98 protein-coding genes and 1 pseudogene (1 of these 99 running past the window's edge) are annotated in these 115,343 nt (G+C 62.9%); 68 read left to right on the top strand and 31 right to left on the bottom strand.

Annotation, left to right across the window (positions count from 1 at the left end; translation table 11 throughout):
* A protein-coding gene (locus tag P0D73_RS03510) for an acetyl-CoA C-acyltransferase (protein WP_408429759.1) crosses the window boundary here: on the top strand, positions 1–701 show its 3' portion. Its footprint begins 478 nt before the window's first position; 701 of the gene's 1,179 nt are visible here — the last part of the coding sequence; its start codon lies beyond the left edge, outside the window; the stop codon is at positions 699–701.
* 109 nt (positions 702–810) lie between these two features.
* Here the strand turns inward: P0D73_RS03510 and P0D73_RS03505 are convergent, their stop codons facing one another.
* Positions 811–1,314, bottom strand: coding sequence for an LEA/WHy family protein (locus P0D73_RS03505; protein WP_408429756.1), 504 nt, complete (start codon positions 1,312–1,314; stop codon positions 811–813).
* Between the two features lie 70 nt (positions 1,315–1,384).
* A complete protein-coding gene (locus P0D73_RS03500) occupies positions 1,385–1,759 on the bottom strand; it encodes a cupin domain-containing protein (protein ID WP_408175455.1) in 375 nt (124 codons plus the stop codon).
* 178 nt (positions 1,760–1,937) lie between these two features.
* Here P0D73_RS03500 and P0D73_RS03495 point away from each other — a divergent pair, with 178 nt between their 5' ends.
* From P0D73_RS03495 to P0D73_RS03470, 6 genes are all read left to right on the top strand, one after another.
* A complete protein-coding gene (locus P0D73_RS03495; protein ID WP_408429753.1) occupies positions 1,938–3,434 on the top strand; it encodes an aminotransferase-like domain-containing protein in 1,497 nt (498 codons plus the stop codon).
* Positions 3,435–3,684: 250 nt separating this feature from the next.
* Positions 3,685–4,074, top strand: a complete 390-nt coding sequence (locus tag P0D73_RS03490) for a hypothetical protein (protein ID WP_132374676.1) — start codon at positions 3,685–3,687, stop codon at positions 4,072–4,074.
* A 409-nt stretch (positions 4,075–4,483) separates the two neighbouring features.
* Positions 4,484–4,969 (top strand): PaaI family thioesterase, encoded by a 486-nt coding sequence (locus P0D73_RS03485; protein WP_408429750.1) that lies wholly within the window; start codon positions 4,484–4,486, stop codon positions 4,967–4,969.
* A 114-nt stretch (positions 4,970–5,083) separates the two neighbouring features.
* Positions 5,084–6,082, top strand: a complete 999-nt coding sequence (locus P0D73_RS03480; protein WP_408429748.1) for an NADP-dependent oxidoreductase — start codon at positions 5,084–5,086, stop codon at positions 6,080–6,082.
* A 58-nt stretch (positions 6,083–6,140) separates the two neighbouring features.
* Complete coding sequence (locus tag P0D73_RS03475; RefSeq protein WP_408430248.1) at positions 6,141–7,031, top strand: SDR family oxidoreductase; 891 nt, start codon at positions 6,141–6,143, stop codon at positions 7,029–7,031.
* An 81-nt stretch (positions 7,032–7,112) separates the two neighbouring features.
* On the top strand, positions 7,113–8,072 hold the full coding sequence (locus P0D73_RS03470) for an alpha/beta hydrolase (protein WP_408429745.1): 960 nt from the start codon (positions 7,113–7,115) through the stop codon (positions 8,070–8,072).
* A gap of 44 nt (positions 8,073–8,116) precedes the next feature.
* On the opposite strand, the gene P0D73_RS03465 is transcribed toward P0D73_RS03470, so the two are convergent.
* Both P0D73_RS03465 and ygfZ read right to left on the bottom strand, forming a co-directional pair.
* On the bottom strand, positions 8,117–8,962 hold the full coding sequence (locus P0D73_RS03465) for an NRDE family protein (RefSeq protein ID WP_408175449.1): 846 nt from the start codon (positions 8,960–8,962) through the stop codon (positions 8,117–8,119).
* Positions 8,963–9,051: 89 nt separating this feature from the next.
* Complete coding sequence (gene ygfZ, locus P0D73_RS03460) at positions 9,052–10,125, bottom strand: CAF17-like 4Fe-4S cluster assembly/insertion protein YgfZ (RefSeq protein ID WP_408286653.1); 1,074 nt, start codon at positions 10,123–10,125, stop codon at positions 9,052–9,054.
* Between the two features lie 78 nt (positions 10,126–10,203).
* Here ygfZ and mltG point away from each other — a divergent pair, with 78 nt between their 5' ends.
* From mltG to P0D73_RS03405, 11 genes are all read left to right on the top strand, one after another.
* Positions 10,204–11,214: an endolytic transglycosylase MltG gene (gene mltG, locus P0D73_RS03455; RefSeq protein WP_408430245.1), complete on the top strand. Its 1,011-nt coding sequence runs from the start codon at positions 10,204–10,206 to the stop codon at positions 11,212–11,214.
* On the top strand, positions 11,214–11,834 hold the full coding sequence (tmk, locus tag P0D73_RS03450) for a dTMP kinase (protein ID WP_408175446.1): 621 nt from the start codon (positions 11,214–11,216) through the stop codon (positions 11,832–11,834). Before mltG ends, tmk begins: the two co-directional genes overlap by 1 nt.
* A gap of 94 nt (positions 11,835–11,928) precedes the next feature.
* On the top strand, positions 11,929–12,963 hold the full coding sequence (locus P0D73_RS03445; RefSeq protein WP_408175445.1) for a DNA polymerase III subunit delta': 1,035 nt from the start codon (positions 11,929–11,931) through the stop codon (positions 12,961–12,963).
* Positions 12,964–13,064: 101 nt separating this feature from the next.
* On the top strand, positions 13,065–13,589 hold the full coding sequence (locus tag P0D73_RS03440) for a GNAT family N-acetyltransferase (protein ID WP_408429742.1): 525 nt from the start codon (positions 13,065–13,067) through the stop codon (positions 13,587–13,589).
* 33 nt (positions 13,590–13,622) lie between these two features.
* The gene (locus tag P0D73_RS03435; protein WP_408429739.1) at positions 13,623–14,414 is read left to right on the top strand and encodes a TatD family hydrolase; all 792 of its coding nucleotides are present in this window, start codon (positions 13,623–13,625) and stop codon (positions 14,412–14,414) included.
* Between the two features lie 67 nt (positions 14,415–14,481).
* Positions 14,482–15,207, top strand: coding sequence for an ankyrin repeat domain-containing protein (locus P0D73_RS03430; protein WP_408286647.1), 726 nt, complete (start codon positions 14,482–14,484; stop codon positions 15,205–15,207).
* A gap of 318 nt (positions 15,208–15,525) precedes the next feature.
* Positions 15,526–15,882, top strand: coding sequence for a Rap1a/Tai family immunity protein (locus P0D73_RS03425; RefSeq protein WP_132374665.1), 357 nt, complete (start codon positions 15,526–15,528; stop codon positions 15,880–15,882).
* A 400-nt stretch (positions 15,883–16,282) separates the two neighbouring features.
* On the top strand, positions 16,283–17,506 hold the full coding sequence (locus tag P0D73_RS03420) for a mechanosensitive ion channel family protein (RefSeq protein ID WP_408429736.1): 1,224 nt from the start codon (positions 16,283–16,285) through the stop codon (positions 17,504–17,506).
* Positions 17,507–17,718: 212 nt separating this feature from the next.
* Positions 17,719–19,131 (top strand): alpha,alpha-trehalose-phosphate synthase (UDP-forming), encoded by a 1,413-nt coding sequence (gene otsA / locus P0D73_RS03415; RefSeq protein WP_132374663.1) that lies wholly within the window; start codon positions 17,719–17,721, stop codon positions 19,129–19,131.
* A 115-nt stretch (positions 19,132–19,246) separates the two neighbouring features.
* A complete protein-coding gene (locus P0D73_RS03410) occupies positions 19,247–20,413 on the top strand; it encodes an AAA family ATPase (RefSeq protein ID WP_408429733.1) in 1,167 nt (388 codons plus the stop codon).
* Between the two features lie 230 nt (positions 20,414–20,643).
* Positions 20,644–21,711, top strand: a complete 1,068-nt coding sequence (locus P0D73_RS03405) for a glycosyltransferase family 4 protein (protein ID WP_408429731.1) — start codon at positions 20,644–20,646, stop codon at positions 21,709–21,711.
* Between the two features lie 286 nt (positions 21,712–21,997).
* Here P0D73_RS03405 and P0D73_RS03400 read toward each other — a convergent pair whose 3' ends face one another.
* The 3 genes from P0D73_RS03400 to P0D73_RS03390 form a co-directional block, all read right to left on the bottom strand.
* Positions 21,998–22,585 (bottom strand): BPSL1445 family SYLF domain-containing lipoprotein, encoded by a 588-nt coding sequence (locus tag P0D73_RS03400; protein WP_132374660.1) that lies wholly within the window; start codon positions 22,583–22,585, stop codon positions 21,998–22,000.
* A 400-nt stretch (positions 22,586–22,985) separates the two neighbouring features.
* Positions 22,986–23,435: a hypothetical protein gene (locus P0D73_RS03395; RefSeq protein ID WP_132374659.1), complete on the bottom strand. Its 450-nt coding sequence runs from the start codon at positions 23,433–23,435 to the stop codon at positions 22,986–22,988.
* Between the two features lie 236 nt (positions 23,436–23,671).
* Positions 23,672–23,968, bottom strand: a complete 297-nt coding sequence (locus P0D73_RS03390; RefSeq protein ID WP_132374658.1) for a PsiF family protein — start codon at positions 23,966–23,968, stop codon at positions 23,672–23,674.
* Positions 23,969–24,415: 447 nt separating this feature from the next.
* Here P0D73_RS03390 and P0D73_RS03385 point away from each other — a divergent pair, with 447 nt between their 5' ends.
* Positions 24,416–24,712, top strand: coding sequence for a YciI-like protein (locus P0D73_RS03385; RefSeq protein WP_132374657.1), 297 nt, complete (start codon positions 24,416–24,418; stop codon positions 24,710–24,712).
* Between the two features lie 74 nt (positions 24,713–24,786).
* Here the strand turns inward: P0D73_RS03385 and P0D73_RS03380 are convergent, their stop codons facing one another.
* On the bottom strand, positions 24,787–25,077 hold the full coding sequence (locus tag P0D73_RS03380; protein WP_408429729.1) for a hypothetical protein: 291 nt from the start codon (positions 25,075–25,077) through the stop codon (positions 24,787–24,789).
* Positions 25,078–25,305: 228 nt separating this feature from the next.
* Between P0D73_RS03380 and P0D73_RS03375 the strand changes: the two genes are divergently transcribed.
* Positions 25,306–26,499, top strand: coding sequence for a DUF6566 family protein (locus P0D73_RS03375; protein WP_408429727.1), 1,194 nt, complete (start codon positions 25,306–25,308; stop codon positions 26,497–26,499).
* Positions 26,500–26,628: 129 nt separating this feature from the next.
* Here the strand turns inward: P0D73_RS03375 and P0D73_RS03370 are convergent, their stop codons facing one another.
* Complete coding sequence (locus P0D73_RS03370) at positions 26,629–28,182, bottom strand: mannose-1-phosphate guanylyltransferase/mannose-6-phosphate isomerase (RefSeq protein ID WP_408286639.1); 1,554 nt, start codon at positions 28,180–28,182, stop codon at positions 26,629–26,631.
* 635 nt (positions 28,183–28,817) lie between these two features.
* Between P0D73_RS03370 and P0D73_RS03365 the strand changes: the two genes are divergently transcribed.
* From P0D73_RS03365 to P0D73_RS03320, 10 genes are all read left to right on the top strand, one after another.
* Entirely contained in the window at positions 28,818–30,215 is a 1,398-nt protein-coding gene (locus P0D73_RS03365; RefSeq protein WP_132374653.1) for an undecaprenyl-phosphate glucose phosphotransferase, read from the top strand.
* A 40-nt stretch (positions 30,216–30,255) separates the two neighbouring features.
* Positions 30,256–31,704, top strand: coding sequence for a UDP-glucose dehydrogenase family protein (locus P0D73_RS03360; RefSeq protein ID WP_408175428.1), 1,449 nt, complete (start codon positions 30,256–30,258; stop codon positions 31,702–31,704).
* A 43-nt stretch (positions 31,705–31,747) separates the two neighbouring features.
* Entirely contained in the window at positions 31,748–32,203 is a 456-nt protein-coding gene (locus P0D73_RS03355) for an arsenate reductase/protein-tyrosine-phosphatase family protein (protein WP_132374651.1), read from the top strand.
* A complete protein-coding gene (locus tag P0D73_RS03350) occupies positions 32,197–33,426 on the top strand; it encodes a polysaccharide biosynthesis/export family protein (protein WP_408175787.1) in 1,230 nt (409 codons plus the stop codon). Before P0D73_RS03355 ends, P0D73_RS03350 begins: the two co-directional genes overlap by 7 nt.
* Before the next feature lie 132 nt (positions 33,427–33,558).
* On the top strand, positions 33,559–35,757 hold the full coding sequence (locus P0D73_RS03345) for a polysaccharide biosynthesis tyrosine autokinase (protein ID WP_132376906.1): 2,199 nt from the start codon (positions 33,559–33,561) through the stop codon (positions 35,755–35,757).
* 61 nt (positions 35,758–35,818) lie between these two features.
* Entirely contained in the window at positions 35,819–36,751 is a 933-nt protein-coding gene (locus tag P0D73_RS03340) for a glycosyltransferase family 2 protein (protein ID WP_408286636.1), read from the top strand.
* A 100-nt stretch (positions 36,752–36,851) separates the two neighbouring features.
* Positions 36,852–38,027: a glycosyltransferase gene (locus tag P0D73_RS03335; protein ID WP_408429723.1), complete on the top strand. Its 1,176-nt coding sequence runs from the start codon at positions 36,852–36,854 to the stop codon at positions 38,025–38,027.
* 3 nt (positions 38,028–38,030) lie between these two features.
* On the top strand, positions 38,031–39,500 hold the full coding sequence (locus P0D73_RS03330; protein WP_132374647.1) for a glucose-6-phosphate isomerase: 1,470 nt from the start codon (positions 38,031–38,033) through the stop codon (positions 39,498–39,500).
* Positions 39,497–40,726, top strand: coding sequence for a glycosyltransferase family 4 protein (locus P0D73_RS03325; protein ID WP_408175424.1), 1,230 nt, complete (start codon positions 39,497–39,499; stop codon positions 40,724–40,726). The genes P0D73_RS03330 and P0D73_RS03325 overlap by 4 nt, the downstream gene beginning before the upstream one ends.
* Positions 40,727–40,805: 79 nt before the next feature.
* A complete protein-coding gene (locus P0D73_RS03320) occupies positions 40,806–41,972 on the top strand; it encodes a glycosyltransferase family 4 protein (RefSeq protein ID WP_408175422.1) in 1,167 nt (388 codons plus the stop codon).
* 129 nt (positions 41,973–42,101) lie between these two features.
* Here P0D73_RS03320 and gmd read toward each other — a convergent pair whose 3' ends face one another.
* The 3 genes from gmd to P0D73_RS03305 form a co-directional block, all read right to left on the bottom strand.
* Complete coding sequence (gene gmd, locus P0D73_RS03315) at positions 42,102–43,145, bottom strand: GDP-mannose 4,6-dehydratase (RefSeq protein WP_408175421.1); 1,044 nt, start codon at positions 43,143–43,145, stop codon at positions 42,102–42,104.
* A gap of 161 nt (positions 43,146–43,306) precedes the next feature.
* The gene (locus P0D73_RS03310) at positions 43,307–44,035 is read right to left on the bottom strand and encodes an SGNH/GDSL hydrolase family protein (protein WP_408175786.1); all 729 of its coding nucleotides are present in this window, start codon (positions 44,033–44,035) and stop codon (positions 43,307–43,309) included.
* Positions 44,036–44,040: 5 nt separating this feature from the next.
* Positions 44,041–45,141, bottom strand: coding sequence for an acyltransferase family protein (locus P0D73_RS03305; protein ID WP_408175420.1), 1,101 nt, complete (start codon positions 45,139–45,141; stop codon positions 44,041–44,043).
* Between the two features lie 669 nt (positions 45,142–45,810).
* Between P0D73_RS03305 and P0D73_RS03300 the strand changes: the two genes are divergently transcribed.
* From P0D73_RS03300 to P0D73_RS03290, 3 genes are all read left to right on the top strand, one after another.
* Entirely contained in the window at positions 45,811–48,012 is a 2,202-nt protein-coding gene (locus tag P0D73_RS03300) for an NHL repeat-containing protein (RefSeq protein WP_408429720.1), read from the top strand.
* Positions 48,013–48,075: 63 nt separating this feature from the next.
* Complete coding sequence (locus P0D73_RS03295) at positions 48,076–49,542, top strand: flippase (RefSeq protein WP_132374642.1); 1,467 nt, start codon at positions 48,076–48,078, stop codon at positions 49,540–49,542.
* On the top strand, positions 49,539–51,995 hold the full coding sequence (locus P0D73_RS03290; protein WP_408175417.1) for a glycosyltransferase family 4 protein: 2,457 nt from the start codon (positions 49,539–49,541) through the stop codon (positions 51,993–51,995). Before P0D73_RS03295 ends, P0D73_RS03290 begins: the two co-directional genes overlap by 4 nt.
* 117 nt (positions 51,996–52,112) lie before the next feature.
* On the opposite strand, the gene P0D73_RS03285 is transcribed toward P0D73_RS03290, so the two are convergent.
* The gene (locus tag P0D73_RS03285) at positions 52,113–53,324 is read right to left on the bottom strand and encodes an acyltransferase family protein (protein WP_132374640.1); all 1,212 of its coding nucleotides are present in this window, start codon (positions 53,322–53,324) and stop codon (positions 52,113–52,115) included.
* 240 nt (positions 53,325–53,564) lie between these two features.
* On the opposite strand from P0D73_RS03285, the gene P0D73_RS03280 reads away from it, so the two are divergent.
* Together P0D73_RS03280 and galU are read left to right on the top strand one after the other, a co-directional pair.
* Positions 53,565–53,708, top strand: coding sequence for a hypothetical protein (locus P0D73_RS03280; protein WP_165923841.1), 144 nt, complete (start codon positions 53,565–53,567; stop codon positions 53,706–53,708).
* A gap of 307 nt (positions 53,709–54,015) precedes the next feature.
* Positions 54,016–54,933, top strand: a complete 918-nt coding sequence (gene galU / locus P0D73_RS03275) for a UTP--glucose-1-phosphate uridylyltransferase GalU (protein WP_132374639.1) — start codon at positions 54,016–54,018, stop codon at positions 54,931–54,933.
* Positions 54,934–55,078: 145 nt separating this feature from the next.
* Here galU and P0D73_RS03270 read toward each other — a convergent pair whose 3' ends face one another.
* Together P0D73_RS03270 and P0D73_RS03265 are read right to left on the bottom strand one after the other, a co-directional pair.
* Positions 55,079–57,253 (bottom strand): malate synthase G, encoded by a 2,175-nt coding sequence (locus tag P0D73_RS03270; RefSeq protein ID WP_408429717.1) that lies wholly within the window; start codon positions 57,251–57,253, stop codon positions 55,079–55,081.
* Between the two features lie 117 nt (positions 57,254–57,370).
* Positions 57,371–57,775, bottom strand: coding sequence for a heme-binding protein (locus tag P0D73_RS03265; protein WP_132374637.1), 405 nt, complete (start codon positions 57,773–57,775; stop codon positions 57,371–57,373).
* Positions 57,776–58,118: 343 nt separating this feature from the next.
* Here P0D73_RS03265 and P0D73_RS03260 point away from each other — a divergent pair, with 343 nt between their 5' ends.
* On the top strand, positions 58,119–59,000 hold the full coding sequence (locus tag P0D73_RS03260; RefSeq protein ID WP_408429714.1) for an MOSC domain-containing protein: 882 nt from the start codon (positions 58,119–58,121) through the stop codon (positions 58,998–59,000).
* Positions 59,001–59,094: 94 nt separating this feature from the next.
* Here P0D73_RS03260 and P0D73_RS03255 read toward each other — a convergent pair whose 3' ends face one another.
* A complete protein-coding gene (locus tag P0D73_RS03255) occupies positions 59,095–59,475 on the bottom strand; it encodes a response regulator (protein ID WP_132374635.1) in 381 nt (126 codons plus the stop codon).
* A gap of 117 nt (positions 59,476–59,592) precedes the next feature.
* Here P0D73_RS03255 and P0D73_RS03250 point away from each other — a divergent pair, with 117 nt between their 5' ends.
* A complete protein-coding gene (locus P0D73_RS03250; RefSeq protein WP_408429711.1) occupies positions 59,593–60,801 on the top strand; it encodes a GAF domain-containing sensor histidine kinase in 1,209 nt (402 codons plus the stop codon).
* Positions 60,802–60,834: 33 nt separating this feature from the next.
* On the opposite strand, the gene cobA is transcribed toward P0D73_RS03250, so the two are convergent.
* Positions 60,835–61,632, bottom strand: a complete 798-nt coding sequence (gene cobA / locus P0D73_RS03245; RefSeq protein ID WP_408429708.1) for a uroporphyrinogen-III C-methyltransferase — start codon at positions 61,630–61,632, stop codon at positions 60,835–60,837.
* 705 nt (positions 61,633–62,337) lie between these two features.
* Here cobA and nirB point away from each other — a divergent pair.
* From nirB to P0D73_RS03205, 8 genes are all read left to right on the top strand, one after another.
* Positions 62,338–64,878 (top strand): nitrite reductase large subunit NirB, encoded by a 2,541-nt coding sequence (gene nirB / locus P0D73_RS03240; RefSeq protein ID WP_408429705.1) that lies wholly within the window; start codon positions 62,338–62,340, stop codon positions 64,876–64,878.
* A 32-nt stretch (positions 64,879–64,910) separates the two neighbouring features.
* A complete protein-coding gene (nirD, locus tag P0D73_RS03235; RefSeq protein ID WP_408429702.1) occupies positions 64,911–65,264 on the top strand; it encodes a nitrite reductase small subunit NirD in 354 nt (117 codons plus the stop codon).
* Between the two features lie 42 nt (positions 65,265–65,306).
* Positions 65,307–69,503: a bifunctional nitrate reductase/sulfite reductase flavoprotein subunit alpha gene (locus P0D73_RS03230; protein WP_408429699.1), complete on the top strand. Its 4,197-nt coding sequence runs from the start codon at positions 65,307–65,309 to the stop codon at positions 69,501–69,503.
* Between the two features lie 200 nt (positions 69,504–69,703).
* The gene (locus tag P0D73_RS03225) at positions 69,704–71,071 is read left to right on the top strand and encodes an MFS transporter (RefSeq protein ID WP_408429696.1); all 1,368 of its coding nucleotides are present in this window, start codon (positions 69,704–69,706) and stop codon (positions 71,069–71,071) included.
* Between the two features lie 95 nt (positions 71,072–71,166).
* Entirely contained in the window at positions 71,167–71,841 is a 675-nt protein-coding gene (locus P0D73_RS03220) for a type IV pili methyl-accepting chemotaxis transducer N-terminal domain-containing protein (protein WP_408429693.1), read from the top strand.
* A 61-nt stretch (positions 71,842–71,902) separates the two neighbouring features.
* Entirely contained in the window at positions 71,903–72,391 is a 489-nt protein-coding gene (locus P0D73_RS03215) for an MgtC/SapB family protein (RefSeq protein WP_132374627.1), read from the top strand.
* Positions 72,392–72,496: 105 nt separating this feature from the next.
* On the top strand, positions 72,497–72,958 hold the full coding sequence (locus P0D73_RS03210) for an SRPBCC family protein (protein ID WP_408175402.1): 462 nt from the start codon (positions 72,497–72,499) through the stop codon (positions 72,956–72,958).
* Positions 72,942–73,307: an ArsR/SmtB family transcription factor gene (locus P0D73_RS03205; RefSeq protein ID WP_132374625.1), complete on the top strand. Its 366-nt coding sequence runs from the start codon at positions 72,942–72,944 to the stop codon at positions 73,305–73,307. The genes P0D73_RS03210 and P0D73_RS03205 overlap by 17 nt, the downstream gene beginning before the upstream one ends.
* 118 nt (positions 73,308–73,425) lie before the next feature.
* Here the strand turns inward: P0D73_RS03205 and P0D73_RS03200 are convergent, their stop codons facing one another.
* Positions 73,426–74,592, bottom strand: a complete 1,167-nt coding sequence (locus P0D73_RS03200; RefSeq protein ID WP_408429689.1) for a porin — start codon at positions 74,590–74,592, stop codon at positions 73,426–73,428.
* A 282-nt stretch (positions 74,593–74,874) separates the two neighbouring features.
* Here P0D73_RS03200 and aldA point away from each other — a divergent pair, with 282 nt between their 5' ends.
* From aldA to P0D73_RS03180, 4 genes are all read left to right on the top strand, one after another.
* Positions 74,875–76,311, top strand: a complete 1,437-nt coding sequence (gene aldA, locus P0D73_RS03195) for an aldehyde dehydrogenase (RefSeq protein WP_408175400.1) — start codon at positions 74,875–74,877, stop codon at positions 76,309–76,311.
* 150 nt (positions 76,312–76,461) lie between these two features.
* Positions 76,462–77,784: an MFS transporter gene (locus P0D73_RS03190; protein ID WP_408429685.1), complete on the top strand. Its 1,323-nt coding sequence runs from the start codon at positions 76,462–76,464 to the stop codon at positions 77,782–77,784.
* Positions 77,785–79,002 carry a mandelate racemase/muconate lactonizing enzyme family protein gene (locus tag P0D73_RS03185; RefSeq protein ID WP_116116961.1) on the top strand — a complete coding sequence of 406 codons (1,218 nt, stop codon included), beginning with the start codon at positions 77,785–77,787 and terminating at the stop codon, positions 79,000–79,002.
* Positions 79,003–79,072: 70 nt separating this feature from the next.
* The gene (locus P0D73_RS03180) at positions 79,073–80,734 is read left to right on the top strand and encodes a GMC family oxidoreductase (protein ID WP_408429681.1); all 1,662 of its coding nucleotides are present in this window, start codon (positions 79,073–79,075) and stop codon (positions 80,732–80,734) included.
* Between the two features lie 129 nt (positions 80,735–80,863).
* Here the strand turns inward: P0D73_RS03180 and P0D73_RS03175 are convergent, their stop codons facing one another.
* From P0D73_RS03175 to P0D73_RS03160, 4 genes are all read right to left on the bottom strand, one after another.
* A complete protein-coding gene (locus P0D73_RS03175) occupies positions 80,864–81,799 on the bottom strand; it encodes a LysR substrate-binding domain-containing protein (RefSeq protein WP_132374619.1) in 936 nt (311 codons plus the stop codon).
* 120 nt (positions 81,800–81,919) lie between these two features.
* On the bottom strand, positions 81,920–83,398 hold the full coding sequence (styD, locus tag P0D73_RS03170; RefSeq protein WP_408429679.1) for a phenylacetaldehyde dehydrogenase StyD: 1,479 nt from the start codon (positions 83,396–83,398) through the stop codon (positions 81,920–81,922).
* Positions 83,399–83,435: 37 nt separating this feature from the next.
* On the bottom strand, positions 83,436–84,446 hold the full coding sequence (locus P0D73_RS03165; protein WP_408429676.1) for a hypothetical protein: 1,011 nt from the start codon (positions 84,444–84,446) through the stop codon (positions 83,436–83,438).
* Positions 84,427–86,412, bottom strand: a complete 1,986-nt coding sequence (locus P0D73_RS03160; protein ID WP_408429673.1) for a primary-amine oxidase — start codon at positions 86,410–86,412, stop codon at positions 84,427–84,429. The genes P0D73_RS03165 and P0D73_RS03160 overlap by 20 nt, the downstream gene beginning before the upstream one ends.
* 198 nt (positions 86,413–86,610) lie before the next feature.
* Here P0D73_RS03160 and P0D73_RS03155 point away from each other — a divergent pair, with 198 nt between their 5' ends.
* From P0D73_RS03155 to P0D73_RS03145, 3 genes are all read left to right on the top strand, one after another.
* Positions 86,611–87,615 carry an AraC family transcriptional regulator gene (locus P0D73_RS03155; protein WP_408175391.1) on the top strand — a complete coding sequence of 335 codons (1,005 nt, stop codon included), beginning with the start codon at positions 86,611–86,613 and terminating at the stop codon, positions 87,613–87,615.
* 281 nt (positions 87,616–87,896) lie between these two features.
* Positions 87,897–89,348: an APC family permease gene (locus tag P0D73_RS03150; protein WP_408429670.1), complete on the top strand. Its 1,452-nt coding sequence runs from the start codon at positions 87,897–87,899 to the stop codon at positions 89,346–89,348.
* 55 nt (positions 89,349–89,403) lie between these two features.
* Complete coding sequence (locus tag P0D73_RS03145) at positions 89,404–90,618, top strand: porin (protein ID WP_408175389.1); 1,215 nt, start codon at positions 89,404–89,406, stop codon at positions 90,616–90,618.
* Positions 90,619–91,105: 487 nt separating this feature from the next.
* Here the strand turns inward: P0D73_RS03145 and P0D73_RS03140 are convergent, their stop codons facing one another.
* Entirely contained in the window at positions 91,106–91,552 is a 447-nt protein-coding gene (locus P0D73_RS03140) for an HNH endonuclease (RefSeq protein WP_408429667.1), read from the bottom strand.
* Between the two features lie 130 nt (positions 91,553–91,682).
* On the opposite strand from P0D73_RS03140, the gene P0D73_RS03135 reads away from it, so the two are divergent.
* The 9 genes and pseudogenes from P0D73_RS03135 (at position 91,683) to P0D73_RS03095 (ending at position 100,273) form a co-directional block, all read left to right on the top strand.
* The gene (locus tag P0D73_RS03135) at positions 91,683–91,955 is read left to right on the top strand and encodes a hypothetical protein (protein ID WP_408429664.1); all 273 of its coding nucleotides are present in this window, start codon (positions 91,683–91,685) and stop codon (positions 91,953–91,955) included.
* Positions 91,956–92,385: 430 nt separating this feature from the next.
* The gene (locus tag P0D73_RS03130) at positions 92,386–93,867 is read left to right on the top strand and encodes a type VI secretion system Vgr family protein (protein WP_408429661.1); all 1,482 of its coding nucleotides are present in this window, start codon (positions 92,386–92,388) and stop codon (positions 93,865–93,867) included.
* 32 nt (positions 93,868–93,899) lie between these two features.
* Positions 93,900–95,351, top strand: coding sequence for an IS1182 family transposase (locus P0D73_RS03125; RefSeq protein WP_408429658.1), 1,452 nt, complete (start codon positions 93,900–93,902; stop codon positions 95,349–95,351).
* Positions 95,348–96,694, top strand: coding sequence for a DUF2345 domain-containing protein (locus P0D73_RS03120; protein WP_408429656.1), 1,347 nt, complete (start codon positions 95,348–95,350; stop codon positions 96,692–96,694). The genes P0D73_RS03125 and P0D73_RS03120 overlap by 4 nt, the downstream gene beginning before the upstream one ends.
* A 3-nt stretch (positions 96,695–96,697) precedes the next feature.
* Positions 96,698–97,690, top strand: coding sequence for a 3D domain-containing protein (locus P0D73_RS03115; protein WP_408311630.1), 993 nt, complete (start codon positions 96,698–96,700; stop codon positions 97,688–97,690).
* Between the two features lie 3 nt (positions 97,691–97,693).
* Positions 97,694–98,173, top strand: a complete 480-nt coding sequence (locus tag P0D73_RS03110) for a hypothetical protein (RefSeq protein WP_408291358.1) — start codon at positions 97,694–97,696, stop codon at positions 98,171–98,173.
* Positions 98,148–98,399, top strand: a complete 252-nt coding sequence (locus P0D73_RS03105; RefSeq protein ID WP_408429654.1) for a PAAR domain-containing protein — start codon at positions 98,148–98,150, stop codon at positions 98,397–98,399. Before P0D73_RS03110 ends, P0D73_RS03105 begins: the two co-directional genes overlap by 26 nt.
* A gap of 35 nt (positions 98,400–98,434) precedes the next feature.
* Entirely contained in the window at positions 98,435–98,881 is a 447-nt protein-coding gene (locus P0D73_RS03100) for a hypothetical protein (protein WP_408291354.1), read from the top strand.
* Between the two features lie 554 nt (positions 98,882–99,435).
* Positions 99,436–100,273, top strand: a pseudogene (locus tag P0D73_RS03095) (LysR family transcriptional regulator).
* A gap of 250 nt (positions 100,274–100,523) precedes the next feature.
* On the opposite strand, the gene P0D73_RS03090 reads toward P0D73_RS03095, so the two are convergent.
* Positions 100,524–100,889 (bottom strand): hypothetical protein, encoded by a 366-nt coding sequence (locus tag P0D73_RS03090; protein WP_310811900.1) that lies wholly within the window; start codon positions 100,887–100,889, stop codon positions 100,524–100,526.
* Between the two features lie 165 nt (positions 100,890–101,054).
* Positions 101,055–101,831: a trans-aconitate 2-methyltransferase gene (gene tam / locus P0D73_RS03085; RefSeq protein WP_408176902.1), complete on the bottom strand. Its 777-nt coding sequence runs from the start codon at positions 101,829–101,831 to the stop codon at positions 101,055–101,057.
* Between the two features lie 146 nt (positions 101,832–101,977).
* Here tam and P0D73_RS03080 point away from each other — a divergent pair, with 146 nt between their 5' ends.
* Positions 101,978–102,874, top strand: a complete 897-nt coding sequence (locus P0D73_RS03080; RefSeq protein WP_408429651.1) for a LysR family transcriptional regulator — start codon at positions 101,978–101,980, stop codon at positions 102,872–102,874.
* A gap of 189 nt (positions 102,875–103,063) precedes the next feature.
* On the opposite strand, the gene P0D73_RS03075 is transcribed toward P0D73_RS03080, so the two are convergent.
* The 3 genes from P0D73_RS03075 to P0D73_RS03065 are packed head-to-tail and all read right to left on the bottom strand — an operon-like array spanning position 103,064 to position 106,519.
* Entirely contained in the window at positions 103,064–103,711 is a 648-nt protein-coding gene (locus P0D73_RS03075; RefSeq protein ID WP_408291349.1) for a GntR family transcriptional regulator, read from the bottom strand.
* Positions 103,712–103,764: 53 nt separating this feature from the next.
* Positions 103,765–105,123, bottom strand: a complete 1,359-nt coding sequence (locus tag P0D73_RS03070; protein WP_408430243.1) for an aspartate aminotransferase family protein — start codon at positions 105,121–105,123, stop codon at positions 103,765–103,767.
* A gap of 46 nt (positions 105,124–105,169) precedes the next feature.
* Positions 105,170–106,519 carry a glutamine synthetase family protein gene (locus P0D73_RS03065; protein WP_408429648.1) on the bottom strand — a complete coding sequence of 450 codons (1,350 nt, stop codon included), beginning with the start codon at positions 106,517–106,519 and terminating at the stop codon, positions 105,170–105,172.
* A gap of 320 nt (positions 106,520–106,839) precedes the next feature.
* Here P0D73_RS03065 and P0D73_RS03060 point away from each other — a divergent pair, with 320 nt between their 5' ends.
* A complete protein-coding gene (locus P0D73_RS03060) occupies positions 106,840–107,208 on the top strand; it encodes a hypothetical protein (RefSeq protein ID WP_408429646.1) in 369 nt (122 codons plus the stop codon).
* Between the two features lie 75 nt (positions 107,209–107,283).
* Here P0D73_RS03060 and P0D73_RS03055 read toward each other — a convergent pair whose 3' ends face one another.
* Positions 107,284–108,114, bottom strand: a complete 831-nt coding sequence (locus P0D73_RS03055) for an oxidoreductase (protein ID WP_408429643.1) — start codon at positions 108,112–108,114, stop codon at positions 107,284–107,286.
* A 219-nt stretch (positions 108,115–108,333) separates the two neighbouring features.
* On the opposite strand from P0D73_RS03055, the gene P0D73_RS03050 reads away from it, so the two are divergent.
* The 3 genes from P0D73_RS03050 to P0D73_RS03040 all read left to right on the top strand — a co-directional run bounded on the left by P0D73_RS03050 (position 108,334) and on the right by P0D73_RS03040 (position 110,465).
* Positions 108,334–109,281 (top strand): AraC family transcriptional regulator, encoded by a 948-nt coding sequence (locus tag P0D73_RS03050; protein ID WP_408291340.1) that lies wholly within the window; start codon positions 108,334–108,336, stop codon positions 109,279–109,281.
* Positions 109,282–109,356: 75 nt separating this feature from the next.
* Positions 109,357–109,980: a glutathione S-transferase family protein gene (locus P0D73_RS03045; RefSeq protein WP_408429640.1), complete on the top strand. Its 624-nt coding sequence runs from the start codon at positions 109,357–109,359 to the stop codon at positions 109,978–109,980.
* A 206-nt stretch (positions 109,981–110,186) separates the two neighbouring features.
* On the top strand, positions 110,187–110,465 hold the full coding sequence (locus tag P0D73_RS03040) for a hypothetical protein (RefSeq protein WP_243658157.1): 279 nt from the start codon (positions 110,187–110,189) through the stop codon (positions 110,463–110,465).
* Between the two features lie 30 nt (positions 110,466–110,495).
* Here the strand turns inward: P0D73_RS03040 and P0D73_RS03035 are convergent, their stop codons facing one another.
* Entirely contained in the window at positions 110,496–110,855 is a 360-nt protein-coding gene (locus P0D73_RS03035; protein ID WP_408429637.1) for a darcynin family protein, read from the bottom strand.
* A gap of 101 nt (positions 110,856–110,956) precedes the next feature.
* Here P0D73_RS03035 and P0D73_RS03030 point away from each other — a divergent pair, with 101 nt between their 5' ends.
* Positions 110,957–111,595 carry a TetR/AcrR family transcriptional regulator gene (locus tag P0D73_RS03030; RefSeq protein WP_408311610.1) on the top strand — a complete coding sequence of 213 codons (639 nt, stop codon included), beginning with the start codon at positions 110,957–110,959 and terminating at the stop codon, positions 111,593–111,595.
* A 45-nt stretch (positions 111,596–111,640) separates the two neighbouring features.
* Here the strand turns inward: P0D73_RS03030 and fabV are convergent, their stop codons facing one another.
* Positions 111,641–112,837, bottom strand: coding sequence for an enoyl-ACP reductase FabV (fabV, locus tag P0D73_RS03025; RefSeq protein ID WP_408311607.1), 1,197 nt, complete (start codon positions 112,835–112,837; stop codon positions 111,641–111,643).
* A gap of 170 nt (positions 112,838–113,007) precedes the next feature.
* Here fabV and P0D73_RS03020 point away from each other — a divergent pair.
* On the top strand, positions 113,008–115,343 hold a 2,336-nt coding region (locus tag P0D73_RS03020; protein WP_408429634.1), incomplete at its 3' end, for a penicillin-binding protein 1A.

The raw sequence follows: 115,343 nt of genomic DNA, 5'->3' as shown, positions 1-115,343 counted from the left end.
CGATTTCGAAGGAACGTCAGGACGAATACGGCGTGCGTTCGCAACAGCGCGCCGCGGCCGCGCTCGAAGCCGGCAAGTTCAAGGACGAGATCGTGCCGTTGACGGTGCTCGCCGGTGTCGCGGACAAAGCTACCGGGCGTCTCTTCACGAAGGAAGTGACCGTTAGCGGCGACGAAGGCATTCGCGCCGACACCACGCTCGAAGGCGTGTCGAAGATTCGCACCGCGCTGCCGGGCGGGGTCATCACCGCGGGCAATGCGAGCCAGTTCTCGGATGGCGCGTCGGCTTGCGTGGTGATGAACGCGAAGGTGGCGGAGCGCGAAGGCCTGCAGCCGCTCGGCATTTTCCGCGGCTTCGCGGTGGCCGGTTGCGAGCCGGACGAGATGGGCATCGGCCCGGTGTTCGCGGTGCCAAAACTGCTCAAGCAGGCGGGTCTGAAGGTCAAGGATATCGACCTGTGGGAACTGAACGAAGCGTTCGCGGTGCAGGTGCTCTATTGCGCCGATAAGCTCGGCATTCCGCAGGACCGTCTGAACGTGAACGGCGGCGCGATCGCGGTCGGCCATCCGTATGGCGTGTCGGGCGCGCGGCTGACCGGCCATGCGTTGATCGAAGGCAAGCGGCGTGGCGCGAAGCTGGTCGTCGTGACCATGTGTATCGGCGGCGGGCAGGGCGCGGCGGGGTTGTTCGAAGTGGTTTGATCCGGCAGGAGCCGTAGCGGACAGCGGGTGCCGTGTGGTTCAGCGCGAGAGCGGCGAAACCGCGGCACCCGTTTTTATTCGTGCATGGTGTCCAGCGTCATGAGCCGTCTCAGGGCAAAGCCATGCTGGACGACGGCAGGCTCAGAGTTCCCTGGTCGATGAAGCGTGTCGTGCCCGTCAGTCCGCCTGCGAGCTTGCCGCGCAGAATGTACGGAATTTGTCCCGACTCCGTGGCCCCCGCGAAGGCGAACGCCTGCCGGATCGCGGCGAAAGCCGGCACCGTCAACGGCACATTGACGACCGTTTCTCCGTAGCGCGGCACGGTGCCCGCCTGGTCGCTCACACCGCTCGCGAACGGCTTGCCGTTCAGTTCGAGATCGAGCGACACGCCGTTGAAGTTGACCGCGGAATCGTTCGGATTCTGCACGCGCAGTTTCACGTTGAAGCGCATCTCGAGGCCCTGACCGTCGATCGGTTCGATGCCCGCCACGTTGACGCGCACCGGGTCGCCGCCGAAGAAGCCGGCGCAACCGTTTAGCGTCAGCGTGACGAGGGCGAGGATCGTGGTCAGACGAACGGAACGTCCGGACAACAGCGCGCGGAAGAAGGACATGACCTGCACCTCGCAAGAAGCGACTTGTGTCATGCATTGTACCGGGCCGTGCCTCGCGCCACGCGGTGTTTCAGGCCGCGCGCCGCAGCCGTGTTTTGACGAGGCTGGCCAGATGGTGCAAAGCTTGACCTATCAGACTGCGATCGTCCTTCCGCGCGCCCGGAGGTTGTACGACAAACGCAGCCGCGTTCACATGCGCGGCACTGATCAACACGACGCCGCGCTGCGGCGTCACGAAGCACTCGCCTTCGTGCAAGGTGATCGACGTGAGCGGCACGGCGTCGCCCAGCCATGCGAGCGAGTGATCGCGGAATTCGAGTTGCAAGTCGCCTTCCACAGCGACGATCGAGGTCCGGGCGCGCAGGTCGCGCACGGCCAACTGGCCGGCCGTGAGGCGAGAAGCAGCGCCGGATGCCGGACCAAAGCCGGATTGACAGACTGACATGGCCGATTCCTTTAAAGCGTTTCCATGCCACTCAGCTTATTGAGTCCGTTCGCGTGAAAACAGCCGCAGCCACAGACAATGTGAACCGGTACAGCGGCGCGTTTCGGTGCGCTGTATCGGTCGGAATCGAACGGATGTGTATCTGTCGCGACGCGCGAACTGTGCGCACCATCGGTTCATGACCCAATCCATCCTGACCCGGCAGGCAGCGCCTGCGGACCGGCTGCCGGATAGCCAGCCTCTCTACCGGCAATTGGCTGATCAATACCGTCGCGCGATCGGCAGCGGCGTGCTGCGTCCGGGCGACCGCATGCCGTCGATGCGCGCCTTCATGCAGCGGCACGGCGTGAGCCTCGCCACGGCGACCGAAAGCTACCGCGTGCTGGAACGCGACGCGCTGATCGATGCCCGGCCGCGCGCCGGCTACTTCGTGCGCGTGCCGCCCACGGCTGCGCTGCCGGGCGCGTCCGAGCCCGACCTGGCGGTGCTGCCGGGCGCCGCGCAGTTCGTCGGCATTCACTCGGCGATTTCCGCGATCGTGTCGAAGTTCCAGCGCTATCCGGACGCACTGAATCTCGGCGGCGCGACGGCGTCGCCCGATCTGTATCCGACGGATGCGTTGCAGAAAGCCGCGCTGCGCGCGTTGCGCAAGCGGCCCACCTTGCTGACCGCCGCTGGACACGACCAGGGCGATCCAGCCCTGCGCGCGATCATCGCGCGCCGCGCGCTCGACGCCGGCATCCAGATCGGCGCCGATGACATCATCATGACGCACGGCGGCATCGAGGCGGTGAATCTCGCGTTGCGGGCGGTGACCCAGCCCGGCGACACCGTCGCGGTCGAGTCGCCGTGTTTTTTCGGACTGCTGCAGGCGCTCGAAAGCCTCGGCTTGCGCGCGCTCGAAATTCCGGCCAGTCCGACCACCGGCCTCGCAGTCGAAGCGCTGGCCTTCGCGCTGCAAACGCATCCCGACATCAAGGCCGTGGTCGCGGTGCCGAACTTGCAGAACCCGCTCGGCAGCGTGATGCCCGACGCGCACAAGGCGCGGCTCGTCGAACTGTGCGCGCGAGCCGGCATTCCGCTGATCGAAGACGATCCGTACCGCGAACTGGCCGACACTCCCCAGCCGCCCAAATCGCTAAAGGCTTGGGACACCGACGGCACCGTGATTCACTGCACGTCGTTCAACAAGGTGCTGGCGCCCGGCATGCGGGTCGGCTGGATCAACGGCGGCCGCTGGCATCCGCGTATCGGCATGCTGAAGTTCGCGCAGTCGCGGCACAACGAACAACTGTCGCAAGTGGTGCTCGCCGAATTTCTGGAAACGAACGCGTATGAGCGGCATTTGCGGCGCTTGCGTGACCGGCTACGGCTTCAGCGCGAACGGATGGCGGCCGCGATCGCGACCTCGTTTCCCGACGGCACGCGCTTCACGCCACCGGGCGGCGGGATGTTTTTCTGGATCGAACTGCCGCGGGAAATATCGTCGACGGCGTTCTTCGAGGCCGCGCTGGACGACCGCATTCGCGTGATGCCGGGGACGGTGTTTTCGAATGCCGGGCGCTTCGACCATTTCATCCGGCTCAGTTCACCGAGCACGGATCTCGATCTGGCCGACGAAGCCGTGCGCAGGTTAGGGCGGCTGGCCGCGCGCATGGCGGCGCATTCAGGTTGATGCGGGTGCCGCGCCGATGTATAAGTGCTTGAAGAAACACATTACTTTGATAATCGGCGGATCGTCTGCCAGCACAGCGGTTCGTTGCAAGGAGTCTCAAAAGACCTGGAAAGCACTCCGAATGGCATCTTCCTATCATTAGCAATCCGGTCATGTGCTGATTGCTCCCTGACTGCTTCTGGCAGATCGTTTCTTGAAGGCAATGCCGATCTGCCCCGCGTTACCACTCGAAGATCACCACGGAGACGATATGCCATTCATTTGTGAAAATGTCGAGTGCCGAGCTGTGCTTGCCCGCAAACAGGTCAAACCGAATCGGGACAACAATTCGTTTTACTTCTATTGCCCCGACTGCAATACGCGCAACGAGCTGATCGACGTGGGCGCCGCCGGCGGTCCCCTGGAACTGATTCAGCCCGTCCGGCAAGGGCTTCCGCACAAGGTGGTCGCAACGGCCCGGCCTCTGGAGGACGGAAGATACGCGGCGCAGTTATGCATCCAGAAAGCGCTTGGAATCAAGGGGCCTTTTGCTGCGGAGGAACGTTGGGATCAGCTTGGCATTTTCCCCGACCCACAAGACGCCGTCAGCTATGCGAAGACCACCGCAGCCGATTGGCTGGGGGCTGACTTCAGACATTAAAAACGCCGGACGGTTCGGTGCCGCGCTCGCGCGCCGATCTCGACGGTTTGTCTGTGAACGTCTCGTAGGCTTCTTCTAATTCGCCGCCGACATAGCCTGTACCCGATCGGAGTCAATCGCCGACTCCAATCGGGCAGCAGCCCTGCCAGTCGTCGCAATGCCTTTCCGTTCGACCCCACGGGCGTGATTTCGCCGCAGTGCGCGACGTTCGCGAGCGAGCCTTCAACCGCATCGCCAGGGCCCGTTTCTGCCCGCCCAAACCGCCTGATAAAACGCCACCCATCGCGTAAGTTTGATAGGCTTGCTCTTTGCCTTGGCCGATGAGGAAGCTCGAGCAAAATGCCAAAGCCTCCTCACGCGCCCCGCATCAATCTCATGAACGTACCGACTACACAATCTGCAAACAGCCATGACCGATTCGCCTTCATCTAACGCGAGCACTGCGTCGATGCCCGAGAGCCCGTTCGTCGACCGGCTCGGCGCGCAGCTCCTCTCGGCCGCGGACGGCGCCAGCGAAGTCGTGCTGCCGCTGCGGCAAGATCATATGAACACATGGAACGTCGCCCACGGCGGCGTCACGATGACGCTCGCCGACGTCGCGCTTGCGATGGCCGCGCGCAGTCTCGCCAGCGACGGCGTCGGCGTCGTCACGGTCGAGATGAAGGTCAATTTCATGCAGCCGGGCCGCGGCGAATTGCGCGCGAGCGGCCGCGTGTTGCACCGCTCGACCACCATGGCCTACTGCGAAGGCGAGATCCGCGACAGCGAAGGCCACTTCGTCGCCAAGGCGCTCGGCACCTTCAAGTACATGCGGCGTCTCGCCGTGGGCCGCGACATCACGCAACAGCGCCTGCGCAGCGACCCGTCGGCAAAACCCGGTCCTAGCGACGGCTGAATGCCACCGTGCGAACCGCGCGCGTGTCCGAGAGCCGTGCGCTGGTTCCTGCCTTCACAAAACGCCGTTCGAATCATTCGCCGAATTCATCGGCAACTCATGGAGACGATCGTCATGCCCCAGATCAACCGTCAACTCGTGCTGGCGTCGCGCCCGCAAGGCGCCGTGACGCCCGACAATTTCCGCCTCGTCGAAACGCCGCTCGCCCCGCTGGCCGACGGAGAATTGCGCGTGCGCAATCACTTCCTGTCGCTCGATCCGTACATGCGCGGCCGCATGAACGACAGCAAGTCGTACGCGGCGCCGCAGCCGTTGAACGAAGTGATGATCGGCGGCACGGTCGGTGAAGTGGTGGAGTCGAAGAATCCGAAGTTCGCGGTCGGCGACAAGGTCGTCGCGATGTTCGGCTGGCAGGAATACGGCACCTCGAACGGAACCGGCGTGCAGAAAGTCGATGATACGCATGTGCCCTTGTCGGCCTATCTTGGCCCGGTCGGCATGCCGGGCGTCACGGCGTGGTACGGCCTGAATCGCATCATCGCGCCGAAAGCGGGTGAGACCGTGGTGGTCAGCGCGGCGAGCGGCGCGGTGGGCAGCGTGGTCGGCCAATTGGCGAAGCTGGCCGGCGCGCGTGCGGTCGGCATCGCCGGCGGTACGGACAAGTGCCGCTACGTGACCGAGACGCTCGGCTTCGATGCCTGCGTCGATTACAAGGCCGGCAATCTCTATCAGGACCTCAAGGCCGTGACGCCGAATGGCGTGGACGGTTACTTCGAGAACGTCGGCGGCGAAGTGCTCGACGCGACGCTCGCGCGCATGAACGCGTTCGGCCGGATCGCGCTGTGCGGATTTATCGCGGGCTACGACGGCCAGCCGCTGCCGCTCAAGCATCCGTCGCTGATGCTCACGCAGCGTTTGCTCGTGCAAGGCTTCATCGTCAGCGAGCACATGGACGTGTGGCCGGAAGCGCTCAAGCAACTCGGCACGCTGGTCGCGCAAAAGAAGCTGGAATATCGCGAGACCATCGCGCAAGGACTCGATGCGGCGCCCGACGCGTTCATCGGGCTGCTCAAAGGCAAGAACTTCGGCAAGCAACTCGTCAAGCTGATCTGATGGCGACGGCGGCCAAGCGAATCACACAACACGCCGATCAACCCAGGGGAGTCACATGATGTTCGAATTCGCAGGCAAGGTGGCGGTGATCACCGGTGCGGCGAGCGGTTTCGGCCGCGCGTTCGCGCAGAAGGGCGCGGCGCTCGGCATGAAGCTCGTGCTGGCCGACGTCAATCCCGACGCGCTTGCGCAAACCGTCGATGCCTTGCGCGCCGACGGCGCCGAGGCGATCGGCGTGCCGACGGATGTCGCGAGCGCCGCGCAAGTCGAAGCCCTCGCGCAAGCGGCACTCGACGCCTACGGCCGCGTGCATCTGCTCTTCAATAACGCGGGCGTGGGCTCGGGCGGCTTCCTCTGGGAAAGCTCGGCGAACGACTGGTCGTGGGTGTTCGGCGTGAACGTGATGGGCGTGGCGCACGGCGTACGGGTCTTCACGCCGATCATGCTGGCGCAGAACGAGCCGGCGCATATCATCAACACGGCGTCGGTGGCGGGGCTGCTGTCGCCGCCCGCGATGGGCATCTACAACGCGTCCAAGCATGCCGTGGTGTCGCTCACCGAAACGCTGTATCACGACCTGCAGTTGTCGCAAGGCGGAGAGGCGGCAGCGGGTGGGCTCGTCGGCTGTTCGCTGCTGTGTCCGGCCTTCGTGCCGACCGGCATCGCCGATGCGGAACGCGCGCGCCCCGCGGACCTGCGCAACGACAGCGGACCGACGCGCTCGCAGATCGCCGCAGGCAAGCAACTGCAGCGTGCGGTGCAATCGGGCAAGCTGAGTGCCGACGATGTCGCCGACATCACCTTCGAGGCGATCGCCGCGCGGCGTTTTTACATCGTCACGCATCCAGGCATCATGGCGACGGTGAAGCTGCGTCACGAGGACATCGAGCAGTTGCGCAATCCCACCGATCCGATGTCGCTCAAGCCGGAAGTGAAGAACGCCGGTTAGGCGAGACTTTCATCGCATCGCCGGCGCGCTATCGCGCCGGTTTTTTTGAACCTTCGGCGCTCATGCGCCAACAGACGCACCATGCCGCTGAATCCGAAGATCGAGCAGGTGCTCGACATGATCGCGCGGGCGAAGCGCCCGAAGCTTCACGAAATGACCGCGCAAGACGCGCGGGCCTCGTACGAAAAAAGCGCACCGATTCTGGAGATCGCCAGCGCGCCGATGTTCGCGCTCGAAGATCTGCGAATCCCGACACGCGACGGCGCGACGATTCGCGCGCGCCTTTATCAGCCAGTCGAGCCGAGCTGGGCCGAGCCCGCGCCGGCGCTGGTGTACTACCACGGCGGCGGCTTCACGGTGGGCAGCGTCGATACGCACGATGCGCTGTGCCGCATGTTCGCGCGCGACGGCCAGTGCACGGTGATGTCGGTCGATTACCGGCTTGCGCCGGAGCATAAATTTCCCACAGCCGTCGACGACGCGTTCGACGCTTTGATCTGGCTGCATACGCACGCCGCGGAATACGGATTGGATACCGGCCGGCTCGCGGTAGGCGGCGATAGCGCGGGCGGCACATTGGCGACGGTCTGCGCAGTGCTCGCACGCGATGCCGGGATCAAGCTCGCGTTGCAAATGCTGATCTATCCGGGCACGACCGGCTATCAGCAAACCGATTCGCACTCGCGCCTCGCGGACGGCTTTCTGCTGTCGGGCGACACGATTCAATGGTTTTTCGAGCATTACGTGCGCGATACGGGCGACCGCGACGACTGGCGTTTCGCGCCGCTCGACGGCCAACGCGGCGCACCCGATTTCAGCGGCGTTGCGCCGGCATGGATCGCCACCGCCGAATACGATCCCTTGAGCGACGAAGGCGATGCCTACGCGGAGAAATTGCGCGCCGCGGGCAATGCGGTCACGCTCAAGCGCTATCCGGGCATGATTCACGAGTTCTTCAAAATGGGCGGCTTCGTACCGGAGGTCGCGGAGGCGCACGCGGATGCCGCCGCCGCACTGCGCGCGGCGTTCGGCATCGAGTGAACGCGGTTGTGTGGCTCGCCAATCAACCGCCGACGGAATGACCTTCAGACAATCTCGCGTTCGATATTGAAAGCGAAGCTGCGCTCGAAGTCGCCGGGCCGCGCGATCCGGTGCGAGCCGTTGTCGTCGCTACGCTCGGCGACGGCCACGCTGACCACTTCGCCATGCGCGGCCACGCGCAACGCGGTCGTGCCGCGCGTGCCGTACTCCGGCGTTTCGATGAAGGCCGCCGACAACGCCCGCTCGCGTTCGAGCGGAATGCCGGTGGACGGCAATTCGTCGTCGCGCGCGAGGCGCGGATCGCGCATCAGATCGATCAGGCGTTCGAGCGGCGGCGTGGCGTCGCGCGCGAGCAGCGTGCCCAGTTCCGCGCGCTTTTTCACCAGCTTCGGCCACGCGGTATCGAGCACCGCGTTCGAGATGCCGTGCGTGCCCGCAGCGAGCAGCGCGGGCGCGAGATCGCCCCGGTTGCAGTACCAGGCGAGTTCGCGGCGCGTCCAGTCGCCCACCAGCAGATTGAAACCGTTGTAGATGTCGCCGGTTTGCGCGACGTGTTGCAGGTACGCGAGCGGGGTGTCGTGCGGGTTTCCCGCCGCGTCGCGCGCGGCGCCGCTCAGCCAGTCGCTGACGAGCGTGCCGCGGGTCGGCGCATCGGCGCGCATTTCGTGCGGCGCGCGGTAATTGGTCAGCGCGGCGAACCGGCCGTCGCGCGACATGCCGAGCCACGTCCCGCCGCCCACCAGATCGCGGCCGGCCAGCACGCCCGGCTCGTCATGCCACCAACTGATCGGTTCGGCCGTGCGGCGAAAGAATTCGTCGCGATTCGCGGCGAGCGTGAAAAGCGGGCCGTCGACCGCGTCGGGTCGCCAGTCGAAGACGATCAGGCACATCGGGGAGCATCTCCCGGTGGGGGCGTTGCAGTTGAAGAGGCCAGTAAAAAGCGGCGCCCGATTGCGCCGCTTCGTACCATGCGAGAAGTTCAAATTTCGGTCGGCAACCCGTAGGGCAGCGCGAGAAACCGAAGCGCCGGGCCGTCCGCCGCGCCCAGATGCACCGAGCCGTTTTCCAGCGCCGCGAGCTTGATTTCGACCAGCACATCGACGCCGCCGTCCGGCGCCGACGCCGCGTTCACGACCATGCCGCACGGCTGGCCCGGATCGTCCGAATGGAACAGCTCCGCGCCGGCGTGCACCGTGTCGAGTTCGCCGGCCACATTGGCCAGCGACGTGCGCCGCTTGATCGTGCCGCGATACTGGCTGCGCGCCACCACTTCCTGACCGGGATAGCAGCCTTTGCGGAAATTCACCGCGCCGAGCACGTCGAAATTGACCATTTGCGGCACGAACTGCTCGACCACCGGCTGGGTGATGCGCGGCTCGCCTGCGCGAATGTCGAGCCAGTCCCACACGGCGGGCGAGACGCGTTTGAGTTTTTCATCGAGCAAGGGCAGGAGCGACTCGACCTGCGCTTTCGGGCCGATCCACAGAAAACGCAGATGCTCGAGTGCATCCGGCACGCGTATCAGCGAGCCCGCCGCGCCGTCCACCTTCACGTGCACACCGTCCGGCAACGCGTCGAATACGCCGGAGAGCGCCTTGCGCACGTCGCCGGCGAGGCCGATCACGGCCAGTTCGCCGCTCGCATCGACGAGCTTGGCCTTGGCGCGCAGCACGAACATGGAGAGCCGCTTCTGCACGGCGGCCTGCACGTCTTTCGACGCCAGCAGGCGGATCGTATCGCCGCTGCGCCAAGTCAGGAACGACGCCAGCAGACGTCCCTTGGCTGAACAGTAGCCGGCCAGACGCGCATTGGCGGCGTCGAGGTGCTGGGTGTCGTTGGTCAACTGGCCGTGCAGGAAGCTCGCTGCGTCGTCGCCGGTGGCGTCGATCACGCCGAACTGCGTGAGCGGCATGTATGCGCCGTGGTGAATCACGGCGTCGAATTCATCGGCAGAAGGGCGCGGCAGCGTGGGCAGGCCGGCGGGCGCCGTGGAAGCTGCCGTGACGGCGGTGCCAGAGAGAGTGCCTGAAGCGGTAGCGAGCGGTGTGTTCATGGATTCCGAGAACAGTCAATTCTGACTTTAGCTAAGGCAAACAAGTATTATATGCAGTCCAACCCTGCCACGTTTCGCATGTCCCTTCTGAAGAAATGTTTCGTCGCCGGCGCAATCGTCGTTGTGCTGGCCGCAGCCGCAATTGCCGGTGGGTATCACTGGGCCAACAGCCCGCTAGATCTGAACCCTGCGCAACTCGATGTCACCGTCAAGCCGCACAGCAGCTTGCGCAGCGTCACGCTGCAGCTCAATCGCGGCGGCGTGCCGGTCGAGCCCGAACTGTTCGTCATCATGACGCGGCTGCTGGGGCTGCAAAGCGAGCTGAAATCGGGCAACTACGAGTTCAAGACGGGCGTGACGCCCTATGAGGTGCTGCAGAAAATCGCCCGCGGCGACGTCAACGAGTATGTGGCGACCATCATCGAAGGCTGGACCTTCAAGCGCATGCGCGCCGAGCTGGACGCCAATCCGGCGCTCAAGCACGACACGATCGGCATGAGCGACAGCGATCTGATGAACGCGATCAATGCGCCGGAAGCGCCGATCGGCAATGGTGAAGGACTGTTTTTCCCGGATACGTATCTGTTCGACAAGAACACCAGCGATCTCGACGTGTACCGCCGCGCTTACCGCCTGATGCGCCTGCGTCTGGACGAGGCGTGGACCGCGCGCGCGCCGAACCTGCCGTACAAGACGCCGTACGACGCGCTGACCATGGCGTCGATCATCGAAAAGGAAACCGGCAAGAAGTCCGACCGGCCGATGGTGGCGGCGGTGTTCGCGAACCGTCTGCGCGTGGGCATGCCGCTGCAAACCGACCCGACCGTGATCTACGGCATGGGCGACGGCTACACCGGCCACATCAGGAAAAAAGACCTGCAGACCGACACTCCCTACAATACCTACACCCGGATGGGTCTGCCGCCGACGCCCATCTCGCTGCCCGGGGTGGCGTCGCTGCAAGCGGCGCTGAACCCGGCGCAAACCACCGCGCTGTATTTCGTGTCGCGCGGCGACGGCAGCAGTATCTTTTCTGACACCCTCGGCGATCACAACAAGGCCGTGGACAAATACATTCGAGGGCAATGATGGCGCGGGGTAAATTCATTACGTTTGAGGGCATCGATGGGGCGGGCAAGACCACCCACCTCGGCTGGTTTCGGGAGCGCCTCGAACAGAAAGTCGCAAGCACCGGCCGCGCGGTCGTCATGACGCGCGAACCGGGCGGCACGCCGCTTGGCGAGCAGATCCGCGAGATCGTGCTGCATCAGAAAATGGACCTCGAAACCGAGGCGCTGCTGATGTTCGCGCTGCGCCGCCAGCATCTGGCCGAGGTGATCGAGCCGGCGCTCGCGCGCGGCGACTGGGTGCTGTCGGACCGTTTCACCGACGCGACCTTCGCTTACCAGGGCGGCGGCCGCGGTCTGCCGCGCGACAAGCTCGAAACGCTGGAGCGCTGGGTGCAGGGCGGTTTCCAACCGGACCTGACGGTGCTGTTCGACCTCGCGCCGGAGGTCGCCAACGAACGGCGCAGCGCGGTGCGCGATCCGGATCGTTTCGAAAGCGAGTCGGTGGCGTTTTTCAACCGTACTCGCGCCGAATATCTGCGCCGGGCCGAGGAAGCGCCATACCGGTTCGCTATCATTGACTCCGCGCAGAGCATTGTGCAGATTCAGAGAAAACTTGAAGAGTTGATCGCAGTTCTTTGATTTTAAAAGAATATAACTTCGTTTTATAACGCTATGCAGAGTTCGTGTTATGTCTCATAAAACTCCTGCAACAGTTTGATTTCAAAGAGAAACGATGATTTATCCGTGGCAAGCCGATGACTGGAACCGCCTGCAGCAGCTGCGCGGCCACTGGCCGCACGCCCTGTTGCTGCATGGACAGGCCGGAATCGGCAAGCTGCGCTTCGCGCAGCATCTCGCGCAAGGCCTGCTGTGCGAAGCGCAACAGCCCAACGGCGAGCCGTGCGGCGCGTGTGTGGCCTGCACCTGGTTCGCGCAAGGCAATCATCCGGACTACCGGATCGTCGTGCCCGAGGCGCTGGCCGCCGAAGCGGGCCTGAACAACGCCGCGGACGAGAAAGCCGACAAGGCCGACGCCGATGAAAGCAAGAAGACCCGCACGCCCAGCAAGGAAATCAAGATCGAGCAGATTCGCGGCTTGCTCGACTTCGTCGGCGTGGGTTCGCACCGCGGCGGCGCGCGCGTGGTCGTGCTGTACCCGGCGGAAGGGTTGAATATCGCCGCGGCCAACGCGCTCCTGAAAACGTTGGAAGAACCGCCGGCGGGCGTCGTGTTCCTGATGGTGTCGGCGCGTATCGACCGCCTGCTGCCCACCATCATCAGCCGCTGTCGCCAATGGCCGATGACCATCCCCGCGCCCGAGGTGGCGACGAAATGGCTCGCCGCGCAAGGCGTGGCCGAAGCGCCCGCGCTGCTCGCCGAAGCCGGTGGTGCGCCGCTCACCGCACTCGCGCTCGCCAGCGACGAGAACCGCGCACTGCGCGACTGGACACTCAAGCAACTCGCCGCCGGCCCCGATTGCGACGCCTTCGCCTGCGGCGAGGCGCTGCAAAAACTGCCCGTGCCGCTGGTGCTAGGCTGGCTGCAACGCTGGATGTACGATTTGCTGGCGCAGCGCACGGCAGGCGCGCCACGTTACTTTCCACAAGCGTCGGCGGCGCTGACGCGCTGCGCGTCGCAGGCCGATGCCAGCGCGTTCGCGCGCTTCATGCGCAACGTCACGCGCCAGCGCGCCGTCGAGAACCATCCGCTGAATGCGCGGCTGGTGTTCGAAGAACTGTTTATCGGCTACCGCGAGCTGTTCGCGTAAGCCCTGTCCGCGGGACAGGCCGGCAGCGGCGCGCGGCTGGCGCTCCGGTCCATCTTTCGTCCTGTTCCTGCATTGGCCTTTCATCTCACGTTCAACGCACCATGAGCCTTTCCTACCGCGATGCCACGCTCGACGATCTGCCCGCCATCGTCGCCATCTACAACTCGACTGTGCCGTCCCGGCAAGTCACGGCCGATCTCGAGCCGGTCAGCGTCGAAAGCCGGCTGGGCTGGTTTCACGCGCACGGTCCGCAAAAGCGCCCTTTGTGGGTGGTGGAAGATGCGCAACAGCCCGGCCGCGTGATCGCCTGGTTGAGCTTTTCGGACTTCTACGGCCGTCCGGCCTATCAGCGCACCGCCGAAGTCAGCATCTATCTCGACGAAAGCGCGCGTGGCCGCGGCCTCGGCAAGCAAATGCTGGCGGCTTCGCTGGCGGCGGCGCCGGCGCTCGGCATCGACTCCGTGCTCGGCTTTATCTTCGGCCACAATGAGGCGAGCTTGCGCCTGTTCCGCGCGTTCGGTTTCGACACGTGGGGCACGCTGCCGCGCGTGGCCGTGCTGGATGGCGTGGAGCGCGATCTGGTGATTCTCGGCAAACGCCTTGACGCCGCCGCGGCCGCCGCCTGATTCACCCCGAGCACTCCTACGCAGGACATCACCATGTTTGTCGACTCGCACTGCCATATCAATTTCGAAGGACTCGCCGACCGCCTGCCGCAAGTGCTCGAGAATATGCGCAGCCACTCGGTCACGCATGCGCTGTGCGTGTCCGTCGATCTGGAAACGCTGCCGTCCGTGCTCGATATCGCCAGCCGGTATGAGAACGTGTACGCCTCGGTCGGCGTGCATCCGGATCACGAGGACATGCGCGAGCCGAGCGTCGCCGAACTGGTCGAACTGGCCGGGCATCCGAAGGTGGTCGCGATCGGCGAGACGGGTCTCGACTACTATCGTCTGGAAGGCCGCACGATCGCCGACATGGAATGGCAGCGCGAGCGCTTTCGCACCCATATCCGCGCGGCGCATGCCACTGGAAAGCCGCTGATCATCCATACGCGCTCGTCGTCGGAAGACACGCTGCGCATCATGGCCGAGGAGCGCGCGGGCGAGCCGGGCGGCGTGATGCATTGCTTCACGGAGCCGTGGGCCGTCGCCGAACAGGCGCTGGCGCAGAATTTTCACATCTCGCTGTCGGGCATCGTCACGTTCAAGAGCGCGACGGATGTGCAGGACGTCGCGCGCCGCGTGCCGCTCGAGCGCTTGCTGATCGAAACCGACTCGCCGTACCTCGCGCCCGTGCCGTATCGCGGCAAGCCTAATGAACCTGCGTACGTCAGTTATGTCGGACGCTTCATCGCGCAGCAACGCGAGATGCCGGAAACGGCGCTGGCCGCCGCGACCACGCAGAACTTTTTCCGCCTTTTCAAGATCCCCGCGCCCACTGGCGTGTGAGACGTAAAGTCGATCAATATCAAAAGGATAGGGACGTTTCCTAAAGTCAAATATGAGAGAAATTTCGATGTCGATCGCAGCATCCCAGGACACTTTGGCGGCGCGTGGCGCGCTGGCTTCGGCGCGGCGCCGCGCCTCGCGCGTCGCATTCGCGGCAACGCTGGCCTGTGCGGCGCTGACTTCGCTGATGGTGTCGCCGGCTCAGGCTGCGCCGATCGATTCGCTGATCAAATCGGTCAAGTTCGACGACGTCGACGGCGTCAACAAACTGCTCGCCAAGGGCATGGACCCGAACAGCGTGGACAACCAGGGCATGCCGCTGCTGGTGCTGGCCGCGCGCGAAAAATCGGACAAGGTCGGCGCCGCGCTGGTCGCCAATCCGAAGACCAACATCGAGATTCAGGACAAAGCCGGCGAGAACGCGATGATGATGGCGTCGTTGAACGGCGACCTCGACTTCGTCAACCTGCTGATCGCGAAAGACGCCGAAGTCAACAAGAAGGGCTGGGCGCCGTTGCACTACGCGGCGGCGAACGGCCATGACGACGTCGTCAAGGTGCTGCTCGACCATTCGGCCTACGTCGACGCCGGCTCGCCGAACGGCACCACGCCGCTGATGATGGCCGCGCGCGGCGGCCATGTGTCGACGGTGAAGCTGCTGCTCGACAACGGCGCGGACCTGACGGTGAAGAACCAGATCGGCATGACGGCGCTCGATTTCGCCAAGACCTACAAAGAGCCGGATGTGGTCGAAGGGCTGACCGCGCGCCTGCAGCAGATGCAACAGAAGTGATGCGCGCGGCGGCGCGAGTCGGCGGCGGTTCATGGGCAGCCGACGCGCGTCGCCCAAACGCCGCGCTCAAAGGCCAGCCTGGTCAGCCGGCCGCCTGGGCGCGCTATCCGAGCTTCAGGCGTGCCAGCGTCGAAGCGCGAAAGTACCGGTGCAGCGGCCGCCGCCTGGCAAGGCAGTAAAAAGTGCCTGAAGATAGCGGCGCCGCGCACGCTTGAGCTTCGCAAAACAGTGCAGAATGACGACTTTGGCGCGCCGCCTGGGCGCGCCGTTTGGACGCGGCGAAAGACCGCCTGATAAACGACCCTGGAAAGGAACACCATGCTGCGGGCTTTGATTTTCGCCAGCGCGCTTGCCGTACCGCTATCGGCAGCAGCGTTTACGGGAGGCGACCTCAACAAGCTGTGCACCAAGACGGACGTGGCATCGCGTAGCGCGTGTGCCGCTTATATCGAAGGCGCCGCCGACGGCATCTTCAACACCATCGACGCGATCGGCGGCACGACCGGTCCGCGCGTCGGCCAGTACTTCTGCTTGCCGCAGGACGCGCGTTCGGCGCAGCTGACCGACGCGGTGCGTAAATATATTGCGGAGAATCCGAACGTGGCGGGCTACAACGCCAGCACGGCGATCTCGCTGGGGCTCGGCAAGGCGTTTCCCTGCAGGAGCGGTAGTTGAATTGAATCACGGCTGATACCTCGCGTGCCCGCATCGGGTGCGTTGGGCGTTTTAGCTAGCGGGTGTGTTTCGGGTTTTCAGCCGCCGGAATCCCGCCGGGGCTTTTTCGAAGCCCCGCCTGAAAACCGGTTTGAACCCCGGCCGTCCGTTTGCAGAAGCGGCTTGCCTCGGCACCTTTCCAGGATCGCGCTGACGAACGACCTAAGATGGTTGTAGGCAGTCCGCGACGGCGCGCAGTCGTGCGGCTCGCGCCTGCTTCTTTGGCGGATGCTTTGCCACCGGCGCCGTTCGGCGCAACGGCGCATCACGCACCACCGCAGCCACGTTCGATGCTTGCCGGTTCCGCGCCCGCTCTGCGCGGGTCCTGTTCACCGCTCAAGCCAGGAGGAAAAGCCCCTTCATGCCAACTCTCGACGAACTCAGCCGCATGGCCGAAGCGCCGCTGCATACGTGGCTCGGCGCGTTGATCGTCTCGGTCATCGCGATGGTGCTGGCGGTGGGCATTCATCGGATCGGCGCGCGCATCGTAAAGCGGCTCGCGCGGCCTTATCCGCTCACCAGTGTGGTGCTGCGCTATATCGACAAGCCATCGCTGTGCGTGCTCGTGATCCTCGCGCTGGAGGCGGTGTGGTGGGAAGCGCCGGACACGCTGACCTTCATCACGCCGTTGCGCGACGCCGTCGCGATTACGCTGATCGGCGCGATCACGTGGCTCTCGGTGCGCTCGGCGGCGGCGATCGGCGAGGCGATCATTCAGGCCCATCCACTCGATACCGCCGACAACCTGCAGGCGCGCCGCATCCATACGCAAGCACGCGTGCTGGCGCGCTCGGTGATGTTCGTGATCGTGATCGTCGGCGTGGGCGGGGCGTTGATGACGTTTCCCAACGTCCGGCAGATCGGCGCGAGCCTGCTGGCGTCGGCGGGGGTGGCGGGCCTGGTCGCCGGTATCGCGGCGCGGCCGGTGCTCGGCAATCTGATCGCCGGCTTGCAGATCGCGCTGTCGCAGCCGATCCGTCTCGACGACGTCGTCGTGATTCAGGGCGAGTGGGGGCGTATCGAGGAAATCACCGGCACGTATGTGTCGGTGCGTCTGTGGGATCAGCGACGGTTGATCGTGCCGCTGCAATGGTTTATCGAAAACCCGTTTTCCAATTGGACCCGCAGCAGTTCGCAGATCATCGGCACGGTGTTTCTTTACGTCGACTACCACATGCCGCTCGCGCCGTTGCGCGAGGAGCTGGCGCGCATCGTCGAGGACGCGCCCGAGTGGGACCGTCGCGTGCAGGTGCTGCAGGTTACGGACGGTACCGAGCGCTCCATGCAATTGCGTGCGCTGGTCAGTTCGCTCGATTCCGGCCTGAACTGGGATTTGCGCTGCCGGGTGCGCGAGGGGCTGCTCGATTTCATCCAGCAGCATTACCCGCAGTACTTGCCGCGGGCCCGTGCGGAAGTGTCGGCGGAACTCGAAACCGGCAACGGTGAACCGCTCGACTGGGTGCCGCGCAGCACGCAGACGCCGGCCGGCAGCACGGCCGCGCATACCGAGGCCGATCCGGTGGCGAGCCGCGCCGGACGGCCGCCGGCGGCCGATGTGCCGCGGCAGGTCAAGGAAAAGGTTTGACGCCGGAAAGCGGCGTACTCTGGCATGGCGGTGCCGATGAATGCAACTGATCCGGCACCCAAGCGGTCGAACCGTCCACGCACTCACCAACCTGGCGCGGCATCGCGTGCTTCATCGTGTTTCCGGTTCTCGCTGCGCCATTGCGCGCGAGACACCGCGAACACCTGACAACGCACCCGAGCGCGCCGCGCGAACCAAGGAGGACATGCAACATGGGCCGACTGATCGTCGTGTCGAATCGCGTCGCAACGCCGACGGAAACCAAGGGATCGGCCGGCGGCCTCGCGGTCGGCGTATTCGGCGCGCTGAAGGATGCCGGAGGGGTGTGGTTCGGCTGGAGCGGCGACGTGGTCAGCGAGACCGTCGCCAACGCCGGTCCGACGCTGGAACAGGACGGCGCGGTCACCTTCGCGACCGTCGGTCTGACGCGCAAGGATTACGACCAGTACTATCGCGGCTTTTCCAACGCGACGCTGTGGCCGGTGTTCCACTACCGCAACGACCTCGCACGCTACGAGCGCGAGGAGTACGCGGGCTACCGGCGTGTCAACGCGTGGCTCGCGCACAAGCTCATCAAGCTGCTCGAACCCGACGACGTGATCTGGATTCACGACTACCATCTGATCCCGTTCGCCGAGGCGCTGCGCAACGAGGGCATTACGAACCGCATCGGCTTCTTCCTGCACATTCCGTTTCCCGCGCCGCAGATCCTGCTGAACATTCCACCGCATGAAGAGCTGGTGAAGTCGTTGTCGTGCTACGACCTGCTGGGTTTCCAGACCGCCACCGACGAGCTCGCCTTCAAGGATTACGTCACGCGCCACGCGCGCGGCACGGTGGGCGCGGACGGACTCGTCGAAGCATTCGGCCGCAAACTGCGTACCGGCGTTTACCGCATCGGCGTGTTCCCCGACGAAATCGCCGAACAGGCGAAGCGCTACGAAAGCCGTCAGCACGTGCTCGACCTGAAGCAAAGCCTGGAAGGCCGCAAGCTGATCATGAGCGTCGACCGGCTCGATTACTCGAAGGGTCTCGTCGAGCGGTTCCGGGCGTTCGAGCATCTGCTGGAGCGCTCGCCGGAATGGCGCGGCAATGTCACGCTGGTGCAGATCGCGCCGCCGACCCGCTCGGACGTCGCCACCTATCAGAAGATTCGCCAGGACCTGGAGTACGAAGCAGGGCGCATCAACGGCCGCTACTCGGGGCTCGACTACACGCCGATCCGCTATCTGAACCAGCAGTACGACCGCTGGAAGCTGATGTCGCTGTTTCGCGAATCGCAGATCGGTTTCGTCACGCCGTTGCACGACGGCATGAATCTGGTCGCGAAGGAATACGTCGCCGCGCAGAATCCCGACGACCCCGGCGTGCTGGTGCTGTCGATTTTCGCTGGAGCGGCGGCGGAGTTGACCGGCGCGTTGCTGGTCAATCCGCATGATGCGATCGGCATGTGCGAAGCCTTGCAGCGCGCGTTGCAGATGCCGCTCGACGCGCGTCAGCGGCGTCATGAGATCAATATGGCGGCGCTGCGCGAGAACGATCTCGGCGTGTGGCGCGATACCTTCCTGCGCGATCTGCGCAGCGTGCCGGCACAGAAACCGGGCAAGGGCGGCGGGCATAAGTGATGGGGCGTGTCGACCAGTGTTTGTCCGGCGTCGGGCGCGGCCTCGTGAGCGCATGTCCAGGTACGGCAGAGTTAGGGAACGCGCGCGCGTGCGCGACTGAATGTCGGGCCAGCGCATGCTGACCACTTTGGCAATTGCGGGCTATCGCTCGTTGCGCGAGTTGATCGTCCCGCTTGGCAGGCTGAACGTGATCACAGGTCCAAACGGCAGCGGCAAGTCGAGTGTGTATCGCTCGCTGCGGCTGCTGGCCGAAGCGGCGCGCGGCGGGTTGATTACCTCGCTCGCGCGCGAGGGCGGTTTGCCGTCCACGCTATGGGCCGGACCTGAGCGCTTTTCGCGCGCCGTGCTGGCGGGCGAGTTCGCGGTTGAACCGCTGCGCCGCAAAGATCCGGTCAGCCTGCGGCTCGGTTTTTCCGGCGATCAGTTCGGCTACGCGATCGATCTCGGTTTGCCGCTCGTCAATGACGCCACGCGTTTTCCGCTCGATCCGACCATCAAGCGCGAATGCATCTGGAGCGGCCCCGTGCTGCGGCCGTCGGCCTTGCTGGTGGACCGCCACGGCCCGGCGCTGCGCACGCGCGACGAGCGCGGCGACTGGCAGACCATTCCACAACCCGTCGCCAGCTTCGACAGCATGATGACGGAGTTCTCCGACCTGCGGAGCGCACCCGAGATGATCACGGTGCGTGAGCAGATCCGCTCGTGGCGCTTCTACGACCATTTCCGCACCGACGCCGACGCGCCCGCGCGTCTGCCGCAGATCGGCACGCACACGCCCGTGCTCGCCAACGACGGCGCGGACCTTGCCGCCGCGTTACAAACCATCCGCGAAATCGGCGACCCGGCCGCGCTCGACGCCGCCATCGACGACGCCTTTCCCGGCTCGCGCCTCGACGTCACGACACAGGACGGCCGCTTCGAGGTGGTGATGCAGCAGCACGGCCTGCTGCGGCCGCTGAAAGGCGCGGAGCTGTCGGACGGCACCTTGCGCTATCTGCTGCTGGTCGCGGCCTTGCTGACGCCGCGTCCGCCTGAACTCCTCGTGTTGAACGAACCCGAGACGAGCCTGCATCCGGACCTGCTGCCGGCGCTTGCCCGCCTGATCGCGCGGGGCGCCGCGCATTCGCAGGTGCTGGTGGTGTCGCATGCGGCGCGTCTGATCGCGGCGCTCGAACGTGAGGAGGCGAGCCAGTCGATCGTGCTGGAAAAGCAGTTCGGCGCGACCCGTATCGCCGACGCCGACGACCGCGATTTGCCGGCCTGGAAATGGCCCACGCGCTGACACGTACCGCCGTTCACGTGTGGAGCCGTATGTAAGCTGAATGTAACAGCACCGAGGAAATGCAAGACCAGAGGCTTTTTGTTGTCCTGTAGTGAATAATGCTTCGATGCCGGTGGTGCACGCGGCCGGATTCGGCCGTTGCATTGATCGGAGGTATTGGCGCTGTCATACTCAGCGCCGCTGGCGCGCACCGCCCTAGGGCGCAAGCCGCCAGCTCATGGAGACATAATATGAAGATTGCGCAGATCGCCCCTTTGACCGAATCGGTGCCGCCGAAGCTGTATGGCGGCACGGAGCGCGTCGTGTCGTACATCACCGAGGCGCTGGTCGATCTCGGCCATGACGTGACGCTGTTCGCGAGCGGCGACTCCGTCACCAGCGCGAAGCTCGAACCCGTCTGGCCACGCGCGCTGCGTCTCGATCCGGGCATTCGCGACCGCGTGGCGCCCCATATGCTGCTGATGGAACTGGTGCGCCGCCAGGCCGAAAATTTCGACGTCCTGCACTTTCACCTCGACTACTACTCGTTCTCGGTCTTCAAGCGCCAGGACACGCCGTTTGTCACGACGATGCACGGCCGCCTCGACTTGCCCGAGCAACAGCCGGTGTTCGACACGTTCAACACCGCGCCGGTGATCTCGATTTCGAATTCGCAGCGGCATCCGCTGCCGCAGGCCAAGTGGCTGACCACCGTCTATCACGGCTTGCCGGAACAGCTCTACACGCCGCAGCCGGTCGAGCAGAAGTACCTTGCGTTTCTCGGCCGGATCTCGCCGGAAAAACGAGTCGACACCGCGATCCGGATTGCCGGCCGCTGCGGCATGCCGATTCGCATCGCCGCGAAAGTGGATGCCGCCGATCGCGAGTATTTCGAGCGCGACATCCGGCCGTTACTGGATTTGCCTTATGTCGAGTTCATCGGCGAGATCGCGGATAACCAGAAGGCCGAATTCCTGTCCGGCGCTCACGCGCTGCTGTTTCCGATCGACTGGCCGGAGCCGTTCGGCCTCGTGATGATCGAAGCGATGGCATGCGGCACGCCGGTGATCGCGTTCAACCGCGGCTCGGTGCCGGAAGTGCTGGAAGACGGCGTGACGGGTTTTATCGTCGAAGACGAAATCGGCGCGGTGGCGGCGGTCAATCGGCTGCATAAGATGCCGCGCGCGGGTGTGCGGCAGCGCTTCGAGGAGCGCTTCACTTCGCACCGCATGGCGCAACAGTATGTGGATGCGTATCAGTTGGTGATTCGCGCGCAAAAGCGTTCGCGCTTCAAGGTGATCGATACGTCGGGCAGTTGAGCTGAAGAGATTCGGCTCACGCGGCAGAGTGAAAAAGAGCGGCGATGCGTGGTGCGCATCGCCGTTTTTTATTGGCGCACGACTTGAGACGAATCAGGCTTTTGCATCCGGCAACGGGCGGTGGTCTGCGGCTGCGGCCCACAAAAGCTCGCCGTCGCGGCCGCATGCCACGTTGCTCCCACTGCAAAGGCAGGCTGCGCAGGATTGCGTCTGACCCGGCCACCGCTGCTCACGGAACCCGGCGGATCAGACGCACACCCCGCAGACCGGCAACCAGACGGCGTGCCTAGATTTTCAGACGCGTGACCTTGGTGCCTTGCAGCGATACATCGGCCATCAGGCCGGCATTGGTCAGCACGAACACCTCGACCGGGGCGGTGGCCGTGGTGGTGTCGATCGCGCCATTGGCGCCCATCTTGATCAGCGCGACGGACGCGTCGCCGCCCGCCGACCAGCCGTCGGCATTGCGGAATTTGTCCAGTGCGTCCTGCGTCATGAACAGGAAGATGATCGCCTTCGACTGTGCACCCGCCTGCAGGCCGAATGAGCCGGAAATCGTGCTGTAGTAACCGACTGTGCCGCCGCCTACGCGCAGCGAACCTTCGCCATACTGTCCGCCGACGACGAAGCCCACCTGCAGCACCGACGGGAACACGAGAACGCCGCGCGCCTTCGAGACCAGTTCGCGCGATCCCTTCACCGTCGTGAAGAGCCGCGACATGGTGCCGTCGACGCTAGCGTCGATCGACTGGCGCTTGGCTGAATCGGTGGCGGGTGTATCCGGGTTGCCTTTGTTGGTCGTACAACCAGCCAGTGCAAGGCCTCCGAAAGCGAGCGCAGCGGTAGTCTTCAACATGAAGTTTCGTCTTTGCATCGTTTTTCTCCGTCATGGTTCCGGGGCGCAACCTCATCTGATTTGCCGGGTTGCCTTTGAGTTATATCACACGCAAGCACAAAAGGCGCAGTTCGTCGCTAGGCGAAAAGCCTTGTGGGGCGGGGGTTTCGGGCTAATCGTAAGGCGCCGTGCCGTAATTTTGACCGGCACCGCAGTGCGCGTGGAAGCTACGCGCAGCGCGCTTTCAAATGGACTCCGGCGGTTCGCGCCGGGTTTGCCCGCAGCCAATAGGAGCAAGGCGGCGACGGTGTCGACCATTCGTTTTTACCGATTTTACGCCGCGCAAATGTGCGTTGAAATCAAATTGAAAGTGTTGCCTCGACGCTGCAGATCGGCCGGCGTAGCGGCCCGCAATCGGCCTTCTGATCCGGACGCGCGCTCAGCCGTGGTTCGCCGGACTCTTGACCGCCGGCGGACGCCGCAGCGCGCGGCGCACCATGCCGATCAGCACGCCGAGCAGAAACAGCACCACGGCCGGCACGATCCAGTAGCCGACGAATGCATGCCAGAGATAGGCCATCAAAGTGGAGCGGCGCACGCTGTATTCGTTGCGGGCGTCCTGCTGACGCGGCGCGTTGGCGGCCAGCACCTCGGCCGGACAGCCGGCGGCTTGCGCTTCGTCGGGCTTGCCGTGGCAGCGCGCGGGGGCGCCGGCGGCGCGCTGCGCGTCGGTGAAATTCCAGGTGGTCAGCGCACGGTCGAGGTCGACGGCGTTGTACGCCATTTCCTCCCGGATCTCGCTCACCGCCACGATCGCCACGGGCACCGCCCAAAATATGATGACGACCAGCCACCGCCTTAACCAGCGGTTTTTATGCTTCGATACCATCCTTGCCTCCGATGGATGCTCTGCAGCACCAACGACAAGATGGCGGCCCGTCTAATGTTGTATAGGGGGGTGGGCCGTCTCCGCAGCCATCATAGAAGAAAAATGGCGGGTTCGGGCAGATGGACCGTGAAGGGCGGGGCGGGACGCGGGGCGCGAGTGCCGGATGGCAGCGCCGCTGTGTTCGAGCGGCGCGCGCTCAGGCGCCGCGCATATCGCACGACGCCGATTCGTTGTGTTTAATTAGCCGGTGCGGACGACAGGCAGGTCTTCATGAACGCCTTGCGGTCATCACCCTTCTTGCCGGTGGCTTGCGCGTTGCACGCCTTCATCTTGTCCTGCTGGCTCATCGGCGCAGCGGCGGCCGGCTTGGCGGACAGGCAGGTCTTCATGAACGCCTTACGGTCGTCGCCCTTCTTGTCACCGGCCTGCTTGTTACAGTCGGCCATTTTGGTTTGCTGGCTGTTCTCTGCGAACACCGGCGAAACGAGGACAGCGCCCAGCACCAGCGTGGCGATAGCGGATTGGATTTTCATGTGACACTCCATCGGTGGTGAAAACGTTTTTGGTCGTTCATGCGCGCGGGCGTCAACCGTATCCAGGACCCTCGGCACGTCCATTATGGCAAATGCTGTCTGCCAGAACGGCTAAAAGCGCATTCCGGTTGACAGGCGCTCACGCTGGTTTTCCCTTACGTGGCGGGGACTGACGGCGGATTGGAGTATCCAGTGGCGAATGGCGCGAGCGTGGAATGATGTTATGCATTCCAGATTAAATGCATGAAGCAAATTCAAACGAATTAGCACCAAGCTATTCCATAAGATTGATGAAAAATTAACACAAACTTTGTGCATTGCTGCACACGCAATTGAATTGTAATTCGGCAGGAAATTCTACCGCCCAACATATGGGTAATATTGACCAGGATGCGTGCCGCCCATTGCGTCGCTGGTCTGCTCTCACACCGGCCAAGGAGGCTCGCCATGCACTATCTGTTGATGTACGACCTGGTGTCCGACTATCTCGAACGGCGCGCCGCGTATCGCGATGAGCATCTGAAGCTCGCGTGGGCCGCCACGGAGCGCGGCGAGCTGCTGCTGGCCGGCGCGCTGGCCGAGCCCACCGACACCGCCATGCTACTCTTTCAAGGCGACTCTGCCGCTGCCGCCGAAGCCTTTGCCAAGGCCGATCCGTATGTACTCGCCGGTCTCGTGACACGCTGGCGCGTGCGTCAATGGACGACAGTGGTGGGCGAGGGCGCGGCGAACCCGGTGCGCTAAAACCTGGTCTATCGGTTGTATCGGTGGAGTGTCGAGCGGTGAAACCGGTCGCTCACTCAATGCTCCCGCGTCGTTCAGGCCGCGCTATTTTCACCGCGTTGATGCACTGCACATAGCGTGTTCAGCGCTGCTTCCCGCGCCTTGGTCGATTGGCCAAAGCCGAGCCAAAATGCATCGAAATCCTGTCTCAGACGGACGATCGATTCATAAAAGTTATTCGCCCGTGATGCATTTTGATTGTGCGGTGCAATAGCGTCATTTCGCCGCCGAAAGCGACCGGACTTTTGTGACGGCATTGCGAGAAAAGACGCAGCAAAAAGGACAAGTTTGTTTCCATCCGTAACACTTGTCTCATTCATATTCACGGAAACCCTGGGGATGGTATGCTTCGTGCACAAATTCTCCCATGCACGAGTGAGACCACGTTTTGTGCTTCGCAATAGGGACAAACCGCACTAAGTCGGGGCGGTATTGACCAGCCAACAGAACGTACAAAACATATTTGTGCAACCGAGGCCTGCACACGGGTCGTGACAGTTGAATCCGTGGCAGTCCAAAGCCGCAGCCCGGCCAGGCTGCGTGGAGAAAACCCAATGTTTTTCGATGAGCTAAGCAATGACGAATGGGCGCTGCTGGCAGCGCTTGTTTCAGATGAGCCGGCCGTCCGTCTAAACCGACGCGGCCGGCCCCGCGCCGAACCACGCATCGTGGCGAATGCCGTCCTGTGGATTCTGACAACCGGTGAACCTTGGTCGAAACTGCCAGGGCGCTATCCGTCGGGTCCGACTTGCCGGCGCCGTTTTGAAGAGTGGCAGTTGAACGGCACGCTGCTGGAGATGGTTCGGCTGTTGTCGCAAACCGGGCGCACCTTTGCGTACGTCCCCCAACCGGCGCCGCCCGTCGCGGCCAAACCCGCGGCACCGGTAGCGGAAACCCCCAGCGTGCGCGACGAGCATCCGCGTGGCGTGTCCTGGAGAAGCCCCGAGTCGTGGCAAGCGCCCGGCGGCATGTCGAACAGCCTGAGCAGTTGGCGTTCGGCCGATCCGATCGCCGACATCACGCGCCAGTTGTCCGGCGTCGCGAATGTGCCGCCGGTGTCTCGTGCGCCAGCGGCACCCGTCGCAGCGCCCGCACGTCATGTCGTGCGGGCCGGCTTGCCGCGCTCGGATGAAGCGCGCGCGGTAGGCGCAGCCATGCATGGTTTGAATTCGGCCGTCGCTTCGGCGCGCGGCACGCCTGCGCCTGACGATCGGCGCAGTCCGTTGTCGATGAGCCTCGCGCCCCGCGGCACGGAAATCCTCGACCGGCGTGGCTATGTGATTTACGTCGCGGCCGAGCAGGTGCCTAACGCCATGTATCGCGCGTGGGCGGAAATCATGAAGGACGGCAAACGCGTCGAGCGTTCTGGCCTCGTCGGCCCGCGCTTTGAGCAAGCTGAGGCGGCGGAGCAATACGCGCTCGACTGGGCGCGGCAGTGGATCGACCGCGAATGCCTCACGTTGGCGGCAGCGGCGCAATCCGCGGCCGTGGCACAAGCATCCGCTCAAGCGCCGGCTCATGTCTCAGCGAACCCTGCGCCCACGGCGGCTCGTCCGTTGCCTGCCTTGCGCCATGTGCCCGAACCAGTCGCGGCCAATCACGGCGCGCCGTTGCATGGACCGCTCAACGCATTCCGTGGTCCGTTGCGCCGTTATCCCGGCGAACCGGCCGCTGCCACGGCGGCGACCGAGAACAGTGCATCCGATCGTTATCCGTCGTACACAGAACTCATCTCCCACGCGGGGTGAGCACAGCAGTTCCCCGCGGCCGGTAGGAGCAACCGCCGCAGGTTCCCGTTTCATTCGTTGTGACATTCGCTGTGATTCACTGGTGTTATCAGAAGGACGCCGTTCACCGACGCCCCTCGTCCACGCGCGTTACTGACGTCCGTAGGTGTCGTCGAAACGCACGATGTCGTCCTCGCCGAGATACGAACCGGACTGGACCTCGATCATTTCGAGCGGCATCTTGCCCGGATTCTCGAGACGGTGGGTGACACCCAGCGGAATATAGGCCGATTCGTTTTCGGAGACGATAAAGCGCTCTTCACCGCGCGTGACGAGCGCCGTGCCGCGCACGACGATCCAATGTTCGGCGCGGTGATGATGCATTTGCAGCGAGAGCCGCGCACCCGGTTTCACCACGATCCGTTTGACCTGGAAGCGCTCGCCGGTGTCGACGGAATCGTAGTTGCCCCACGGGCGATGCACCTTGCGATGGTTGGCCGCCTCCAGCCCACCGTCGTTGCGAATCCGGCCCACGATCTTCTTGACGTCCTGCACGCGCGACTTGTCGGCGACCAGAATGGCGTCGGCCGTTTCCACCACCACGAGATCGTGCGTGCCCACGCAGGCGATCAGGCGTCCTTCCGAATGCGCGAAGGTCGAGGCCGCGCCTTCGAACATCACGCGCCCACGGCCCACGTTCTGATCGGCGTCCTTATCCGAGATGTCCCAGATCGCGTCCCACGAACCCACGTCGGACCAGCCGGCCTGCAACGGCACGACCACGCCCGAGGCCGCGCTTTGATCGTTGCCGAGTTGCTCCATCACCGCGTAGTCGATCGAATTCGACGGCGAGGCACTGAACGCGTCGCGTTGCAGCCGGAAGAAGTCGCCGTCCGCCTTGCCGCCCGCGAAGGCCGCATCGCAGGCTTCGTAAATGGCCGGCTGGAAATGGCGAATCGCCTTCAGCCAGGTCGACGCGCGCATGATGAAGATGCCGCTATTCCACCAGTACTCCTTCGATTCGATATATCGCTGCGCGAGCTCCAGATGCGGCTTCTCGACGAAGCGATCGAGTTTGTGCGCGCCGACCTTGCCGGTCACTTCCGCGTCGGCGTCCTGCGTGTCGTTAGTCGTGCCAAGCGCCGCGCCAATGCGAATGTAGCCGTAGCCCGTTTCCGCGCGCGTCGGCACGATACCCATCGTGACGATATGACCGGCCGCCGCATGCTGCACGCCGGCGGCCACGGCCGCGTGAAAGCCGTCGATGTCGGTGACCGCGTGATCGGCGGGCATCACGACCATGATGCCGTCTTCGTCCTGCGCGGCGACCGAGAGGGCGGCCACCGTGAGTGCCGGCGCCGTGTCGCGGCCGGCGGGTTCGAGAATCAGCCGGGTCGGCTTGCCGCTCGTGCGCAATTGCTCGGCGGTGGTGAAGCGTTGTTCTTCATTGGCCACCACGACGAGTTGCTCGGTGAGCGGATAGCCGGCCTCGAGTCCCTCGAGACGGCGCGTGGTGGATTGCAGCAGCGAATCGTCGCCGAGCAGGCCGATCAACTGTTTCGGATGCTGTTCGCGCGACATCGGCCACAACCGCGTGCCGGAGCCGCCCGCCAGAATCACGGGATGAACCTTGAGCTTGACGTTCAGGGACTTGACTTGCGTGGACCGGGTGTCGGCGGGCGTGGCCGTGACCGGAGCTGTCATGATGGACTCCTCGAGGCTGGGTGAATGCGTCGAGTTTTATCACGAACTCAGGAATCAATAAAAGCGCGTTAAATAGAAACTATATAAAATGCCTAATAAATTTCTCCATTTCGTGAAGAAAAAATGTCCCGATAATTTTTTAAAAAGAAAAATTACGCGAAAAAAATCGCCGGCTATTTTTTTATCGCCATTCATGCCGCAGAATGATGACGGAAGGCGCGGCGTAAGCTTCGTAGGAAAACACTCGCAAAGTACGAGATTGGCTTACATCAAGGCTTGCAGGATGCCTGTCAAACGCAGAATCCGGTAACAATTGCCGAACAAAATTCAGAAAAAATGCCGAAACATTGACCGATACAATTTGAGATTTTTTGCGGTCTTGCAGTGGGAATTTTAATATCGCTTTATCTATACCTGTACAAGGGTATTCACTCATTCCGACACAGGTTTCCCAATCCGGCTGTTCAGGCAGTTTTTTTGGGCGGGAAACAGAAGGGCAATTAGCACCGGTTCAAACAGTTACGCGTCGCGCATGGAATTGCATGACGCGGTTACCGGCGTTGTGCGTCCCATCGCCGGACTGGATTTCAACCAACCAACGGATGGCACTTGACTGACGAACTGAGGGGCAGCGCATGCTGAGCGTTCTATCGAGAATCATCGACATCGCCATGGTCGCGCTCGGCGCCGCCATCGCGACGGCCGTGCACAGCGGGAAAGTCGTGTGGCTGGACGATATGCAAAGCGTCTCGCTCGCATTCGACTGCCTGCTGGTGGTGGTGTTTTTCCCTGCGCTCGGGATCTATCAGTCGTGGCGCGGCAAGCCGCTGTACGACCTGCTGTGCCGCGTGGCGGGCGGCTGGCTGCTGGTGGAAGTCACCGGCGTGCTGATCAGCTTCAGCCTGCACCGCTCGGACAGCCTGTCGCGGCTGTGGCTCGTCTATTGGGCCGTGGCCACGATCGTGCTGCTGATCGTCACCAAGGTGATCGTCTATTCGATTCTGCGCGGACTGCGCCGCGAAGGCTTCAATCAGCGCGCGGTGGCGATCGTCGGCGGCGCACCGTATGGGCGCTTTCTGATCCAGCAGATGCGCAGCCGTCCGGACGCGGGCTTCTCGCCGGTCGTGGTGTTCGATGAAGACAGCACGATCAATCACTACGAAGACCCGGATGCGGGCGAGGTGATCGAAGGCGTGCCGGTCGAACGCGACTATCAGCGCATGCTGCATCTCGTGCGCCAGCGTGCGATCCGCGAGCTGTGGCTGGCGCTGCCGATCTCGAAGGAGAAAGCCATCCATCGCTTCGTGATGGATCTGCGCAACGACTTCGTGAACATCCGCTTCATTCCGGACGTGCGCAGCCTGACGCTCTTCAATCAGCCGATGGTCGATCTGCTCGGCGTGCCGGCGATCAATCTTGCCGCTTCGCCGATCACCGATCTGCGCGTGCTGCCCAAGCGCGTGTTCGATCGTCTGTTCGCGCTGGCCGCGTTGACCGCGCTCGCGCCGGTGATGCTGGTGATCGCCGCCGCGGTGAAGCTGAACTCGCCGGGCCCGGTGTTCTTCCGGCAAAAGCGCAAAGGCATCGACGGCAATCAGTTCGAGATCTACAAGTTCCGCTCGATGAAGATGCACAAGGAGGAGCACGGCAAGATCACCCAGGCCACGCGGCGCGATCCGCGCATCACCGCGGTCGGCGCGTTCCTGCGGCGCACCAGTCTCGACGAGCTGCCGCAGTTCATCAACGTGTTGCGCGGCGAGATGTCGGTGGTCGGCCCGCGTCCGCATGCGCTCGAACACGACGACATCTACAAGGATCTGGTGAAGGGCTACATGCACCGTTACCGGATCAAGCCGGGCATCACCGGGTGGGCGCAGATCAACGGCTATCGCGGCGAAACCGACCGCATCGAAAAGATGATGGGCCGCGTCAAGCTCGATCTGTACTACATGCAGCACTGGACCTTCTGGCTCGACATCAAGATCGTCGTGCTGACGCTGTGGAAAGGCTTCGTCGGCAGCAACGCTTACTAAGCTCCTTTCCCAATCAACTCAATTCTGCGAGGTGTAATACATGAACCTGACGATCATCGGTAGTGGCTACGTAGGCCTCGTGACGGGCGCATGTCTGGCCGACATCGGCCACGATGTGTTCTGTCTCGACGTCGATCAGCGCAAGATCGACGTGCTCAACAACGGCGGCGTGCCGATCCATGAACCGGGTCTGCAGGAGATCATCGCGCGCAATCGCAAGGCCGGCCGCCTGAAGTTCTCGACCGACGTCGAAGCCGCGGTCGCGCATGGCGATATCCAGTTCATCGCGGTCGGCACGCCATCCGACGAAGACGGTTCCGCCGACCTGCAATACGTGCTCGCCGCCGCGCGCAACATCGGCCGCCATATGACGGGCTTCAAGGTGATCGTCGACAAATCGACGGTGCCGGTCGGCACGGCCTCGCGCGTGCGCGAAGTGATCGCCGCCGAACTCGCCGAACGCAATGCCGCGCACATGTTCTCGGTGGTGTCGAATCCCGAATTCCTGAAAGAAGGCGCGGCGGTGGAAGACTTCACGCGGCCCGATCGCATCGTGCTTGGTTGCGACGAGGACGTGCCGGGCGAGAAAGCGCGCGACCTGATGAAGCGCCTCTACGCGCCGTTCAACCGCAATCGCGAACGCACGCTGTATATGGACGTGCGCTCGGCCGAATTCACCAAGTACGCGGCCAACGCGATGCTCGCCACGCGCATTTCGTACATGAACGAACTCGCGAATCTCGCCGACCGCGTCGGCGCGGATATCGAGGCCGTGCGTCGCGGCATCGGTTCCGATCCGCGCATCGGCTACGACTTTCTGTATGCCGGTTGCGGCTACGGCGGCTCGTGCTTCCCGAAGGACGTGCAGGCGCTGATCCGCACGGCCGCCGATCACAAGGCGAATCTGCGCATTCTCGAAGCGGTCGAAGCGGTCAACGACACGCAGAAGAAAGTGCTCGCGAACAAGATCGTCGCGCGGCTCGGCGAAGACCTGTCGGACCGCACCTTCGGCGTGTGGGGCCTCGCGTTCAAGCCGAACACCGACGACATGCGCGAAGCGCCGAGCCGTCCGCTGATCGCCGAGCTGCTGCGCCGCGGCGCGCGCGTGAAAGCGTACGACCCGGTCGCGATCGACGAATCGAAGCGCGTGTTCGCGCTGGACCTGAAGGACGTGCCGCAACAGCACGCGCGGCTCGAGTTCGTGAAGGAAGAGATGGAAGCCGCCGAAGGCGCCGACGCGTTGGTGATCCTCACCGAGTGGAAGGCGTTCAAGAGCCCGGACTTCGACTCGCTCAAGCGGATCCTGAAGACGCCGCTGATTTTCGACGGCCGCAACCTGTACGAACCGGACGCGCTGCTCGAGCTCGGTATCGAGTATCACGCGATCGGCCGTCAGCACGCGCTGCGCATCGCGCCTGCGAAGGTCGGCACGAACGGCTTGCCGCTCGCGCAGGAAGAAACGGCGGACGCAGCCGAAGCCGGCCGCTGATCCGCTGCCAACGCATCGACAAGCCGTTATCACGGAGCCCGCCATGTTCGCCAACGTTCTGATCGTCTGCCACGCAAACGTCTGCCGTTCGCCCGCCGCCGAAATGCTGTTCAAGGCCCGGCAGGGCGCGGCGTCGCGTTCGCAGGCGGCGCCGATCGCGTTTCATTCGGCGGGCATCCGGGCCGTGAACGGCCACGGCATGGACCCGGTCATGCAACGCCTGCTCGCCGAGCAGGGCGTTGCCTCGGGCATCCACTACTCGCGGCGTCTTGACCGGCAACTCGTGCGCGACGCCGATCTGGTGCTGGTCACCGAGCGCGCGCAGGTGAGCGATGTCGAAGCGCTCGATCCGGCCTCGCGCGGCAAGGTCTATCCGCTCGGCAAGTGGGAAGCGGATTCCGACGTCGCCGATCCGCACGGCGGTGCGGAAACCGCTTATAGGGAGAGTCTCGTGCTCATCGAACATCTGGTCATGGGATGGCTGAAGAAAATATGCTGATGAAAAAACTCACTGCACACTCATTCGCGAACGGCAAGTCGACGCATTTCAACTCGAAACTTGCCGCCACGCTTTTGCTGACGTCCTTTCTGTCGGCCTGCGCCACCGCACCTGGCAACTACCTCGATACGTCCCGTCTGAAAGACGACGGCCAGCACGACAGCCAGCCCGCGGAAACCTATCCGGTCCATGTGATCGATGCCGCCGTCGTGACCGCGCAGGCGCAAGCCGCCGCCGCGAAGACCCAGGTGCTGCCGACCTCGACCCTGAGCGACCCGTCGCAGTACGTGTACCGGCTCTCGCCGCAGGACATTCTCGGCATCACCGTGTGGGACCACCCTGAATTGACCACGCCGCAGGGCAGCACGCTGTCGGCGGGCGGCAACACCACGCAGTCGATCGGCGGCGCCTTGCAGCAGCCGTACACGGCCGCGCTGCCGGGCCAGGCCGATCCGTACGGCCAGACCATCGCGGCCGACGGCACGATCTTTTTCCCGTTCGTCGGCCGTATTCGGGCCGCCGGCAAAACCGTCGGTGAGTTGCGCGATCAATTGAGCTCCGGCCTCGTGCGCTATATCCGCAATCCGCAGGTCGACGTGCGCGTGCTGTCGTACCGCGGCCAGAAGGTGCAGGTGACCGGCGAAGTGAAGACGCCGGGCCCGCTCGCGGTGAGCGACGTGCCGCTCACGCTGGTCGACGCGATCACGCGCTCGGGCGGCACGAACGCGGACGCCGACATTCAGCGCGTACGTCTCACGCGCAACAACAAACTCTACGTGCTCGACGCCGACCGCATGCTCGATCGCGGCGACACCACGCAGAACGTGATGCTGCAAAACGGCGACGTGATCAACGTGCCGGACCGCACCGACAGCCGCGTCTTCGTGATGGGTGAAGTGAAAACGCCGATCCAGTTGCCGATCATCAAGGGCCGCATGACGATCGCCGACGCGCTGACGCAAGGCGGCGGCATTCTCGACACCGACGCCAATCCGCGCCAGATCTTCGTGATGCGCGGCATGAAAGATCACCCGACCACGCCGGACGTGTACCGCCTCGACATGACGCAGCCGGACGCCATCATGCTGTCCTCGCAGTTCCAGTTGCAGCCGCTGGATGTCGTGTATGTGGGCACCGCCGCGTCGACCACCTTCAACCGTGTGTTGCAGCAGGTGTTGCCGAGTGTGCAGACGTTGTTCTACCTGAAGCAGCTGACGCGTTGATCGTCTGAACCGCAGTCTGAGCCGTCGTCAGGCCCGCGCCGCGCCGTCCGTAAAGGACGCGGCGCGGGACCGAAGCAAACACCGCTGTAACCGATACGGGATCGAATTGTGAGCAACCAAATCTCTCCACACATGGCCGGTCCGATCAAGACCGAAGAAGAGGACGTCGTCCTCGGACAACTGGTGCAGGTGATCCTCGACGATATCTGGTGGCTCATCGCCATCGCCGCGGTGATCGTCGGGATCGCCGGCGCCTATTGTTTTCTCGCCAAGCCGATCTATTCGGCGGATGCGCATGTGCGGGTCGAGCAATCCGACAACACGTCGCAGGCGCTCACGCAGACGCAGACCGGTGCGGCCATCACCACCGGCTCGACCTCGCTGCCGACCGACGCCGAAATCGAAATCATCAAGAGCCGCGGCGTGGTCGGCCCGGTCGTGCAGCAACTGAAGCTGAACTTCAGCGTCACGCCGAAGACGCTGCCGCTTCTGGGCAGCATCGCCGCGCGCATGGCGACGCCGGGTCAGCCGGCGCGTCCGTGGCTGGGTCTGTCGTCGTACGCATGGGGCGGTGAAGAGGCCGACGTCGATTCGATCGACGTGATCCCCGCGCTGGAAGGTCAGAAGCTGACCATGAAGGTGATCGACGACCAGCACTACAGCCTGTATGCGCAGAACGGTTCGCTGCTGCTGCGCGGTCTCGTCGGCCAGCAGGAGCAGGGCGGCGGCGTGACCATCATGGTCAATAAACTGGTGGCGCGGCCGGGCGAGGAATTCACGGTGATGCGCGCCAACGACCTCGACGCGATCTCCGCGTTCCAGTCGGCCATCACGGTGCAGGAGCAAGGCAAGCAGACCGGCGTGATCCAGATCTCGCTGGAAGACAAGAGCCCTGAGCATGCCGCGCTGGTCGCCAACGCGCTCGCACAGTCGTATGTGCGCCAGCACGTGCTGAACAAGCAGGCCGACGCCAGCAAGATGCTCGACTTCCTGAAGAGCGAGGAGCCGCGCCTGAAGTCCGATCTCGAACGCGCCGAAGCCGCCCTGACCGCGTATCAGCGCCAGTCCGGCTCGATCAACGCGAGCGACGAGGCCAAGGTGTACCTCGAAGGCAGCGTGCAGTACGAGCAGCAGATCGCCGGCTTGCGTCTGCAGATGGCGCAGCTCACCGAGCGCTACGGCGACGACCATCCGATGCTGGTGGCCGCGCGTGAGCAGATGGCCGAATTACAGGCGCAGCGCACCAAATACGCCGACCGCTTCCGCGATCTGCCGGCCACCGAAGTGAAGGCCGTGCAGTTGCAGCGCGACGCCAAGGTGGCGGAAGACATCTACGTGCTGCTGCTTAACCGCGTGCAGGAGTTGTCGGTGCAGAAGGCCGGCACCGGCGGCAACGTGCATATCGTCGACGCCGCGCTGCGTCCGGGCGTGCCGGTCAAGCCGAAGAAGGCGCTGATCCTGTCGGCGGCGGTGATTCTCGGGCTGATCGCGGGCACCGGCTTCGTGTTCCTGCGCCGCAATATGTTCAAGGGCATCGACGACCCCGATCACATCGAGCGCGCGTTCCATCTGCCGGTGTTCGGCCTCGTGCCGCTCTCCGCCGAACAGGGCGTGCTCGAAGCCAGCTTCCTGCGCGGCGGCGAGCGTCTGCGCTCGGTGCTGGCGAATGCGCGGCCCAAGGACGTCACGGTTGAAAGCCTGCGCAGCCTGCGCACCTCCATGCAGTTCACGCTGCTGGACGCGAAGAACCGCATCGTCATGCTGACCGGCCCGATGGCCGGAGTCGGCAAGAGCTTCCTGACGGTCAATCTGGCGGTGCTGCTCGCGAACTCGGGCAAGCGTGTGCTGATGATCGACGGCGACATGCGCCGCGGTGTGCTCGAACGCTATCTGGGCGGTGCGCCGGATAACGGCCTGTCCGAATTGCTGAGCGGCCAGATCTCGCTGGAAGAAGCGATCCGCAGCTCGCAGGTCGACGGCCTGAGCTTCATCTCGTGCGGCCGCCGTCCGCCGAATCCGTCGGAACTACTTATGTCGCCGCGTCTGCCGCAGTACCTCGAAGGCCTCGCCAAGCGCTACGACGTGATCATGATCGACACGCCGCCGGTGCTGGCCGTGACCGATGCGTCGATCATCGGCGCGTATGCCGGATCGACCTTCTTCGTGATGCGCTCGGGCGTGCACAGCGAAGGCGAAATCAACGATGCGTTGAAGCGTCTGCGCGCGGCCGGCGTGCACGTGCAGGGCGGCATTTTCAACGGCATGCCGGCCCGCTCGCGCGGCGGCTACGACCGTGGCTACGCGGCGGTTCAGGAATACCTGAGCACCTGAGCCCGGAGGTTTGCGGATGCATTCCGAACCTCGCGCAACGACGACTAAAAAGGACATCACGATGAAAGTGACGGTACTGGTTCCGACTTACCGCCGCCCGGCCGATCTGGCGCGCTGCCTCGCGGCGCTGCAACGGCAGTCGCGGCTGCCTGACGAAGTGGTGGTGGTGGCGCGCGCCGACGACGAAGCGACCCACGCGTGCCTGCGCGATCCGGCCGTGCCGGGCGCGCTGCCGCTCTCGGTGGCGCTGGTCGAAGCGCCCGGCCAGGTCGCGGCTCTGAATCGCGGTCTGGACGCCGCGCGCGGCGACGTGATCGCGATCACCGACGACGACGCCGCGCCGCACGCCGACTGGGTCGAACGCATTGCGGCCGCGTTCGCCGGCGACGCGCGCCTCGGCGCGCTCGGCGGACGCGACTGGGTGCACGAGAAAGGCCGCGTGCTGGACGGCGAGCGGCCGCTGGTGGGCAAGGTCACGGCGCACGGCAAGATCATCGGCAATCATCATCTGGGCGTTGGCGGCGCGCGCGAAGTCGACATTCTGAAGGGCGCGAATATGAGCTACCGCCGCGAGGCGGTGCGCACCATCCGCTTCGACGCGCGCCTGCGCGGCGCCGGCGCGCAGGTCCACAACGACATGGCGTTCAGCCTCGCCGTGAGAAACGCCGGCTGGAAGCTGATGTACGACCCGCGCGTGGCGGTCGATCACTTTCCCGCCGAGCGTTTCGACGACGACCGGCGCGACGCGCAAACCATGGCGGCCTTGCGTAACGCCGCCTTCAACTTCCATCTGATCCTGCGCGACCAGTTGCCGCCGCTGCACCGCGAAACCGCCTGGTGGTGGTGGACGCTGGTCGGCACGCGCGTTTATCCGGGGCTCACGCACGCGGCGCTCGCGCTGCTCTCGAAGCAGGCCGGCCTGAAGCTGACGCGCTGGCGCGCCGTGCGCAGCGGTGCGCACGAGGCGCGTCGCGCGCTGTCACGCGCCGCGTGATCGCTCTGGCTCGCACCACGTCCCGCACGTTCGCGCATCGGCGCACGGCCCGCGTCAGGGCCGCCGATGCCCCTTTCCACCGGCAGAGCGGAGTGTCTGCATGAGTACGAAAGTTCACGTTCATCTGTTTTACGGCGCCGACCCGCGCTTTTATCGACAGGGCGACGACATTGGCTGTCTGTATGGCTATCACCACGCGGAATCCGACGCGTTCAAGCTCACCTATTCGCAGGATGCCCGCGAAGGCAAGCCGGTGCGCCTGCTGCGCCGCGCGCTGAAGGCGGCGCTCGGATTCGACTTCATCCATACGTGGCGCAACCGCGCCGAGATGCTGCGCTCGGACGTGATCTGGACGCACACGGAACAGGAATGGCTCTCCGCGGCCCTCATGCTGCTGCTGAGCGGCCGCAAGGCGGGCGCCGACGCCTCGCCCTTGCTGCTCGCGCAAAGCGTGTGGCTGCTCGATAAATGGCCTTCCTACGGCATTCTGCGCAGCTGGTTGTATCGCAAGCTGATGACGCGCGCCGATCAGCTCACCACCCTCGCCAGCGAAAACGCCGAACTGTGCCGGCGCTATTTCGATCGCGACGCCAAACCGCTGCTCTATGGCCTGAACACGCGCGACTTTCCGGTCAAAACACCGGCCGAATGGGCGCCGCACACGCCGATCCGCATTGCAGCGATCGGCAACGACCGCGACCGCGATTGGGAGACGCTCATCAAGGCGTTCGGCAACGACGCCCGCTACACGGTAAAGCTCGCGACACGTCGCCGGATTCCCGCGTCGCTGCGCGCGCCGAATGTCGAGATCGCACTGTTCTCCGGCATCAAGAAGCAACACGAACTGTACGACTGGGCCGACGTGATCGTCGTGCCGTTGCGGCCGAATTCGCACGCCTCGGGCATCACCGTGATGCTCGAAGCAGCGGCGGTCGGCAAGCCGATGGTGGTCACGAATGTCGGCGCGTTGCAGGATTATTTTCCGGCGGGCGAGGCGTCCTATATCCCGCCGTTCAATCCGCAGGCATTGCGTGAAGCGGTCGACCAGCTCGCCGCCGCGCCGCTGGACGCGCTGCGCCAGGCGCAAGCGGCCGCCGCCGGCCTGCTGTCGCGCGACCTGACCACGCAGCACTACGCGATGCAGCACGTGCGGATCACGCAGGAGATGCTGCGCGCGCGCGCCTCGTCACGCGTGCGCTCGGCGGCCGGCATGACGACGGCGGCGGGCGTGTCCGACGCTGAGCGGCCGGCGCGGCAGTCGCGCGGAGGTCTCTGAACGATGTCGACGATTGCGCGAAGCGCCGATAGCGTGAACGGCACCGGACGGGCGCCGTCCCGCGGCCGCAAGGAATGGCTGCCGGAGGCTTTGCTGTGGTTCGTCACGACGCTGCTGATCGGCGCGCATCAGGGCACGGTGCTCACGCTCGCGTTTCCGATGCTCGCGATCCTCACGGGCCTGTGGCTCTATTTCAAGAGCCCGGCGCGCTATATCGGCTTCATGTGGTGGCTGTGGTTCCTGAGCCCGGAAGTGCGGCGTCTGGCCGACTGGTCCAAGGGTTCGTTCACGCCGACCAGCCTGATCCAGGTCGCGCCGCTCGCGGTCACGATGATCAGCGCGCTGTCGCTCCTGCGCTACTACAAACTGCTGGCGCAACGGCGCGGCCTGCCGGTGCTGCTGATCCTGCTCGGGCTCATCTATGCGTTCCTCGTGGGCGTGATGTCGAGCGGGCCGCTCGCGGCCACTTACGACCTGGCGAACTGGCTGTATCCGATCCTGATCGGCTTTCACATCATGGCGAACACGCGCCAGTATCCGCAGTACCGCGACACCATCGTCAACACGTTCATCTGGGGCATGCTGGTGATGGGCGGCTACGGTCTGGTGCAGTTCTTCATCATGCCGCAGTGGGACGCGCTGTGGATGCTCGGCTCGCAGATGAACTCGCAAGGCGACCCGGTGCCGATGGGCGTGCGCGTGTTCAGCACGATGAACTCGTCGGGACCGTTCGCCTTCGCGATGATGGGCGCGATGGTGTTCGTCATGGCGGCCACGCACCGGGTGCGCTGGGTCGCGGCGGCGCTGGGTTTTTTCGCATTCGCGCTGAGCCTCGTGCGCTCGACGTGGGGCGGCTGGGTCATCGCGTTGCTGATTCAGCTCGTCAAATCGAACAACAAGGTGCGGGTGCGCATCGTCGCCAGCGCGGTGCTGTTGGCGGGGCTGTGCGTGCCGCTGCTGGCGGTCGGTCCGGTGGCGGAACGGATGCAGGCGCGTCTCACGACTATCGTCAACCTGAACGACGACCAGAGCTACGCCGCCCGTAACGAGTTCTACGCGACCTTCGCTAAAACGGCCTTCACCGACGTGTCGGGCGAAGGCATGGGCGCCACCGGCACCTCCACCAAGCTCTCGAACGACGGCGGCCAGCTCGGCCAGTACGGCAACTTCGACAGCGGCGTGATGAACATTCCGTTCGTGCTCGGCTGGCCCGGCACGCTGCTCTATATGTCCGGAATCATCTGGCTCGTGACGCGCGCGGTGCTCGCGTCGTTCAAGCTGCGCAACGACAAATTCGTGTCCGCCTGCATGAGCCTGAGCCTCGCGACCTTCGCGATGCTGGTGTTCACCAATTCGCTGGTCGGCACGGGCGGACTGCTGCTTTTCATGGGTGTTTTTTCGATCCTTTCCGCGGTTCATTACGAAAAGATAAACCGCAGACGCACGCTATTTCTCCACGGAGGCACTGATTGAGAGTCGCCATTGTCACGCACGTTGTGCGCCATAACGACGGCCAGGGGCGCGTCAACCACGAGATCGCGCGCGCGGCCCTCGACGAGAACATCGGCGTCACGCTGGTCGCCTCGCACGTCGCGCCGGATCTGCTCGCGCATCCGAACGTCCGCTGGGTGCCGATGAAAATCGGCCGCTGGTGGCCGACCAATCTGCTGCGCCAGCAGGTGTTCGCGTTCAAGAGCGCGATGTGGCTGCGCGCGCATCGCCGCGAATACGACGTGCTGCACGTGAACGGCTTCATCACGTGGATGCCCGCCGACGTCAACACCTCGCACTTCGTGCATAGCGGCTGGTTCGGCAGCAAGTACTATCCGTTCGGGCTCACCAAGGGCGTGTGGTCCGCCTATCAGTCGGTCTATACGCGCTGCAATGCGCTGCTCGAACGCTGGGCCTACCGGCGTTCGAAGGTGATCACGGCCGTGTCGCAAAAGGTCGCCGACGAGATTCACGCTATCGGTCTCACGCCCGATAACCGTGTCGATGTCATCTACAACGGCGTGGATACGCAAGGCTTCGCCGCGGCTACGGGCGACCGCGAGAAATTCGGCCTGCCGAAGGACGCGTTTTTGCTGCTGTTCGTGGGCGACCTGCGCACACCGCGCAAGAACCTCGGCACCGTGCTCGCCGCGCTCAAGTATCTGCCCGAGCACGTGCAGATGGCGGTGGCGGGCTTCCTGCCGGGCAGTCCGTATCCGGAAGAGGCGAAGGCGCTCGGCATTGCGCATCGCGTGCATTTTCTCGGTCTCGTGAAGGAGATGCCGGTGCTGATGCATTCGGTCGACGCCTTCGTGTTTCCGTCGCGCTATGAAGCGATGAGCCTGTCGCTGCTCGAAGCGATGGCGGCGGGCTTGCCGGTGGTCACGGCGCGCACCGCGGGCGGCGCTGAAATCATCACGCCGGAATGCGGCATCGTGCTCGACGATCCGGACGATCCCAAGGCGCTGGCCCGCGCGGTCGCACGTCTCGCCGACAACCACGTCGAGCGCCGCGCGATGGGCGTCGCCGCCAACGAACTCGCGACCGGCTTCGGCTGGGCGCGCATGGCCGCGCAATACATCGCGCTGTATCGCCAACTCGCGGGACAGCAGAAGCATCGCCGGCAAAGCGAGGCGGAAGCGGCAGCGGTCGCCAAGACCGACGCGTTGACGCTGAACACGCTGGCCGGCCAGAAGAGCGCGGAATGACGTTGCGGGGTTCATTAACCCGGCTGGCACGTTCATCGCTCAACCATCACAACTCTCAAAACGCACAGGGGTCACAACCATGACGACGAGTTCTATCAAATCGCTGCAGATCGGGATGCACTGGTTCCCCGAGCGCGCGGGCGGCCTCGACCGCATGTACTACTCGCTGGTCGGCGCGTTGCCTGGCGCGGGCGTCGCGGTGCGCGGCGTAGTGGCCGGCTCGCCCAAAGTGGCCGCCGACACCGGCGGCGCGATCAACGGCTTCGGCTCCGCCGCGCAATCGCTGCCTTTGCGGCTGATGGCGGCGCGCCGCGCGCTGCGTCAGGAAATCAGCACCTCGCGTCCCGACGTGATTTCCTCGCACTTCGCGCTCTATACCTTTCCGGGTCTCGACGTGACGCGCGGCATACCGCAGGTCTCGCACTTTCAGGGGCCGTGGGCCGACGAGAGTCACGTGGAAGGCGCCGATTCGCTCGGCCAGCGCGCCAAGCGCTATCTGGAACAATCGGTCTATGCGCGCTCGTCGCGGCTGATCGTGCTGTCCGAGGCGTTCGGCAAGATTCTGACCTCGCGCTATCGCATCGCGCCGGACCGTGTGCGCGTGGTGCCCGGGTGCGTCGATGTCGAGCAGTTCAATCTGCCGATCTCGCCCGCCGAGGCGCGTCTGAAGCTGCAATTGCCGCAAGACCGGCCGATCGTGCTGGCGGTGCGGCGTCTGGTGCGCCGCATGGGTCTCGAGGATCTGATCGATGCGGTGAAGCTGCTCAAGCGCAGCTCGCCCGATGTGTTGCTGCTGATCGCCGGCAAAGGGCGGCTCGAGGGCGAACTGCAGGCGCGCATCACCGAGGCGGGTCTGGAGGACAACGTGAAGCTGCTGGGTTTCGTGCCCGACCAGCATCTGGCGGCGCTGTACCGCGCGGCGAATATCAGCGTCGTGCCGACGGTGGCGCTGGAAGGCTTTGGCCTCATCACCGTCGAGTCGCTGGCCTCGGGTACGCCGGTACTGGTCACGCCCGTGGGCGGCTTGCCTGAGGCGGTGGCGGGTTTGTCGCCGAATCTGGTGCTGCCGGAGACGGGCGCGAAAGCCATCGCGGATGGACTCGCAGGCGCGCTCAACGGCACGCTGAAATTGCCCGATGCCGATGCATGCCGCCGCTATGCGCGCGAGAACTTCGATAACTCGGTGATCGCGAAGCGGGTGGCTTCGGTGTATAGCGAGGCGATTGCGGCGCGTGGGGTGCACTGAGCCAGACGTGAACTACGCTCGTGGCACGATGAAATAAAAAAGACGCGGAGCCTCGATCATCAGGATCAGGCTCCGCGTCTTTTTTTGCATGGAAGATACGCGACCGTGGCCGCGCATCTTCGTTGGGGATCAGAACGTCTCGTGATGCTCGTTGCGTCCGAGATCCGCATGAACCATCATGTGGCACAACTGCTCCAGCGTGGTTTCCGGCTTCCAGCCGAGTTTTTCGTGAGCCTTGTCGGCGCAGCCGATCAGCAGGTCCACTTCGGCCGGGCGATAGAACTTCGGATTCACGCGCACCAGCGTCTTGCCGGTGGCGACGTCGATACCGGATTCGCGCTCTTCCTTGCCCGACCATTCGAGCTGATAGCCCGCTGCCGAAAACGCCATACGCACGAAATCTCGGACTGTTTCGGTGCGGCCGGTGGCGAGCACGAAGGTGTCCGGTTCGTCGGCTTGCAGCATGCGCCACATGCCTTCCACGTATTCGAGCGCGAAGCCCCAGTCGCGCTTGGCGCTCAGGTTGCCAAGCTCGAGCACGTCCTGCTTGCCGAGCTTGATCTTGGCGACGGTGTCGGTGATCTTGCGGGTGACGAATTCGCGGCCACGCAGCGGCGATTCGTGATTGAACAGAATCCCGCTGCTCGCAAAGAGGCCATACGACTCGCGATAGTTGATGGTCGACCAGTGCGCGAACAGCTTGGCGACGCCATACGGGCTGCGCGGATAGAAGGGCGTGTCCTCGCGTTGCGGAACGGCCTGCACGAGGCCGAACATTTCCGACGTCGACGCCTGGTAGTAGCGCATCTTCGGATTCAGGATACGGATGCCTTCCAGCAGATTCAATGCGCCGATGCCGGTCACTTCGGCGGTGGTCACCGGCTGGTCGAACGAGACGCCCACGAAGCTTTGCGCGGCGAGGTTGTACAGCTCATCGGCTTGCGCGCCTTCGAGCAGGCGCAGCGTCGAGCCGAGGTCGGTCAGATCGTGTTCGACCAGACGCAGATTCGGATGATCGAGCACGCCGAGCTCACGCATGCGCCAGAAATTGACGGAACTCGTGCGCCGGTAAGTGCCGGTCACGATATAGCCCTTGTCGAGCAGCAGTTTGGTCAGATAGGCGCCGTCCTGTCCGGATACGCCGGTGATGATCGCTTTGCGTGGTTGGCTCATAGCTTGCCTTCGAGATTGTTAAAAGAGAAAAAGAAAAAGCAGTCGCGCCGGCTAGGGCGCATTTCATCGGCACACTCGGAAGCGCATCTCAGAAGCACGTTTCGCAAGCATCAAAAAGCACCCAATGCACCCAATGCACGAAACGCACTTGAAAAAGCGTTTCAGGGCGTGCCGTCCAACAGCCGCCGCACCAACGGTTCGACGACCTGAAAATCCTGTTCGGCCTTCAGCCGGTACAAATCCGGCTTGGGATGCGCGCCGTCGGACATCAGCGTCTTCCAGTCCGGCAGACTGCTGATGTAGGCGAACTGGTCGACGAGCGGGATCTGCTGCTCGGCGGCCACGCGGCGCGTCATGGCGACCATCGTCGCGAGCCGCGCGTTGAGCCGGTTGTCGGGCATCGGGTTCGCGGTCTGCAGAACCGGCTGCTTGCCGAGCGCGCGAGCGGTTTTCACGAGCGTCGTTTCGGCTGTGTAGAACTGCTCCGGCGTCTGGTTCTGCATCACTTCGTTGATGCCGTAGTTGATCAGCACGATCTGCGCGGGCGAGGCGGCGAGCCGTTCCCGCCACGGCAACCCGGCCGTCGGGCCGGCGCGGCGAATGCCCGTGCCGTCGCGCAGCTGCGTCGCCATCGTGTTGCCCACGCCGTAGTTCGTGACCAGCACCCGTTCGCCGTGCCGCGCCTGCAATTCATCCTGCAGGTACGCCACGGCGTTCTGCGCCTGCGGACCGCAATGGCCGCCGCTGCAGGTAATGCCGAGCGTCGTCGAGTCGCCGTAGGCCTCGATCAGCACTTGCGATCGCGGGCCCGGCGCCGCGGCGAACGCGGCGGATGCGATGAGCGATGCCGCGGCGCATGCGCTTGCAGCGAGCCGTGCACGGCGCTTCATCCACTTCATGCGCGGCTTTGCGGCGCTTGCGGCGCGGTGCTGACGCCGCCGCCATTGGCGGCCTGCGTCGGCGCATGCGCGTTGCCCGCCGAGCCGAAAATCAGGCGCTTCTCGAACGCGAACCACGTGACGGTGGCGTAGACGAGCGTGATCGCTAGCGCGAGCGCGGCGGTCACGAAGCGGTTTAGATGCAGCGGCCACAGCGCGTACAGCACGCTCAGGTGAATCAGATAAATCGTGTAGCTGATGGTGCCGATATAAACCAGCACGGGATTGCACAGCAGCCGTTTGACGATGCCCTTGCTTTGCAGGGCGATGACCACGACGGAAGTACAAAGCACCAACGAAACGCTGTAGAGCCCGGCGTTCGAGAGCGGCGTATTGGCCGCGCGAAACCGGGGAAAGTGCAGATGCAGCCACGCGAGTACCGCCAGCGCCGCGACCAATCCCAGCACGGCGACGCCTTTGTAAGGCTCGAGCGCGTTACGGTCACGCCGCACGGCCACCGCGAGTAGCGCGCCGGCTGCGAGCAGGTCCATGCGGAACGGCGTCAGGTAATAGATCGGCCAGAACGAATCGAACCAGGGCGTGGCCACCGCGCGCAGCACGGGCACCAGCAGGATCAACGCGGCGGCCACGTAGCCGAGCACGCGCTCGGGCACGAGCAGGATCACGAACGGCCAGACAATGTAGAACTGCTCTTCGACGGCGAGCGACCACAGCACGTTCAGACTGTCGTGACCGCTCTGATTGAGCGCGTCGCCGATATTGGTCGCGAAGAACGCGTACCACTGCCAGTGCTGCGCCCAGCCGAGGCCGAACAGAATCGACGACACCACCATCAGCAGCACGTACGGCGGCAGGATGCGGCGCGCGCGGCGTGCGTAGAAATAGCCGAAATACGACTGCTGACGAGCCTTGCGCTCGAGCAGGATGCCGGTAATCAGAAAGCCGCTCAAAACAAAAAACAGATCGACGCCCATCCACAGCGGCGCTTTCAACGCGTGCTGCGCGAACACGGCAAGCACGGCGATGGCGCGCAAGCCGTCGAGCTGCACGATGCGGCGGGAGTGGGAAGGCGCTAAGGGCAGTGCGCTGGCAGTCATGAACCGTCCATGGTGTGAAGCAGATGGGCCGGGCGAAGGATCGCGCGAGGGTTCGGGGAACAGGCGCGCTCGCTTCGCATCGCAACGGAAGTGCAATCGATTCTAGGGAAAATAAAATCGTGAAAAAACGGGAATGAATTGGATAAATGAATCAGATTGCAACAGGGTGTTTCGTTATCCATTCGCAATGGATTTTTATGCTTGTGTCGAACGGATGACGGGATATGTAATAAGTGCGGATCGCGCTGCTGCGCATCGGTAAGGATGGGTGCCGAGGGGAGCGTGCGGATGTGCGCCGTACTTGATTTCGTTTTAATCCATTTTTAATGGTTTTCTTTCACAACGCTTAAGGCGTCGAATATTTTTGAATTATTTTCGAATTTCGTCGCGGTGTTTTTTCCGCGTAATGTGAGCCGTGCGGATTGGGTGGCCAAGGACGGCGCGTGGGCTGCGGGCTTTGCTTGCTGCCGGGCCCCCGGACTTGCGGCGGCCGTCCCGTCGACGACGCTCGGCCCGTGCCCCGTTCCGCACGAATCTGTCTCATGTCCTTGCACGGCTTCTAGCGGTTTGCATCACGAGATCGGCCGCGATTCGTAGCGTCATTTCATTGAGTTGTCTTTCCGCGCGAGCCTTATTGCCCGCGCGCGGCACTGATTGGAGGAAATACCTTTGCCCCGTTTCACGTTCAAAAGCTGGCTCGCTGTCTTTGCGTGTGCCGTCGGACTGGCTGCGGGATCGGCCAGTTTCACGGCTCATGCGGAAACCGCGTTGAACGCGAAAACGTCGTGGATCGGCAATACCTTCGGTTTCGGCGACGGCACCTGGGCGCAGATCAACATCACCGCGATTGCGGTGGCGCCGGACGGCAAGGTCTATACGAACGCGCCGTGGGACGAAAGCGGCGCTGAAGCGAGCGTCTATCAGAACGGCAAGATGCTCGGCTTCGCGGGCGGCACGCATGGCTGGGGCAACGGCGGCGGCAACGCGGTCGCGGTGAATCGCAAGTACGCGTTCGTTGCGATCGCGGTCGGCAACGAGAAGGGGCGCCTCGTCGAGCAGGGCGTGTGGCCCGAAAAGGGCAAGCAATGGTTCGGCATCTCGCGCCGGCAGATCGCCGATCCGAAACGCGCCGCGCCGTTCCAGCCCGCCGCGAAAAGCGCCGACCCGCACGCGCAACTGGCGGCCGGCTTCCTGATGATGAACGAAGTGCCGACCGGCACGAGCGCCGAGATCGGCGGCCTCGCGGCGAACGACACCACGTTGTTTGCCGCGAACACCGCGCGCGATCGTATCGAGGTGTACGACGCGGAATCGATGCAGCAGAAAACCACCTGGAGCGTGCATGAGCCGGGCCGACTCGCGCTGGCGCCGGACGGCACGCTGTGGGTGTTGAGCGGCACGCGCAACGACCGTGAGCCGCATGTCGAGCACTACACGGCCGCGGGCAAACGCATCGACGAAAACTTCACGCTGCCTGCCGGAACGATCGCGGTGGATATCGCGGTCGATGCACAAGGCCGCATCCTGATCGCGGATAACGGTCCGCGTCAGCAGGTGCTGTATTTCAGCAAGAACAACGGCCGTTATGCCGAGTCGGGTTCGCTCGGCGAGCGCGGCGGCATTTTCAGCGGCGTCGCCGGCAAGCCGGGCCCGCAGCGTTTCAACGGCCTGACCGGCGTGGGCGTGGATGCGCGCGGCAACGTGTACGTGTCGACCAACGGGATTGGTCCGCGTTACGAGCCGATCGGCGCGGGTCTCGGAGCGACGCTCGAAAGCTATGCGCCCGACGGCAAGCAGAACTGGCAGGTGCAGGGGCTGCTGTTCGTCGACAGCGCGTGGATCGATCCGTCGCGGCCAGACAGCGTCTATACGGGTAATAAGCGCTTCGAACTCGATCTGTCGAAGCCCGCGGGACAGGACTGGGAATACGCGGGCTTTCTGTCGAACCGCTTCAGGTATCCGGACGATCCGGTGTTTCACACCGATCAGTATCCGGGTCTGCCGATCGCCCGCAAACTGAAGGGCCGCACTTTCCTGTATCTCACGGACATGTACGCGGACCATCTGAAGATCTATCGCTTCGACCCGCAGCACGACGGCGAAACGGCGATTCCTTCCGGCTTTATCGCGGGACGCGAGCGCGCGGTGGCCAAGGTGCCGAATGCGCCGCCGGGCGGCGACTGGATCTGGCGCGATGCGAACGGCGACGGCAAGTTCAACACCGACGAATTCACGCTCAATACGAGCGGCACGAAACTCGCGGGCGGCTGGGGCTGGTGGGTCGACACCGCCGGCGACATCTGGCGCACGCGCGATACCAAGGGCATCTATCGCTTCCGCTTCGGTGGGCTGGATGCGAAGGGCAATCCGGTCTACTCGTATTCGAACATGACGCAGTACCCGGTGCCGCAACCGTTCACGGAATTGCATCGTGCGATCTACGACCCCGACACCGACACGATGTACGTAACGGGCTACACGCCCGACACGCCGGTCGATCGCGGCTTCTGGAAAGAAGTGGGCCGCGTGCTGGTGCGCTACGACAAATGGTCTAGCGGCAATCCGGTGCAGCGCTATGCGATCACGCTGCCGTGGCAGACGCAGAGCAAACCCATCGCCACCATCATCGGCCTCACGGTCGAAGGCCAATACATTTTCGGCGTCGAGCCGGTTGGCGCGGTGCACGTGTGGGACAAGGAGAGCGGCAAGGAGATCGGCGTGATCCGGCCGGGCCCGGAAGTGGGCGGCGCGTCGGGCTGGGTCGATGTGCCGAACGGCATCAGCGCCGCGAAGCGCACCAACGGCGAGTACCTCGTGTTCGTCGAGGAAGACGCGCGCGGCAAAGTGATGATGTACCGCTGGAAACCGTGACGGCGCACAGCGCTTCGCAGGTAATCAGCCATCCCAGGTAATGCAGTCAACTCAAGGCATCCGATGGACAAAGGCATTCTCAAGAACGTAGCGATCAACTTTTTCGGGCTGGTGTTGCCGACTTTCGTCTCGCTCGTGACCGTGCCGTCGTATATCAAGCTGCTCGGCGTCGAGCGCTACGGCGTGATCAGCCTCGTGTGGACGCTGATCGGCTACTTCGGGATTCTCGATCTCGGCATGAGCATGGCCGCGCAGAATCACATCTCGAAGGCGCGCGCAAGCGGCGACAAGGACGAGAGCGCGCGCGTGTTCTGGAGCGCAACGTGGCTCAATCTCGCGACCGGCGTGATCGGCGGATTGATCATCTATTTCGGCGCGTTTCTCTACACCGCGTATTTCACCAAGGTGTCGCCAGAGCTGCAGCACGAGGTGTATATGGCGCTGCCGTGGCTCGCGGTGGCGATTCCGATCGCCAACGTGTCGTGGGTGTTCGCGGGCGCGATCAACGGCGCGGAACGCTTCGGCGTCTATAACACCAATCAGACCATCGGCACGTTTCTGTTTCAGTTGCTGCCGCTCGGCGCCGCGCTGTGGATGGGCGCGACCTTGCAGAACGTGCTGGCCGCGGCGGTGTTCGCGCGGATCGTGGCCGCGCTGCTGCTGGGCCGCTCCGCGGTGAAAGTGCTGGAGATCCGCCGCATTCTGCCGCCGCAATTCGGCGTGGCGAAGGGGCTTTTCAATTTCGGTGGCTGGATGCTGATTGCGAGCGTCACCACCATGATCGCCGACTCGCTCGATCGCGTGATGCTTGGCACGAGTCTCGGCGCGCGTTTCGTCACGTATTACACGGTGCCGCAAAACCTCGTGACGCGTCTGAACATCGTGCCGACGGCGCTGGTGCGCACGCTGTTTCCAAGGCTCTCCGCAGTCGGACGCGCCGACGCCGACACCATCACCCAGCAGTCGCTCGAATTTCTCAACGGCGTGTTCACACCCGTCGCGCTGGTCGCGATGCTGGTGCTCGAACCGTTCCTGCACCTGTGGGTCGGCAACGAGATCGCCACCGTGGCGGCGCCGGTGGGCCGCATCATGATCGTCGCCGTGTGGCTCGTCGGCCAGGCGAACGTCACGCGGATTCTGATCCAGTCGCAGGTCAATCCGGCCACGGCCGCGCGCGTCGGTTTGTTCGAATTGCCCCTGTTTGCAGGGGCATTGTGGTTCGGCATCACGCATTTCGGCCTGACCGGCGCGGCGGTGGCCGTGGCCGGCCGGGCGCTGTTCGACTACGCCGTGCTGCTGCGCCTGTCGGCGATTCGCGCGAAGCAGATCGCGCTCGACATGCTCGCCCACCTTGCCTTTCTGCTGGCCAGCCTGTGGCTCGCCAGCTTCCTGCCGAGTCTCGCAATGGCGATTGTTGCCGGCGTATTGATGGTAGGCGCGAATGTCGCCTGGTCGATCACGATGACACCCGCCTTGCGCGATCTTGCGCGTTCACTGCTGTTGCGACTGAATCCGAGGAAAAGCGCATGAACCACGAAGTCCTTGAAGAAGCCGTGCTGCAACCCGCGACGCGCAGCGCACTGGCCGAACTCACCACCGTTCCCGGCGTTCAGGCGCCGCCGCGGCGCGCCGCGTTGCGCGCCGATAAAACAGTGCGCGTTGCGATCGTGCACGACTGGCTCGTCACCTATGCAGGGGCGGAGAAGGTGCTCGAACAGATCGTCGCGTGCTTTCCGGACGCGGATCTGTTCAGTCTCGTCGATTTTCTCGACGACCGCAGCTTTCTGCGTGGCAAGTCCGTCACGACCTCGTTCATCCAGAAGCTGCCGCTCGCGCGCACCAAGTACCGCTCGTATCTGCCGTTGATGCCGCTCGCGATCGAACAGCTCGACGTGTCCGCGTACGACGTGGTGATTTCGAGCAGCCACGCGGTCGCCAAGGGCATTCTGACCGGCCCCGACCAGGTGCATATCAGCTACGTGCATTCGCCGATCCGCTATGCGTGGGACTTGCAGCATCAATATCTCAAGCAGTCGAAGCTGACCAGCGGCCCGAAGTCGGCCATGGCGCGGCTGATTCTGCACTACATGCGCAACTGGGATATCCGCACCTCGAATGCGGTGGATGGTTTCGTCGCCAATTCCGAGTTCATCGCGCGGCGCATCAAGAAGGTCTATCAGCGCGATGCGCAGGTGATCTTTCCGCCGGTCGATGTCGAAGCCTTCGCGCTCTGCACCGACAAGGACGACTTTTATGTGACTGCCTCGCGCATGGTGCCGTACAAGAAGATCGATCTGATCGTCGAGGCGTTCGCGCGCATGCCGGAGCGCAAGCTCGTCGTGATCGGCGACGGTCCCGACATGCAGAAAATCCGCGCGAAAGCGGGGCCGAACGTGGAGATCATGGGCTACCAGCCGTTCAAGGTGCTCAAGGACCGCATGAGCCGCGCCAAGGCCTTCGTGTTCGCCGCGGAAGAAGACTTCGGCATTTCGGTGGTCGAAGCGCAGGCGTGCGGCACGCCGGTGATCGCCTACGGCAAGGGCGGCGCGCTCGAAACCGTACGCGATCTGTCCGAGCCGCGGCCCACCGGCATGTTCTTCGACGAACAGAACGCCGAGTCGATCATCGCCGCGGTCGAGCGTTTCGACGGCCACGTGAAGCGTTTTTCGCCGGTGGATTGCCGCGCGAACGCCGAGCAGTTTTCCGCCGCGCATTTCCGCGAGCGCTTCTTCGCGCATGTGCGGGCGGCCGTGCCGGCGTTGCGTACGGCGACGCTGCCGCCGTACGTGCCGTATAAAGCGCCAACCGTTGCGAACGGTCCGCGCATTCTGGCCGTCGATCAAAGCGGCGTGCTCGGCGGCGCCGAACTGTCGCTGCTGGAAATCGTCAAGGCGTTGCGCTCGCGCATCGAGGTCGTGCTGTTCGACGACGGCCCGTTCCGCACCGCGCTCGCCAAAGCGGGTGTGGCCGTCGACGTGCTGGATGCGGGCGCGCTGCGCCATGTTCGCAAGCAGGGCGGTTCATTGCCGAAGGGCCAGGCGCTCAAGGGCCTGCTGTCGCTCGTGCGCGCCACGGCCAAACGCGCGCGCAAGGTCGACGTGATCTACGCGAACACGCAGCGCGCCATGGTGATCGGCGCGATCGCAGGCAAGCTGGCGCGGCGCCCGGTGGTCTGGCATCTGCGCGATATCGTGAGCCCCGAGCATTTCGGCGGCAAGCAACTGGCGATCATCAAATGGTGCGCGCGTCTGGGCCTCACGCATGTGATCGCCAATTCGGCCGCGTCGGCGCGCGCATTCGCCGAGCTCACGCAGTTCGACGAAAAACGCATCGACGTGGTGTTCAACGGCATTTCCGCCGCGCCGTTCGACGCCTTGCGCCCGGTGCCGCAAGCGACGCTGCGCAAGCGCCTCGGCTTGCCTGAGGATGCGTTTCTGGTCGGCTCGTTCAGCCGCCTCGCACGCTGGAAGGGGCAGCACGTGCTGCTCGAAGCGATGGTGCTCAACCCGCAGATGCATGCGGTGCTAGTGGGCGCGCCGCTCTTTGGCGAGGACCAGTACGAGATCGAACTGCACGCGTTCGTCGCCGCGCACAACCTCGGCGGCCGTGTGCATTTTCTTGGCTTCCAGCACGATATCGCGGCCTGCATGTGCGCGGTCGATGCGGTCGTGCATACGTCGATCACGCCGGAGCCGTTCGGCCGCGTGATCGTCGAAGGCATGCTGGCGCAGCGGCCGGTGGTGGCGGCACGCGCGGGCGGCGTGCTGGAGATCATCGACGACTACGAGAACGGCGTGCTGTGCACGCCGGGGGACGCGCACGGCCTTGCCGACGCGCTCGCTGAATTGCGCTCGAACGACGAACTGCGCAACCGGCTGGTCAGGAACGGCTATCAAACGGCGCTGAGCCGGTTCGGCACCGCAACCTATGTCGAGGGTGTCGAGCGGATTCTGAAGCGCGTGGCGGGGCCGAAAACGGCTTAGGAAGGTTTTTACGCGGGGGTAGGCAGGGACATGGCCAGTCCCTGCCGTTGGCGCAGCGGAGCGAAAGTCTCACGACGTTCGCTCCGTTTTTTTATCGCGTGGTTTTGAGGCCTTGGTTCAAGCCTTTTTCAAAGCCGCTTTCGGCTTGAAGCTGGCCGACCATTTCATGGCCGGCAGTTCGACCAGCCGGTAGAACACATAGGCCACCGGCACGGCCACCAGCATGTAGCCGAACGACGGCCAGATCGACATTTGCAGCGACGAGCGGAATAGCAGCGACGACAACAGCACGAAGATGGGCAAATGGATCAGATAGAGCGAGAAACTGAAGTCACCGAACCGCCCGAGCAGACGCGTGCCGAACGCAGGGCCGCGGTCCGCGTTGCCGCGCTCCAGCGCCTTGTACAGATAGAACGCGAAGCCGATGGCCCAGAGCTGGAACGCACCGTACTGGCCGAAATGGAACGCGGCGCAGCCGAGCGCGACGAACCCCGCAGCGAGCGCGTAGAGCCACACCGAGGAGCGAGCCTGCGGCGCGCGACGGGCACGGGCGTCGGCGATCCACGCGCCGAGCGTCCACGAAAACCAGTACGACGTGAAGAACTGAATGTCATGCCGTTCGAGCACGTAGGCGGACACCACGTTGATGACCGCGACGATCGCCAGCACGGAGGTCATGCCGATGCGCCGGCGCAGTGCGAACAGTAGCGGATAGATCGCGTAGAACTGCACTTCGAGCGAGAGCGTCCAGAGCGCGCCGTTCGAGCCGAACGTCTTGCCGGCCACGCCTTGCAGCGAAAACAGATTGACGAGGAAAGCCTGCAGGCCGATCTCGCGGATCTTGTGACTGACGGGCGGCAGTTGCAGGCTGAACCAGTCGAGCGCGAAGGTCAGCACCAGTGCGGCGAGCAGCACGGGATAAATGCGCGCAAAGCGGCGCACCCAGAAATTGCCCGTATCGAGCCGGTAAGCGGGATTGCCGGCCAGGCGCAGCGCGCCGCCGCGGTGAATGCAATAGCCGCTGATCACGAAGAAAATCGGCACGCCCGCGGAGCCCCAGGCAATCGGGAACGTCAAATACGCGGCAATCGAATTCAGACTGAATGCGTGGCCCACGCTCTGGTGAAACGCCTGCATGCCGACCCATTCCACCTGGCGGCAATGAAAATACGCCACCAGCAGCGCGGCAAAGCCCCGCATGGCGTCGATGACATGCTCCTTGCCGGCGCTGTCGGCGCGCGCTTCGCTCTGGGCGCGCGGCGTGGCGGCCGTGCGAGGCGGGGAGAGGGGCAGGGATGAGCCGGCGGCATCCAGTGCTGAGTCGCTCATGCGCGGTCCTTATTCTGACGGAGGAAAAACGAATTCGCGCGGGCGCCATACGCGCCTGCGGTGCATGACATGCTAGTGCACAGCGCGGGTAAAAAATCGATAAAAAATTGCGTGGTGAATTGAATTAATTGGCGATTTGTGACGAATTGTAATTGAGCATAAGCAGATGCAGCAGCGAATTATTTACCGCTTTTGTCGTGCTACTTTAAGCCACGGATTCTCTTGACCCGAGGTGAAGTCATGAACCTGCATTTACTCGCCGGCATTGCCGTGCTGCTGATCCTTGTCGCTGCCTCCGCCTATCGGGAGGCGCTGCGCAACGAGCCCATCCGCCGTTTTCGGATGAATCCGGGCAAGCTGCCGCAGCTCGACGAGAACGAATAACGCGGGCCTGAAGAGCCGCGAGGCGCGCCCGTGATCCATCCGCCGGCGCGCCTGGCGCATCTGAAGGCCAGTTGTCAGGATATGTAAAATTTTCGGAATTGCCGGAAAATAAATCGATTTCAATGCGTAATTGTTGCCCGTCGTTTGTCACGCTGCGGCATATTGACGAAGAATAGATTTATTTATTCCAATTGAGGAAATTTCACATACGGACTGGCGTCATTTTTTTGCTAGTCTTTCCGGCGACATCGATTGGCCGCCAGGCCCGCGAACACACCAATTTCTAACCGATGTGGGAATGCCTACCATGCTGAAAGTCACCAAAGCCGTGTTTCCCGTAGCGGGCCTCGGGACACGATTCCTGCCGGCAACCAAAGCAAGTCCTAAGGAAATGCTGCCGATCGTCGACAAGCCGCTGATTCAATACGCGGTCGAAGAAGCGATTGCCGCCGGCATCACCGAGATGATCTTCGTGACGGGCCGCAGCAAGCGCGCCATCGAGGATCACTTCGACAAGTCCTACGAGATCGAAGCCGAACTCGAGGCGCGTAACAAACAGAAGCTGCTCGATCTGGTGCGCAGCATCAAGCCGGCCAACGTCGACTGTTTCTATGTGCGTCAGGCCGAAGCGCTCGGCCTCGGCCACGCGGTGCTGTGCGCGGAGAAACTGGTGGGTGAGAGCCCGTTCGCGGTGATTCTGGCCGACGACCTGCTGCACAGCTCGAAGCCGGTGATGAGCCAGCTCGTCGATACGTTCAATCACTATCACAGCTCGGTGATCGGCGTGGAAACCATCGCGCGCGAAGACAGCCGCTCGTACGGCGTGGTGGATGGCCGCGAGTGGGAAGACAACGTGATCAAGCTGTCGGGCATCGTCGAGAAGCCGGCACCGGACAAGGCGCCATCGAATCTCGGCGTGGTGGGCCGTTATGTGCTGATGCCGACCATCTTCAAGCATATCCGCGCGTTGAAGCCGGGCGCGGGTGGCGAACTGCAATTGACCGACGCGGTGCAATCGCTGCTGACCGAGGAGCAGGTGCTCGCGTATCGTTATTTCGGCACGCGCTTCGATTGCGGCAGCAAGCTTGGTTATCTGAAGGCGACGGTGGAATTCGCGCTGCGCCATCCGGAAGTGAAGGCGGAATTCGAGGCTTATCTGCAGGCGTATATGCAGACCAATATGCAGGACGGCGTGCCGGCGCAGTATGCGGCGGAAGCGGCTTAAGCGGCGTCAGTAGTCGCTGCGAACTCACCACGCAGAGGTAACGCGCAGCAGCACCGCGCGCATTAAAACGGGCGCCGCAAACCACGCGGCGCCCGTCTTTTTTTCACCCGACCCGCGCATCACGCGCGGCCCGGCAAACCCGCTGTCAGACTGCCTTCTTCACTTCCAGCCGGAACTTATGCAGCAGCGGTTCCGTGTAACCGCTCGGCTGCTGACGTCCTTCGAACACCAGCGCCTGCGCGGCCTTGAAGGCGATCGTATCGAAGCCCGGCGCCATCGGTTTGTAGAGCGGGTCGCCCGCGTTCTGCTCGTCGACCACCTTCGCCATACGCTTGAACGTCTCTTCGACGAGCTCGCGCTTCACCACGCCGTGATACAGCCAGTTGGCGATGTGCTGGCTGGAAATACGCAGCGTGGCACGGTCTTCCATCAGGCCGACGTTGTGAATGTCCGGCACCTTCGAGCAGCCTACGCCCTGATCGATCCAGCGCACCACGTAGCCAAGGATGCCCTGCGCGTTGTTGTCGATCTCGCTGCGGATCTCGTCGTCGCTCCATTTCGCCTCGGCGACGACCGGAATCGTCAGCAAGCCGTCGAGCAGTTCGTCGCGCGCCGTCGCGTATTCCGTGCGTTCCAGTTCCCGCTGAACCTTTTGCACGTCGACTTGATGGTAATGCAGCGCATGCAGCGTGGCGGCGGTCGGCGAGGGCACCCATGCAGTGTTCGCACCGGCCTTCGGATGCGCGATCTTCTGTTCGAGCATGGCGTGCATCAGATCGGGCATCGCCCACATGCCCTTGCCGATCTGCGAGCGGCCGCGCAGGCCCGCGCTCAAACCGACCAGCACGTTGCTGCGCTCATAAGCGGCGATCCAGGCGCTCGACTTCATGTCGCCCTTGCGCATCATCGGACCGGCCTCCATGGCCGAGTGCATTTCGTCGCCGGTGCGGTCGAGGAAACCCGTGTTGATGAACGCGACACGCTCCGACGCTTCGGCGATACAGGCGAGCAGGTTCACGCTGGTGCGGCGCTCCTCGTCCATGATGCCCATCTTGATCGTGTTGCGCGGCAGCTTCAGCAGGTCTTCCACGCGCGCGAACAGCTCGCTCGCGAAGGCGACTTCGGCCGGCCCGTGCATCTTCGGCTTGACGATATAGATCGAGCCGGTGCGCGAATTCAACTGGTGCTTGCGGTCGTGCAACGCGCACAGCGTGGTGATGACCGCGTCGAGAATGCCTTCCGGAATCTCGTGGCCGTCTTTGGTCAGCACCGCCGGATTGGTCATCAAATGACCCACGTTGCGAATGAACAGCAGCGAGCGGCCATGCAGCACGACCGGCGCGGTGCCGTTCGCGGCGGTGTACACGCGGTCGGCGTTCAGCCGGCGCGTGAAGGTCTTGCCGTTCTTCGTGACCTCTTCGGTCAGGTCGCCGGTCATCAGGCCAAGCCAGTTGCGGTAGAGCAGGACCTTGTCGTCCGCATCCACGGCCGCGACCGAGTCTTCACAGTCGATGATCGTGCTCACCGCCGCTTCGACCACCACGTCCTTCACATGCGCCGAATCGGTCTTGCCGATCGAATCGCTCGCATCGATCTGGATTTCGAAGTGCAGGCCGTTGTGCTTGAGCAGCACGGCGGACGGCGCGCTTTCCTCGCCCTGATAGCCGATGAATTGCGCCGGCGTCTTCAGCTCGCTCGTGCCGTTCTTCAGCGTGACGATCAGCTTGCCGCCCTCGACGCTATAGCGCGTGGCGTCGGCATGCGAGCCGTTCGCGAGCGGCGCGGCCTGGTCGAGGAATTTGCGGGCATAGGCGATCACCGCGGCGCCGCGCACCGGATTGAAAGCCTTCTGCTTTTCGGCGCCGCCCGTCTCGGGGATCGCGTCGGTACCGTACAGCGCGTCGTACAGGCTGCCCCAGCGCGCGTTCGCCGCGTTCAGCGCATAGCGCTGATTCGACAGCGGCACCACGAGTTGCGGGCCGGCCTGTTCGGCGATTTCGGTGTCCACGTTGTCGGTCGTGGCTTTGACGCTGGCAGGCACGGGCACGATATAGCCGATGCCTTCGAGAAACGCACGGTACGCTCGCAGATCGCGCACCGGACCCGGATTGGCGCGATGCCACTTGTCCAGTTCGGTTTGCAGGCGGTCGCGCTCGGCGAGCAACGCACGGTTCTTGGGCGCCAGCTCGTGCACGAGGGCGTCGAAACCTGACCAGAATGCGGCGCTGTCGATTCCGGTGCCGGGCAGGGCTTCGGTTTCGACGAACTGGTCGAGGTTGGCGGCGACTTGCAGTCCGCCGCGCGTGTTCATCTGAGTCATCGACTGCTCCATCTATCTGAATGGGGCCGATGAGGGGGCATCGGCCCGCGTTGTGCAACGGTTAGCTTGTTTGTTTCATGGCGGCCGCTTTGGTCGGTTTGCGAACCACCCGCAAACTCAAGCGGCGATGGCCTGAATACCCGCCTTGGCGATCTGCGCGTCCTGATCCGACTTGACGCCCGACACGCCGACCGCGCCGACCACCTGGCCGTCGACGATCACCGGCACGCCACCTTCCAGCGTGCCTTGCAGCGGCGCGCTCAGGAAGGCGGTGCGGCCGTTGTTGATCATGTCTTCGTATACCTTGGTTTCACGGCGGCCGATCGCCGAAGTGCGCGCCTTTTCGGTCGCGATGTACGAGCTGGCCGGCGCGCTGCCGTCCAGACGCAGCATGCCGAGCTGATGGCCGCCATCGTCGACCACCACGATGGCGACGGCCCACTGGTGTTTCTCGGCTTCCGCGCGGGCGGCTTCGAGAATGCGGGTCGTTTCGGCGACGGTCAACACGGGTTTGCTCAGCATAATGAATTTCCTGGTTTGGTTATGGTAAGGATGCTTCTACACGTTCTATCCAGTGGCGCGCGGGAGTGCGGCCGCGTTGATCTTCGGTGACAGCGCGGATTGCACGCAGCCTTCCAGGATCCACATTGTGCGCGGATGCCGCGGCGCCGGCCTTGTCATTGCCCAAGCGCTTTGCTTGGGGATTTTACGTCCAAGCGCGGCCGGAAGAAACGGCGGCATCGCCCCGGCCGGTCTTTGGCGGCTCGTTTGGCCGACATTCCGGCTGGAACGATGAGCGCGGAGGGCTTTACAATCAGGCATCAAACACAAGAATGCGCACGCTCCCCACGTGCATACCCACGCCATGCCGACCATCAGCGAGCTATTCGTCTATCCGATCAAATCCTGCGCGGGCATTGCGCTGCCTGAGGCACGCCTCTTTGCCACCGGCCTCGAATACGACCGCTGCTGGATGGTCACCGACCCGGCCGGCGCCATGCTCACGCAGCGCGCGTATCCGCGCATGGCGCTGATCAAGGCCGAAATCGGCGCCGAGGACCTCATGATCCGCGCGCCCGGCATGAGCGAGTTGCGCACGCCGCTGGAAAGCGCGCGGCTCGAGACGCCGCACGCGGTAGAGACCAAGGTCTGGCGCGACGCCGCTTACGGGCTCGACACCGGCGAGGCGTGTGCCGCGTGGTTCTCGACGTTTCTCGGCGTGCCCGCGCGGCTCTTGCGCTTCAATCCCGAACGCGAGCGCATTGTCGATCCGGACTACACGGGGAGCGTGGGCGGCGCGACCACCCATTTCGCCGATGGTTTTCCGCTGCTGGTGATCGGCCAGGCGTCGCTCGACGATCTGAACACGCGCCTGAACGGCAAGGGCGCGCCGTCGATTCCGATCGACCGGTTCCGTCCCAACGTGGTGCTGACGGGGCTCGATGCGTACGAAGAGGACTATGTGGAGACGCTGAGCGTCGACGGAGACGGGGACACGGGCGCGGGCGTGCAGTTGCAACTGGTCAAACCGTGCTCGCGCTGCCCGATGCCGACCATCGACCAGGCGAAAGGCGCGCCCGATCCGGACTGGCCGAACGAGCCGACCGACACGATGAGCGTCTACCGCGCGAATCCGCAGCGAAACGGGGCGATTACGTTCGGCAACAATGCGCTCGTCGCGAGCGGGGCCGGGACGTGGCTGCGCGTGGGGCAGGCGGTAGAAGCGGAATTGGGCTTCGGCGATTGAGGGCGGTGACGGGGTAAAACGCGGTTAAAACTCGGTTAAACCTCGGGCACGGGAACTGCGCGCAAAGCCAGGGCACCTGCCTGGACAACACCGGCTAATGCCGGACACGCCCGGTCAACGCCGCGAGAATCACCGGCATCGGCACCGGCTTGACGAAGTGATGGTTGAAGCCCGAGCGCAGCGATTCGCTCTTTTCCTCGGCGCGCTCGAGCCCGCTGACCGCGACCAGCGTGGGCGCAGGGACATCGCCCACGTAGCGGATTCGCCGCGCCACCGCGCGCCCGTCCAGACGCGGCATTTCGACGTCCAGCAGCGCGGCCTGTGGATGCCATGCGCAATATTGAGCCAGCGCGTCGAGGCCGTTGCGCGCGGTCCGGACTTCGAAACCATGCGCGCTGAAGTAGAGTACGTAAGCGGCCAGCAGGTTCGCGTCGTCGTCAGCGATCAGAAGGCGTGCGGCTGGGTGATGGGCCATCTGATTTCCCTCAGGTTGTGTTCCTGATAGTGAGCAATTTGAAGTCCCGATAGAATCGATACTCGATAAAGTGTTTTTTCCAGGCCAGATCGGCAAGGGTGCGCAGTTCCGCTTCTTATGAATAATTTACCGATCGGCAACGCCGAAGACGCCGACATCGCGCGCGATATCGAAGCGGTTCAGCGTATCGATGCCGTGCCTTCCATCCTGCGCATGATCTGCAAGAACACCGGCATGGGCTTTGCCGCGGTGGCCCGCGTCACGGAGCAGCGCTGGACGGCGTGCGCGGTGCAGGACGAAGTGAACTTCGGTCTGGCGGCGGGCGGCGATCTGGACCTGCACACCACGCTGTGTTTCGAGTCGCGCGCCGCGCGGGCCTCGATCGTCATCGACAATTTCCACACGGATCCGGTTTATCACGGCCATCACACGGCGCAAATCTACAAGCTGGGCAGTTATATTTCCGTGCCGATCATTCTTCCCGACGGCAGCTATTTCGGTAATCTCTGCGCGATCGACCCGAATCCCGCCGAGGTTTCGAATCCGCGCACCTTGCGCATGTTCGAGGTATTTGCCGACCTGATCGCGATCCAGCTTGCCAACGAAGGCCGCCACCAGGCCACTGAGGCCGCGCTGCGCCATGAGCGGGAAAACTCCAGCCTGCGCGAGCAGTTCATCGCCGTGCTGGGGCACGACCTGCGCAATCCCTTGTCGGCGGTGAGCGCGACGGCTGAACTGCTGTCGTTGCGCAAGAACGAGCCCGATCTCGTGAAGATGGGCCAGCGTCTGAAGTCCACCACCTTGCGCATGGCTCGCCTGATCGACGACGTGATGGATTTCGCGCGTGGCCGGCTCGGTTCGGGCATCGGCGTGTCGATCGACGACGTCGACGATCTGGCGATGGCGCTGCGGGTGGTCGTCGCCGAAGTGCGCGAGGCCAATCCGGATCGGCTGCTCGCCGACGATCTCGCCATCTCCGCGCGCGTGCGCTGCGACCGCACCCGCGTGCAGCAGTTGCTTTCGAACCTGCTCGGCAACGCGGTGACGCATGGCGCGGCGGAGTTTCCGGTGCGGGTGCGGGCACGCATCGAAGACGATGAGCTCGTGCTGAGCGTCCTGAACGGCGGCAACGTGATTGCACCGGAGAGCTTGAGCAAGGTCTTCGAACCCTACTGGCGTCCGGCGACCAGCAAGCCCGGCGGCGGCCTCGGACTCGGCCTCTATATCTGCAAGCAGATCGTGAGCGCGCATGGCGGCACGCTCGAAGTCAGATCGTCCGCGCAAGAGGGCACGTGCTTCGTCGCAAGACTGCCGACCGGCGTTTGAGCTTGATCGGTTGAGAAGCGCGCAGACGGCTCATCAGGCGGCCTGTGCGATTGTCTCTCGCGCGTTCTGCATGTCCGCCTGCATCGCGGCTGCTTCGTCGCGCCAGGCGTTATCACCCGCCCATGCATGCTCGACGCTTTCGCCGATCGCGCTGCCCACCAGAATCACCGCCGGGCTGCCGAAACCCGCGCGCGTCGCATCCGCGGCGAGCCGATCGAGGCGGCTCACGAGACGCCGTTCGTTGCTGCCACCGGCCCATTGCACCACGGCTGCGGGCGTATCGGCCGGCAGACTCGCGATGTCGATGCGCCGCATCCCCATATAGATTGCCAACGTGGTCCGCGTCGCGGCCAAAGCGGCCCAGTCCGGCTCGCCGTGATCTTCCGTGTGCGCGGTGACGAAGCTCACGCCGTGGCAATGGCGGCGATGCGTGAGTGAGATGCCGAGCCCCGCGGCGGCCGCGAACCCCGACGAGATGCCGTTGACGATCTCCACCGGAATGCCGGCGCCGCGCAAGACCGCGAGCTCTTCGCCAGCGCGTCCGAACAGCAGCGCTTCGCCGCCTTTCACCCGCACCACGTGCAAGCCCTTGAGCGCATAGCGCTGCATCAGGCGTTCGATAAACGCTTGCGGCGTCGACCGGCAGCCGCCGCGCTTGCCCACACGAATCACGCGTGCTTGCGGCGCCAGCGTCACGATCTCGGGGCTCGCGAGGTCGTCGAGCAGCACGACATCGGCGGCGGCCAGCGTTTTGGCGGCCTTCAGCGTGAGCAGATCCAGGTCGCCGGGGCCGGCGCTCAATAAGGTGACCTTGCCGGTATTCGTGTTCATCGCGGTATCTATCACGGTGTCCTTCGCTTCTGTGTCGGCCGGCGATCGCTGTTTCGCCGGCGCCAAACAAAAAAAACGGCGTCCGCTCGTGATGGTCACGAGGGGACGCCGTTGTCCGTTTAATGCCTGGTGTGCCGGTGTTTCGCTTCAAGCGCGGCGAAACACAGCGTTGTGTTTCGTCTGCATCGGTGTGTGCGACATGTCATGGCGGCCGCGTTGCCGCCATGAACTCGCCACGGCTTACGCAAGGACTACGCCATCCATCAACGAAGTGCGCTTCACGCCTTGCCACACCTCGCGAATAACGCCTTGAACAGTCGCGCCACGCACCGTTCGCGGGCTCGCACCTCGCACGTGCGGGGTGCTGCGTCGCACCATCCATGTGCCTCGCTGCATCAAAACGCGTCGCGCGTGCGCTGCGCCGCGCAGCTGTGCCATGGGCCGCAAAGCCCCGCGCCACGGCCTCTTTGCGAGCATTTCACGCAACTGGCACAGGCTTTGCGTTAAGCGTTGCCATCGGATCAACGTGGATCCGGCGCGAGTGCAACACAAAGTACTCGCTGCAGGACAGGTCAGGACAACGGCGTCCCCCGAATTCAGTCATCGACTGGGTTCGCGGGACGCCGTTTTTTATTTCCGGAATTCGTTTTCGCCCCATGCCATACGGCGTCGCTCGCAACCCAGCACATTGAGGAAACCGCGGTCATGAAAATCATCGTTATCGGTCACGGGATGGTCGGTCACAAACTGATCGAGTGCCTCGCACAAGACGCCGCGCACGGCCTCGACATCACGGTGCTGTGCGAAGAATCGCGTCCGGCCTACGACCGCGTGCACCTGTCCGAGTTTTTCGCGGGCAAGACGGCGGACGATCTGTCGCTGGTCGAGCCGGGTTTCTTCGAACGCCAGAACGTTTTGCTCAAGCTGAACGCGAAGGCCGTGGCGATCGATCGCGATGCGCGCACCGTGACGGTATCGACGGGCGAAACGTTGGCTTACGACAAGCTGGTCTTCGCGACCGGCTCCTATCCGTTCGTGCCGCCGGTGCAAGGCCGTGAGCGCGCCGATTGCTTCGTGTACCGAACCATCGACGACCTCGAAGCGATGCGCGAATGCGGCGCGCGTTCGAAGACAGGCACGGTGGTCGGCGGCGGACTGCTCGGTCTCGAATGCGCGAAGGCGCTGCGCGACATGGGTCTGCAAACGCACGTGGTCGAATTCGCGCCGCGTCTGATGGCCGTACAGGTGGACGATGGCGGCGGCCGCGTGCTGCGCACCAAGATCGAAGAACTGGGCGTAACGGTGCACACGCAGAAGAACACCACGGCGATCGTCGACGGCGAAGCGGGCACGCACCGCATGCAATTCGCGGACGGCAGCCACCTCGACACCGACATGATCGTGTTCTCCGCGGGCATCCGTCCGCGTGACGATCTGGCTCGCGACAGCGGCCTGGCGCTCGGCCCGCGCGGCGGCATCGTGATCGACAACGCGTGCCGCACCAGCGATCCGCACATCTATGCGATCGGCGAATGCGCGCTGTGGAACGGCCAACTGTTCGGCCTCGTGGCGCCGGGCTACGACATGGCGCGCACGGTGGCGAAGCAATTGCTCGGTGATACGGCCGAATTCGCCGGCGCCGACATGAGCACCAAGCTCAAGCTGATGGGCGTGGACGTGGCGAGCATCGGCGACGCGCACGGCAACACGCCGGGCAGCCGCGCCTATCAGTTCAGCGACGAACGCAAGCAGGTCTACAAGAAGCTGGTGGTGTCCGAGTGCGGCAAATATCTGCTCGGCGGCGTGATGGTGGGCGACGCCGGCGAATACGGCACGCTGTTGCAAATGATGCTGAACCGCATCGAATTGCCGGCATCGCCTGAATTCCTGATTCTGCCGCAAGCGGACGGCAATGCGAAGCCCGCGCTCGGCGTCGATGCCTTACCCGCTTCCGCGCAGATCTGTTCGTGCAACAACGTCTCGAAGGCCGACCTGTGCGCCGCCGTGAGCGCGGGCGCCACCGACATCGGCGCGCTCAAGTGCGCGACCAGCGCCGGCACGTCGTGCGGCGGTTGCGTGCCGCTCGTCACGCAGGTGATGAAGGCCGAGATGAGGAAGCAGGGGCTCGCGGTCAACAACCATATCTGCGAACACTTCGCGTATTCGCGCCAGGAGCTGTATCACATCGTGCGCGTGGAAGGCGTGCGCAGCTTCGGCGAACTGCTCGCGAAGCACGGTCACGGCCTCGGCTGCGATATTTGCAAGCCGGTGGTGGCGAGCGTGCTCGCGTCGTGCTGGAACGAGTTCGTGCTGAAGAAGGAGCATGCCTCGCTGCAGGACACCAACGACTATTACCTCGCCAACATTCAGCGTGACGGCACCTATTCGGTCGTGCCGCGCATGGCGGGCGGCGAAGTCACGCCCGACGGGTTGATCGCGGTCGGCCAGGTCGCCAAGAAATACGGCCTCTACACGAAGATCACCGGCGGTCAGCGCGTCGATCTGTTCGGCGCTCGCGTCGAGCAATTGCCGCTCATCTGGGAAGAACTGATCGCCGCCGGTTTCGAATCCGGCCACGCCTACGGCAAGTCGCTGCGCACGGTGAAGTCGTGTGTCGGCTCGACGTGGTGCCGCTACGGCGTCGGCGATTCGGTGGGTCTCGCGGTCGAGATCGAAAACCGCTACAAGGGCCTGCGTACCCCACACAAGATCAAGTTCGGCGTGTCGGGCTGCACCCGCGAATGCGCGGAAGCGCAGGGCAAGGACGTCGGCATCATCGCGACCGAGAAGGGCTGGAATCTCTATGTATGCGGCAACGGCGGCATGAAACCGCGCCACGCCGAACTGCTCGCGTCGGACCTCGATAAGGAGACGCTGGTGCGCTACATCGACCGTTTCCTGATGTTCTACGTGCGCACCGCCGACCGTCTGCAACGCACCAGCGTGTGGCGCGAGAACCTCGAAGGCGGCCTCGACTATCTGATCGACGTGGTCGTCAACGATCGGCTTGGCGTGGCCGGCGAACTCGAGTCGGAGATGCAGCACGTGGTCGACACCTACGAATGCGAATGGAAGAAGGCCGTCACCGATCCCGAAACGCGCAAGCGCTTCCGTCATTTCGTCAACAGCGGCGAGTCGGACAGCAACGTCGCCTTCGTCGAGGAGCGCGGCCAGATCCGGCCGGCCACGCTCGCCGAGCGGCGCTCGAAGCTCGCCGCGATTCCTGTTGTTGTCGAAACCGTTTGATTGAACCGCACCATTTATCGAGGACTTCCGTCATGAACAACGATCGCCTGCCACGCTCCTGGACGCCGGTTTGCCCGCTCGATGACATCGTGCCCAACACGGGTGTTTGCGCGCTCGTCAACGGCGAACAGGTCGCGGTTTTTCACGTGAACAAGGGCGACGCGGACAGCATCGTGTACGCGATCGAAAACTTCGATCCGGGCTCGCAGGCGGCGGTGCTCTCGCGCGGATTGATCGGCAGCCTCGGCGAGCGGATCGTGGTGGCCTCGCCGATCTACAAGCATCACTTCGATCTGCGCACTGGCGAGTGCCTCGAAACACCGGCGCATTCCGTCGGTGCGTTCGCCGCGCGCGTGGAAGACGGCCACGTGTGGGTCGCGGTTTGAGCCGATGATTGTCTGAAACCTTTTCGAACGACGTTGCCCGCCATGTCCTCCACTAGCGTAAAAACCGTGTGCCCTTACTGCGGCGTTGGCTGCGGCATGGTGCTGCACGTCGAGGACGGCCAGGTCGTGAAAGTCTCCGGCGACAAGGAGCATCCGGCCAACTTCGGACGGCTGTGCACGAAAGGGCAGTCGGCGCATGTCGCGTTGCGCAAGTCGGGACGTCTCGAAGACGCATTCGTGCGTCACGCGCGCGGCCAGGACCCGGCGCCGCTGCCGATGGCGCAGGCGATCAGCACCACGGCGGCGCGTCTGCGCGGCCTGCTCGATGAGCACGGGCCGGACGCGCTGTCGTTCTACGTCTCCGGTCAGATGTCGATCGAAGCGCAGTACCTCGTCAACAAGCTCGCCAAGGGCTTTGTCGGCACCAATAACATCGAATCGAATTCGCGCCTGTGCATGGCGAGCGCGGGCAGCGGCTACAAACTGTCGCTCGGCGCGGACGGCCCGCCGGGATCGTACGAAGACATCGACCACGCCGACCTGTTCTTCGTGATCGGCGCGAATATGGCCGACTGTCACCCGATTCTGTTCCTGCGCATGATGGATCGCGTGAAGGCCGGCGCCAAGCTGATCGTCGTCGATCCGCGCCGCAACACGACCGCGGAGAAGGCCGATCTCTTCATGCAGATCAAGCCGGGCACCGATCTCGCGTTGCTCAACGGCCTGCTGCATCTGTTGCACGAAAACGGCCATACGGATGCCGCATTCATCGCCGAGGCGACCGAAGGCTGGGACGCGATGCCAGCGTTTCTCGCCGACTACACGCCGGAGCACGTCGCGCGGATCACCGGCCTCGCCGTCGAGGATATCCGCGAGGCCGCGCGCATGATTGGCAGCGCCAAAGAGTGGATCAGTTGCTGGACCATGGGTCTGAATCAAAGCACGCACGGCACGTGGCACACCAACGCGATCTGCAACCTGCATCTGGCGACGGGCAAGATTTGCCGGCGCGGCAGCGGCCCGTTTTCGCTGACGGGCCAGCCCAATGCGATGGGCGGCCGCGAGATGGGTTACATGGGGGCGGGCTTGCCGGGGCAGCGTTCGGTGCTGGTCGAAGAAGACCGCGCGTTTATCGAAGACCTGTGGCGCATTCCGACGGGCTCGCTCAAGCCGCAGGTCGGCAACGGCACGATCGATATGTTCGCGCGCATGGCGGCGGGTGAGATCAAGGCGTGCTGGATCATCTGCACCAATCCGGTGGCGAGCGTGGCGAATCGTCAGAATGTGATCGACGGATTGAGCGCGGCGCAACTCGTGATTGCGCAGGATGCGTACCTCGATACCGAGACCAACCGCTACGCCGACGTGCTTCTTCCTGGCGCGCTGTGGGCCGAGGCCGAAGGCGTGATGATCAACTCCGAGCGCAATCTCACGCTGATGCAAAAGGGCATCGAGCCGCCGGGCGCCGCGTTGCCGGATTGGCAGATCATCGCGCGCGTTGCGTGTGAAATGGGGTTTGCCGATGCCTTCACTTATGCGAGCGCCGAGGAAGTGTTTGCGGAAATCACCCGCGCGTCGAATCCGAAGACCGGCTACGACCTGCGCGGCGCGAGCCATCGCCGCCTGAAAGAAACGCCGTTGCAATGGCCGCTTGCATCGGATGATGCTGCCGATCGCAATCCGGTTCGCTATATCAACGACGGCGTGAGTCAGACGCTCAAGGAACGGCCGGACGGCAGCCGTCCGCGCTTCGTGTTTCCAACGGCGAGCGGCAAGGCGGTGTTCTTCGCGCGCGCCTACGCGGCGCCGGCTGAACTGCCGGATCGTGAATTCCCGATCGTGCTGAATACGGGCCGCTTGCAGCATCAATGGCACACGATGACCAAGACCGGCAAGGTCGCGATGCTCAACAAGCTGAACCCGGGCCCGTTCGTTGAGATCCATCCCGAAGATGCCGCCACGCTCGGCATCAAGGCAAAAGATCCGGTGGAGATTCGTTCGCGCCGGGGCCGCGCGGTGTTGCCGGCTGTCGTGACTGAACGCGTGAGCGCGGGCAACTGTTTTGCGCCGATGCACTGGAACGACGTATTCGGCGACGACCTGTGCATCAACGCGGTGACGAGCGACGCCATCGACCCGGTCTCGCAGCAGCCCGAACTCAAGTTCTGCGCGGTCGCGCTGAGCCCGGTGGCGCCCGAGCGCGTCGAGCCTTTCCTGAATGACGACGATGCATTGTTGACCGATGCATCCGTTGCGGTTGCCGCGAGCGTGGCGCCGGCCAACACCGTATCGGCAAGCGCCGAGGATCTGGATATGCCCCGTATCGATGCACTCACCAGCCTGTTGCAGTTGCCGTCGACACCCGCGCCTTCGTTCACCGATCAGGAGCGTGTCTATCTGGCTGGCTTCGTGAGCGGACTGCGCTCGGCGGAAGCGCAAGGCATCGACCGCGTGCCGGTTCTGCCAGGCAACGCGCCGTTCGATACGACGAGGCGTCTTTACGTGGATGGTTTGCTGGCCGGTCTCTATAGCCGCAGCGCGACTATGCCCGCCACTGCACTTGCGGCGTCGCATGCCGAAGCTTCGCACGCATCCGGTGTGCGCATCGTCCGCGCACGGCCGAAGGTCACGTTACTGTGGGCCTCGCAAACGGGCAACACCGAGTCGCTGACCGAAGGCTATGCCACGCGGCTAATGGAGTCGGGCTTTGAAATCCGCACGTCGTGCATGGCGGACTATCAAGCTTCGACGCTTGCCAAAGCCCAATACGTGTTGCTGATGACGAGCACCTTCGGCGACGGCGATCCACCCGACAACGCACAAAGTCTATGGACGCAATTGAGCGGCGAAAGCGCGCCGCGGCTCGACGGCGTGCGCTTCGCGGTGCTCGCTCTGGGCGATCGCAACTACGACCAGTTCTGCGGCCACGGCCGCCGCCTCGATGAGCGGCTCGCCGAGCGGGGCGCGCTGCGTTTGATGGAGCGCGTCGATTGCGATGGCGAGTATCAGGAGAGCGCGGACGCGTGGCTCGAACGCATCATCGTGCGTATCAAGGAAGAGGATGCCGCGCTGTATGCCGTGCCGCCGGGCGGCATGATCAACGCGGTGGTGCCGGGCACGGTGCCGACCAAAACGCGGCCGGCCGCGTCGCGGCTCGTTAGCAATCTGCGCCTGAACAAGCCGGGCGCGGCGAAAGACACGCGCTACTTTTCGCTGAGCACGCGCGATTCGGGACTCGAATACGAAGCAGGCGATGCGCTCGGCGTATGGCCGAGCAACTGCCCGGAACTGGTCGACGAATTGATCGCGCTGAGCGGCGTGAACGCGGATGCCGCGGTGAACGTGTCAGGCGTCGGCGAGATGCGTCTTGCCGATGCACTCGGCAAGCACTACGAGATCGCGCGCCCGAATCCGGATCTGCTCGCGTTCGTCGCCGCGCGCAGCAACAACGGGGCGCTGCGCGATCTGCTGTCGCCCGAGCGCAAGGCCGATCTCAAGCAATGGTTGTGGGGCCAGCAGATCGCCGACGTTTTGCATGAATTTCCAGTGAGCCTCACGGCAGCCGAATTGACCGGCCTGCTCAAGCGTTTGCAGCCGCGTCTGTATTCGATTGCGTCGAGCCCGAAGGCGCACGCGGGCGAAGTTCATCTGACCGTTGCCGCGGTGCGCTACAGCAATGGCCGGCGTCATCGCAAAGGCGTGTCGTCGACGTTTCTCGCCGACCGTGCGGGCGATGTCAACGTCCCCGTGTTCGTGCAGAAGTCCGCACACTTTCGTCCTCCTCATGGTTCCGACACGCCGATGATCATGGTCGGTCCCGGCACCGGCGTTGCACCGTTTCGCGGCTTTCTGCACGAGCGGCGTGCACGCGGCGACACGGGGCGCAACTGGCTCTTCTTCGGCGAGCAGCACGCTGCCTCGGATTTCTACTATCGCGACGAACTCGAATCGATGCGCGACAGCGGCGTGCTGAACCGGCTCGATGTCGCGTTCTCACGCGATCAGGCGGACAAGGTCTACGTGCAGGACCGTATGCGCGAGCAGGGTGCGCAATTGTGGTCATGGCTCGAAGACGGTGCGCATTTCTACGTATGCGGCGACGCCAACCGGATGGCGAAGGATGTCGACGCGGCGCTCAAGGAAGTGGTGGCGCGGCACGGCGGCATGAGCGATGAAAAAGCCCTCGACTACGTGAACCGTCTCGCGCAGGAAAAGCGCTACGCACGCGACGTTTATTGATGGCTGCGGGGTTGTCAGCGCGACGAACACGCTCGCCGCTTCAAGGTTTCAAAGAGTACGCAGTACAGCTTCTAAAGACGGAGCCACATGGCATGGAGGTTGCATGTTCATGCCGGTTTTCAACATCGTGATCATTCCGGTGCGTGGCGCGTAGCGCGATCTGCCGGATAGTCGAAAAATCAGTTTTGTGAGGATATCTGATGAAAAACGTGATGAGCTCCCTAAAGAGTGGGGACTGGCGCGCGCTAGTGGCGTGTTTCCTCTATTTCGACACTGGCTTTACCGTCTGGGTCCTGTATGGACCGCTTGCGCCATTCATCAGCAAGAGCATCGCGATGACGCCCGCGCAACAAGGTTTGCTGGTCGCGGTGCCGGTGCTCTCGGCCGCGATTCTGCGCGTGACGCTCGGTAACCTGTATCAATCCGCGCACGGCAAGCGCATTGCGCTGATGGGCGTGCTGCTGTCGGCGGTGCCGACGATCGTGTTGCCGTTGATGCCGTCCGTGCCGTCGTACACGGTGCTGCTGGTGCTCGGCGTATTTCTCGGCGTCGGCGGTGCCAGTTTCGCCGTGGCGCTGCCAATGGCGGGCAGCAACTATCCGCCGAAGGTGCAGGGCCTCGTGTTGGGTCTCGCCGCGGCCGGCAATATCGGCGCGGTGCTCGACGGCTTCCTGTTCCCGCAACTGGCCACGCACTACGGCTGGCAGATGGCGGCCGGCGGCGCACTGCCGTTGCTCGCGATTGCCGCGATCACGCTGTATTTCTGGGCCAACGATTCCGGCGTGAAAACCGGCAGCGTGCTGCGCGCATTCGGCAGCTTCGCGGTGACGCTGGTCGGATTGATCGTGCTGGTGCTGCTGGTCGAAGCCGGCATGTTCGGCTCCGGCAAGACGGGTGTGCTGCTGTTGCCGGTGATCGGTGCACTGCTCGCGATCGCGGTGTTGCCCAAGCGCTATCGCGCGGTGCTGGCCGAGCGTGACACGTGGGCGATCATGCTGGTGTACAGCATTACGTTCGGCGGTTTCGTCGGGATGTCTTCATATGTGTCGCTGCTCCTGACCAACCTCTATCAGCTCTCGAAGATCGACGCGGGCCTCTTCATGGCATTGCTCGCCGCGACCGGCGCGATGGTGCGTCCGCTCGGCGGCCTGATCGCCGACAAGGTGTCTGGGGTGCGCGCGCTGACCTTCCTGCTCGCCATCATCTCGCTGTGCGACTTCGTGTTCGCCGCGGCCATGCCGGCGATGGCCGGTGGCATCACGTTGCTGCTGTGCCTGTATGTGGCTTTCGGTCTCGGCAACGGCGCGACCTTCCAGCTGGTGCCGCATCGCTGGGCGGGCCGCACGGGCTTGATGTCGGGTATCGTCGGTGCCGCGGGCGGCATCGGCGGATTCTATCTGCCGGTGGTGATGGGTATCGCGAAGGAAAGCACGGGCAGCTATCAGATGGGTTTTGCGACGTTCGGCGCGCTGGCGGCATGCGCGTTCGTCGCGATCGTCGCGCTGCGCCGTCCGTGGATGGCGTGGTCAATGCACTCCGGTGTGATGCAAGCGCACGCGACGGAGTAATGCAGTAACGCAGCAACGCGGGCGATCCGCGCCTCCACGCTGAGTGGAGGCGCGGATCGCGCGACGGGGCCGATCAAAATCAAAAAGAAGTCGACATGAGCATCACGACAGAACGGGTTCACGCACCACCGTCCGAAGCGGACGTCTCCAGCGAGGTGTTGAGCTCGTTGATCAATCTGGCGGGGCGTCAGCGGATGCTCTCGCAGCGCATCGTGTTGAAGGCGATGCTGGCGTTTCAACAGTTCGACGGCGCGCTGGCGATCGCACGCGATACCCTGAACACATTTACCGACAGCCACACGGTGCTGACCCAGGGCCGCGATGGTCTGCCCGGCCTGTTTTCCCCAGCGTTGCGCGAAGCATTTCACGGCCGCGAAAATGTCGCGAGGAAGATCGCGGACTTCATCGCGCTGGCTTCGGCGGCGTTGGACGCGATCGGGCGCGCTTCACCGCGCGCGGACGATGCGTTGAATGCCCTGGTCGATTCCGTCGATCCATTGTTGACGCATCTGCACGGCGTCACGGCTGTCTATGAACAGGAAAGCCGGCGTATAGCGCGTTTGCAGAAAAAAGAGCAACAGCAGTTGATCGAGCGGATCAAGGCGATCGCGAAAGAAGCGCACATCGTCTCGTTCAACGGTCAGATCGTGGCGAGCCGCGCGCATGTGACCGGCCGCGAGTTCGCCGTGGTGGCCGGCGTGATGACATCGATCACGAAGGAACTGGAGGCTGTGGTGAGCGCGTTCGTGAAGAAGACGTCGGCGGGATGAGCCACGCAGTGCGGCGTTATTGCCGTATGCTTGGCGTTTTCCGGACTGTCGGGCAAATGTAATGGACAACTGGTGGCACGCGGTGTGGGCAGTCGCCCGGGCAGAATTCTCCGACCTCGGCAGCATGGCCGACGTCTTGCAGGTCCTGATGCGCCTCGGACTCGCGTTGATACTCGGCGGCATACTCGGTTTCGAGCGCGAGATGTCACGGCGCGACGCCGGCATGCGCACGCACATGATGGTGTCGGTCGGCGCGGCCTTGTTCGTGGTCGTACCGCTGCAGGCCGGGTTCTCGCAGGACAACATGAGCCGGGTGTTGCAAGGACTCGTGTCCGGTGTCGGTTTTCTGGGCGCGGGCGCCATCATCAAGCTCAGTGCCGAACGCGAGGTGCGCGGCCTGACGACGGCGGCAAGCCTGTGGCTGAGCGCGGGCGTCGGCGTGGCGGCGGGGCTCGGGCGCGAGGCCACGGCGATTCTCAGCGTAGCGATCGCGCTCGCCATTCTGTCGAGTGCGCGCCTGTTCAAAAGTCGCGAACAGGAAGAGAAGTAGGGACGTGGCAGGCTCTCGTTCCTACGAAAAAACGCCATCGAAACATGCAGGCAATCACTTGCATGTTGACCACGTTGCTCCTAATATGCAGTCAGGAGGCTGCATATGAACACATCGACCGATCGCATTGAAAAACAGATTCTGCTGAAGGCACCGCGCTCGCGGGTCTGGCGCGCGTTGTCCAATGCCGAGGAATTCGGCAACTGGTTCGGCGTGAATCTCACCGGCAAGCAGTTCGTGGCCGGCCAGTCCGTGCAGGGCAATATTACCTATCCGGGTTACGAGTATCTCGTCATGGACGTGCATGTCGAGCGCGTCGAGCCGGAGCATCACCTGTCGTGGCGCTGGCATCCGGCCGCGGTCGACATCACGGTGGACTATTCGCCGGAGCCGACTACCCTGGTCGTCTTCGAGTTGACCGAGGTCGCATCGGGCACGTTGTTGCGCGTAGTCGAGTCGGGCTTCGATCAGCTTCCCGCCGGCCGCCGTGAAGAAGCGTTCCGCATGAATAACGGTGGGTGGGAAGAGCAGATGGCCAACATCGAACAGCATGTCACCAAGGGTTAAGAAGGCGTTTGGCGCAGCGGATCTGAAGGCGTCGGTGCTGCGCAGTTCCGCGCCGATTTTCGCCGCGCTCGGCGATGAGACACGTCTGCGTCTGGTCGCCGTGTTGTGCGCGGGCAGCGCGATGTCGATCGCGCAACTCACTGCGGGAACGGACATTACGCGGCAGTCCGTCACGCAGCATTTGCAGGTGCTCGCCAATGCGGGTCTCGTGCGCGACGTCAAGGTGGGTCGTGAACGCTTGTGGGAATTCGAGCCCACCCATCTCGACGAAGCGCGCCGCGCGCTCGACGCGATCTCGCGGCAGTGGGATCACGCGCTGTCGAGGTTGAAGGCGGCGGTGGAGGAGTGAGGGATGCCGACGTGGGCGTTCAGAAAAGCCGCGTTGTATACGGAACGTGAACAAAGAAAAAATTTGGACACCCCAGAAAGGCTACCGCCGCCCCCACAATCCACCTGCGCCAGCCCCCTTAAAACTTATGCCGCAGCGCAACCCGAACAGCGACCTGCGTGCCCGTCGAAGACGGCGCCTGCACACCCGGAATGAACGCATTGTCGAGAATCGAGTTAGTCGAATCGCCCGCGACCTTCTGATACTCGCCCTGCACATACACGTCGGTGCGCTTCGACAGGTTGTAGTCCGCCATCAAGCCCACCGAGTGGATCTTCGGCTTCACGCTGCCTGACGACGCATCGTAGGTCTCCATCGTGTACACGTACTGAGCGCCGACGAAGAACGCGGGCGTGAACTGGTATTTGCCGTTCACTTCGAAGTTCTGATACTTCAGCGTATTCAACGTCACGCCCGGCGCGGCCAGCGGAATGCCGATATAGCCGTTGCCGGTCGGATTCTTGTAGTTCGAATTGGTGTAGGCAAAACCGGCGGTCGCCGAACCGAATGTGTAGTTGATGCCGCCGCCGAACACCCGCATGCGTCCGGCGATAAAACTCGCGTCGTTCGCGGTAATCGCGCCAGTCGAACCCGCGCCGGGATTGTCCGCTTGCATATAGGCCGCGGCGACCAGCAGGCCGCCGTTCGCATACTGTCCGCCGAAGCTATACGCGCGGTTGTTCGCAAAGTTGGTGTCGTTGCTGAACGCGTACGCGCCGCCGAACTGGAAGCCCGCCATCTCCGGGCTCGCGTACTTCACGCTATTGCCGAGGCGGAACGAGTTGTCGGTGTTGTCGTTGTCATACGGATGCGCGAACAGGTAGCCGGCCCAGTTGCCGTTGGCCGTGGTCTGCGCGAGGTAATCGACCACCGAATCGTACTGGCGACCGAGCGTGACCGTGCCGAAACGGCCGTCGCTCAGCCCAACGTACGCCTGGCGGCCGAACATGCGGCCGCCTTGGCCGAGCCGTCCCGAACTCACGTCGAAGCCGTTTTCCAGTTGAAACACGGCCTTCAGCCCGCCGCCCAGATCCTCCGAACCCTTCATGCCCCAGCGGCTGCCTTGCGCATAGCCGCTTACCATTTCCCAGACCGCGCCGTGCCCCGCGTTGTTGGTGTAGTCGATGCCTTCGTCGAGCACGCCATACAGCGTCACGCTGCTTTGAGCGAAGGCCGGGCACGCCGCCAGCGAAGCGAGTGACGTGAGCGCCGTGAATGCGGCGGTGGCAATGCGGTTCTTTTTCATCGTGAGCTCCAGACCTTGGTAGTGAGCGGGCCGAATTTCGGGCAGACCCGAAGGCGTTCGACGGCCGCTGCTTTTTGGCAAAGCCCGGATTCTGCTATTTGCGATGGCAAACGCGTATGAGGCACATCCCTGGATAAACATGATTTTTTCGAATGTTTGTCCCGCGAATTATTCGCTTGTGGCAGGCAGTGCCCCGGAGAAAAATTCCGTTCATGCACCTTGGGCATGCAAGCCATAGCCGAGGGCAATGCGTTTTTCGCACCATGCTTTCAGGAGACGACCATGCGACTCGATCGGAATTTTGCCAACGGCCGGTTTATCGAACCCGCGACTGACACCGCTAGCAGCGAGCTCATCGCCGTCTGCAATCCGGCCACCGAGACCGTGATCGCCCATGTCACGGGTGCCACCGAGGCCGAAGCCATCGCCGCGGTCGACGCCGCCGCGGTCGCGCAAAAGGGCTGGCGCAAGCTGCCTTCAGCCGAGCGCGCGGTGTATCTGCACAAGCTTGCCGATGCGCTGACCGAATGCGCGCCGGCCATCGGCGCGGCGCTCGCGCTGGAGTCGGGCAAGAGCGTGGCCGACGCCACCAACGAAGCGATCTACGCCGGCCAGATCACGCGCTATCACGCAGAGTGGGCGCGCCGCATCGAAGGCGAAGTGATTCCGAGCGATACGCCCGACGAAAACCTCGTGTTGCATCGCGAGCCGATCGGCGTGGTTGCGTGCCTGATCCCGTTCAACTACCCCGTCTATACGTTCATGCGTAAAGTGGCGCCGGCGCTGATCGCCGGCAACACGGTCGTCGTGCGCCCGAGCAACAACACGCCGACGTCCGCATTCGAAATCGCCAAAGCGGTGGAGAAGGCCGGTTTGCCGGCGGGCGTCGTGAACATTCTCGCGATGAACCATGCCACCGCCGAAGCGCTCTGCACGCATCCCAAGGTCGGCATGATCACGCTGACGGGCAGCGTCGGCGCGGGCCGCAAGGTGCTCGAATATTGCAAGGCGAACATCGCCAAGCCGTCGCTCGAACTGGGCGGTAAGACGCCCGCGATCATCGAGGCCGATGCCGATCTCGAGAAAGCCGCGCGTGACCTGGTCGCCTCCAAGACCACGCATTGCGGACAGTTGTGCACGGCGATCGAACGGGTCTATGTGCAGGAAAGCGTGCATGACCGCTTCGTCGCGCTGCTGAAAAAGCACATGAGCGCGGTGGAGAGCGGCGATCGCAGCGAGCAGCCGTCGCTGATGGGTCCGCTCGTCAACGAGGCGTCGCGCCAGTCGATCCACGCGATGGTTCAACGCGCCATCGCAGCGGGCGCCACGCTCGAAACCGGTGGCAAGCTGCCGCAAGGCAAAGGCTTCTTCTATCCGGCCACGTTGCTGTCGAATTGCCGTCAGGACATGGAAATCATCCAGGAAGAAACCTTCGGTCCGATCATGCCGGTCGTCAAATACCGCACGCTCGACGAAGCGCTGGAAATGGCCAACGATCATCAATTCGGTCTCTCGTCGGTGCTGTATACGGAGAACTATCGCGGTGCGATGAAGATTGCCAACGGCATCGAAGCCGGCGAGCTGTACGTGAACCGTACGCCGGCCGATCCGTATCAGGGCTTTCACGCCGGCTGGAAACGTTCGGGCCTCGGCGGCGACGACGGCAAGCACGGCATGCTCGAATTCACCCAGACCCGTCTCGTGGTCATGAAGTACTGAAGCCGAACCGGCACGCGCCGCACGTTGAAACGACGGCGCGTGTCTCCTTTGCAACCTGAAAAGCGCGGCGAATCTGCTGCCAGTCCATAACAAAACATATTGGAGACCGGGCGGCCCGATGGGCTGGCGCTGTCTCTGAGGAGCGCTCACGTGTCATCTCAACCCGTCCGAACCGACGCTTCGCTCGCTTTAAGCGACGAAGAGGCCGCCCTGCAAAACAGTAAGGCGCAACGCTATATCCAGCTCATCCTGCTGGTGATCGCAGCCGGCGCGATCTACCCGATTCTGTATCTGCGGCAGGTGTATCAGCCAACGATGCTCGAAGTGTTCCACATCACCGATAGCCAGCTCGGCTATCTGTATTCGTCGTTGGGCACGATTTTTCTGTTGAGTTATCTGCCGAGCGGCTGGCTCGCGGACCGGATCGCGCCGCGTTTGCTGATCTGCTTTTCGCTGATCGCCACCGGTGTGCTCGGGCTGTGGTATTCGACCGCACCATCGTTCCCGATGTTGATGATGATCTTCGGCGGCTGGGGTTTGTCGACCGGCTTGACGTTCTGGGCCGCGGTCATCAAGCGCGTGACCATGATTGCCGGCACGCATGAGCAGGGCCGTTTCTTCGGCTTGCTCGACGGCGGACGCGGCCTGATCGAAGCCATGCTCGCGACCATCGCGATCACGCTGTTCGCATGGGTGACGCAGACCAAAGGCGAACCGGTCGCGGCCGGTTTCAAGCTGGTGGTCTACATGTACGCGTTTCTTTGCATTGCGCTCGGCGTCGTGCTCGCACTCGTCAAAGACCTGCAAGGCACCGAAGATGCAGCCGCCAATCGCGCCGCGCGCCAACGCAACAACGTGCTGGTCGATCTGAAGACGCTCGCGAAGATTCCAGAACTGTGGCTGGTCGCCGCCATCGTGTTCTGCGGCTACCAGGTGTTCTGGGCCACCTACAGTTTCTCCGCCTATCTGCATGAAGGCGAGATCGGCCTGACGGTCGTGATGGCCGGCACGATCACTACGCTCAAGCTGTGGATGCGGCCGATCGGCGGCATTGGCGGCGGCTTTCTCGGCGACCGCTATTCGAAGGTCTCGGTGCTCGTGATCGCGCTCTTTCTCGCCGCGCTGTCGCTGGTGGGCCTGATGGCGGCGCCGCGTATTTCGAGCCACGCGCTGCTGGTGTTCCTCGTGCTGTTCATCGGCATTCTGACTTACGCGATTCGCGGCCTGTACTGGTCGCTGCTGGATCGCTGCAATATTCCGGTGACCACAATGGGCCTCGCGATCGGCCTGATCTCCGTGCTGGGTTATTCGCCGGACGTGTTCCTGCCGCTCATCAACGGCTATCTGACGCAGACGTTCCCAGGCGTCTTCGGCTACCAGCTCTACTTCGGCTATGTGGCCGCCATGGCGGCGCTCGGCGGCTTTGCCGGGCTCGCGCTGAGAAACATGCTCAACAGAAAAGAAGGTGCGTAAATGAAAGTTGTCTCGCTCGAAACGCATATCGTCGCCGTGCCGCCGCCGCATGTGGGCGGCATGTACTGGATCTTCGTCAAGCTCAAGACCGATTGCGGGATTGAAGGTGTCGGCGAAATCTATTCGGCGACGTTCCATCCGAAAGCGATGACCCACATCATCGACGATGTATTCGGCCGCTATCTGCTCGACAAGGACCCGCATCACATCGAGCGGCTCTGGCGCGAGGCGTATTCGAGCGGTTTCACGCAACGCCCCGATCTGACGATGATGGGCGTGGTCAGCGGCCTGGAAATGGCGTGCTGGGACATTATCGGCAAGGCGGCTAACAAGCCGGTGTATGAGTTGCTGGGCGGCATGGTGAATCAGCGCCTGCGTTCATATACCTATCTGTACCCGAAGAACAGCCGCGGCGAATACGACTACGATGATCCCGATCTGGCGGCCGAATGCGCGCTTGAAAACGTCAAGCGCGGCTTCACTGCGGTGAAGTTCGATCCGGCCGGACCGTACACGGCGTACTCGGGTCATCAACTGTCGATGGAAGTGCTGGACCGTTGCGAAACTTTCTGCCGCCGTGTACGTGAAGCAGTGGGCAGCAAGGCCGACCTGCTGTTCGGCACGCATGGGCAGATGGTGCCCTCGTCGGCGATCCGGCTCGCGAAACGCCTCGAAAAATACGATCCGCTGTGGTTCGAGGAGCCGGTGCCGCCGGGTCAGGAAGGCGCGATGGCGCAGGTCGCGCAGCACACCAGCATTCCGATTGCGGCCGGCGAGCGCCTCACCACCAAGTACGAATTCTTCAAGCTGCTCGAAGCCGGCGCCGCGTCGATTCTGCAACTGAATGTGGCACGCGTGGGCGGCCTGCTCGAAGCGAAGAAAGTCGCGACGCTGGCCGAGGTGTACTACGCGCAGATTGCGCCGCACCTGTACAACGGGCCGATCGGCGCGGCGGCCAGCATTCAGCTCGCGACGTGCACGCCGAACTTCCTGATTCAGGAAAGCATCGGCACGTGGGACGGTTTTCATGCAGCCGTGCTGAAGAAGCCGATTCAATGGGAAGACGGCTACATCATTCCGTCGCAGGAACCGGGTCTCGGCGTCGAACTGAACATGGAGGTCGTCAGGCAGCACACGCCCTACACCGGCGAGCGTCTGCATCTGCAGATGGCGGCGCAACCGGCCGATGTGAAAGACCTCGCGCCGGCCAAGGGTTGAGCGCGGTTTGAGTCTGGCGGGTTTCACCACTACGTTTCAATGGATTGAGCGCCGTCTGGCGACATAGAGCATGAACTACGATTACATCATCGTCGGCGCGGGTTCGGCGGGCTGCATTCTCGCCAATCGCCTGTCGGCGTCGGGCCAATATTCGGTGCTGCTGCTCGAAGCGGGTGGCAAGGACAGCTCGTTCTGGTTCAAGATTCCGGTGGGTTTCACCAAGACGTACTACAACGAAACCTATAACTGGATGTACTACAGCGAGCCGGAGAAAGAACTCGACAACCGGCCGATCTATTGTCCGCGCGGCAAGGTGCAGGGCGGCTCGGGCTCGATCAACGCGATGATCTACGTGCGCGGCCAGCCGCACGATTTCGACGATTGGGCCGCCGCCGGCAACACGGGCTGGGCGTTTCGCGACGTGTTGCCGTACTTCCGCAAGCTCGAATCGCATCCGCTCGGCAACACGGAATATCACGGCGCCGACGGCCCGATCCGCATCTCGCCGATGAAAGATGCGGTGCATCCGATCTGCCACGTGTTTCTGAAAGGCTGCGATCAGGCCGGTTATCAGCGCAGCGACGACTTCAATGGCGCGCAATTCGAAGGCGCCGGCATCTACGACGTGAACACGCGTAATGGCCAGCGCTCATCGAGCAGCTTCGAGTATCTGCACCCGGTGTTGTCGCGCAAGAATCTGACCGTCGAGCGCGACGTGCTGGCAAGCCGCGTTCTATTCGACGGCGACCAACGCGCGATCGGCGTGAGCGTCACGCAGAACGGCGTCACGCGGCAATTCATGGCGACGCGCGAAGTGATTCTGTCGGCGGGCGCGGTCGATTCGCCGAAGCTGCTGCAACTCTCCGGCGTGGGCGACAGCGCACTGCTGGCGAAGCATCGCATCGCGATGGTCAAGGAACTGCCCGCCGTGGGCCAGAATCTGCAGGACCATCTGTGCGTGAGCTTCTACTATCGCGCGAACATGAAGACGCTGAACGACGAGATGCGGCCGCTGCTCGGCAAGCTCAAGCTCGGTCTGCAATATCTGCTGACGCGCAAGGGGCCGCTCGCGATGAGCGTGAATCAGTCGGGTGGGTTCTTCAAAGGCAACGATCAGCAAGCGCAGCCGAATCTGCAGTTGTACTTCAATCCGTTGTCGTACCGCATTCCGAAGAGCAACAAGGCGAATCTCGAACCTGAACCGTACTCGGGCTTTCTGCTGGCGTTCAATCCGTGCCGGCCGACGAGCCGCGGTTCGATCGAGATCGCATCGAATCGCGCCGAGGATGCCGCGAAGATCCGTATCAACGCGCTGACCACCGAGAAGGACATCGACGAAGTGATCCAGGGTTGCGAACTGGTGCGCAAGGTGATGGCGTCGCCGGCGCTGAAAGCGATCACGGTCGAGGAAATCTCGCCGGGACCGCAGGTGAATACGCGCGAAGGTTTCCTGCGGTACTTCCGCGAGCAGTCGGGGTCGATCTATCACCTGTGCGGTTCGTGCGCGATGGGCGACGATCCACGCACGTCGGTGGTGGATGCGCGTTTGCGTGTGCACGGCATTGACGGCTTGCGCGTGGTGGATGCATCGATCTTTCCGAATATCACGTCGGGCAATATCAATGCGCCGACCATGATGGTGGCGGAGAAGGGAGCCGACATGATTCTTGAGGATGCGGCGCGTGAAATTGCGTACCGGCCCGCGGCGGCGGAGATGGCCGCGGCGGCTTAATGGCTCGCTTGGCCTGGCGGTGTTGGGCTAGCAGCCACGTAGTGTGAAACCGCGCCGATGGCATCGCATCGGCGCGTTTTTTTTCGTTCGAAGCGGTGCATAGGGCGCACCGCGATGCCACTCAGCGCCTCAACCCGCGTCGCTCAACGGCGCCGACTCCGATGCATCGAGCGCCCGTCCGCTCAACCAGATTTCCTGTTGCAGCCAGTCGCGGAACAACGCGACGTGCGGTAGTTCGTCCTGTTCCGCGCGCGTGACGAACCAGTACGACTGATGCCCGTCAACGTGCACGTTCAGCACTTGCACGAGTTGGCCTTCGGCCAGTTCGCGCGCGATCATATGACGGTCGGCGATGGTCACGCCGAGCCCGTCGATCGCGGCGCGAATGGCGTGATCGAGCAGATCGAATTCATAACCGCCACGAGTATCCACGTTTTCAATCCCCGCCGCCTTCAGCCAATGCTGCCAGGTGAGGTAGCGCTGATCGGCGCTCGCCAGCACGTGCAATAGCGTGAACTGATTCAGGTCGATCGCCGCGCGGCCCGCCTGACGTGCGAGCAACGCGGGCGAGCAGACGGCGATATGTCGCTCGCTCATCAACAGACGGTTGTCGACGCCTTCCCACTCGCCATTGCCGAAGCGGATCGCGCAGTCGAGCACACCGGATTCCGCGAGGTTATCGTCGACACGGGTCGACAGACTCAGTTCGAGTTGCGGATGCGCATCACGCAGGCGGCCGAGGCGCGGCATCAGCCAACGGCTCGTGAAGGTGGGCGGCGCATTGATGCGCAGGCGGTTGCGGTGGGTTTTTTCTTGCAGGCCGCGAACCGTGAGTTCGATGCGGTCAAAGGATTGCTGCAGCGCTTGCAGAAGAATGCGGCCGGCAGCCGACAGTTCCAGATGGTGATGGTGACGCTGCAGGAGCGTCTCGCCCAGTTGCGCCTCGAGCTGCCGGACCTGGCGGCTAACCGCGCTTTGCGTGACGTTGAGCAGTTCCGCGGCGCGGGTGAAGCTGCCCGTGCGGCCGGCGACTTCGAAGGCTTTCAGCGCATTCAGCGCGGGCATTTTGCGTTTCAAGATGGTCGACCGGAGGTAAGGCGCGGTAGCGCGATGTCCCGGTATTTTACTGGTTTGCCTGCGCGGCGCGTTGCCTTGCTCGCGCCGCGCCGCGCAGGCACCGCATCATTAGTAAGCGATGCAGATCGACTTGCTCTCCGTATACGAGTCGATGATCGCCTTGCCATGTTCGCGGCCGATGCCGGATGCTTTGAAGCCGCCGAACGGCATGGCCGGGTCGACCATATTGTGCGTGTTGACCCATACCGTTCCGGCCTCGATGCCGTCCACGAGCCGCAGCGCCTTGTCGAGCTGGTTGGTCCACACGCTCGCGCCGAGTCCGTAGTCTGAGGCGTTTGCCTGAGCAAGCACTTCGTCCAGGTCGTCATAGGGCATGGCGACCAGCACAGGGCCGAACACCTCTTCCTTGACGACGGAAAGCGGCTTGCAGGCGCGATTGGCGATCACCGTCGGACGCACGAAGTAACCGTCGCGGTCCACGTGGGCATCGCGCGAGAGGATCTCGCCACCTTCGTCCTTGCCTTGGACAATCATGCCGGCCACCTTGTCGCGGTGCCGCGCGGAGACCATCGCGCCCATCTGCGTCGCCGCGTCGAAGCCGGAGCCGAGCGTGATGCCGTCCGCGACGGCGGCAATGCCTTGCACGACTTCGTCATAGATCGAGCGCGCGACATACAGGCGCGAGCCCGCCGTGCAAACCTGGCCGTGGTTGAAGAAGATCGCGCCGGCCGCGCCTTCGATCGCCTTGCGCGGGTCGCAGTCGTTGAGCACGATCACCGGGCTCTTGCCGCCCAATTCGAGCGACGCACGCTTCAGATCGTCCGCGCATTGACGACCGATGATGCGCCCGACCTCGGTCGATCCGGTGAACGTGACCTTGTTCACAAGCGGATGCCGCACGAGCGCCGCACCGGCGGTTTCGCCACGGCCAGTGACCACGTTGAATACGCCGGCAGGGAAACCCGCTTCGTGCGCGAGTTCGGCGAGGCGGATGGCGGTCAACGGAGTCTCTTCAGCGGGTTTGAGCACGACGGTGCAACCGCAGGCCAGCGCCGGGGCTATCTTCCACACTGCCATCAGCAGTGGGAAATTCCACGGGACGATCGCCGCGACCACGCCGGCCGGCACGCGTTTGGTCGACGCGTTGTAACGCGTGCCAGGCGGGAAGGGAATCGACAGATCGAAGGTGGTGCCTTCGATCTTGGTGGCCCAGCCGGCCATATAACGCAACCACTGGACGCTGCCCGCCACTTCCAGCATCTTCGAGAAGCCGATCAGCTTGCCCTGATTCAGCGTTTCCAGCGTGGCGAGTTCGTCGCTGTGCCGCTCGACGAGGTCGGCCAGTTTGAGCAGCAGGCCCTCGCGAACGGCCGGCGGCATTCTGCGCCATGCGTCGGTTTCGAAGGCCGCCTTCGAGGTTCTGACCGCGTGATCGATATCCGCTTCGGATGCGTCGGGGATCTGCGCGATTTCTTCGGCGGTGGCCGGGTTGAAAACCGGAAAGGTTTTGCCCGCGGCACTACCGGTTTTTTCGCCGTTGATGAACATGGTGCGCGGCAACGTGGCCGCTAGCTTGTGTTCGTTCATGGTGGTTCGTCTCCGTTGGGGGTGAGTGGCCGTGGCGCTAGCCGGAAGGGTTCGCCTGACGGCGGTATGGACTTGGGCGAAGGTGGATGTGTTGCCTTGCACGCCAGAGTGTTGCTAACGACGCGGCACAGATCACGTTCGCCGTCGCGCTCAATGTGTACAGCACAACGAATCCGTCGCCGAAAAAGTAGGGTGTGGTCGACAATGCCGCGCCGAGCACCATGCCGATGTGATGCGCGACGCCGGGGCAGCTCGCGCGCAATACGCTGGTCGAGTTGCCGCGCAAGTTCACTAGTGCGGGAATCGTCAGGCAGTCAAGAATCAGGAAGATCGCTGCCGCAAGCGGTGCGAGCGCGGGATTGTCGCTTGCCGCGAGCGTGCCGATCAGCACCGCACGCGCGATGTACAACCCCATCAGCATGCGATGGCCGCGCGACCGTTCGGCGACGATTGCCAGCGCGCAGACCGCGGCAAGTGAAAGCGCAATGTGCCAGAACGGCTGTGCACCGCTTAGGCCGCAAATCGCAAAGAGCTGGAAGCGGGCGAGACTGCCGCTCGACAGTCCCGCAAGCAACGCGAGCAGAGCCGTTGCGCCTGAAGGAGTCGCCGCCTTGACCGAGTCGAAGTCATGCGCGCTGCTGCGATCCACGTCGTGACGCGATTCGGCGTTGACGAGCAAACGGTAGAACAACATGCCGAGGAAGCCCGTCACGATCATCAGCAAGGCAATGGCGATGCCATGCGCTGAACCATTCAGATACGCTGGTACGCTATTCATTGCGCTGATCGTCATGATGAGCGTCGCGGCGCTCATCAGCATCGTGTAGCGGCCCGATGAGCGCGACATCAGCAATGGCACGCTCATCATGGCCGTTAGCATCAGCGCGCTCATCCACAGCGCCGTGGCGTGCCGATCGAGAGCGGCCTGCGTCAACAGCGCAGCGCCGCCGCCCGCGAGGCACACGCATGCCGCACTCGCGCACAGCATGCACGCGAGAGCGGCGTGCCGTGCGCGACGCACGACCGGATCAGTGCTTGCAGCAGCCATGATCCGTGGACTTGCCGTCTTCGACGCTGTTCAGATCTCGTTCGGCCGGCAGGTCCATGGTCGGGTTGCCGGAGAAGAAGTTGTTCGGCTTGAGCATGAAACCGGCGTACTCCACCGGCATTACCGGGAAATCCTCGGGTTTGCACACATGCGTGTGGCCGAAGCTATGCCACAGCACGACGTCTTCGTTCTCGATGTTGCGATTCGCCTCGATATAGCGCGGCAGGCCGTCGCCCCCCGAATGCTGATTCGGATAGTCGCCGCTCGCATAGCGCTCAGCCGGATCGAACGGCGTGACCCACACGTGACGCGTGGCAAAGCCGCCGCGCTGGCGCACCTTCGAACGTTCGTCGGCCAGCATCAGCGGCGAGTCGTTGACGACCAGCTTGTAGCCCGGATTTGCGCCCACGGCATTCTTCACGTTGGGGTTGCTGACCTTCCAGTAGCGACCCGTGCTGCCGTTCGCCACACGTGCGGCTTCGCTTTCCGTTTTCAACACGCGTTTGGTCGTGTCGAACACATTGCCGTACGGATTGTTCTCGCCCATCGGACGCGGCACGAATTCGTGTTCGGTCACCGTGTTGCGCTCGCCGTCCACCATCATGTGCAAGCGTGCGTTGAAGAAGTGCTGATGCGTCGGGCCGCCGAGGTTTTCCGTGATCATGCCGCCCCACGGATAAGTGTCGCCATCAGCCACCGCCGAGGTCTGCACGATGCCGGTCAGCTTGCATTCGAGTTGAATCGTGCCGTCCTGATACAGATACCAGTAGAAGCCGTAGTCGTAATTGCCGACGGTGGCGAAGAAGGAAATCACAAGGCGTCGCGAGCGGCGCATTTCGAACACGCCGGTGCGGAATTCGTAGTGCTTCCAGAGCGTGCCGTAGTCTTCTTCGTGCATGCAGACGGCGTTCTTCATCACGAATGCGTTGCCGAAATCGTCTGCGGACGGAATGTCGAAATAGCGGATCGTGCCGAGGCAGTCGCAACCGAGTTCGAGCTGGTTCGCCAGTTTGCCGAGACCGTATTCGCCCGCGTCGAACGCGCTTTTCCAGTAGTGGTTGGTGCTCGGGTCGGAGTAGGGCACGCACATTTCCGTGACGCTCGCACGGTAGATGATCGGGCGCGTGCTCCTGCCGTCGTCCCACGACAGTTGATGCAGCACCAGCCCTTCGCGCGGCGTGAAGCCGACACGGAAGTTCCAGTTCTGCCAGTTCACATGCCAGCCCTCGATCGTAAAGCTCGGGCCGTCGGGTTGATTGATCGACAGCGGTTTGAGCGTGCTGCGCGGCTCGCCGAGACTCGGCGTGTCGTAGTTATGCTTGGCGCGCGGAATCGGAATGATGCGGCCGTCGTCCACCAGTTCGATCACTTTCTTTTCGAGCAGATCGACCACGGCCATCACGCCTTCAATTGGGTGTGCGTAGCCGTTATCGGTCAACGTCTCGCGGTAGTAGCTCACGCAACGCACGAGACGCCGGCCGTTTTCGTTCTCGCGATCGAAACAGCCCGCCGAGAACGGATCGACCTGCACGCGTTCCAGATCTTTCTCGCTGACGCCGCGCTTCATGACAGCCACGCGCCATGCTTCATCGCTCTTGACGATCTGTTCCGCGTTCATGAAGTCGTCGATCATGATGGGCGGCTGGCCGTAAGGCGCCTCGCCAAACGGCATGACACGGCGCGCGGCAATTTTCTTTTCTCTCAGGTCCACCTCGAATTCGATCGTCGCGCTATTCGACCGATCGATTGCGAGCACGAAGGCCGTGCGCGAAAAATATTCGCCGGTCTTGAATGCCACCACTTCGGCTTTCGGCGGCTCGCGCAGTTCGACCATCGGAAAACGCGCGTGCGAATCGAGTTTTTCGGCGGCTTTCACGAGGTCGCACGCGAGCTGCATTTCTGCGCCGCTCAGTGGGTCGAGCGGATGAGCGGGGGCATGAGCGGCTTTCGTGGCATTCGTGTTCATAAGATTCCCGTAAGAAGTTGCTGGACCGGACAGCGTGCTCGCGAGGCGAATGAGGCGCGGCGAACGCTGAGTCGATGGCAAATCGTAGGAACCCAATAATATTTTCGCGCTTGCCTATCGCGCCAAATGAACGATAAAGTGCGCCAAGAGGAATGACACGAGCCACCATCAGCGAAGACTGGAGAGGAGACGCTCAGCATGAAAAAAGTCACGCTCAACGGCAGTTTCCCGATGATCCGCGCCGCGGTCATGGGACCGGTTGTGCGCGCAATCGATGCATCGGGCGCGCAATGCGACGCGCTGCTGGAGGAGTTCGGCATGAGCCGCAAGCTCCTGTCGAATCCCTATGAAATTCTGCCGCTCACGCGCTATGTGACGGCGTTCGAACGTGCCGCCGAGGTGCTCGGCGAGTCCGCGCTCGGCCTGCGCCTTGGCAGTGAGTTGCAATTGACGGAGCTGGGGCCGGCGGGTCTGGTGTTTCTTTCGTCGCCGACCTTGAATGCGGCCATGCGCAAGTTTTCGCTCGCGCTCGCCTCGTGGCAGAACACCACCACTTGCGAATTGCTGCGCGACGACGAATGGCCGATCTGGACCTACCAGATCGCCAGTCCGCAAATCTGGCCGCGCCGGCAGGATGCGGAATACAGTCTTTCGACGATGTGCCACATGGTTCGGCTCGTTCGCGGCGCCGCGTGGAATCCGGTCGAAGTGCATTTCGAACACGCTGCGCCGGCCGATCTCAAACCGTATGCGCGTATCTTTCGCGTGCCGGTGCGCTTTCAGCAGCCTTTCAATGGCTTGATTCTGCGGCCCCAGGATCTCGACGCTTCGCTCAAAAGCGCCGACACGCAAATGGCGCGCATGATGGAGCGCCACGCCACCGATCTGATCGCGCGGGATGCGATGCCGCACAGCATCGTCGAGCAGGTTCGGGATCTGGTGACGCGGCGGCTCGCGCACGAAAAGCTGATCGTCGCCGACATCGCGAAGGATCTCGGTCTCTCGCATCGCTCGTTGCAACGGCACCTCGCGCAGGAGGGCACATCAGTGCGGCAGATCGTGCGCGAGGAACGGCAGCGCAGCGTCGAAGGGTTGCTCGAGCGAGAAGAGCTTACCAATGCGGCGATCGCACGCGCCGTTGGTTATGCCGATGCCACGGTCTTGTGGCGCGCCACACGCAACTGGAAAAAGAATAGCGCGTGACGTCGGTGCATTTTCTTTCACTCTGAAAACATCGCGCGGCTTTACCATTGCCGCGCGAGAATAATTCAGGTTCCTAAGTATTCGCTGCAAACCACCGCACTCGGGCTTCCCCGCATTGGCGCAAATTATCGAAAATTTGGCGCGGTTCGCGAAGTCGTTTTATTTTTTAGCTACCTACCATGCGCACACACCGAAGCATCGGAGATCGGTCAAGTGAGCGTCTGGATCAGCAGTACGGGGTTCAGGCGAGTCCCAGACTAGCCAACACACAAGAGGCAGCGATGAGTGAACCCTATTCTCCGACCCGAGCGGTCGACGCGGAGAACCCGGTGGAATTGAAAGGCAATACGCTGGGCTTATGGCAGATCGTGTTCCTCGTGATTTCGGCGGCCGCGCCGCTGACGGGCATGCTCGGCGCGGTGCCGCCCGCGATCAGTCTGGGCAATGGCGCGGGCATTCCGGGCGCGTTCGTGATTGCCGGCGCGGTGCTGCTGATTTTCAGCGTGGGCTTTGCGTCGATGAGCCGGCACGTGGTGCGCGCCGGCGCGTTTTACGCGTATATCGCCGCCGGACTCGGGCGGCCGCTGGGCATGGCCGGAGCGCTCGTCGCGCTGATGTCGTACACGTTCATCCAGATCGCGCTGTACGGATTGTTTGGCTTCTTCTGCACGGTGATCCTCTCGCCGCTTTTGCATACCGCGTTGCCCTGGTACGGGTATTCGCTGATCTGCGTGGCCGTGGTGCAATTCACCGGCATCCGCGGCATCGATCTGAATAGCCGTCTGCTCGGCGTGCTGATGTGTCTCGAACTGGGCATTCTGCTGGTGCTCGCAATTGCGATCGTCGTGCATGGCGGCGGACCTAACGGCCTCACGCTTGCGCCGTTCACACCGCAGCATGTGTTCAGCGGTCACCTTGGCATTGCGGTGATGTTCGCCTTTGCCTCGTTCATCGGTTTCGAAGCGACCGCGATATACGGCAAAGAATGTCGCGATCCGAAGGTGACGGTGCCGCGCGCCACGTACGTATCCGTGATGCTGATTCTCGTGTTCTTCGCGTTCGTCACGTGGACGATCGTCTGCGCGTACGGCCTTGCCGATGTGGTCACGGTCGCGACCAAAGAGCCCGGCGATTTCTGGTTCATCCAGTCCGGCAAATATCTGGGCGGCGCGGTGACGACGGTGATGAGTTTCCTTTTGCTCAGCAGCATCTTTGCGAGCCTGCTGTCGTTTCATAACACGCTGGTGCGTTATATCCATGCGCTGAGTCTCGAAGGCATCCTGCCGCAAGCACTCAATCGCGTGCACGAAAAATATCGTTCGCCGTATGTGGCGAGCTATCTGCAGACACTCTCCGTGTGCGTGCTGCTCGGACTTTTTATCGCGGCGGGCAGCGACGTGTTCAACATCGTGTTCAGCTGGAGTTCGGCGCTCGGCACGATCGGCATTGTGATGTTGCAGGCGGTGACGAGTTTTTCGGTGATCGCGTTCTTCCGCAAGACGCGCAAGGACACACGCGTATGGCACTCGTTCGTCGCGCCGCTGGTGGGTGGCTTCGGCCTGTTGTATATCGGCGTGATTCTGGTGCGCAACCTCGATGCGCTCAGCGGCTCCGATAGTCCGATCGTCAAATCCTTCCCTTGGATCGTGTTCACGGTGGCGCTGGTCGGCGTGGTGATCGGTCTCATCCTGCGCAAGAAGCGCCCGGATATCTACGCGCGCTTCGGCCAGTAAGGGAAACGCGCGAATCGCGCGACAACCACCTACCTCACTTCTCGACAAGACAATCATGGCAGACACTTTCGTCAAGCGCTCGGCGCTTGCGTTGGCCGCGTTCGGCCTTTCGATGGGCGCGCACGCGCAATCTTCGGTGACGCTTTACGGCACGGTCGACGCCGGCCTCGTCTACACGAACAACCAGCAGACGACGCTCGCCGACGGCAACACCAACGGACACGCGAACTATCAACTGGCGGGCGGCAATCTGGTGCCGTCGCGCTGGGGCTTGATGGGCACGGAGGATATCGGCGGCGGCACGACGGTCAACTTCGCGTTGGAGAACAGCTTTCTGATCGGCAGCGGCGCGATGCTGCAATCGAATACGCTGTTCAATCGCAATGCGTGGGTCGGTGTGAACAACTCGACGTATGGCGCGCTGACGTTCGGCCGGCAATACGATCCGTTCTCGGACTACATGGGCGCGTATGCATCGAGTAATAACTGGGCGACGTTGTACGGTTCCCATTTCGGCGACGTCGACAATCTGAACGAGGCGTTCAACTTCAACAATTCGATCAAGTACATCAGTCCGAGTTTTGGCGGGTTTACCGTTGGGGGATTGTTCAGCCTTGGTGGCGTGGCGGGGAATTTTTCGCAGAACAAGGGGTGGGCGCTGGCGGCGAATTATGCGCAGGGACCGTTGTCGCTGAGCGCGGGGTATCTGGAGTTGAATCAGCCATTGCAGGCGGCGTTGGGGGGCACGAGTGGCTATATCGGCGACTTCAGCTGTGCGAATGCGGACGCGTCGTATTGTCTGTTGCAGGATGCGAGCAAGATACGGATTTTTGGGGCAGGGGGTTCGTATTCGTTCGGCAAGGCGAATGTGGCGGTGACGTATACGCATACGCGGTTGTCGCAGAGTCAGTACATTGCGAGTGCGGCGCGGCCTGCCGGGGCTGATGTGTCGTTCGATATTGCCGAGTTGAATACGACTTATGCGCTCGCGCCGGATTTGCAGCTAGGGTTTGCTTATATTTTCAATGACGCCAAGCCGAGCGGCAGTGCTTCTACTCGCGTGCATCAGATCAACCTCGGTGCTGTGTATAGCTTGTCCAAGCGCACCGCTGTTTATGCGGTCGCGATTGGGCAGAAGTCCTCAGGGGCTGGATTAGGGATTGACCCGGCAACCGGCGCGACGGAGAACCTGGCGCAGATTCCGAATATCGTTAATTCGGATACGGATAAGCAGGTTTCTGTGATTGTGGGGCTGCGGCATAATTTTTGAGGTTGGTTTTTTTGGGTGGTTGAATTGGATGTGGTCTTTTTGGGGTTTTGGGCCTTTCCTTGGAATCTTGTCGGTCTATTGGCGTTGCCCCTGTGCGGGGCAACCTTGGGTGAAACCCTGCCTTGCGCAAAGCCTTATCCGGTAAGGGTTTGAGCGCTTCTACCCCGACAGGGAAAATTTCCCCTATCTGTTAGGGGAGCTATAGGGGAATTTCTGCGACCCGCTGCTCGGTTGGATTTGGTGCGTTTAACCAGCAGCCCGTCTGCTGTGACCGCCCCTGATCGGCCCGCCTCGGATGCTCGGCCGGGCAAGGCCCTCAACGACGTCTTGTGGACGTGCAACCGTCGTTAGCCGCAGCGAGAGAGGCTGAAAGGATGGGCGAGTCGGCAAACAGATCCGAGAGATTGTGGATAGCTCAGGATTGACGCCACAACCCATCGGCTATTTGAACTATTCGCTGGTAGCCGACTTCCTGTTCGCCGGGTCGCTACGCAGCCTGAGTTCGTCTATGGACAGGTGGGGGTCTCTGCTTGTGAAGCATGCGGTGGCAGTTTGCGCACACGGGACGAAGGTCCGTGATTGGATCGATCAGGTGCTCCTCATCGATGTCCGCGACCTGATTCAGGTGATGCACCTCAATGTAACCCGCACCAAGCGCACCGTACTTTTCCTCGAAACAGAACCCGCAAACGGCGCATTTGTATCCATGGTGCGCGATGCATGCCTGACGAGCGGTGGGGCTTCTGTCATAAGTATTAGCAGTAACAAGCCTACTTTTTCCCCTCGGAGCACCGCTCGATCGGACGCGCAATGACCCCTTATCTTCGTTTCGCAAAGGGCAGCATCTGATCCACCGGCAAACGGAGGATGACGCCGTGACGTTCTTCTGCCAGCTTTCGGCGTTGCTATAGTGCGGCTCTCTTACCGGAGGCACTGACAATGCTACAGACGGATGAGAATCCACAGCCTGCGACAGAAGTCGCGGATAAGGAACGGGCGGAAAGGCGCGGTAGCAACGCCCCGGGCGGGAAGCACTAGCGACGAACACGGACCCGGGGGGCGCAATGATCTACGTGGCACACCCGCATAGACCGACCACCCGGGCGGGCGAACTGGTTGCGGGGTCGCTGACCTGGCAGATCGAACAGCTTGAGCCAGGCGACGCACTGTTCAAGCCGGGATCGCATGAAACTGTGCGGCGTACCAGTCTGCGCGCCATTGCCAATGTGATAAAGCGCCATCCTGACCGCGAATACGATGTGGACCTGTGGCTAGCGATGCATCATTCAGGCACGGGTGAAAGCATGCGGCTGTACAGAATCAACCGTATCCGGTGATGACCTCGCGCGAGATTCAGATTCATCCTATTGGTGAATCCCGCCGGATGGCGGTTAATCGATCTGCGTATGCGAGCGGAACATAACGGCCTCCCCGACAGCTTTCGCTTCGTGCGTATGCCTTTAGCCCGCCCCCGGCGGGCTCTTTTTTTTATGCCCTGCAGTTCGCTCGATCCGACAATCCCGCGCAAAGCATCTGGTCAGAAAACTCTCCCCTGCCTTAAACAGTGTCCCCCGCTTATGTCTTCGATCAACCATTCGCCTGGTTATGCGAAATGCCTATCTATGTAATCGATTTGACCAATTTTTACGGTGATCCTATATACGCCTAACAAAATCCAATTTGATAATGAAAACGTCAAATTGAGCAAGGCAAAGCGTATGAGGGCATGCGAAGGCCTACTGGTGCAAGTCAGTCCAGGGAGTGTCCATGTATAACCCCAGCCAGTCACGCACCCTGAGCGTGTCGTGCAATGCGTTCCCGGTTGATCGCGGTGTGCCGGTCCTGTCTCCCGTGCGGCTGCGTGGCACCGAGGCGCTCGGCAAGCTGTACAGATACACGCTGGACATGGCGACAACGTACTCGCCGGGGCTTTCCCAGTACAACACCAGGTTTCGGATCGTCCCCGCCAAGCTGGTCGGCAAGGACATCACCATCTCAATCGAGTTCGACCGGAAGGGAACATTCATTCCGGGGATGCCTGGCGATAGCGGCGCCGGTAATGTCGGAGCGGGCGTCAGGACGATTACGGGGATCATCGCCAGAGTCGAGATGACCGGTGTCGATGATCGCCGCACGTACTACCGCCTTGTCGTGCGTCCCGCCCTGTGGCTGACCACAAAGGCCTCGCGCAGTCGCATATTCCAGAACAGGAGCGTGCTGGATATCACGCGGGACGTGCTGCGCGAGCACCCGGTCCTGTTTGATGTGAAGGTGTCCGCTCACGGATTAAAAGGCGGCTACCCGCTGCGCGACTTCGTACGGCAGGTGTGGGAATCCGACTTCCATTTTCTGACCCGGCTATGGCGCGAATGGGGGATTTACTACTTTGAGGATAACAACAGGCTGGTGTTATGCGACGGACCCGGTGTCCACGAGCCGCACAGGAATGCTTATGACTCGATCCGCTATCACGAGCGCGAGGGTGGGCGCATCGATGAGGAAACCATCTACAGACTGAAGGCGTCGCGCAGGGTCACGGCTGCCAGAGTGACCGTAGTCGATTACGACTATACGCGTGGAGCGCAGAAGTTCGTCGAGGAACATGATGCGTTCGGGGAACTGCACAAGGCCGAAGAGCGTCACTGGGGCGACTACTCGCAGCCCCTTGCCGGCGCAACGGGTCTGTCGGGCCAGCCGAACAACTATCTGGAGGAAGCACACTATCTTGCAGGTGTGCGCGCCCATGCGCTTTACTCGCGCAACGAACGTCTCAGGGGCCAGGGCAATCTGCTCGGCCTGAAGACCGGCAGGACATTCTTTCTCACGGATCACCCGGAGTCAGATGTCAATGCGGAGTACCTGGTGGTGTCGACCACACTCGATATCCGCAACGTGAGCGAGACGACGATATCGGGCAGAACATCGGCCAGAACGCCGGGCGCGGGCCAGTTCCAGTGCGTGACTGACTTCGTGCTGCAGTCGCCGAACCGGTTCTTCAGGAACAGGCCGAAGAAGAAGCCCCGCTGTTACGCCGAGACAGCCGTGGTGGTCGGTCCCAAGGATCAGACGACCTGGGTCGATGCGTACGGCCGGGTCAAGATCTGCTACCTGTGGGACGTGGACAGGCCGAAGGACGAGAACGCGAGCTGCTGGGTACGCGTGTCTTCACCATGGCAGGGCAATTCGTTCGGCTCGATCTACGTGCCCCGTATTGGCCGAGGCCGTGTCAAAACCCCGCCGATCACCTAGACTGAATCAACCTGCTGAAACGAGAGGCGCAGATGGGGCGATTTGTCGAAGGTGCGCAACGCAGTCAGACCACACTATTGCCAGAGTGTCTCGATGACTTCATCGCTGAAGACAACCCTGTGCGGATTGTTGACGCATTCGTCGAAGAACTCGAACTGGCATCCCTCGGATTCGAAGGCACCACGCCCGCGATCACAGGCCGACCGGCTTACCATCCGGCCGTGCTGCTCAAGATCTACATCTACGGCTATCTCAATCGCGTGCAATCGAGCCGACGTCTGGAGCGGGAGTGTCAACGCAATGTCGAACTGATGTGGCTGACTGGTCGCCTCGCGCCAGACTTCAAGACGATTGCCGAGTTCAGGCGCAGCAATGGTCCCGGCATTCGCAATGTATGCCGGCGCTTCGTGGTGATATGCCGTGACCTGAAACTCTTCACGCAAGCAGTCGTGGCCATCGACGGCAGCAAGTTCAAGGCGGTCAACAGCCGCGATAACAACTTCACACCCAACAAGATTGCGAAGCGTCGGGAGCAAATCGAGCAAAGCATTCAGCGCTATCTGGATGCACTGGAGACCGCCGACCGAACACAACCGGCCGAGGTAGAAGCAAAAACCGAACGGCTACGGGAAAAGATTGAAACGCTGCGCGAACAGATGCGCGATCTGGATCATGCCGCAGAACTGTTGAATGATTTACCGGGAAAACAGGTCTCGCTAACTGATCCCGACTCACGCTCGATGATGTCGCAAGCCAAGGGCACAGGCGTGGTCGGCTACAACGTTCAGGTGGCTGTCGACACGAAGCATCACCTCATCGTGGCCCATGAGGTGACGAACATCGGCAACGACCGGACGCAGTTGAGCCCGATGGCCAAGGCCGCCCGCGATGCCATGGGCAAGAAGACAATCAAGGCACTGGCCGATCGTGGGTACTTCAGTGCCCCGGAGATCAAGGCGTGCGATGACGCCGGTATCGCGGCGCTGGTGCCGAAAATGCAAACCTCCAGTGCAAAGGCTGATGGACGATTCGACCGGGCCGACTTCATCTACATCGCCAGAGACGACCAGTACCTGTGTCCGGCGGGCCAACGAGCGATTTACCGATTCAGTTCGGTGGAGCGCGAAAATCCAATGACCCTGCGTACCTACTGGAGTAGCGCTTGCCCGAAGTGCCCCATGAAAAGCCAGTGCACACCAGCTGACTACCGGCGTATCCGACGATGGGAACACGAAGCGGTGCTTGAGAAAATGCAGTCAAGGCTGGATCGCCAGCTCGACGCCATGACGATACGACGCCGAACGGTCGAACATGTGTTCGGCACGCTCAAACACTGGATGGGTTCGACCCACTTCCAGACGCGCCGTTTGGGCCATGTCGCGGCCGAAATGAGTTTGCATGTGCTGGCATACAACCTCAAGCGAGTCATCAGGATTCTCGGGTTCGCAAAGACGATGCGCGCAATGAAGCTGGCAGGCGCGTGAACTCGCGCGCCGACGTTGTTCGCCGAGCAAAGCTCGATCACATCATCTGCTTGCGTGCCGGTCCAACACAATCGTGCTCCCGTCGGGACTTCACCAACCGGCCTTTCTGCACGTTTTTACACGGCCTCGGCCAGGAAGTGACGATCAACTACCATGAAGGCGACCCTGACAAGCCCTATATTGCCGACCGGATGGTCAACCGGTTCAGGCAGCCACCGTGGTTACTGCCAGCCAACTACGCACTGAGCGGCACGCGGACGCAGGAACTGAAAGGGTTCCAGGCCAACCAGATCGTCGCAGACGACACGCCCGGCAAACTTCAGGTACAGGTCAGCAGCGATTACGCGCAGTCACGGCTGATCGTCGGCTACAACACGCGCATCGACGGCAACAAGGGGCGCAAGGAAGCGCGGGGCGAAGGCATCGAGATCGCCACTGATGCAAACGCCGTGATGCGCGCACCGGGTATTCTCATTACGACCGAAACGCGCGCGGGCGCAACGGCCCCCGTCAAGGACATGGGCGAGACGGTGCAGAGACTTACGGCAGCGCGTGAGCTACAGGAAAGCCTCCTGGAGCAGGCCCAGTATCACGAAGCGCAGCAGTCAGGAACCGATCAGTCTGAAATCACGAGCGCGCTGGAGGCCCAGAACGACGGCATCCGTGGTGGACCGAAGACCGACGACAATCTGTTCCCGGAACTTTCAGAGCCACAGCTTGTACTCGCAAGTGCCGCCAGCACTGCACTGACTGCGGGGAAAAGCACGCACATTGCCAGTAACGAGCATCTGGCATTGACCACCGGCCTGAGTGTCGGCATTGCAGCAGGCAAGTCACTTGTCGCTTCGATACGGGAGCGCTTCAGCGTTTTCGTTCAGCGCATGGGTATCACAATGGTTGCGGCGGCGGGAAAAATCTCGCTGGAGGCGAAAACCGACGGCATGAGTCTGCTCGCTCAGAAAATTGTTGAGATCATAAGCGAACAGGGTCCAATCAATCTTAAAACCCCGAATGAAATTACGTTAAATGCGGGCGGGACGCAATTGACACTGAATTCGAATGGAGCATTTATCTATACCGAGGGCCAATGTTTATTTCATTGTGCAGGGTTTGACATACCCGGACCGGTAGCTAAACCTCTTAATATGCCGAGCAAACCTCACGACGAGCAATTTACGTTTGTGAATAAGACGACAGGTAAGCCGCTGCCTAATGTCAAATACAGAATTGTGAGGGAGTCAGGTGAAATTGTCGATGGCATTACAGACGTCACGGGCAAGACCATGCGGGTAGCAACAAACGGTGCGGAAAAATTAACCGTTCATCTGGTCCATGGAGGTTGATTTATGAGTGATATTCAGTCGCCGACAGCTAATCCCGCGTCTGAGGGGGCGCCTGCCGCTGCTCCAGTTGCCGCACCTTCGACTGCTGTCGGCTACGGTGTTTCGAATCCGCATCCCATGTCTAATGTGACTGTACCTGTGGCCGACGCCGTGTTGCGCTGGGAGGTTCAAAACAATCTGCATGGTGACGTCTTACCAATTATTCCGTCTGCGTCTACTGTCCTGCATGGAAATATTCTCTATCAATTGAAGATAAAGATAATCGTGCGGCAGACATCGGACGGAACGCCAATCGCAGGAAAGGGCGTGTCAATTAAGAGCAATCGTAGCGGCGATGTCATCAGGCTAAGTTCATCATCTACGGGTCCCGATGGCACGATAATGATCACGCTTGAAAGTAGGAATTCTGGCGAACTTCGGCTGTCTGTGGACAATCCAGATATTTCTGCGCAGCCGCTTTCGATTACTTTAAAGAACGCATGGTACGAAGGAACGTTTTTGATCACTGGCTATAACGTCTGCAATGAATCGGATTTTGGTGGCGAGATGACCGACGGGAACGGGTTGGGCGACCAGCACAGATATGACTTTCTTTTCAGTGCATCCGGAGTCGTCATGCAAGGCACAGGAATGGCTTTAAACGGTCGCTACGTACGATTTGTTAGCATGACTACTACGTGGCATTTGAACAGCCATGGACATCGCGACCATATCCAGGATCCGGCGCAAGTCACCTTTGCATACACGAATACAGTTCAAGGTTCGTTTGGGCCGGTGACGGAAAACCATTCAATAGCGGTCGATAGGAACGTAATTCCTCCGCGCGCACACGTCAATATTGATGGCGTTGGGGATCGATATGCAGACGATCGTGGAAGCGCCATCGTTGGCCGCCATGTCGATAATTTTTTGGGTGCTGGCGCTAGTGTTGTGCAAGCGTGGCTGCATGGTGGGGTTAATGGAACTCAGCGTCGCGTCAAATATATAAAGGACTAGCGCATGAAAAGGTCAAAATTATTTTGGGCAATATTTTTGTCGTTGACTTCCTATGGATCAAGTTGCTTCGCGGATGGAACAGTTGACTTTGAAAAACAGGTTTTGCCGTTGATTAAACAGCGACCCTTCTTTGCACAATTTTTGTTGCAAACATTTCAGTTTGAGAAAGATGCGACTGGAGTAACGATTGGAGCCGATGTAAATCCAAAGTTGGCGTTGGCGCGAATTGGACCATACCAAGTATGTGCAAGGCTCCGTAGCGCGCCTGGTAGCGATTCCTGCTCGATCCAGGTGGTGATAGACACCGATGCGCACTTCTTCGACGAAAACGGAAAGGAAGTTGACGGGCCGGGAGGAGCACAAACTGTTAAAGAGGATTTCTATGCAATTGAAGTGAATCCGCCGCCGAACCAATCGCAAGTGAGTACCTCAGAGTTCATTGATCGAGGAGGCAAAGATGATCGACCTCATCCGACTAAGTGACACCACCGACCACGGCGGCGAAGTTATCACCGCCTCCGACACCATGCGGTACGGCGGACGGCGCGTGGTTCGCAAGGGCGATCTCGTCGAGTGCCCGCTGCACCCCGAGGTCCGGCCTAACGTGATCCTCGAAGGCGACAGGAAAATCATGGATCGCAGTACGCCCGTCGCGCGTCAGGGGCATCTTGCTACGTGCGGTTGCCGTCTGATTTCCAGTCTGGCATGAGTGATGACGAATACAAGGCTAAAGGGAGATGACAGGTGAAGGCTGGAGACCAACGCTCCAGGAGTCTGCGCGAGCGGCGCGAGAGAGAAGCCGTTGATGCGCACTATGAACGGATTGCAGTTGCGCGCGGGATACTGCCACCGCGGTCCCGTTTGCTGTTCTTTTTCAAACCTCGCGCATATGTGTTGCTGCTGGAAGACGAACCGGGGGTGTTTGATGTGGCGCGGATCGCGGTCGAGGGATGGGAAGGCAAGTTGGCTCTATGTTTCATGTCGCCGCTTGATGCGCTCATCGAAGGGGCGCGCATAAGGAAGCCTGGTTTGCGTTACGACATTGCATGGGCCGCAGCCATCGGCGCACAATCCTTTGCGCACGGCCGACGGGTCTGCGGCTGCGGCTCTGCATGTGTCGTGGATGGGCGAGGCGAACCGGCTCTTGCTGACGCAGGAGGGAGAGCCGGTTCACATTTGCAAGGTGCTTGAAATGGATTCGGCCGCAGAGGCACGTAAGCCCGGGGAGTTTGGGGTGGATGCGGATACGCATCGCGATGTTGAACACGCTGTATGACGGGGCGGGCCTTTACGCGTGGCAGGAAGCAAACAGCGCGGTTAATTCCTGGATTTGGCCCGGTGCAGATCGCGCCGAAAAATTGAACTTGCAGTTCGAAGAGTGGAAACGATGCGCACGAATATGCGGGCTCGCGGGACCGGGCTACGCCATGACCATTTGAACCACGCCCTGTTCGATCCAGCGTTTGAACAGTGGCATTTCGTCCCGCTTTCGGGCCCGCCCTCTGACGATTCGTGGGGCGTACCAGGAATGAGAGAGCCAGGTTGATCTCAGCGACTTGTAAATTCGGTACAACGCTAGTGTGCCGCGCCGCGTTGCGATCGAATCAGTCTGCCGGTCCCCGAAAAGGGCCACGCGTGCGCAGGCGGGTTTTATCCCTTTGACCGCCTGCGGGCCTGAATTTCAGTGGACCGGCACCCCGGAATACTTCGTTTACCTGAATGATTGGAAAGACCGAAGGTGATCCTTGCGACGCTTGCCTTCACTGATCGCGCCGCGCTTCTTTGATGAAACGGCCCGTCACCTGAGTTTCGACCGGGCCGCTGCCGCGCTATGCGTGACCCAGGGCGCGGTCAGCCGGCAGATCAGGATGCTTGAGGATTCCCTTGGGGTCCGGCTGTTTGAGCGCGACCATGCGGGTATCCGCCTGACCGCAGCCGGCGCGCAGTTGCGGCCCTGTCTCGCCGAGGCTTTCGACATGATCGAGCGGGGATGCCGGCACATTGCCAGCGAAGCCGGACACCGCTGCCTGATTGTCTCGATGCCTCCGGCCTTTGCGACAAAAGTTTTCGCCGCAAGTCGCGGCGCTCGCGCTGGCGCTACCCGATGTCAAGCTATCGATCCGCACCGAGCCCACCGACGACTGTCACTGCGCCATCCGGTTTGGACGCGAGGCGTTACAGGGCGTGCATTCGGAATTGCTGATGATCGAGCGCCACGCGCTTGTTGGCGCACGTCACCTGACGGGTGAGCCGGTCGGCGCGCCACTTGACCGGTTGCCCGCGCTGCACGTGCTGCATGAAAACGCGCGCCTCAGTCTCTGGCCGGACTGGCTGGCAATGGCCGGTATGCCCGCGCATTACGCGGAAAACGGGATCGAGTTCTCCATGCTCAAGCAGGCGATACGTGCCGCGCGCAAAGGCGTAGGACTCGCAATCGTGGATCGCAACATGATCGGCGAGGAACTGGCTGACGGCCGTCTCGCGCGGATTTCGGAGGTGGAGGTAATCGGGCCGTTCGGTTACTGGCTCGATATTGCGCCCCGTGACGGGGCGCTGGAGCATGTGCAGGCGTTTGCGGAATAGATGCGGGGTGAAACAGATTGGAGCGGCACAATGGTATCAGCTCACGTTGCTTGATCTGGAATGCGAACAGTGCCACTTTGTCCCGAAACGTATTGACGGCGGCTCCCTACCGTGGCTGCGCGAGGGACCCGCTTAAGAATTAGCGGTGTGAAGGCGCTTTCTTTGCGGCGGCAAAGAAAGTAGGTGCCGCCCCGCACAGGGGCAACGCTAATAGACCACTATGATTTCAAGGAAAGGCCAAAACCCAAAATCAATCCGCCAACCTCTTATCCGCCAAAGCACTCTGACAATCCGCAATAACCTGCCTCACAAGCCTTGCTTGAGGATCGAGCTCATCAGTATCAAGAATCTCCTCAACCGCATCTCTCGCCCAATCCGCTTCGACAAACTGCGCATGCCGCCGCGCAATCTCCACCGCGGTAGCGGTCAACTTGGCGATCGTGAGCCAATCAGCCTCGCGCGCCCGCCGGTCGAGCCACTTATGCGCGGCCTGCACATGAAACGCCGCGTCCGGCCAGTCCTCATTCAGGTAATAGGCGCCAAGACTCCCGCATGTGAGCCAGCACAACAGCTCCAAACGGTCTCGTGGACTCAGATGATGGCGTACATCACTCATGGCGACGCTCGCTGCTGAAAATTGCGTTCCGGTGAGAACGGCGAGTCGCCGTTCCCCACTTTCATTGAACAATATCACGCAGAATTCAAGCAGGGCAATTCCTGAGTACCCTGGCGCGCGCCGGCGCCACAGCCGGCACGGCCACCCGCTCGCGGGCCGCCGCCGCTAGCGGGTGGCGACGATGAACAGCCGCGGAAACGGCAGCAGCACCGTGCCGTCGGCGAGCGCCGGATAAGCCGCGGCGATCGCGTCCCGGTAACGCTGCAAGAAAGCGGCTTGTCCGGCGTCGTCGAGCTCGGCGAGGAACGGCCGCAGCGCGCTGCCCTTGAACCATTCGACTACCGCGTCCGCGCCGCCCGCGAGCGGGTGGTGGTAGACGGTGCGCCACACGTCGACCCGCGCGCACAGCGGTTCGAGCAACGCGTAGTACCAGCCGGCGCCATAGCGCATGGTGCGCTCGACGCCCTTGAGCTGGTGGGCCCAAGGGCCGTCAGCAGCGATTTCGCGCAGCAGACGGTGCGCGGGTTCGTCCAGATTGTCCGGCATCTGCACGGCGAGGCTGCCGCCCGGCGCGAGCTTCGTCACGAGCGACGGAAACAGCCGCTCGTGGTCGGGTACCCATTGCAGCACCGCATTGGCGAGGATCAGGTCGTACGGTCCCGGCGCGTCCCACGTGGAAATGTCGCTCACGTCGAACTGCAATTGCGGCAGACGCTTGCGGGCCGCCTCGATCATGTCGGGCGAACTGTCCATGCCGCTGACCGCCGCGCCCGGCAGGCGCGCGGCGAGCGCCTCGGTCGAGTTGCCGGGTCCGCAGCCGATGTCCACCGCGCTCTTCACCTCCGTCGGCGGCACAGCCGCCAGCAGATCTCTGACCGGGCGTGTGCGCTCGTTTTCGAACAACACGTACTGCTTCGCGTGCCAATCCTTCTTCGACGTCATCTGATGCTCCTTGTGTCCGTGGTGGCCGGATCGGTGGCCGGCGATTGCGTCTCTTCGGCGGTTCGAACCGATCCAATCCGCTCATTCTCAGCGCCCACAAGGGCGGAGTAAAATGAATTTATCATTCCGATTCCTTCATTTTTCTAATGAAAATCGACACGCTCGGCGTTCAGGCGTTCGTCGCCATTGCGGATCGCGGCAGCTTCCAGAGCGCCGCCGATTCATTGCATGTCACGCAAACGGCCATCACGCAGCGTCTGCGCAAGCTCGAAACCTACCTCGGCGTCACACTGATCGAGCGGACCACACGCTCCACGGCGCTCACCGAAATCGGGCGCAGTTTTCTGCCGCAAGCGCGCCGCTTGCTCGGTGAACTGGCCGACGCGCTGGTCGAAATCCGCGAGACCGGCGTGGCGCGTCGCGGCGATGTGTCGATCGCCTGCGTGCCGACGGTGGGCGTGCAATATTTGCCGCGCATTCTGCAAGCGTATTCGGCGCGGTATCCGCATAACCGCATCAGGATTCTCGATCACGCGTCGTCAGCGGTGGAGGCGGCGGTGTTGCGCCGGGAGGTCGAGTTCGGCATCAATATCGCGCGCGAGCATCATCCGGATCTGGCCAGCGTGCCGCTCACGGAGGACCGCTATGTGCTGATCTGCCACGAGCATCATCCGCTGGCGAAGCGGCGCCGCATCGCCTGGCAGCAGCTGCAGGCTTATCCGCTGATCTTTGCGGGCGAGGTGAGCGGCAACCGCGCGTTACTGGACCTCGCGCTGGAAACGAGCGAACTGGCGCTGCGCTCCTTTTACGAGGTGCAGCGCAGTTCGACGGCGGTGGGGCTGGTCGCGCAAGGCGTGGGCGCGGCCGTGGTGCCGGCGCTCGCGCTTCAGAAGGGCGCGTATCCGACGGTGCGCACCGTCGAGCTCACGCATCCCGCCGTGTCGCGCACGCTCGTTCTCGTGGCGCGCAAGACCGCGCAGTTGTCGCCGGCGGCGCAGGCGCTTTACGACATGATTCTCGAGCAGGCGACGCTAAAAGGCTGAGCGCGGCCAGGTCACTCCGGTGCTTCAAGTCGGAACGTCCTCAGGCTCGGCAAGCGCAAATATGTTGTCGCGTGGCGCAGGTCGCGTTCAGTCACCGTCGCACGGTTCAGAGTGAGCATCTTGGGCAATGCGCCCGCACACACATCGCTGCAAGACTCGGAAGATTGCGCCCGATCACCCATCGCATGCCTACAAGCACTGCGCCCGCAAGCACGTCGCAGCATGATTCAGGTCACGCTCGATCGCCCGCCGCACGCCGGCAGCGTCGCGCGCTCTGGCAGCGCTCAACAGATCGTCGTGCGCATCATTGAGCGAATCGGCAAATAGCGCCTCGCCGAACAGCAAATTCGAAATCGGCCCGACTTGCAGCCACACGGTTTCGATCAACTCCAGCAGCAGCGGCGAGCCGGCCGCCCGGTACAGAACCAGATGGAATGCCTCGTTGGCGTCGAGATAGCCTTTAGTGTCGGCACTGCGCAACGCCTGCGCCATCTGCACATTCAGTTTTTCCAGCGTGGCGATGTCGTGCGCCGTGAGATGCGGCACGCCGAGTTCGGCGGCCTGGCCTTCGAGAATCAGGCGCACGCGCAGTACATCGTCGAACTGTTGTTTCGACAGATGCGGCACCGTCACGCCGCAATTGGGCACGTTGACGAGCGCCGATTCGGCCGCGAGGCGCTGCAAGGCGGAGCGCACCGGCATTTCGCCCACGCCGAGCTCGGCGGCGACGTGGCGGATCTTGATGCGCTCGCCGGGCACAAAGCGTCCGATCGTCAGCCACTGCCGCAGCGTGTCGTAGGTCTGGTCCTGCAGCGTGTGATGGCGCGAAGTTTTCATAATGCTCGATGCAAAACCCCTTCAAAAAGGGTGCAAAAAAAGTCGACGCGACTTTAGGTCAGTTCGCCAAGACAGGCGTCGAACGCGGCGACCAGCTTGTCCACGTGTTCTATCGACGTTTCCGGGCAGACCAGAATCATGTTGTGAAACGGCGTGATCAACACGCCACGGTTCAGCAAATAAAGGTGCAAGACGTGTTCCAGTTCGGGATCGAGCTGGCGTCCGGCTTCGCTGCCGTTGCGCGGCGGCGTCGGCATGAACTGGAATTCGTTGCGGGCGCCGACACGCGTCACGCACCACGCAAGTCCGTGCCGCCCAATCGCGTCCCGCAGTCCGCTCTCGATGCGCTCCGCCAGCGTGAACATATGCTCGTATGCCGCGTCGGTCATCACCTCGGCGAGCGTGGCGCGGATCGCGCTCATGGCCAGCATGTTCGCGGTGAGCGTCGTGCCGATGCCGGAGTGTCCCGGCGGCGCACCGCGCTTGGCCTGCTGGGCCCGCGCGGCGAATTCGGCGCTAAAGCCATATACAGCGCACGGAAAGCCGCCACCGACCGGTTTGCCCAGCACGAACAGATCGGGTTCGAGCCCGTGCGCCTTCGTATAACCGCCGGGGCCGCAACTGATCGTGTGCGTTTCGTCGATGGCGAGCAGCGTGCCGTAGCGGCGCATCAGCGCTTGCGCCTCACGCCAGTAATCCGCCTCGGGCAGCACCATGCCGATGTTGGTCAGCGCGGGTTCGGCGAGCACGCAGGCCACGTCGCCATCTTTTAGCGCGTTTTCCAAGGCGGCCAGGTCGTTGAATTCGATGACGCGCGTGCTGCCGAGCAGGTCGTGAACCTGGCCGATCAAACTGTCGCGCTGTTGCGGCTTGCCGTCGACCAGATCGACGAAGACGTCGTCCACGGTGCCGTGATAGCAGCCGTTGAAAATCACGATCTGCTTGCGCCCGGTCGCCGCGCGCGCCCAGCGCAGCACGAAGCGGTTGGCGTCGCTCGCGGTCATCGCGAACTGCCAGTACGGCAGCCCGAAACGGCGCGCGAGTTCTTCGCCGACCCAGGCGGCGTCTTCGCCCGGCAACATGGTCGTCAAACCGCGTTGCGCCTGCGCGGCGAGCGCTCGCGCGACGGGCGCCGGCGAATGGCCGAACATCGCGCCGGTGTCGCCGAGGCAGAAGTCCGCATAGCGGTGACCGTCCACATCGGTGAACGCGGCGCCGCGCGCCTCTTCGACGTAAAGCGAGAAGGGTGTCGACCAGTCGTTCATCCAGTGCAGCGGCACGCCGAACAGCAGGTGACGCGCCGCGCGTTCGGACAACGCGCGCGACTTCGGCATGGCCTCGACGAACGCGCGGCGTTCGCGTTCGACGAGCGCTTGCGCGCGCGCCCAGTTGATGCCGTGACGGGTATTCAATTGCAATTGCACGCTCTCCAATCAGGTTGTCGGCTGCGGTCCACGCTCAGACGAGCAGTTGCAGATGCTCGCGTTCCCACGCGGTAATGCCTTGCGAGAAGGTCTCGAATTCCTTTTCCTTCACCGCGCAATACGCCTGCACGAAGCTGTCGCCGAGCACCTCGGCGAGTTCGCCGCATTTCGACAGCGCCTTGAGCGCGTCTTCGAGACCGCGCGGCAATTCGTACTCGAGGTCGTAGGCGCTTTCGATCATCGGCGTCGACGCTTCCTGCTGCTCCACCATGCCGAGATAACCGCAGGCGAGGGTGGCCGCCATGGCGAGATACGGATTCACGTCGACGCCCGGCACGCGGTTCTCGAGCCGCCGGCCGTCCGGCCCGGAGTTCGGCACGCGGATTCCGCAGGTGCGGTTGTCGTAACCCCAGCGCACGTTGATCGGCGCGGCGGTGAAGCGCGACAGGCGCCGGTAGGAGTTCACGTACGGCGCGAACATGGGCATGGCTTGCGGCATGTACTTCTGCAAGCCGCCGATATAGTTGAAAAACAGCGGGCTCGCCGAGCCGTCCGGCAGCGAAAAAATGTTCTGGCCACTTTCCCGATCGACGATGCTTTGATGAATATGCATCGCGCTGCCCGGTTCGTGCTCCATCGGCTTGGCCATGAAGGTGGCGAAAATGCCGTGACGGAAGGCAGTTTCACGCACCGCGCGTTTGAACAGGAACACGCGGTCGGCGAGATCGAGCGCGTCGCCGTGCGAAAAATTGATCTCCATCTGCCCGGCGCCTACCTCATGCACGAGCGTCTCGACGCCGAGCTGCGTCATCTCGCAGAAACGCGACAGGTCCTGGAAGAACGGATCGAATTCGTTGACCGCGTCTATCGAAAACGACTGGCGGCCGGCTTCGTGGCGCCCCGCGCGGCCGAGCGGCGGGCGCAGCGGTTCATGCGGATTCTTGTTCTGCGCGATCAGATAGAACTCCATCTCCGGCGCGACCACCGGGCGCCAGCCGCGCTCTTCGTAAAGCTGCAGCACGCGGCGCAATACCGCGCGCGGCGAGATGCCGATCGGTTTGCCGTCCAGCCCGACGCAGTCGTGAATCACCACGGCCACCTGTTCGATGGCCCACGGCACAAGGCGCACCGTGTTCGGATCGGGAATGCAGACCATGTCGGGATCGCTCGGCCCGACAAAGCGCTCGAAATTCGCGAATTCGCCGTTGACGGTGATCATCAGCAGCGCATTCGACATATGCATCTTGCCTTCTGAGAGAAACAGGTTCTTAGGCACGATCTTGCCGCGCGCGACGCCGGTCATGTCCGGTATCACGCACTCCACTTCATGGATCCGGTGATGTTCGAGGAATTCGCGCAAGCCGCCGTGTAGGTCGCTTTGCAAGGTTGACTCCAGTCGGTTGATGACAGCGGCGCGAGGCGCTTTCGACAACGGAGCGCGATGAGCCGCCTGTTCGGAAAAGCTGGATTTTTTTGCATTGTGGGATTTGATCAAATCATGCCACGAATTCTGCCTTCGTGAAATGGGATGAAACCCGTGCGCGCGGCGCCCGGTTCCGCCGTTCCCTGGGTTGCTTTGCCGCAGGCTTTATGCGACGCGGTGTCACTCTCGCTGCGTCGAGCTATGCGGAACAATCGATCGCATGGCACCTTTTCACGTAGCAGCCGGGCACGAATTCCAATCGCATCGCAGGACAGTTCCCGGTGACCGCGGGCTTGCCGCTGAGCATGAGATATATCCAGTCCGAGCAATCCGTGGTCGGCAAGGGCTATAGCGCGTTCGTGGTCAACAACATTGCTGAACACGGCGAGAAGGACAAGCTGGTCGACGTTCTTTCGCTTGGCCCCATCAACAAGCCGGCGCGCGGCGCCGAACGGATCGATGGGGAGCCGGTGAAACATCAATGGAAGTCGGCGTGGACCGACGCTACCGCGGTGTCGATCAGCATGACGCCGACAATGAGCCGCACGTCCAACCGGGGTAACGGTGGCTACGCGCAGCCGCAACTTCTCCCGAACGGCGACTTGTTGTGCAACAGCATCGGCGGCCCGATTCGGGTTCGCAATCAGTAAGCGGTCGAGTTAGCCGAGGCGCCGCTTTTCACCGTGCCCCTCACGCGCCCATGGCGGCGCATGAGGGCCATTGCCTCAAGCGAAGTCCGTGGAGCGCGACAGTGGTTCCCACTGTTCGATCTCCTCGTTCAGCGCCGCCAGCTTCGTCTTCACCAGGTCGAGCGCATCGTTGCCGAGCAGCAGATGCATCGGCGGATTCTTTGCCGCAACGATTTCCAGCAGCGCCTGCGCCGCTTTGTGCGGATCACCCGCCTGCTTGCCGCTCTTTGCTTCGCGCGCCTCGCGGATCGGGTCAAACAAGGTGTCGTAGTCGGCGACGCTGCGGCTTGCCCGGACCATCGAGCGGCCCGCCCAATCCGTACGGAACGAGCCGGGCGCGACGGCCGTGACCTTGATGCCGAAACCCGCCACTTCTTTCGCCAGCGCGTCGGTGATGCCTTCGAGCGCGAACTTGCTGCCACAGTAGTACGCAATGCCGGGCATCGTGATGAAGCCGCCCATCGACGTGATGTTGATGATGTGACCCGAGCGGCGCTCGCGCATGGCGGGTAGCACGGCCTTGATCATCGCGACCGCGCCGAACACGTTGACATCGAATTGACGGCGCAGATCGCCGAGCGGCGATTCCTCCAGCGTGCCCTCGTGTCCGTAGCCGGCGTTGTTGACGAGGACGTCGATCGGGCCGACCGTTTGCGTGATCGCGGCGACAGCAGGCGCGATCGCCTCGAAATCCGTGACGTCGAGCACGACGGCATGCGCCCGTTCGGCCGCCAACGCCGTGAACGCATCGCGCGCCGCTGCATTGCGCACCGTGCCGACGACGGTATGGCCCGCGTCGAGTGCCGCCTGCGCGAATGCGCGGCCAAAACCGGAACTGACGCCGGTGATCAGAAACGTTTTGCTCATGGTGATCCACCCCTTTGTTTTGTCCGTCATCACACAGCGCTTTCGGGCGAAAACGCGTGGCATCGACGGAAACCAGCATAGGACTGAATGGTAGGAGCGGCAGGGCTGGGCGCAAATGCCGGTTCGTCTGCGGTGATTGCCTAATTCTATGAGTGGATGGATTTTCCGGTGCAACGATGGCACAGTGCAATCTGCTTAGCCATGTCGACGGGGCCCGCAGTGAAGCACAAACACCATGATCCGAGCGCGCGGCAACGCATGGTGGCCTTGCTCGAAAATCTCGCGCCGCTGGAAGGCTACAACCTCACCGCGCTGCCCGACGTGCGCTTTCTGCGCTCGAACCGGCCGCTCAGCCGCACACCGGTGCTGTACGACCCCGGCGTGGTGATCGTGTGCCAGGGGCGCAAGCGGGGCTTTCTCGGCGAGACGGTCTATGTGTACGACGCGCAGCACTACCTGGCCGTCTCGGTGCCGGTGCCGTTCTCCATGGAAACCGAAGCAAGCGAGGCGGAGCCCTTGCTCGCCATCTATTTCCGCCTCGACTTCAAGCTGGCCGCCGATCTGATGCTGCAACTCGACGAGCGGGAGGCAGGCGTGCCGGCCGAGCCGCGCGGCATGATGTCGACGCCGCTTGACGCGAAGTTGAGCGCTTCGGTATTGCGCTTTCTTGAGGCAATGAGCGTGCCGCTCGAGGCCGAGTTGCTCGGCCCGGCACTGGTGCGCGAAATCTACTTCCACGTGCTGACCGGCGAGCAGGGCGGATCGATGCGCGCCGCGCTGACCGCGCAAGGCCAGTTCGCCCGAATCGCCAAGGTGATCCGCAAGATTCACGCATGCTATCGCGAGCCGCTCGACATCGAGCAACTCGCGCTGGAAGCGAACATGAGCGTGCCGAGCTTCCACTCGCATTTCAAGGCCGTGACGCGCACCTCGCCGATGCAATATCTGAAGTCGACGCGGCTGCACCAGGCGCGCCTGCTGATGGTGAGAAACGAGGTGACGGCGGCGCTCGCGTGTGTGCAGGTGGGGTATGAAAGCGCCTCGCAATTCAGCCGCGAATTCAAGCGCCTGTTCGGTCGCAGTCCGGTCGAGGAGGCCGACCGGATGCGTAAATCCTTTGCCGTGCCACCGCCCGCGCCGGGGTCGATCTTCGTCGCGTCGCACTGAAAGGCGGTTGGCCCGGCGCGCACGGCGCAAACTGTGCCTGTCCGTTTCATCGAGACGTCGATACGCTTTGAACCCATGCTACAGATACTCGGCAAGACCTCATCCATCAACGTCCGCAAAGTGTTGTGGACGTGCGCGGAGCTCGCGCTTCCATTCGAACAGGAAGACTGGGGCTCCGGTTTCCGCGCGACCAACGTGCCGGAATTTCTCGCGCTGAATCCCAACGCGATGGTCCCCGTTATCAAGGACGGCGAGTTCGTGTTGTGGGAGTCGAATTCGATCATCCGCTACCTGGCGGGCCGCTATCACGGCGAGTCGTTATATCCCGTCGAACCTGGCGAGCGCGCCCGCTGCGATCAGTGGATCGACTGGCAGGCGAGTGAATTGAACCGTTCATGGAGCTACGCGTTTCTGGCGCTGGTCCGGCATTCGCCGGCTCACCAGGATCCGCAGCAGATCGAACTGTCGTGCGCGAACTGGGCGAGGCATATGGCCATGATCGAAGACCAGTTGCGGAAAACCGGCGCGTTCATCGCGGGGGACGCATTTTCGCTCGCGGACATTCCGATCGCGCTGTCCATCAACCGCTGGCTGGAAACGCCGTTGCAGCACGGCGAATTGCCCGCGGTCGCGGCGTATATGGCGCGTCTCTCCACGCGCGAAGCCTACCGAACCTATTGCCGCAACGGCACGCCATGACGCGTTCGCGCGCACGCGCGATGCTTACAAGAATCCGTATGCGATGCTTACGGATTTCCTGCTCATGCAAGCGCTTCTGCGCGGTATGCCCCGACTCGCCTACAATGGCCGCTTTTGCGACACCGATTGAAGGTTCCATGATGCGGGTATCGAAAGTTGCGCTGGCGTTTGTGGCCGCGTGTTTCACTCTGAATGCGAGCGCCGAGATGACGGCCGCCCAGTATAAGAAATGGGCGCATGCCGATAACAACTCGGTCTACGCCGCGTACATTACCGGCACGATCAACGCGTTCGGCTGGGCCAACGGCGAGCTGGTATCGAAGAAGAAGCCGCCGCTCTTCTGCCCGCCACAAAATCTCGCCATTGGCAACCAGAACGTCTATCCGCTGCTCGACGAGTTCTTCAACAATCACCCGGGCATTTCGGACGACTTTCCGATCGGCCTGGCGATTCTTCGTTCGCTCCAGGCCGCGTTTCCCTGCTGAAGTGGATCGTGACGGCGCGGCCGACGCGGCTCAGGCCGCCGTCAGCGCGTCGCGGTCGTAGTTCTTCGCGTAGGCGTTCTCCACGCCCGGCAGAATCTCCACGATGTCGAAGTAGCGGTCCCAGAACGGCGTCTCGCGCAAGGCTTCGACCACCATTTCATACGCGTGATGGCTCGTCGCATTCCACACCCAGATATCGGTGACGCGAGCCGAATAAAATTCGATGTCGTAAAAGCGCATGCTGACTTCGTCGGCGTGACGCTTGAGGATCGGCTCGACGTGTTCGGCCAGCAGACGGAAGCGTTCGTCGACGGAAAAGCCGAGCCATTCGGGCGTCGTTTTGACGAGCATGAATACGGTCAGTACGGGGGCTTTGGCAGATGAAGTCATGAGGCTCGAGTCCTGTTGAATGTCGAAGGGCTAATGGGGTTTTCGCGAAAACAGGATTAGAATACGAGCGAATACTCACATTTGAAACTTGCATTCCGGACATGGCCAGATCAGCTTCCACGCAGCGTCTGAAGCCCCGTAAAGCGCCGCTTCAGCGGCGTTCGGCGCAAACCGTCGAGACCGTGCTCGAAGCGGCGGCTCGCATTCTGGAGACACGCGGACTCGACGGCTACACCACCAACGCGGTCGCGGAGCGGGCCGGCGTCAGCATCGGCTCGCTTTATCAATACTTTCCGAATCGCGACGCGTTGACCGTTGCGTTGATCGAGCGCGAAACCGCGCAACTGGTGGTGGACGTCGAGGCGGCGTCGTTACTGGGTAACTCGCGTGACAGCGTGCAGGCGATGGTGCGCGCGTCCGTCGCGCATCAGATGCGCAGGCCGGTGCTGGCGCGCATCATCGATGCCGAGGAGCGCCGCTTGCCGGTCGACGAGCGCAATCAACGCATCGCCGACACCATTCATACGGCGCTGGTCAGCGCGCTGACGGAAAAGGCGCAGGTGCCGGAACTCGACGATGTGGATCTGGTCGCGCGCGATCTGCTGGCGATCGTGCGCGGCATGGTCGACCAGGCGGGTGAGCGCGACGAGCGTGACGCGGCCGCGCTGGAAGTGCGTGTGATGCGCGCGGTGGACGGCTACGTGGCGCAGTCGAGGAGGGTGGACGGCGACGCGATTTAGCGGCGCAAGAGGCAGAAGCGGGGCCACCCAAGGCCCCGCGCTTCATCAGACCTGCACGAGCTTCGGAATCTGCACGTCCGGATTGACGTCCGCTTCATAATCCACGCCCGCGATTTCGAAGCCGAACAGACGCAGGAAATCGGTCTTGTAGCCGCTGAAATCAGTGAGTTCGTAGATATTGTCGTTGGTCACCTGAGTCCAGAGTTCCTGCACGCGGTTCTGCACCTCGGGATCGAGCTCCTTGTAGTCCGCGCGCAGACGTCCTTCGTCGTCGAGATGCGGCGCCGCGCCGTACATGCTGTCCTTGTACAGGCCGTAGACCTGTTCGATACAGCCTTCGTGCGTGCCTTTCTCCTTCATGACCTTGAAGAGCAGCGACAGATACAGCGGCATCATTGGGATCGCGGAGCTGGCCTGGGTGACGACCGCCTTGAGCACGGAGACGCGCGCGTCGCCGCCCTTGGCCGCCAGCTTCTCGCGAATGCCCAGCACCTTCTGGTCGAGATCCTTCTTGGCCGCGCCGATCGAGCCGTTCCAGTAGATGTCGTGAGTGATCTTCTCGCCAAGGTAGGTGAACGCGGTGGTCTTCGCGCCGTCCGCGAGCACGCCGGCTTCGAGCAGGGCGTCGATCCACATCTGCCAGTCTTCGCCGCCCATCACCGCGACGGTGTCGTCGATTTCTTGCTGGGTGGCGGGTTCGAGCACGGTCTCCTTGATGACTTCCTTGTCCGTGTCGATGCCGCGCAGATTCACGGCACGGCCGACCGGCTTGAGCATCGAGCTGAACACTTCACCGCTTTTCGGATGCGTGCGCTTGGGCGCGGCGAGGCTGTAGACGACCAGATCGACCTGACCCAGATCGCGCTTGATGACTTCGATGGTGCGCTGCTTGACTGCGTCGGAGAAGGCGTCGCCGTTGATGCTGGTCGCGTACAGGCCTTTTTCCGTGGCGAATTTCTCGAAGGCGGCGGTGTTGTACCAGCCGGCCGTGCCCGCCTTGGTTTCACTGCCGGCGCGCTCGAAGAACACGCCGAGCGTGGCGGCGTCCGAGCCGAACGCCGCGCTGATGCGGGCGGCAAGGCCGTAGCCCGTGGATGCGCCGATCACGAGCACCTTCTTCGGGCCGTTGGCGATGGGGCCGCGTGCCTTGACGTAGTCGATCTGTTCGCGGACGTTGGCCTCGCAGCCGGTCGGATGGGTGGAAACGCAGATGAAGCCACGCACGCGCGGTTTGATGATCATGAAGCACCTCTTGTCGGAATTGGCGACATTATAGTGGGCCGCGATTGTTGCGGGCGCGCCGCGGCGGTTTGGCGGATTGCGAGGCGCTTGCAGCGCGTTCGCGGCAAAAAATCGGCCGCTGCCGCGCATCTTGGTAGGATTGCGCCTTTCCAAGCCGACGGTAAGCTAGTGTGAAGCGCTTCATCCCCTCATTTCTGGCGGCCCTTGAAAAAGGGCTGACTCTCGCGAACCCGCTCGTCGCGCAGGCCCTGTGGCACTTGCGCCATCCTACGCGCCGCGGCGTGCTGAAGGCTTGCGCGGCGCTTCCGCTGCTGTTCGTGCTGTATGTGCTGATCCTGATTCCGTTCACACCGAGCATCGGCGATATCCGCAAGGCCAAGATCGAGCAGCCGGCGCAGATTCTGTCGGCGGACGGCAAGCTGCTGGCCGAGTTCAAGCCCTCCAACCGCGAGTGGGTCAAGCTCAAGGACATCTCGCCCAACGTGGTGAATGCGCTGATCGCCACCGAAGATCACCGTTTCTACGAGCATTGGGGCCTCGACTGGCGGCGTACGGCGTCGGCCGCGCTGCATACGTTTTCCGGCGACCGGCAGGGCGGCTCGACCATTACCCAGCAGCTCGCCCGCAATCTGTATCCCGACGAGATCGGCCGCGCGCCCACGCTCACGCGCAAGCTCAAGGAAGCGATCACGGCCTTCAAGATCGAGGCGCTCTACACCAAGGACGAGATTCTCGAAACCTACCTGAATACGGTGCCGTTCCTCTACAACGCCTACGGCATCGAGATGGCCGCGCGCACCTATTTCGACAAATCGGCTTCCGATCTGACTGTGCTGGAAAGCGCCACGCTCACCGGCATGCTCAAGGGCAACAGCTACTACAACCCGGTGCTCAATCCCGAACGCGCGTTGCAGCGGCGCAATACCGTGCTCGGGCAGATGGTCAAATACGGCAAGTTGACGCCGGCGGCCTACGCGACTTTGAGCCGCCGGTCGCTGCGGATCGATTTCGAGCGCCAGACCGAGCCGCCCGGACCCGCGCCGCATTTCGCGCAGCAATTGCGCAAGTGGCTGGCGTCGTGGGCGGATCGCAACGACTACAACATGTACGCCGACGGCCTGGTGGTGCGCACCACCATCGATTCGCGTCTGCAGACGATGGCGACCCAGGCCGTGACGTTGCAGGGCAATCAGTTGCAAGGCATCGCCAATTCCGCGTGGGGCACCCGCGCGGGCTGCTCGAACGGCAAGGATCTTCTGCAGACCTTCCTGCGCGAAACACCCGACTACCGCGCCGCGAAAGACGCCGGCCTGAGCGATGACGACGCGCTCAAGCGCGTCTCGTCCGACCGCGATCTGGTCAAGTCGGTTTGCGAATCCAAAACGCGCGTGCAGGCGGACTTTCTCGCAATGGACCCGCGCAACGGCCAGATCCGGGCGTGGGTGGGCAGTCGCGACTTCAGCCAGGACCCGTTCGACCACGTGCAGCAGGCACGGCGCCAGCCGGGCTCGACCTTCAAGCCGTTCGTCTACGCGGCGGCCTTCGAGTCGGGTGCGAAACCCGCCGACACCTTCGTCGACAAGCCCGTGGAGATTCCGCTGGCAGGCGGCGAAGTCTGGCGTCCGAGCGACGAGGACGAGCCGAGCGAGCGCAAGATCAGCCTGCGCGACGGCCTCGCGTATTCGCGCAACCGGATCACGGCGCAACTGATGGAGACGGTCGGCCCGAACAAGGTCGCGCGCCTCGCTCGCGCGATGGGCGTGCGCGATAGCGAACTGGACCCGGTGCCGTCGCTCGCGCTCGGCACGAGCCCAGTCACGCTGAAGGAAATGGTCTCGGCCTACGGCACGATCGCCAACCTCGGCGGCTACGTGGAGCCGGTGATGGTGACGCGCATCGAGAACCGCAAAGGCGAAGTGCTGGCCGAGTTCGCGCCGGCGCCGTCCAAACAGGAACTGTCCGCCGACGCCGACCGCGTGCTGATCGACGTCATGCGCGACGTGGTGAACCGCGGCACGGGCTCGAGCATTCGCAGCCGCTTCGGCGTGCGTGGCGACGTCGCGGGCAAGACCGGCACGACGCAGGGCAACGCGGACGGCTGGTTCATTCTGATTCATCCGCAGCTCGTGGCGGGCGCGTGGGTCGGGTTCAACGACAGCCGCGTGACCTTGCGCAGCGACTATTGGGGCCAGGGGGCGCACAGCGCGTTGCCGATCGTGGGCGATTTCTTCCAGCGCGCGCAGCGTTCGAGGCTGGTGGACAGCCGCGTCAAATTCGCGACCGACCAGGAACCGGGCTGGTTCGCCGAACGCTCGGAGCGCTTGCGCGGCTGGTTCCAGAACCTCTTCGCGAAGTCGCCGGCGAAGCAGGCGGCGCCGGTTGTGCCGCGCAGCACGACCCGTCGTGCGCCGGCGACTACGCCGGTCGAGCCGTCAGTTGCGTCGGCGTCGGCGTCGGCTGCGGTGGCGGAGCCGCGAACCTTGCCGCAACCGCCCAGGGTGCCGGC

The sequence above is a fragment of the Paraburkholderia sp. RL18-101-BIB-B genome, from assembly GCF_046026985.1.
In the GTDB taxonomy this organism is placed as follows: domain Bacteria; phylum Pseudomonadota; class Gammaproteobacteria; order Burkholderiales; family Burkholderiaceae; genus Paraburkholderia.
The sequence above is the reverse complement of the archived record's forward strand: the minus strand, read 5'-3'. Positions and strand labels throughout refer to the sequence as shown.

Excerpts from the sequence above, each read along its gene's own strand:
- P0D73_RS03505 (WP_408429756.1), bottom strand. The coding sequence starts at position 1,314 with ATGTCCTTCTTCCGCGCGCTGTTGTCCGGACGTTCCGTTCGTCTGACC.
- P0D73_RS03500 (WP_408175455.1), bottom strand. The coding sequence starts at position 1,759 with ATGTCAGTCTGTCAATCCGGCTTTGGTCCGGCATCCGGCGCTGCTTCT.
- P0D73_RS03495 (WP_408429753.1), top strand. The coding sequence starts at position 1,938 with ATGACCCAATCCATCCTGACCCGGCAGGCAGCGCCTGCGGACCGGCTG.
- P0D73_RS03490 (WP_132374676.1), top strand. The coding sequence starts at position 3,685 with ATGCCATTCATTTGTGAAAATGTCGAGTGCCGAGCTGTGCTTGCCCGC.
- P0D73_RS03485 (WP_408429750.1), top strand. The coding sequence starts at position 4,484 with ATGACCGATTCGCCTTCATCTAACGCGAGCACTGCGTCGATGCCCGAG.
- P0D73_RS03480 (WP_408429748.1), top strand. The coding sequence starts at position 5,084 with ATGCCCCAGATCAACCGTCAACTCGTGCTGGCGTCGCGCCCGCAAGGC.
- P0D73_RS03475 (WP_408430248.1), top strand. The coding sequence starts at position 6,141 with ATGTTCGAATTCGCAGGCAAGGTGGCGGTGATCACCGGTGCGGCGAGC.
- P0D73_RS03470 (WP_408429745.1), top strand. The coding sequence starts at position 7,113 with ATGCCGCTGAATCCGAAGATCGAGCAGGTGCTCGACATGATCGCGCGG.
- P0D73_RS03465 (WP_408175449.1), bottom strand. The coding sequence starts at position 8,962 with ATGTGCCTGATCGTCTTCGACTGGCGACCCGACGCGGTCGACGGCCCG.
- ygfZ (WP_408286653.1), bottom strand. The coding sequence starts at position 10,125 with ATGAACACACCGCTCGCTACCGCTTCAGGCACTCTCTCTGGCACCGCC.
- mltG (WP_408430245.1), top strand. The coding sequence starts at position 10,204 with ATGTCCCTTCTGAAGAAATGTTTCGTCGCCGGCGCAATCGTCGTTGTG.
- tmk (WP_408175446.1), top strand. The coding sequence starts at position 11,214 with ATGGCGCGGGGTAAATTCATTACGTTTGAGGGCATCGATGGGGCGGGC.
- P0D73_RS03445 (WP_408175445.1), top strand. The coding sequence starts at position 11,929 with ATGATTTATCCGTGGCAAGCCGATGACTGGAACCGCCTGCAGCAGCTG.
- P0D73_RS03440 (WP_408429742.1), top strand. The coding sequence starts at position 13,065 with ATGAGCCTTTCCTACCGCGATGCCACGCTCGACGATCTGCCCGCCATC.
- P0D73_RS03435 (WP_408429739.1), top strand. The coding sequence starts at position 13,623 with ATGTTTGTCGACTCGCACTGCCATATCAATTTCGAAGGACTCGCCGAC.
- P0D73_RS03430 (WP_408286647.1), top strand. The coding sequence starts at position 14,482 with ATGTCGATCGCAGCATCCCAGGACACTTTGGCGGCGCGTGGCGCGCTG.
- P0D73_RS03425 (WP_132374665.1), top strand. The coding sequence starts at position 15,526 with ATGCTGCGGGCTTTGATTTTCGCCAGCGCGCTTGCCGTACCGCTATCG.
- P0D73_RS03420 (WP_408429736.1), top strand. The coding sequence starts at position 16,283 with ATGCCAACTCTCGACGAACTCAGCCGCATGGCCGAAGCGCCGCTGCAT.
- otsA (WP_132374663.1), top strand. The coding sequence starts at position 17,719 with ATGGGCCGACTGATCGTCGTGTCGAATCGCGTCGCAACGCCGACGGAA.
- P0D73_RS03410 (WP_408429733.1), top strand. The coding sequence starts at position 19,247 with ATGCTGACCACTTTGGCAATTGCGGGCTATCGCTCGTTGCGCGAGTTG.
- P0D73_RS03405 (WP_408429731.1), top strand. The coding sequence starts at position 20,644 with ATGAAGATTGCGCAGATCGCCCCTTTGACCGAATCGGTGCCGCCGAAG.
- P0D73_RS03400 (WP_132374660.1), bottom strand. The coding sequence starts at position 22,585 with ATGCAAAGACGAAACTTCATGTTGAAGACTACCGCTGCGCTCGCTTTC.
- P0D73_RS03395 (WP_132374659.1), bottom strand. The coding sequence starts at position 23,435 with ATGGTATCGAAGCATAAAAACCGCTGGTTAAGGCGGTGGCTGGTCGTC.
- P0D73_RS03390 (WP_132374658.1), bottom strand. The coding sequence starts at position 23,968 with ATGAAAATCCAATCCGCTATCGCCACGCTGGTGCTGGGCGCTGTCCTC.
- P0D73_RS03385 (WP_132374657.1), top strand. The coding sequence starts at position 24,416 with ATGCACTATCTGTTGATGTACGACCTGGTGTCCGACTATCTCGAACGG.
- P0D73_RS03375 (WP_408429727.1), top strand. The coding sequence starts at position 25,306 with ATGTTTTTCGATGAGCTAAGCAATGACGAATGGGCGCTGCTGGCAGCG.
- P0D73_RS03370 (WP_408286639.1), bottom strand. The coding sequence starts at position 28,182 with ATGACAGCTCCGGTCACGGCCACGCCCGCCGACACCCGGTCCACGCAA.
- P0D73_RS03365 (WP_132374653.1), top strand. The coding sequence starts at position 28,818 with ATGCTGAGCGTTCTATCGAGAATCATCGACATCGCCATGGTCGCGCTC.
- P0D73_RS03360 (WP_408175428.1), top strand. The coding sequence starts at position 30,256 with ATGAACCTGACGATCATCGGTAGTGGCTACGTAGGCCTCGTGACGGGC.
- P0D73_RS03355 (WP_132374651.1), top strand. The coding sequence starts at position 31,748 with ATGTTCGCCAACGTTCTGATCGTCTGCCACGCAAACGTCTGCCGTTCG.
- P0D73_RS03350 (WP_408175787.1), top strand. The coding sequence starts at position 32,197 with ATGCTGATGAAAAAACTCACTGCACACTCATTCGCGAACGGCAAGTCG.
- P0D73_RS03345 (WP_132376906.1), top strand. The coding sequence starts at position 33,559 with ATGGCCGGTCCGATCAAGACCGAAGAAGAGGACGTCGTCCTCGGACAA.
- P0D73_RS03340 (WP_408286636.1), top strand. The coding sequence starts at position 35,819 with ATGAAAGTGACGGTACTGGTTCCGACTTACCGCCGCCCGGCCGATCTG.
- P0D73_RS03335 (WP_408429723.1), top strand. The coding sequence starts at position 36,852 with ATGAGTACGAAAGTTCACGTTCATCTGTTTTACGGCGCCGACCCGCGC.
- P0D73_RS03330 (WP_132374647.1), top strand. The coding sequence starts at position 38,031 with ATGTCGACGATTGCGCGAAGCGCCGATAGCGTGAACGGCACCGGACGG.
- P0D73_RS03320 (WP_408175422.1), top strand. The coding sequence starts at position 40,806 with ATGACGACGAGTTCTATCAAATCGCTGCAGATCGGGATGCACTGGTTC.
- gmd (WP_408175421.1), bottom strand. The coding sequence starts at position 43,145 with ATGAGCCAACCACGCAAAGCGATCATCACCGGCGTATCCGGACAGGAC.
- P0D73_RS03310 (WP_408175786.1), bottom strand. The coding sequence starts at position 44,035 with ATGAAGCGCCGTGCACGGCTCGCTGCAAGCGCATGCGCCGCGGCATCG.
- P0D73_RS03305 (WP_408175420.1), bottom strand. The coding sequence starts at position 45,141 with ATGACTGCCAGCGCACTGCCCTTAGCGCCTTCCCACTCCCGCCGCATC.
- P0D73_RS03295 (WP_132374642.1), top strand. The coding sequence starts at position 48,076 with ATGGACAAAGGCATTCTCAAGAACGTAGCGATCAACTTTTTCGGGCTG.
- P0D73_RS03290 (WP_408175417.1), top strand. The coding sequence starts at position 49,539 with ATGAACCACGAAGTCCTTGAAGAAGCCGTGCTGCAACCCGCGACGCGC.
- P0D73_RS03285 (WP_132374640.1), bottom strand. The coding sequence starts at position 53,324 with ATGAGCGACTCAGCACTGGATGCCGCCGGCTCATCCCTGCCCCTCTCC.
- P0D73_RS03280 (WP_165923841.1), top strand. The coding sequence starts at position 53,565 with ATGAACCTGCATTTACTCGCCGGCATTGCCGTGCTGCTGATCCTTGTC.
- galU (WP_132374639.1), top strand. The coding sequence starts at position 54,016 with ATGCTGAAAGTCACCAAAGCCGTGTTTCCCGTAGCGGGCCTCGGGACA.
- P0D73_RS03270 (WP_408429717.1), bottom strand. The coding sequence starts at position 57,253 with ATGACTCAGATGAACACGCGCGGCGGACTGCAAGTCGCCGCCAACCTC.
- P0D73_RS03265 (WP_132374637.1), bottom strand. The coding sequence starts at position 57,775 with ATGCTGAGCAAACCCGTGTTGACCGTCGCCGAAACGACCCGCATTCTC.
- P0D73_RS03260 (WP_408429714.1), top strand. The coding sequence starts at position 58,119 with ATGCCGACCATCAGCGAGCTATTCGTCTATCCGATCAAATCCTGCGCG.
- P0D73_RS03255 (WP_132374635.1), bottom strand. The coding sequence starts at position 59,475 with ATGGCCCATCACCCAGCCGCACGCCTTCTGATCGCTGACGACGACGCG.
- P0D73_RS03250 (WP_408429711.1), top strand. The coding sequence starts at position 59,593 with ATGAATAATTTACCGATCGGCAACGCCGAAGACGCCGACATCGCGCGC.
- cobA (WP_408429708.1), bottom strand. The coding sequence starts at position 61,632 with ATGAACACGAATACCGGCAAGGTCACCTTATTGAGCGCCGGCCCCGGC.
- nirB (WP_408429705.1), top strand. The coding sequence starts at position 62,338 with ATGAAAATCATCGTTATCGGTCACGGGATGGTCGGTCACAAACTGATC.
- nirD (WP_408429702.1), top strand. The coding sequence starts at position 64,911 with ATGAACAACGATCGCCTGCCACGCTCCTGGACGCCGGTTTGCCCGCTC.
- P0D73_RS03230 (WP_408429699.1), top strand. The coding sequence starts at position 65,307 with ATGTCCTCCACTAGCGTAAAAACCGTGTGCCCTTACTGCGGCGTTGGC.
- P0D73_RS03225 (WP_408429696.1), top strand. The coding sequence starts at position 69,704 with ATGAAAAACGTGATGAGCTCCCTAAAGAGTGGGGACTGGCGCGCGCTA.
- P0D73_RS03220 (WP_408429693.1), top strand. The coding sequence starts at position 71,167 with ATGAGCATCACGACAGAACGGGTTCACGCACCACCGTCCGAAGCGGAC.
- P0D73_RS03215 (WP_132374627.1), top strand. The coding sequence starts at position 71,903 with ATGGACAACTGGTGGCACGCGGTGTGGGCAGTCGCCCGGGCAGAATTC.
- P0D73_RS03210 (WP_408175402.1), top strand. The coding sequence starts at position 72,497 with ATGAACACATCGACCGATCGCATTGAAAAACAGATTCTGCTGAAGGCA.
- P0D73_RS03205 (WP_132374625.1), top strand. The coding sequence starts at position 72,942 with ATGTCACCAAGGGTTAAGAAGGCGTTTGGCGCAGCGGATCTGAAGGCG.
- P0D73_RS03200 (WP_408429689.1), bottom strand. The coding sequence starts at position 74,592 with ATGAAAAAGAACCGCATTGCCACCGCCGCATTCACGGCGCTCACGTCA.
- aldA (WP_408175400.1), top strand. The coding sequence starts at position 74,875 with ATGCGACTCGATCGGAATTTTGCCAACGGCCGGTTTATCGAACCCGCG.
- P0D73_RS03185 (WP_116116961.1), top strand. The coding sequence starts at position 77,785 with ATGAAAGTTGTCTCGCTCGAAACGCATATCGTCGCCGTGCCGCCGCCG.
- P0D73_RS03180 (WP_408429681.1), top strand. The coding sequence starts at position 79,073 with ATGAACTACGATTACATCATCGTCGGCGCGGGTTCGGCGGGCTGCATT.
- P0D73_RS03175 (WP_132374619.1), bottom strand. The coding sequence starts at position 81,799 with ATGCCCGCGCTGAATGCGCTGAAAGCCTTCGAAGTCGCCGGCCGCACG.
- styD (WP_408429679.1), bottom strand. The coding sequence starts at position 83,398 with ATGAACGAACACAAGCTAGCGGCCACGTTGCCGCGCACCATGTTCATC.
- P0D73_RS03165 (WP_408429676.1), bottom strand. The coding sequence starts at position 84,446 with ATGGCTGCTGCAAGCACTGATCCGGTCGTGCGTCGCGCACGGCACGCC.
- P0D73_RS03160 (WP_408429673.1), bottom strand. The coding sequence starts at position 86,412 with ATGAACACGAATGCCACGAAAGCCGCTCATGCCCCCGCTCATCCGCTC.
- P0D73_RS03155 (WP_408175391.1), top strand. The coding sequence starts at position 86,611 with ATGAAAAAAGTCACGCTCAACGGCAGTTTCCCGATGATCCGCGCCGCG.
- P0D73_RS03150 (WP_408429670.1), top strand. The coding sequence starts at position 87,897 with ATGAGTGAACCCTATTCTCCGACCCGAGCGGTCGACGCGGAGAACCCG.
- P0D73_RS03145 (WP_408175389.1), top strand. The coding sequence starts at position 89,404 with ATGGCAGACACTTTCGTCAAGCGCTCGGCGCTTGCGTTGGCCGCGTTC.
- P0D73_RS03135 (WP_408429664.1), top strand. The coding sequence starts at position 91,683 with ATGATCTACGTGGCACACCCGCATAGACCGACCACCCGGGCGGGCGAA.
- P0D73_RS03130 (WP_408429661.1), top strand. The coding sequence starts at position 92,386 with ATGTATAACCCCAGCCAGTCACGCACCCTGAGCGTGTCGTGCAATGCG.
- P0D73_RS03125 (WP_408429658.1), top strand. The coding sequence starts at position 93,900 with ATGGGGCGATTTGTCGAAGGTGCGCAACGCAGTCAGACCACACTATTG.
- P0D73_RS03115 (WP_408311630.1), top strand. The coding sequence starts at position 96,698 with ATGAGTGATATTCAGTCGCCGACAGCTAATCCCGCGTCTGAGGGGGCG.
- P0D73_RS03110 (WP_408291358.1), top strand. The coding sequence starts at position 97,694 with ATGAAAAGGTCAAAATTATTTTGGGCAATATTTTTGTCGTTGACTTCC.
- P0D73_RS03105 (WP_408429654.1), top strand. The coding sequence starts at position 98,148 with ATGATCGACCTCATCCGACTAAGTGACACCACCGACCACGGCGGCGAA.
- P0D73_RS03090 (WP_310811900.1), bottom strand. The coding sequence starts at position 100,889 with ATGAGTGATGTACGCCATCATCTGAGTCCACGAGACCGTTTGGAGCTG.
- tam (WP_408176902.1), bottom strand. The coding sequence starts at position 101,831 with ATGACGTCGAAGAAGGATTGGCACGCGAAGCAGTACGTGTTGTTCGAA.
- P0D73_RS03080 (WP_408429651.1), top strand. The coding sequence starts at position 101,978 with ATGAAAATCGACACGCTCGGCGTTCAGGCGTTCGTCGCCATTGCGGAT.
- P0D73_RS03075 (WP_408291349.1), bottom strand. The coding sequence starts at position 103,711 with ATGAAAACTTCGCGCCATCACACGCTGCAGGACCAGACCTACGACACG.
- P0D73_RS03055 (WP_408429643.1), bottom strand. The coding sequence starts at position 108,114 with ATGAGCAAAACGTTTCTGATCACCGGCGTCAGTTCCGGTTTTGGCCGC.
- P0D73_RS03045 (WP_408429640.1), top strand. The coding sequence starts at position 109,357 with ATGCTACAGATACTCGGCAAGACCTCATCCATCAACGTCCGCAAAGTG.
- P0D73_RS03040 (WP_243658157.1), top strand. The coding sequence starts at position 110,187 with ATGACGGCCGCCCAGTATAAGAAATGGGCGCATGCCGATAACAACTCG.
- P0D73_RS03035 (WP_408429637.1), bottom strand. The coding sequence starts at position 110,855 with ATGACTTCATCTGCCAAAGCCCCCGTACTGACCGTATTCATGCTCGTC.
- P0D73_RS03030 (WP_408311610.1), top strand. The coding sequence starts at position 110,957 with ATGGCCAGATCAGCTTCCACGCAGCGTCTGAAGCCCCGTAAAGCGCCG.
- fabV (WP_408311607.1), bottom strand. The coding sequence starts at position 112,837 with ATGATCATCAAACCGCGCGTGCGTGGCTTCATCTGCGTTTCCACCCAT.